General features: G+C 61.3%; 100 protein-coding genes (2 of these 100 only partly in view). 56 read left to right on the top strand and 44 right to left on the bottom strand.

The features are described 5' to 3' along the window. Nucleotides 1-670: the 5' portion of a TRAP transporter permease gene (locus tag JTF07_RS09895; RefSeq protein WP_204234063.1), read on the bottom strand. Its footprint begins 1,280 nt before the window's first position; the window shows 670 of its 1,950 coding nt (coding positions 1-670); the start codon lies at nucleotides 668-670; the stop codon falls past the left edge of the window. A gap of 274 nt (nucleotides 671-944) precedes the next feature. On the opposite strand from JTF07_RS09895, the gene JTF07_RS09890 reads away from it, so the two are divergent. Together JTF07_RS09890 and JTF07_RS09885 are read left to right on the top strand one after the other, a co-directional pair. Next, nucleotides 945-2,060: a TAXI family TRAP transporter solute-binding subunit gene (locus JTF07_RS09890; RefSeq protein WP_204234062.1), complete on the top strand. Its 1,116-nt coding sequence runs from the start codon at nucleotides 945-947 to the stop codon at nucleotides 2,058-2,060. A 185-nt stretch (nucleotides 2,061-2,245) separates the two neighbouring features. Further along, nucleotides 2,246-3,154: a LysR family transcriptional regulator gene (locus JTF07_RS09885; protein ID WP_353843927.1), complete on the top strand. Its 909-nt coding sequence runs from the start codon at nucleotides 2,246-2,248 to the stop codon at nucleotides 3,152-3,154. A 35-nt stretch (nucleotides 3,155-3,189) separates the two neighbouring features. Here the strand turns inward: JTF07_RS09885 and JTF07_RS09880 are convergent, their stop codons facing one another. After that, nucleotides 3,190-4,575 carry an MFS transporter gene (locus tag JTF07_RS09880; RefSeq protein WP_204234061.1) on the bottom strand — a complete coding sequence of 462 codons (1,386 nt, stop codon included), beginning with the start codon at nucleotides 4,573-4,575 and terminating at the stop codon, nucleotides 3,190-3,192. Between the two features lie 392 nt (nucleotides 4,576-4,967). On the opposite strand from JTF07_RS09880, the gene JTF07_RS09875 reads away from it, so the two are divergent. Both JTF07_RS09875 and JTF07_RS09870 read left to right on the top strand, forming a co-directional pair. Then, the gene (locus JTF07_RS09875) at nucleotides 4,968-6,461 is read left to right on the top strand and encodes an APC family permease (protein ID WP_204234060.1); all 1,494 of its coding nucleotides are present in this window, start codon (nucleotides 4,968-4,970) and stop codon (nucleotides 6,459-6,461) included. Beyond that, on the top strand, nucleotides 6,458-7,348 hold the full coding sequence (locus tag JTF07_RS09870) for a universal stress protein (RefSeq protein ID WP_204234059.1): 891 nt from the start codon (nucleotides 6,458-6,460) through the stop codon (nucleotides 7,346-7,348). Before JTF07_RS09875 ends, JTF07_RS09870 begins: the two co-directional genes overlap by 4 nt. 8 nt (nucleotides 7,349-7,356) lie before the next feature. On the opposite strand, the gene JTF07_RS09865 is transcribed toward JTF07_RS09870, so the two are convergent. Next, complete coding sequence (locus tag JTF07_RS09865) at nucleotides 7,357-8,358, bottom strand: AraC family transcriptional regulator (protein ID WP_204234058.1); 1,002 nt, start codon at nucleotides 8,356-8,358, stop codon at nucleotides 7,357-7,359. Nucleotides 8,359-8,518: 160 nt separating this feature from the next. Between JTF07_RS09865 and JTF07_RS09860 the strand changes: the two genes are divergently transcribed. Genes JTF07_RS09860 through JTF07_RS09850 form a run of 3 tightly spaced genes read left to right on the top strand, consistent with a single transcriptional unit; the run spans nucleotide 8,519 to nucleotide 12,446 of the window. Beyond that, on the top strand, nucleotides 8,519-10,402 hold the full coding sequence (locus tag JTF07_RS09860; protein ID WP_204234057.1) for an FAD-dependent oxidoreductase: 1,884 nt from the start codon (nucleotides 8,519-8,521) through the stop codon (nucleotides 10,400-10,402). After that, nucleotides 10,399-11,469, top strand: coding sequence for a maleylacetate reductase (locus tag JTF07_RS09855; RefSeq protein WP_204234056.1), 1,071 nt, complete (start codon nucleotides 10,399-10,401; stop codon nucleotides 11,467-11,469). The genes JTF07_RS09860 and JTF07_RS09855 overlap by 4 nt, the downstream gene beginning before the upstream one ends. A 59-nt stretch (nucleotides 11,470-11,528) precedes the next feature. Beyond that, on the top strand, nucleotides 11,529-12,446 hold the full coding sequence (locus JTF07_RS09850; protein WP_204234055.1) for a hydroxyquinol 1,2-dioxygenase: 918 nt from the start codon (nucleotides 11,529-11,531) through the stop codon (nucleotides 12,444-12,446). Between the two features lie 18 nt (nucleotides 12,447-12,464). On the opposite strand, the gene JTF07_RS09845 is transcribed toward JTF07_RS09850, so the two are convergent. Beyond that, nucleotides 12,465-12,614 carry a transporter substrate-binding domain-containing protein gene (locus tag JTF07_RS09845; protein ID WP_204234054.1) on the bottom strand — a complete coding sequence of 50 codons (150 nt, stop codon included), beginning with the start codon at nucleotides 12,612-12,614 and terminating at the stop codon, nucleotides 12,465-12,467. Between the two features lie 35 nt (nucleotides 12,615-12,649). On the opposite strand from JTF07_RS09845, the gene JTF07_RS09840 reads away from it, so the two are divergent. Further along, entirely contained in the window at nucleotides 12,650-13,624 is a 975-nt protein-coding gene (locus tag JTF07_RS09840) for an NADP-dependent oxidoreductase (RefSeq protein WP_204234053.1), read from the top strand. A 43-nt stretch (nucleotides 13,625-13,667) separates the two neighbouring features. On the opposite strand, the gene JTF07_RS09835 is transcribed toward JTF07_RS09840, so the two are convergent. The 4 genes from JTF07_RS09835 to JTF07_RS09820 are packed head-to-tail and all read right to left on the bottom strand — an operon-like array spanning nucleotide 13,668 to nucleotide 18,388. Next, nucleotides 13,668-14,399: a DeoR/GlpR family DNA-binding transcription regulator gene (locus JTF07_RS09835; protein WP_204234052.1), complete on the bottom strand. Its 732-nt coding sequence runs from the start codon at nucleotides 14,397-14,399 to the stop codon at nucleotides 13,668-13,670. A 29-nt stretch (nucleotides 14,400-14,428) separates the two neighbouring features. Further along, a complete protein-coding gene (gene pdxA, locus JTF07_RS09830) occupies nucleotides 14,429-15,472 on the bottom strand; it encodes a 4-hydroxythreonine-4-phosphate dehydrogenase PdxA (protein ID WP_204234051.1) in 1,044 nt (347 codons plus the stop codon). Between the two features lie 34 nt (nucleotides 15,473-15,506). Next, nucleotides 15,507-16,880, bottom strand: coding sequence for a four-carbon acid sugar kinase family protein (locus JTF07_RS09825; protein WP_204234050.1), 1,374 nt, complete (start codon nucleotides 16,878-16,880; stop codon nucleotides 15,507-15,509). Beyond that, nucleotides 16,877-18,388 (bottom strand): GntP family permease, encoded by a 1,512-nt coding sequence (locus JTF07_RS09820; protein ID WP_204234049.1) that lies wholly within the window; start codon nucleotides 18,386-18,388, stop codon nucleotides 16,877-16,879. Before JTF07_RS09820 ends, JTF07_RS09825 begins: the two co-directional genes overlap by 4 nt. A gap of 236 nt (nucleotides 18,389-18,624) precedes the next feature. Here JTF07_RS09820 and JTF07_RS09815 point away from each other — a divergent pair, with 236 nt between their 5' ends. Continuing rightward, nucleotides 18,625-20,721, top strand: coding sequence for a heavy metal translocating P-type ATPase (locus tag JTF07_RS09815; RefSeq protein ID WP_204234048.1), 2,097 nt, complete (start codon nucleotides 18,625-18,627; stop codon nucleotides 20,719-20,721). A 37-nt stretch (nucleotides 20,722-20,758) separates the two neighbouring features. Here JTF07_RS09815 and JTF07_RS09810 read toward each other — a convergent pair whose 3' ends face one another. Continuing rightward, on the bottom strand, nucleotides 20,759-21,712 hold the full coding sequence (locus tag JTF07_RS09810) for a VOC family protein (RefSeq protein WP_204234047.1): 954 nt from the start codon (nucleotides 21,710-21,712) through the stop codon (nucleotides 20,759-20,761). A gap of 210 nt (nucleotides 21,713-21,922) precedes the next feature. On the opposite strand from JTF07_RS09810, the gene JTF07_RS09805 reads away from it, so the two are divergent. Beyond that, complete coding sequence (locus JTF07_RS09805; protein WP_213018720.1) at nucleotides 21,923-23,485, top strand: acetolactate synthase large subunit; 1,563 nt, start codon at nucleotides 21,923-21,925, stop codon at nucleotides 23,483-23,485. An 83-nt stretch (nucleotides 23,486-23,568) separates the two neighbouring features. Then, nucleotides 23,569-24,066, top strand: a complete 498-nt coding sequence (locus JTF07_RS09800) for a hypothetical protein (RefSeq protein WP_204234046.1) — start codon at nucleotides 23,569-23,571, stop codon at nucleotides 24,064-24,066. A gap of 157 nt (nucleotides 24,067-24,223) precedes the next feature. Here the strand turns inward: JTF07_RS09800 and JTF07_RS09795 are convergent, their stop codons facing one another. From JTF07_RS09795 to JTF07_RS09775, 5 genes are all read right to left on the bottom strand, one after another. After that, nucleotides 24,224-25,285, bottom strand: coding sequence for a 2,3-butanediol dehydrogenase (locus JTF07_RS09795; RefSeq protein ID WP_204234045.1), 1,062 nt, complete (start codon nucleotides 25,283-25,285; stop codon nucleotides 24,224-24,226). Between the two features lie 187 nt (nucleotides 25,286-25,472). Next, nucleotides 25,473-25,940 (bottom strand): ribonuclease E activity regulator RraA, encoded by a 468-nt coding sequence (gene rraA / locus JTF07_RS09790; protein WP_204234044.1) that lies wholly within the window; start codon nucleotides 25,938-25,940, stop codon nucleotides 25,473-25,475. 70 nt (nucleotides 25,941-26,010) lie between these two features. Next, entirely contained in the window at nucleotides 26,011-27,036 is a 1,026-nt protein-coding gene (locus JTF07_RS09785) for a D-cysteine desulfhydrase family protein (protein ID WP_204234043.1), read from the bottom strand. Nucleotides 27,037-27,073: 37 nt separating this feature from the next. Then, the gene (locus tag JTF07_RS09780) at nucleotides 27,074-27,550 is read right to left on the bottom strand and encodes a hypothetical protein (protein ID WP_204234042.1); all 477 of its coding nucleotides are present in this window, start codon (nucleotides 27,548-27,550) and stop codon (nucleotides 27,074-27,076) included. A 256-nt stretch (nucleotides 27,551-27,806) separates the two neighbouring features. Further along, nucleotides 27,807-29,135 (bottom strand): dicarboxylate/amino acid:cation symporter, encoded by a 1,329-nt coding sequence (locus tag JTF07_RS09775; protein WP_204234041.1) that lies wholly within the window; start codon nucleotides 29,133-29,135, stop codon nucleotides 27,807-27,809. A 206-nt stretch (nucleotides 29,136-29,341) separates the two neighbouring features. Here JTF07_RS09775 and JTF07_RS09770 point away from each other — a divergent pair, with 206 nt between their 5' ends. The 3 genes from JTF07_RS09770 (at nucleotide 29,342) to JTF07_RS09760 (ending at nucleotide 32,732) form a co-directional block, all read left to right on the top strand. Beyond that, nucleotides 29,342-31,198 carry an acyl-CoA dehydrogenase family protein gene (locus JTF07_RS09770; protein WP_353843926.1) on the top strand — a complete coding sequence of 619 codons (1,857 nt, stop codon included), beginning with the start codon at nucleotides 29,342-29,344 and terminating at the stop codon, nucleotides 31,196-31,198. 137 nt (nucleotides 31,199-31,335) lie between these two features. Next, the gene (gene thpD, locus JTF07_RS09765; protein WP_204234040.1) at nucleotides 31,336-32,241 is read left to right on the top strand and encodes an ectoine hydroxylase; all 906 of its coding nucleotides are present in this window, start codon (nucleotides 31,336-31,338) and stop codon (nucleotides 32,239-32,241) included. A 308-nt stretch (nucleotides 32,242-32,549) separates the two neighbouring features. After that, complete coding sequence (locus tag JTF07_RS09760) at nucleotides 32,550-32,732, top strand: hypothetical protein (RefSeq protein WP_204234039.1); 183 nt, start codon at nucleotides 32,550-32,552, stop codon at nucleotides 32,730-32,732. A gap of 147 nt (nucleotides 32,733-32,879) precedes the next feature. On the opposite strand, the gene JTF07_RS20650 is transcribed toward JTF07_RS09760, so the two are convergent. After that, nucleotides 32,880-33,014, bottom strand: a complete 135-nt coding sequence (locus JTF07_RS20650; protein ID WP_275093897.1) for a hypothetical protein — start codon at nucleotides 33,012-33,014, stop codon at nucleotides 32,880-32,882. Here JTF07_RS20650 and JTF07_RS09755 point away from each other — a divergent pair. After that, entirely contained in the window at nucleotides 33,013-33,516 is a 504-nt protein-coding gene (locus JTF07_RS09755) for a DUF805 domain-containing protein (protein WP_252199674.1), read from the top strand. The two genes, JTF07_RS20650 and JTF07_RS09755, sit on opposite strands and share 2 nt — an antisense overlap. A gap of 132 nt (nucleotides 33,517-33,648) precedes the next feature. Here the strand turns inward: JTF07_RS09755 and JTF07_RS09750 are convergent, their stop codons facing one another. Further along, on the bottom strand, nucleotides 33,649-34,995 hold the full coding sequence (locus JTF07_RS09750) for an MFS transporter (protein WP_204234038.1): 1,347 nt from the start codon (nucleotides 34,993-34,995) through the stop codon (nucleotides 33,649-33,651). 263 nt (nucleotides 34,996-35,258) lie between these two features. On the opposite strand from JTF07_RS09750, the gene JTF07_RS09745 reads away from it, so the two are divergent. The 3 genes from JTF07_RS09745 to JTF07_RS09735 all read left to right on the top strand — a co-directional run bounded on the left by JTF07_RS09745 (nucleotide 35,259) and on the right by JTF07_RS09735 (nucleotide 38,229). Then, a complete protein-coding gene (locus JTF07_RS09745) occupies nucleotides 35,259-36,110 on the top strand; it encodes a methylenetetrahydrofolate reductase (RefSeq protein ID WP_353843925.1) in 852 nt (283 codons plus the stop codon). A gap of 42 nt (nucleotides 36,111-36,152) precedes the next feature. Next, the gene (ligM, locus tag JTF07_RS09740) at nucleotides 36,153-37,556 is read left to right on the top strand and encodes a vanillate/3-O-methylgallate O-demethylase (protein ID WP_204234036.1); all 1,404 of its coding nucleotides are present in this window, start codon (nucleotides 36,153-36,155) and stop codon (nucleotides 37,554-37,556) included. A 67-nt stretch (nucleotides 37,557-37,623) separates the two neighbouring features. Further along, entirely contained in the window at nucleotides 37,624-38,229 is a 606-nt protein-coding gene (locus tag JTF07_RS09735; protein WP_353843924.1) for a PadR family transcriptional regulator, read from the top strand. 45 nt (nucleotides 38,230-38,274) lie between these two features. Here the strand turns inward: JTF07_RS09735 and JTF07_RS09730 are convergent, their stop codons facing one another. Continuing rightward, nucleotides 38,275-39,039, bottom strand: a complete 765-nt coding sequence (locus JTF07_RS09730; protein WP_252199673.1) for a phosphatase PAP2 family protein — start codon at nucleotides 39,037-39,039, stop codon at nucleotides 38,275-38,277. A 125-nt stretch (nucleotides 39,040-39,164) separates the two neighbouring features. Here JTF07_RS09730 and JTF07_RS09725 point away from each other — a divergent pair, with 125 nt between their 5' ends. Both JTF07_RS09725 and JTF07_RS09720 read left to right on the top strand, forming a co-directional pair. Beyond that, on the top strand, nucleotides 39,165-40,166 hold the full coding sequence (locus JTF07_RS09725; RefSeq protein WP_204234034.1) for an acetamidase/formamidase family protein: 1,002 nt from the start codon (nucleotides 39,165-39,167) through the stop codon (nucleotides 40,164-40,166). A gap of 33 nt (nucleotides 40,167-40,199) precedes the next feature. Continuing rightward, nucleotides 40,200-40,958, top strand: a complete 759-nt coding sequence (locus JTF07_RS09720) for an SDR family NAD(P)-dependent oxidoreductase (protein ID WP_096161645.1) — start codon at nucleotides 40,200-40,202, stop codon at nucleotides 40,956-40,958. Nucleotides 40,959-40,982: 24 nt separating this feature from the next. Here JTF07_RS09720 and JTF07_RS09715 read toward each other — a convergent pair whose 3' ends face one another. Genes JTF07_RS09715 through JTF07_RS09685 form a run of 7 tightly spaced genes read right to left on the bottom strand, consistent with a single transcriptional unit; the run spans nucleotide 40,983 to nucleotide 48,968 of the window. Then, complete coding sequence (locus JTF07_RS09715) at nucleotides 40,983-41,189, bottom strand: hypothetical protein (RefSeq protein WP_133066725.1); 207 nt, start codon at nucleotides 41,187-41,189, stop codon at nucleotides 40,983-40,985. A gap of 53 nt (nucleotides 41,190-41,242) precedes the next feature. Further along, the gene (locus tag JTF07_RS09710) at nucleotides 41,243-42,127 is read right to left on the bottom strand and encodes an amidohydrolase family protein (RefSeq protein WP_204234033.1); all 885 of its coding nucleotides are present in this window, start codon (nucleotides 42,125-42,127) and stop codon (nucleotides 41,243-41,245) included. A 53-nt stretch (nucleotides 42,128-42,180) separates the two neighbouring features. Beyond that, nucleotides 42,181-43,119 (bottom strand): 3-hydroxyacyl-CoA dehydrogenase NAD-binding domain-containing protein, encoded by a 939-nt coding sequence (locus JTF07_RS09705; RefSeq protein ID WP_204234032.1) that lies wholly within the window; start codon nucleotides 43,117-43,119, stop codon nucleotides 42,181-42,183. Further along, the gene (locus JTF07_RS09700) at nucleotides 43,116-45,143 is read right to left on the bottom strand and encodes an acetoacetate--CoA ligase (RefSeq protein WP_204234031.1); all 2,028 of its coding nucleotides are present in this window, start codon (nucleotides 45,141-45,143) and stop codon (nucleotides 43,116-43,118) included. The genes JTF07_RS09705 and JTF07_RS09700 overlap by 4 nt, the downstream gene beginning before the upstream one ends. A gap of 11 nt (nucleotides 45,144-45,154) precedes the next feature. Next, complete coding sequence (locus tag JTF07_RS09695; protein ID WP_204234030.1) at nucleotides 45,155-45,979, bottom strand: crotonase/enoyl-CoA hydratase family protein; 825 nt, start codon at nucleotides 45,977-45,979, stop codon at nucleotides 45,155-45,157. Continuing rightward, complete coding sequence (locus JTF07_RS09690; protein ID WP_204234029.1) at nucleotides 45,976-47,586, bottom strand: acyl-CoA synthetase; 1,611 nt, start codon at nucleotides 47,584-47,586, stop codon at nucleotides 45,976-45,978. The genes JTF07_RS09695 and JTF07_RS09690 overlap by 4 nt, the downstream gene beginning before the upstream one ends. Continuing rightward, nucleotides 47,583-48,968: an MFS transporter gene (locus JTF07_RS09685; RefSeq protein ID WP_204234028.1), complete on the bottom strand. Its 1,386-nt coding sequence runs from the start codon at nucleotides 48,966-48,968 to the stop codon at nucleotides 47,583-47,585. Before JTF07_RS09685 ends, JTF07_RS09690 begins: the two co-directional genes overlap by 4 nt. A gap of 168 nt (nucleotides 48,969-49,136) precedes the next feature. Here JTF07_RS09685 and JTF07_RS09680 point away from each other — a divergent pair, with 168 nt between their 5' ends. Continuing rightward, nucleotides 49,137-49,931 carry a PaaX family transcriptional regulator gene (locus tag JTF07_RS09680; protein ID WP_204234027.1) on the top strand — a complete coding sequence of 265 codons (795 nt, stop codon included), beginning with the start codon at nucleotides 49,137-49,139 and terminating at the stop codon, nucleotides 49,929-49,931. Nucleotides 49,932-50,043: 112 nt separating this feature from the next. On the opposite strand, the gene JTF07_RS09675 is transcribed toward JTF07_RS09680, so the two are convergent. From JTF07_RS09675 to JTF07_RS09665, 3 genes are read right to left on the bottom strand one after another with little or no spacing between them, the layout of a single operon-like run. Further along, nucleotides 50,044-51,363 (bottom strand): MFS transporter, encoded by a 1,320-nt coding sequence (locus JTF07_RS09675; RefSeq protein ID WP_204234026.1) that lies wholly within the window; start codon nucleotides 51,361-51,363, stop codon nucleotides 50,044-50,046. Between the two features lie 57 nt (nucleotides 51,364-51,420). Next, complete coding sequence (locus tag JTF07_RS09670) at nucleotides 51,421-52,320, bottom strand: NAD(P)-dependent oxidoreductase (protein WP_204234025.1); 900 nt, start codon at nucleotides 52,318-52,320, stop codon at nucleotides 51,421-51,423. After that, complete coding sequence (locus JTF07_RS09665; RefSeq protein WP_235352071.1) at nucleotides 52,313-52,708, bottom strand: carboxymuconolactone decarboxylase family protein; 396 nt, start codon at nucleotides 52,706-52,708, stop codon at nucleotides 52,313-52,315. Before JTF07_RS09665 ends, JTF07_RS09670 begins: the two co-directional genes overlap by 8 nt. Nucleotides 52,709-53,007: 299 nt before the next feature. Here JTF07_RS09665 and JTF07_RS09660 point away from each other — a divergent pair, with 299 nt between their 5' ends. Further along, nucleotides 53,008-53,952 (top strand): AraC-like ligand-binding domain-containing protein, encoded by a 945-nt coding sequence (locus tag JTF07_RS09660; protein ID WP_204234024.1) that lies wholly within the window; start codon nucleotides 53,008-53,010, stop codon nucleotides 53,950-53,952. Nucleotides 53,953-54,032: 80 nt separating this feature from the next. Here the strand turns inward: JTF07_RS09660 and JTF07_RS09655 are convergent, their stop codons facing one another. Continuing rightward, nucleotides 54,033-54,947, bottom strand: a complete 915-nt coding sequence (locus JTF07_RS09655) for a LysR substrate-binding domain-containing protein (protein WP_204234023.1) — start codon at nucleotides 54,945-54,947, stop codon at nucleotides 54,033-54,035. A gap of 137 nt (nucleotides 54,948-55,084) precedes the next feature. On the opposite strand from JTF07_RS09655, the gene JTF07_RS09650 reads away from it, so the two are divergent. From JTF07_RS09650 to JTF07_RS09630, 5 genes are all read left to right on the top strand, one after another. Then, nucleotides 55,085-58,219 carry a cytochrome P450 gene (locus tag JTF07_RS09650; protein WP_204234022.1) on the top strand — a complete coding sequence of 1,045 codons (3,135 nt, stop codon included), beginning with the start codon at nucleotides 55,085-55,087 and terminating at the stop codon, nucleotides 58,217-58,219. 353 nt (nucleotides 58,220-58,572) lie between these two features. Then, nucleotides 58,573-59,142 carry a helix-turn-helix domain-containing protein gene (locus JTF07_RS09645; protein WP_204234021.1) on the top strand — a complete coding sequence of 190 codons (570 nt, stop codon included), beginning with the start codon at nucleotides 58,573-58,575 and terminating at the stop codon, nucleotides 59,140-59,142. Nucleotides 59,143-59,200: 58 nt separating this feature from the next. Beyond that, nucleotides 59,201-60,661, top strand: a complete 1,461-nt coding sequence (locus JTF07_RS09640; RefSeq protein WP_252199672.1) for a peptide MFS transporter — start codon at nucleotides 59,201-59,203, stop codon at nucleotides 60,659-60,661. Between the two features lie 5 nt (nucleotides 60,662-60,666). Continuing rightward, complete coding sequence (locus JTF07_RS09635) at nucleotides 60,667-61,812, top strand: FAD-dependent oxidoreductase (RefSeq protein ID WP_235352068.1); 1,146 nt, start codon at nucleotides 60,667-60,669, stop codon at nucleotides 61,810-61,812. Between the two features lie 269 nt (nucleotides 61,813-62,081). Further along, nucleotides 62,082-62,816: a DUF429 domain-containing protein gene (locus JTF07_RS09630; protein WP_204234019.1), complete on the top strand. Its 735-nt coding sequence runs from the start codon at nucleotides 62,082-62,084 to the stop codon at nucleotides 62,814-62,816. A gap of 31 nt (nucleotides 62,817-62,847) precedes the next feature. On the opposite strand, the gene JTF07_RS09625 is transcribed toward JTF07_RS09630, so the two are convergent. Both JTF07_RS09625 and JTF07_RS09620 read right to left on the bottom strand, forming a co-directional pair. Then, nucleotides 62,848-63,642, bottom strand: a complete 795-nt coding sequence (locus JTF07_RS09625) for a fructosamine kinase family protein (RefSeq protein ID WP_204234018.1) — start codon at nucleotides 63,640-63,642, stop codon at nucleotides 62,848-62,850. 55 nt (nucleotides 63,643-63,697) lie between these two features. Next, nucleotides 63,698-65,140 (bottom strand): YfcC family protein, encoded by a 1,443-nt coding sequence (locus JTF07_RS09620; RefSeq protein ID WP_204234017.1) that lies wholly within the window; start codon nucleotides 65,138-65,140, stop codon nucleotides 63,698-63,700. Nucleotides 65,141-65,305: 165 nt separating this feature from the next. Here JTF07_RS09620 and JTF07_RS09615 point away from each other — a divergent pair, with 165 nt between their 5' ends. The 7 genes from JTF07_RS09615 (at nucleotide 65,306) to JTF07_RS09585 (ending at nucleotide 71,514) form a co-directional block, all read left to right on the top strand. Continuing rightward, nucleotides 65,306-66,307 (top strand): LysR family transcriptional regulator, encoded by a 1,002-nt coding sequence (locus JTF07_RS09615; RefSeq protein WP_204234016.1) that lies wholly within the window; start codon nucleotides 65,306-65,308, stop codon nucleotides 66,305-66,307. A gap of 118 nt (nucleotides 66,308-66,425) precedes the next feature. Then, complete coding sequence (locus JTF07_RS09610; RefSeq protein WP_204234015.1) at nucleotides 66,426-66,689, top strand: (2Fe-2S)-binding protein; 264 nt, start codon at nucleotides 66,426-66,428, stop codon at nucleotides 66,687-66,689. Then, entirely contained in the window at nucleotides 66,686-66,991 is a 306-nt protein-coding gene (locus JTF07_RS09605; protein ID WP_204234014.1) for a (2Fe-2S)-binding protein, read from the top strand. Before JTF07_RS09610 ends, JTF07_RS09605 begins: the two co-directional genes overlap by 4 nt. Beyond that, complete coding sequence (locus JTF07_RS09600) at nucleotides 66,988-68,199, top strand: NAD(P)/FAD-dependent oxidoreductase (protein WP_204234013.1); 1,212 nt, start codon at nucleotides 66,988-66,990, stop codon at nucleotides 68,197-68,199. The genes JTF07_RS09605 and JTF07_RS09600 overlap by 4 nt, the downstream gene beginning before the upstream one ends. Beyond that, nucleotides 68,196-69,386 carry an NAD(P)/FAD-dependent oxidoreductase gene (locus tag JTF07_RS09595; RefSeq protein WP_204234012.1) on the top strand — a complete coding sequence of 397 codons (1,191 nt, stop codon included), beginning with the start codon at nucleotides 68,196-68,198 and terminating at the stop codon, nucleotides 69,384-69,386. The genes JTF07_RS09600 and JTF07_RS09595 overlap by 4 nt, the downstream gene beginning before the upstream one ends. Then, a complete protein-coding gene (locus JTF07_RS09590) occupies nucleotides 69,383-70,804 on the top strand; it encodes a TRAP transporter large permease subunit (RefSeq protein ID WP_204234011.1) in 1,422 nt (473 codons plus the stop codon). The genes JTF07_RS09595 and JTF07_RS09590 overlap by 4 nt, the downstream gene beginning before the upstream one ends. Nucleotides 70,805-70,809: 5 nt before the next feature. After that, nucleotides 70,810-71,514 (top strand): aspartate/glutamate racemase family protein, encoded by a 705-nt coding sequence (locus JTF07_RS09585; RefSeq protein WP_204234010.1) that lies wholly within the window; start codon nucleotides 70,810-70,812, stop codon nucleotides 71,512-71,514. 83 nt (nucleotides 71,515-71,597) lie between these two features. Here JTF07_RS09585 and JTF07_RS09580 read toward each other — a convergent pair whose 3' ends face one another. From JTF07_RS09580 to JTF07_RS09565, 4 genes are all read right to left on the bottom strand, one after another. After that, complete coding sequence (locus JTF07_RS09580) at nucleotides 71,598-73,046, bottom strand: dihydrolipoyl dehydrogenase family protein (RefSeq protein WP_204234009.1); 1,449 nt, start codon at nucleotides 73,044-73,046, stop codon at nucleotides 71,598-71,600. 18 nt (nucleotides 73,047-73,064) lie between these two features. Further along, on the bottom strand, nucleotides 73,065-73,964 hold the full coding sequence (locus tag JTF07_RS09575) for a macrolide 2'-phosphotransferase (RefSeq protein WP_204234008.1): 900 nt from the start codon (nucleotides 73,962-73,964) through the stop codon (nucleotides 73,065-73,067). 44 nt (nucleotides 73,965-74,008) lie between these two features. Next, entirely contained in the window at nucleotides 74,009-74,740 is a 732-nt protein-coding gene (locus tag JTF07_RS09570; protein WP_204234007.1) for a DUF998 domain-containing protein, read from the bottom strand. A gap of 151 nt (nucleotides 74,741-74,891) precedes the next feature. Continuing rightward, on the bottom strand, nucleotides 74,892-76,316 hold the full coding sequence (locus tag JTF07_RS09565) for a hypothetical protein (RefSeq protein WP_204234006.1): 1,425 nt from the start codon (nucleotides 76,314-76,316) through the stop codon (nucleotides 74,892-74,894). A gap of 84 nt (nucleotides 76,317-76,400) precedes the next feature. Here JTF07_RS09565 and JTF07_RS09560 point away from each other — a divergent pair, with 84 nt between their 5' ends. Together JTF07_RS09560 and JTF07_RS09555 are read left to right on the top strand one after the other, a co-directional pair. Then, a complete protein-coding gene (locus JTF07_RS09560; RefSeq protein ID WP_198395240.1) occupies nucleotides 76,401-76,544 on the top strand; it encodes a GPGG-motif small membrane protein in 144 nt (47 codons plus the stop codon). Nucleotides 76,545-76,711: 167 nt separating this feature from the next. Next, complete coding sequence (locus JTF07_RS09555) at nucleotides 76,712-77,173, top strand: nuclear transport factor 2 family protein (RefSeq protein WP_204234005.1); 462 nt, start codon at nucleotides 76,712-76,714, stop codon at nucleotides 77,171-77,173. 149 nt (nucleotides 77,174-77,322) lie between these two features. Here the strand turns inward: JTF07_RS09555 and JTF07_RS09550 are convergent, their stop codons facing one another. After that, nucleotides 77,323-77,850, bottom strand: coding sequence for a Dps family protein (locus tag JTF07_RS09550; protein ID WP_204234004.1), 528 nt, complete (start codon nucleotides 77,848-77,850; stop codon nucleotides 77,323-77,325). Between the two features lie 125 nt (nucleotides 77,851-77,975). On the opposite strand from JTF07_RS09550, the gene JTF07_RS09545 reads away from it, so the two are divergent. After that, on the top strand, nucleotides 77,976-79,232 hold the full coding sequence (locus JTF07_RS09545) for a phospholipase D-like domain-containing protein (RefSeq protein ID WP_204234003.1): 1,257 nt from the start codon (nucleotides 77,976-77,978) through the stop codon (nucleotides 79,230-79,232). Between the two features lie 24 nt (nucleotides 79,233-79,256). Here the strand turns inward: JTF07_RS09545 and JTF07_RS09540 are convergent, their stop codons facing one another. Then, nucleotides 79,257-80,186 (bottom strand): LysR family transcriptional regulator, encoded by a 930-nt coding sequence (locus tag JTF07_RS09540; protein WP_204234002.1) that lies wholly within the window; start codon nucleotides 80,184-80,186, stop codon nucleotides 79,257-79,259. 224 nt (nucleotides 80,187-80,410) lie between these two features. Here JTF07_RS09540 and JTF07_RS09535 point away from each other — a divergent pair, with 224 nt between their 5' ends. Genes JTF07_RS09535 through scpC form a run of 3 tightly spaced genes read left to right on the top strand, consistent with a single transcriptional unit; the run spans nucleotide 80,411 to nucleotide 84,656 of the window. After that, on the top strand, nucleotides 80,411-81,787 hold the full coding sequence (locus JTF07_RS09535; RefSeq protein ID WP_204234001.1) for an MFS transporter: 1,377 nt from the start codon (nucleotides 80,411-80,413) through the stop codon (nucleotides 81,785-81,787). Between the two features lie 32 nt (nucleotides 81,788-81,819). Beyond that, the gene (locus JTF07_RS09530; protein WP_204234000.1) at nucleotides 81,820-83,121 is read left to right on the top strand and encodes an amidohydrolase; all 1,302 of its coding nucleotides are present in this window, start codon (nucleotides 81,820-81,822) and stop codon (nucleotides 83,119-83,121) included. Nucleotides 83,122-83,150: 29 nt separating this feature from the next. Further along, entirely contained in the window at nucleotides 83,151-84,656 is a 1,506-nt protein-coding gene (scpC, locus tag JTF07_RS09525) for a succinyl-CoA:acetate CoA-transferase ScpC (RefSeq protein ID WP_204233999.1), read from the top strand. Between the two features lie 102 nt (nucleotides 84,657-84,758). Here scpC and JTF07_RS09520 read toward each other — a convergent pair whose 3' ends face one another. The 3 genes from JTF07_RS09520 to JTF07_RS09510 form a co-directional block, all read right to left on the bottom strand. Then, nucleotides 84,759-86,054, bottom strand: coding sequence for an ArgE/DapE family deacylase (locus JTF07_RS09520; protein ID WP_204233998.1), 1,296 nt, complete (start codon nucleotides 86,052-86,054; stop codon nucleotides 84,759-84,761). 141 nt (nucleotides 86,055-86,195) lie between these two features. Then, complete coding sequence (locus JTF07_RS09515) at nucleotides 86,196-87,323, bottom strand: RsbRD N-terminal domain-containing protein (RefSeq protein WP_204233997.1); 1,128 nt, start codon at nucleotides 87,321-87,323, stop codon at nucleotides 86,196-86,198. 95 nt (nucleotides 87,324-87,418) lie between these two features. Further along, on the bottom strand, nucleotides 87,419-88,675 hold the full coding sequence (locus JTF07_RS09510; protein WP_204233996.1) for an SLC13 family permease: 1,257 nt from the start codon (nucleotides 88,673-88,675) through the stop codon (nucleotides 87,419-87,421). A gap of 345 nt (nucleotides 88,676-89,020) precedes the next feature. Between JTF07_RS09510 and JTF07_RS09505 the strand changes: the two genes are divergently transcribed. The 3 genes from JTF07_RS09505 to JTF07_RS09495 all read left to right on the top strand — a co-directional run bounded on the left by JTF07_RS09505 (nucleotide 89,021) and on the right by JTF07_RS09495 (nucleotide 93,437). After that, the gene (locus JTF07_RS09505; protein ID WP_204233995.1) at nucleotides 89,021-89,488 is read left to right on the top strand and encodes a YybH family protein; all 468 of its coding nucleotides are present in this window, start codon (nucleotides 89,021-89,023) and stop codon (nucleotides 89,486-89,488) included. Next, nucleotides 89,485-90,855 (top strand): purine-cytosine permease family protein, encoded by a 1,371-nt coding sequence (locus JTF07_RS09500; protein WP_353843923.1) that lies wholly within the window; start codon nucleotides 89,485-89,487, stop codon nucleotides 90,853-90,855. The genes JTF07_RS09505 and JTF07_RS09500 overlap by 4 nt, the downstream gene beginning before the upstream one ends. Before the next feature lie 329 nt (nucleotides 90,856-91,184). After that, nucleotides 91,185-93,437, top strand: coding sequence for an HNH endonuclease signature motif containing protein (locus JTF07_RS09495; protein WP_204233994.1), 2,253 nt, complete (start codon nucleotides 91,185-91,187; stop codon nucleotides 93,435-93,437). A gap of 205 nt (nucleotides 93,438-93,642) precedes the next feature. On the opposite strand, the gene JTF07_RS09490 is transcribed toward JTF07_RS09495, so the two are convergent. After that, a complete protein-coding gene (locus tag JTF07_RS09490; protein ID WP_204233993.1) occupies nucleotides 93,643-94,329 on the bottom strand; it encodes a response regulator transcription factor in 687 nt (228 codons plus the stop codon). A 109-nt stretch (nucleotides 94,330-94,438) separates the two neighbouring features. After that, nucleotides 94,439-95,716, bottom strand: coding sequence for a sensor histidine kinase (locus tag JTF07_RS09485; protein WP_252199670.1), 1,278 nt, complete (start codon nucleotides 95,714-95,716; stop codon nucleotides 94,439-94,441). 375 nt (nucleotides 95,717-96,091) lie between these two features. Here JTF07_RS09485 and JTF07_RS09480 point away from each other — a divergent pair, with 375 nt between their 5' ends. The 4 genes from JTF07_RS09480 to JTF07_RS09465 all read left to right on the top strand — a co-directional run bounded on the left by JTF07_RS09480 (nucleotide 96,092) and on the right by JTF07_RS09465 (nucleotide 100,809). Then, the gene (locus JTF07_RS09480; protein WP_252199668.1) at nucleotides 96,092-97,033 is read left to right on the top strand and encodes a DUF4352 domain-containing protein; all 942 of its coding nucleotides are present in this window, start codon (nucleotides 96,092-96,094) and stop codon (nucleotides 97,031-97,033) included. 324 nt (nucleotides 97,034-97,357) lie between these two features. After that, complete coding sequence (locus JTF07_RS09475; protein ID WP_204233992.1) at nucleotides 97,358-98,833, top strand: sensor histidine kinase; 1,476 nt, start codon at nucleotides 97,358-97,360, stop codon at nucleotides 98,831-98,833. Further along, on the top strand, nucleotides 98,830-99,570 hold the full coding sequence (locus tag JTF07_RS09470; RefSeq protein WP_204233991.1) for a response regulator transcription factor: 741 nt from the start codon (nucleotides 98,830-98,832) through the stop codon (nucleotides 99,568-99,570). The genes JTF07_RS09475 and JTF07_RS09470 overlap by 4 nt, the downstream gene beginning before the upstream one ends. 87 nt (nucleotides 99,571-99,657) lie before the next feature. After that, nucleotides 99,658-100,809: a fatty acid desaturase family protein gene (locus JTF07_RS09465; RefSeq protein ID WP_252199666.1), complete on the top strand. Its 1,152-nt coding sequence runs from the start codon at nucleotides 99,658-99,660 to the stop codon at nucleotides 100,807-100,809. 147 nt (nucleotides 100,810-100,956) lie between these two features. Here JTF07_RS09465 and JTF07_RS09460 read toward each other — a convergent pair whose 3' ends face one another. Continuing rightward, on the bottom strand, nucleotides 100,957-101,784 hold the full coding sequence (locus JTF07_RS09460; RefSeq protein WP_204233990.1) for a hydrolase: 828 nt from the start codon (nucleotides 101,782-101,784) through the stop codon (nucleotides 100,957-100,959). A 144-nt stretch (nucleotides 101,785-101,928) separates the two neighbouring features. Here JTF07_RS09460 and JTF07_RS09455 point away from each other — a divergent pair, with 144 nt between their 5' ends. From JTF07_RS09455 to JTF07_RS09430, 6 genes are all read left to right on the top strand, one after another. Next, a complete protein-coding gene (locus JTF07_RS09455) occupies nucleotides 101,929-104,085 on the top strand; it encodes a CocE/NonD family hydrolase (protein ID WP_204233989.1) in 2,157 nt (718 codons plus the stop codon). A 6-nt stretch (nucleotides 104,086-104,091) separates the two neighbouring features. Further along, nucleotides 104,092-105,045, top strand: a complete 954-nt coding sequence (locus tag JTF07_RS09450; RefSeq protein ID WP_204233988.1) for an ABC transporter substrate-binding protein — start codon at nucleotides 104,092-104,094, stop codon at nucleotides 105,043-105,045. Nucleotides 105,046-105,052: 7 nt separating this feature from the next. Beyond that, nucleotides 105,053-106,096, top strand: coding sequence for an ABC transporter ATP-binding protein (locus JTF07_RS09445; RefSeq protein ID WP_252199665.1), 1,044 nt, complete (start codon nucleotides 105,053-105,055; stop codon nucleotides 106,094-106,096). Next, complete coding sequence (locus JTF07_RS09440; RefSeq protein WP_204233987.1) at nucleotides 106,093-106,812, top strand: ABC transporter permease; 720 nt, start codon at nucleotides 106,093-106,095, stop codon at nucleotides 106,810-106,812. The genes JTF07_RS09445 and JTF07_RS09440 overlap by 4 nt, the downstream gene beginning before the upstream one ends. Beyond that, nucleotides 106,812-107,474, top strand: coding sequence for an ABC transporter permease (locus JTF07_RS09435; protein WP_204233986.1), 663 nt, complete (start codon nucleotides 106,812-106,814; stop codon nucleotides 107,472-107,474). The genes JTF07_RS09440 and JTF07_RS09435 overlap by 1 nt, the downstream gene beginning before the upstream one ends. Before the next feature lie 90 nt (nucleotides 107,475-107,564). After that, nucleotides 107,565-109,367: an ABC transporter family substrate-binding protein gene (locus tag JTF07_RS09430; protein ID WP_353843922.1), complete on the top strand. Its 1,803-nt coding sequence runs from the start codon at nucleotides 107,565-107,567 to the stop codon at nucleotides 109,365-109,367. A 9-nt stretch (nucleotides 109,368-109,376) separates the two neighbouring features. On the opposite strand, the gene JTF07_RS09425 is transcribed toward JTF07_RS09430, so the two are convergent. Both JTF07_RS09425 and JTF07_RS09420 read right to left on the bottom strand, forming a co-directional pair. Next, nucleotides 109,377-111,065: a DUF885 domain-containing protein gene (locus JTF07_RS09425; protein WP_204233984.1), complete on the bottom strand. Its 1,689-nt coding sequence runs from the start codon at nucleotides 111,063-111,065 to the stop codon at nucleotides 109,377-109,379. Nucleotides 111,066-111,220: 155 nt separating this feature from the next. Continuing rightward, nucleotides 111,221-112,423, bottom strand: a complete 1,203-nt coding sequence (locus JTF07_RS09420) for an ABC transporter permease (RefSeq protein WP_252199663.1) — start codon at nucleotides 112,421-112,423, stop codon at nucleotides 111,221-111,223. An 89-nt stretch (nucleotides 112,424-112,512) separates the two neighbouring features. On the opposite strand from JTF07_RS09420, the gene JTF07_RS09415 reads away from it, so the two are divergent. The 3 genes from JTF07_RS09415 to JTF07_RS09405 all read left to right on the top strand — a co-directional run. Further along, complete coding sequence (locus tag JTF07_RS09415; protein WP_204233983.1) at nucleotides 112,513-113,115, top strand: TetR/AcrR family transcriptional regulator; 603 nt, start codon at nucleotides 112,513-112,515, stop codon at nucleotides 113,113-113,115. Nucleotides 113,116-113,247: 132 nt separating this feature from the next. Then, a complete protein-coding gene (locus tag JTF07_RS09410; protein WP_252199661.1) occupies nucleotides 113,248-114,618 on the top strand; it encodes a metal-dependent hydrolase family protein in 1,371 nt (456 codons plus the stop codon). 73 nt (nucleotides 114,619-114,691) lie between these two features. After that, nucleotides 114,692-115,343 carry the 5' portion of a M20 metallopeptidase family protein gene (locus JTF07_RS09405; RefSeq protein ID WP_204233982.1) on the top strand. 539 nt of this gene lie beyond the right edge of the window, so the window shows 652 of its 1,191 coding nt (coding positions 1-652); the start codon lies at nucleotides 114,692-114,694; the stop codon falls past the right edge of the window.

The raw sequence follows: 115,343 nt of genomic DNA, 5'->3' as shown, positions 1-115,343 counted from the left end.
AGACTTTGGCAGAGCCCCCTCGGAAACGGCCAAACAAGCCCATCGCCAGATCGTAGAAGAATGTCGCTCCGCCGGAGTGCTGAAGTGCGACTCCGAAGAGCAGGAAGCCGACGAGGATGGTCGCGCCGGTCTGGAGGGGCAGCCCCAGGATGGAATCGACACCCATGGCGTGGATCTGTGCAGCAGTCTTGATATCGAAGGGGATTCCCTGCAGAAACGGGACGGGAATGTAGGCGGTGAATATGGGATATAGGGAGAAGACCAGAGCGATGATCGTGACCACGAGCCCTGCCGTGCGGCGCAGCGCTTCGAGCACGATGATCCAGAACACGAACGACAGCACCGAGGCAGTGGGCACCGGTGCGTAGTCCCATCCCAGGGTCACGATATTTTCGGCGTTGACGCAGAAGTAGGCGCAGGTGGCCAAGGTGATGACGGCCAACGCGATGTCGTAGATGGGGACCGGTCTGTCGTTCTGCGACTTCTTCGCGGGGAAGACGATGAAGACGATGGGAAGGAACGCGGCGAGGACGGCGTACATGTACGCGTTTTTCAACAACGAGATTCCGCCCGGATTCCAGAAGAACGCCTGGTTCATCGCAACGAGCACGCCGATCACGGTGAGCGTGATGACGGTGGCTTTCCAGAAAGGGGTGATTCGGACGTTCATTGTCGTTCCTCAGCTGATTCGCGGCCTGGGCACTGGCGGTGTCGTGGTGCTGCGTCTGATCCGTCGGCGCGAACGTCTGCACTTCTTCCTTGAAGGTTGCGGACGTGCCCGAACGAATAGTGTGGTGTGTTGCATATATTACTTGAATGACAATAATCTAGGTTCATATATTCTGCAATATGTGTCAGCGGTACGTCCGTGTCTGAGTTTCTGAGACTCCGTTCGTGCCACTGAGAACGACACCGTGATCCATGACGATGTGGAAGGCCGAACAATGAAGTTTCGCGCATTACTCGCAATTCTCTTAGCTCTTACGCTGGCACTGAGCGCCTGCACCCCGCCGACGAAGACGGTGAACGGGATTCGGGACCCGTTGGTATTCGCCACCTACGGCACCGGAACGTCGACCTATGCGGACTTGGCCGCAGTGACGGATTCGGTGTCGACAGATACCGACGCGCGACTGCGCATCATCACCTCTGACACGGCGATCGGCCGACTGGCGCCGATGAAGGCCGGGATCGCCCAGATGGGCAGGCTCGGTGATGAGTACATCTTCGGATTCGAAGGCCAGAACGAGTTCGCCAGCGAGAACTGGGGGCCGCAGGACCTGCGGGTCGTCTGGGCGCCGCTGTCGCCGCACTCGCTGCTCACACGCAAGTCTGACGGGATCAAGACACCCTCCGACCTTAAGGGCAAGAAGATCCCCAACGTGACCGCAAACCCCTCAGTGAACGGAAAGATCGAAGCCTACCTCGCATATGCGGGACTGACGCTCGACGATGTGGAGCTGGTCGACGTCGCCTATTCGGAGCAGCCGGCAGCGCTTGAGTCCGGCCAGATCGATGCTCTCTATCAGCAGGTCTATGGCTCTTCGCTCTTCGAGCTCGAGTCGAAGTTCGACGTCAGTTGGATTGAACTCGATCCACACGACAAAAAGGGAATCGAACGGGTGCATGAGCTGGCACCGCAGCTCAACATCCTGCCGTTCGAAGATGCACCGGGCCAAGAAGAGGGCGCCAGCACACATGGATTCGTCTACACACTGCCGATTGCCACCTATGCGAATGCTTCAGAGGCCGAAGTACACAGGCTGGTGAACTCGATGGCATCGACATTTCCGAAGTACAAAGCGTCAACGCTGAATACGCCGAGGTGGAAGCCCGACGACGTTGAGACCACACCTCGAGTCATTCCCTTCCACCCGGGCACTATCGCGTGGCTCAAGGAGAACGGTCAGTGGACGGACGAAGCACAGAAGCGCAATGACGAGCTGATCGAGCGTGGCGAGAAGCTTCGTGCGGAATGGAAGAAGTTCATGGACACCAAACCGGATAAGGACGACATTGCCCAGAAGTGGGGCGAGTGGAAGGTCTCGGCTGATCTGTAAGAGGCGAGGCCCAACAAGGTCTAGAATTTGAGACCACCAGTCGGCCAGGCGTGGATCTGCAGCTGACTGATCGCGTACTGGGCCGACTGCAGCATCGCCGACCTGCGTTTCACGCAGCAGCAGGGTTCATTGCGGGGAATGCTTTCGTCCAAGGCAGCGAGTACGAACGGCGTGGAAGGTGAAGAGTGGAAGTTCAACAGGCGCGTGTGTTCATGGCGCTCGCAGAAGAGCTGCATTTCGGCCGGGCCGCGGAACGTCTGGGGATGGGGCAGTCGTTGCTGAGTCGGACGATTCGACAGCTGGAGGACGAACTCGGCGCCACCCTGTTCCAGCGGACTACTCGAAACGTGCGCCTGGCGCCGGCAGGGTTGGCACTGTTCGAACCAGCTCGACAGATGATCAGTCTGCAGCGAGTGGCAGTCGATTCGGTGAAGCGCGCGGCGGCTGGAGAAGTCGGGCAATTGGGCTTCGGATTTGCACGCGCATCCTCGCGTGGCATGGCCGCCTCATTGGTGGCGGCGGCATACGAAGACCATCCCGGCATCACTTTCGCCATTGAGTCCAATGTCTTCGCCGACGAAGGACTGACCCGGTTGGCTGATGGGAGCCTCGATCTTGCTCTGGTGAGGTGGACCCGGCAACCGCCGACCATCACTGGGCGGCCCGTGTTGATCGAACGCCCCGTCGTCACCCTGCCGGACTCGCACCGCCTCGCCCGGAGGAATCTCATTCGTGTCGATGAGCTGGAAGGTGAAGACCTGCTCTCTCTCCCCGCGAACCCGAACTCGACGCTTCGCGAGACGACAATCCGACTGTGCCACAACGCAGGTTTTTCGCCTCGGGTGATTCTTGAGCTTCCCGACGCTCAGACGATCTCTGCCCTCATAGCAGCGGGCATGGGCATCACCATCACCTTTGACTCGGTTGCGGCGACCATGCGTGAACCCGGCACCGTGACAGTTCCACTCGACGTTACCGACGAAGAGTCGGTGGTCTACCTCGCACATCTGCGGACTCATGGAAGTGCATCGTTGTCTGCTGTGTTGGCAATTGCAGAGAGCGTCCTGCCGACGGTGAGCAGCACCAGTGAATGACTTTGACTGTGCGGCTCGATGGATTCAGTCGATTCTCACTTCGACTCGTCGACGAGCTCCTGCTGTTCGAAGACGATATCGGCGCCCTCTTCGGGAAGACCGGAGCCGCGAAGTGACGCACCCTTCGTCTCCTTCATGAAGATGGTCGCGATGAAGCCGATGACGCACGCACCCATCACAAAGTAGGCGGGCACAATCGTGTTCCCTGTAGCCCCGATGATCGCTTCATTGGCTGAGGGCGCGGTGCCGCCGAAGATTGCGGTCGAGACGTTGTAGGAGATCGCGAATCCAGCGAAGCGCACGGGTCCGGGGAACATCGCCGGGAAAGTGGCCGAGATCGTCGAGATCTGCGGAATGTAGAGGATGCCGAGAACGGCCAGGCCGATGAGTGCCCAGACGAAGCCGTTGGCCATGAGCATGAACATCGGAATGGCTGCAACGAACAGGCCGATGAGAGAGAAGTACCAGACCGGTTTGCGTCCGACCTTGTCCGAGAGTATTCCGCCGAACGGAATGAGGATCATCATGAACGCCTGGGCCAGGAACATCACCGTCAGTGCGGAGTTCGAATCCATGCCGACCGGATCCTGCAGGTAGGCGGGCATATAGGACAGAAGCGTGTAGTTGACGACGTTGACTGCGACGACCATGCCGCCGAGGATGAGCAGCTGCTTCCAGTAGTCGGTGAAGAGAACGCGGAAGACTTCCTTGACCGACTTGCCCTGGTCGTTGTCGTCGAGCTCCTCATAGACAGGGGATTCGTCGAGCTTGGTCCTCATGTAGAGACCGACCACGCCGAGGACACCGGCGAAGACGAAGGGAATCCTCCAGCCCCAATCCATCATGGTCTCTTCACCGAGGCCAAGTTGCAGCAGCAGAACGAAGAGCGAACCTGCGGCCATGCCGGCCAGGGTGCCGAATTCGAGGAAGCTGCCGAAGAATCCGCGACGCTTATCTGGGGCGTACTCGGCCATGAACGTTGCGGCACCGCCGTACTCTCCGCCAGAGGAGAAGCCCTGGATGACGCGGAGGAGGACGAGAATGATCGGTGCGGCGACGCCGATTGTGGCATAGCTGGGCAGGAAGGCGATGAGGAATGTCGATCCGGCCATGAGCAGAATCGTCAGCGCAAGCACTGTCTTGCGTCCGAGGCGATCACCCATCGGTCCCCAGACGATGCCGCCGAGCGGGCGGAAGATGAAGGAGACGGCGAAGGTCAGCAGCGCCAGGAGCTGGCCATGGCTGCCGGGGAAGAAGTGCTGGGTGATGTAGGTGATCGAGACCGCATACAAGCCGTAGTCGAACCACTCGGTGGCATTGCCGACCGCCGAGGCGGCGACGGCTTTGCGGACCGTCTTGAGGTCCGGCTCGTGTGGGGCCGCGGGGAGTGTGGCCTCGGGGTGTGTGTTGGAGTTACTCACGTGTTCCTCCGATCAAGTGGGGCCACCATCGTGATGGCCCGCATGAGAGAAGCGACTATGCACGTTACGAGCATCTGTTGAGCGAATCAAAGCGAAAATGCTGTCAAGCCGACGGCGTGTCTGCGGCCGTCATCAAATGCTACGGCGCTCTGACCAGCGGTTATGTGAAAAAGGAGTGAAATCTAATCGCACGTAGAGGTTCACAGGGAATCCTATAGATATCGTTACCTCCCAATGGTTGACAGAAGTTCACTTCGGTGGCGGACTTCGCTTGGGGGTGAGTGGAGAGTAATGTGCGCACTCCATCGCCACCGTCATTGTGTGCGCCCCGGGTGTATTCTGCCAGGGTTGTGACGTCGGTCATAGAATGAATTGGGCCAGGAGGGCTGCTCATGGGAGTGCTGCGCAAGAAGGATGTCAATGACGTCCTCCATCAGAACGATGAGCCGGGTGAAGGCGGGCAGCTGAGGAAGAACCTCGGCGCCAGGGACCTCATCGGCTTCGGAATCGGCATCGTCATCGGCACCGGCATCTTCACCCTTACCGGGCTGGAGGCTAAGGAGCATGCGGGGCCGGCCGTGATGATCTCCTTCGTCATCGCCGGGGTCGTGGCGCTGCTGGCCGCGCTCTGCTATGCCGAGCTGGCAGCTGCTGTCCCGACAGCAGGCAGCTCCTACACCTATGCCTACTCCACGATCGGTGAGATCTTCGCTTGGATCATCGCCTGGGACCTCATTCTCGAGTTCGCCCTCGGCGCTTCCGTCGTCGCCCGCGGTTGGTCGGGCTATATCGCTGGTGTCTTCAACCTCCCGCCGGCGTGGTTCGCTGAGGAGGGCTCGATCGTCAATATCGGCGCCATCTTCATCTCCCTCGTCCTGGGCTGGGTGGCGATGCGCGGCATCCGGGAATCGAAATGGGTGACCAACGGACTCGTCATCATCAAGGTCCTCGTGTGCGTCTTCGTCATCGTCGTCGGTGTCTTCTACATCAAGACTGCCAACCTCGTTCCCTTCATTCCACCGTCGAAGGCGGTCGACGGAGGAGCGACCGAAGGTCTGCAGGCTCCGCTGTGGCAGTTCGTCTCTGGCATCGAACCCTCGAGTTTCGGCGTGGCCGGTGTCTTCGTGGCAGCTGCGGTTGTGTTCTTCGCCTACTCCGGATTCGAAGCCATCGCCAACCTCGGCGAGGAGACGAAGAAGCCTGCGAAGGACATGCCGATGGGTCTGTTGGGCACGCTGGCCATCTGCACCGTCCTCTACGTCGGCGTCTGCCTCGTCGTGACCGGCATGGTCCACTACTCGAAGCTCTCCGAGGGTGATGCCGTCGCTGACGTCTTCACTCAGAGCGGGCTCGGGTGGGCCGGCATCCTCATCGGAATCGCCGCCGTTGCCGGTCTGAGCTCGGTCATCCTCGTCGACATCGTCGCCATGGGACGCATCGGCTTCGCGCTGTCTCGCGACGGACTGCTGCCGCCGATCTTCTCCCGCATCCATCCGCGGTGGGGCACTCCGGTCCTGATGACTGCTCTGACCGTCGGCTCTGTGGTGCTGCTGTCCGGCCTGGTCCCGATCTCCGTGCTCGCGGAGATGGTGAGCATCGGAACGCTGTTCGCGTTCGTCGTCGTCTCCGTCGCGGTGATCGTGCTGCGCAAGACCTCGCCGGACATGAAACGCCCGTTCCGCACCCCGTGGGTGCCGGTCCTGCCGGTGGTCTCGATCATGTCCTGCCTGGGTCTCATGGCCAGCCTCGCCGTCGAGACCTGGCTGCGGTTCATCGTCTGGCTGATACTCGGCTTCATCGTCTATTTCGCCTATGGAAACCGGAAATCACGTCTGGCCCGGCAGGAACGCGAAGGTGTGAAGGATCGCGAGGGTGATCGGCAATGAGTGTTCTCGTCGGATTCGGTGTCGATACGAGGAGTCGTGCCGCCGTGCGCTTCGGCGCCGACCTGGCCCGGACCTCGGGCGAACCGCTCGTCCTCTGCTGTGTTGTCCATGACCGATTCTCCTCCAGTCAGATGTCGGACTTCTCCGGTGTCTCCGATGATTGGAAGAAGGAGATCAGGGACATGACGTCCCAAGCGATTGCCGACGCCAAGGAGGCCCTTCCGGAGGATGTGGACGCCGAGGTGGTCACCCGATCGGGTCGGTCCGTGACCCGAGTGCTCCACACCGAAGCCATCGACCACCATGCCCAGGTGCTGGTCACCGGATCCTCGGTGCGTGGGCCGTTGGGGCGGATCGTCCTCGGCAGTACGACCGATCGTCTCGTCCACTCCTCACCGCTGCCGATCGCGCTGGTGCCCCGCGGCTACAACTCGGACCGCACGGATATCAGGCGTCTGGTCTTCGCCGTCGACCCCTCGCGCAGGACGCAGAGATACTACGACTCCGTGGCGCGACTGGCCCATTGGCTGGGCATCGGCGTCGAGGTCGTCACCTTTGCCCTCAGACCCTCGCGGCCCACAGGCATGGGCGCCTTCTCCGACCAAGGCGTCTATTCCCACTGGCGCGACCAGGTCACATCCGGCCACAAAGAGATCGTGTCCGCGCTCGAGGGCGGCGAGGCTGGGGTCAGCGTCACCGGGACAGGAATCGTCACCGGCGACCGGTGGTCGAATGCGGTGAGTGCCTTCGACTGGCAGGACGGGGACATTCTCGTTGCCGGATCGAGCGAGAGCGCCCTGCATGGTGTATTCCTCGGCTCCACGGCCACGCATATCATGCGCCACTCGCCGGTGCCGATGGTTCTGCTGCCCGAGCCCCGGCGCTGACCGGGCGGCTATCCCGCGTCCTCCAGCAGCTGTTTCCGGTGACGCAGGGGACCGATTCCGAAGCGAAGGCGATAGCCGCGCGAGAGTTGAGCCGGCGAGCCGAAGCCACAGGTTGAGGCGATCTCGGCCATAGGCGCCGTGGCCCAAGCAGGGTCGGCGAGTGTGCGGCGTGCCGTGGTCAGGCGCGCATCGAGAATGGTCTGCGGGACGCTGCGACCAGTGGCGGAGAACAGTCGGGAGAGTTGGCGGTCGGAGACGCCGACGAACTGTGCGAGACGAGAAGCGTTCAGCTTCGGATCGCAGTGCGACTCGGAGATCACGGCCAAGGCTTCCTGGATGGGCCCGGTGTCCGTCAGCGGCCGTGAGATGATCCCGGTGAGAAGGTCGAGCAGGCGAGTCTCGAGTCTCTGCCCGTGACGCAGCCCGCGGTCCAGAGCCCCAGAGGCCAGCTGGGTGAGTTCCCGAGCCGCGTTGTTGGAGGGATGGTCGGGATCAAGATAGAGCGGCGTCGGCCGTCGCAAGGAGGCTGTGTCGGTGAGCTGGGACAGCGTCTCGCGGGGAAGCTGGATGACCAGTTCGCTGACGCCCTGAGGGAAGGTGCGGGCGAACGCCGTGTCGCCGTCGCAGACGAGACCGCGTCCGGGTCCGACGGTGATCGACCCGGTGCGGTGGGTGAATTCGTTGCTGCCTCGCAGAGGGATGTAGACGATGACTCCCGATACGGGGTGGGCGGCGACGTCTTCGGCCGTTCTGCGCACGGAATGCGGGCTGCCGTTGACCTTCGCGACTCGAATCCGGGGCAGTCGCAGCGTTGAGGTCTGTGCACGCAGCTGTGTGCCTGTGCCCAGGCGAGTTCTCAGCCCGACGAGCATGCTGGCGTGGTGAGTCTCCCATTCCGCGACTCGGCGGCTCGGCGGCACGGAGTCGGTGGAGAACCAGGTCTGTTCTGGTGTGGCCAGGGAACGCGAACCGTCCACTGTGCTCGCCGTTGCCCTGTCTCCGCTGACCATGTCCACCATGGTAGTCGTGGATGGGCACTGGTATGTGAGCACTCACATTTTTGACGATTTCGGCCATGTTCTCTCCACTCTCGTGCTCCGAAGGGGCCGGAATGGCAGGCTGTGGGTTCACCGCCATGTTTCACCGCAGCAGCAGGCAAGGAGCACCATCATGGTCACCTTCAACGACGGAGTCGCAGAGACCCGAACCCCCGATTCGCAGGTCGTCGACACCGACGTCCTCATCGTCGGGTCCGGCCCGGCAGGAGCTTCGGCAGCACTCTTCCTCTCCACCCTAGGGGTGGACAACATCATGATCACGAAGTATCGGTGGACGGCCAACACACCGCGGGCACACATCACCAACCAGCGCACGATGGAGATCTTCCGCGACGTCGGGATCGAAGATCAGGTCCTGGCCGAGGCGACCCCGCATGACATGATCGGTGACACAGTCTTCTGCACCTCGATCGCCGGCGATGAGATCGGCAGGATCCTCACGTGGGGCAATCATCCGGCCAGGCACGCCGACTATGAGCTGGCCTCACCCTCACTCAACTGCGACATTCCCCAGACCTACCTCGAACCCATCCTGGTCAGGAACGCGACGATGCGCGGGACGCAGACGCAGTTCTCCACCGAGTATCTCTCCCATGAACAAGACGCCGAAGGTGTCAATGTGCATGTGCTCAACCGGCTCACCGGAAGCGAATACACCATCCGTGCCAAATACCTCATCGGAGCCGACGGGGCACGGTCGAAGGTGGCCGCAGACATTGAGCTGCCCCTCGAAGGAGAGATGGACATCGCTGGATCGATGAACATCACCTTCAAAGCAGACCTGGCGAAGCTGGTCGGACACCGACCCTCCGTCCTCTACTGGGTCGTGCAGCCGGGGTCGAACATCGGCGGCATCGGAGCCGGACTCGTCCGCATGATCCGACCGTGGAACGAATGGCTCATCGTCTGGGGGTTCGACATCAGCCGAGGCGCCCCGGACGTCACCCAAGCCGATGCCCTGCAAGTGGTGCGCAACCTCATCGGTGTGCCCGACCTCGAGGCAGAGATCACCGGCATCTCCCTGTGGGGAAACAACGAACAGTATGCGACCCACCTGCAGAGTGGACGTGTCTTCTGCGCCGGGGACGCCGTGCACAAGCATCCGCCGTCGAACGGACTGGGATCGAACACCTCGATCCAGGATTCCTACAACCTGGCGTGGAAGATCGCAGCTGTCGTCAACGGGCAGGCCGAGGACTCGCTGCTTGAGACCTACAGTGTCGAACGCGCACCGGTGGCCAAACAGATCGTCACCCGCGCCAACCAGTCCGGCCGCGAATTCGGACGGCTCTTCGAAGCACTCGGACTCGAACCTGGCCAATCCGAAGACGAGATGCATGCCGCCATCGCCTCCCGGAAAGACAACTCGGCCGCAGGAGCGAACAAGCGGGCAAAGGTCAGAGAGGCCATGGAATTGAAGAACTACGAGTTCAACGCTCACGGCGTCGAACTCGGACAGCGCTACGCTTCGACTGCCGTCGTCACCGACGACCGGGAGCAGACCCCGAACCCACGGGACCCGCAGCTCTACTACGAGGCCTGCACCGATCCCGGGGTGCGTCTGCCCCATGTGTGGGTCGGGGATTCGGTCGACAAGCACTCGACCCACGATCTCGCTGAATATGCACGCTTCACCGTGTTCACCGGCACGACCGGGGCAGCCTGGGAAGATGCGGCACGCGAAGTCAGCGGCCACCTCGGCGTCGGCATCGACACGATCGTGATCGGGCCAGACCGGGACACCACCGACCTCTACTTCGATTGGGATCGAGTGCGCGGCATCGCCGAGGATGGTGCCATACTCGTACGCCCCGACAAACATATCGCCTGGAGAATCCAGGGCCTGCCGGACGATCCGGCAGCGGAGCTGGAACAGGTACTGTCATCGGTGCTGGGCCGAACCACCAGCGGGATGTCGAGTCTCGGCGGTAATCTGAGCGTCGGAGGCCGCCGGGCGCACGCAGACTCGCACGACAAGGAAGCAGTTCGCTCATGACTTTGAACTTCGAACACACGACACTGGGCCAACGGGTCATCTTCGGCGCAGGAGAGGCCGCGGAGAAAATCGCCGCTGAGATCGACCGACTCGGCGCAGACAACGTCATGGTCATCATCTCCAAGTCGGCAACCGAGAAGGTCGCTGACTTCGACGAGCACTTCTCAGTGGCCTTGTGGCACCGGGAGGTCGTCATGCACGTCCCCGCCGAAGTGGCCGATCGGGCCGTTGCCGCAGCCCGTGACAAGGACATCGACCTCGTCGTCTCCGTCGGAGGCGGTTCAGCGACAGGACTGGGCAAAGCGGTGGCACTGGAGACGAAGGTCCCGATCATCGCCGTGCCGACCACGTTCTCCGGTTCGGAAGCGACGAACGTGTGGGGCCGTACCGAGAACGCCCGCAAAAAGACCGGCATCGACGATAAGGTTCTGCCGGCGACAGTCGTCTACGACGCCGAACTCATCCGTGACCTGCCCGGCGACCTCGCAGTGGCCTCCGGGCTTAACGCACTGGCGCACTGCATCGACTCGCTCTGGGGTCCTCGAGCCGACCCGATCAACCAGGCGCTTGCAGTCGAAGGGATTCGGGCGCTGAACGAGGGGCTGCCGTCGGTGCGGGCAGACTCGACGGACCTCGACGGACTCGAACGTACCCTCTACGGCGCTTATCTCGCTGCGGTGGCGTTCGCCTCGGCGGGGTCGGGGATGCATCACAAGATTGCCCATGTGCTCGGCGGAACCTTCAACCTGCCGCACGCGCAGACGCACGCGACGGTCCTGCCCTACGTTCTGGCCTTCAATGCTCCGGCCGCCGGAGATGCGGAGCAGCGCATGGCCGCAGCTTTCGGCGCACCGACTGCACTCGACGGGCTCCAGAGACTTCGCAGCGCTGTCGGCGCACCGACGGCGCTGTCGGAACTCGGCTTCACCGCCGCTGACGTCACCCAAGCAACCGAATTGTCACTGCAGGCCATTCCCGCGAACAACCCGCGTGAAGTCACCGCCGAAGAGTTGAGTGAACTGCTGACCGCGGCGTTGAACGGCAGCGACCCCGCAACCCTGAGCTGAACACAAAGCGCTGAGCCGAGCACCGGCCCCAGTTCTGACGCACCACGGGAGGACACACCATGACGAACAGCAATGACACCACACCAGCCAACGGATCCCAGGGGCTCACCCCGGCCGAAGTGGAAGAGAGGCTCATCGACACTGTGACGGCGTCGTTCGCTGGCTGTACCGACGAACGACTCACCCAGCTGATGACCTCGCTGGTCAAACACCTGCACGGCTTCATCAGGGACGTGCGACTGACCGAGGCCGAATGGATCGCCACGATCGAGTTCCTCACGAAGGTCGGGAACATCACGGATGACCAGCGACAGGAATTCATCCTCCTCTCCGACGTCCTCGGCGCCTCCATGCAGACGATCAACGTGAGCAACCAGCCATACAAGAACGCCACCGAGGCGACCGTCTTCGGTCCCTTCTTCGTCGACGACGCACCACTGATCGACAACGGTGGCGACATCGCCGGGGGAGGCACAGGCCAGCCCAGCTGGGTCGAAGGAGTCGTTCGCGACACCGAGGACAATCCGATTCCCGGAGCTCGCATCGAAGTGTGGGAGGCCGACGAGGAAGGTCTCTACGACGTCCAACACGAGGACGACCGGGTCTATGGACGGGCACACCTGTTCGCCGAAGAGGACGGTTCGTTCCGCTTCTGGGGCCTGACTCCGACGCCGTACGCGATTCCAGACGACGGACCGGTCGGCCAATTGCTTGCCGACACAGGGCGCTCGCCGATGCGGGCCAGCCACCTGCACTTCATGGTCACCGCACCCCAGATGCGCACCCTTGTCACCCACATCTTCGTCGAGGGCGATGAGCTGCTGACGTCGGACACCGTCTTCGGCGTCAAAGAGTCACTCATCAAGAACTTCGAACAGCAATCCGCGGACACACCCACTCCCGATGGCCGTGACTTGGAGGGCCAGACCTGGTCGCGGGCGCGTTTCGACATTGTGCTGGCACCTGACGGGGCCTGAAGCTGCTGGGATGTCGGCCTAACCGAACCACGATTCTTCGGCCTTGTCATTCGTTCCGTCGTTCTTGACGATATGCAGCCAGGTGTTCACGTACTGGAGCATTTCCTCGTCGCCGAGGCGCACAGCATAGCCCTGCTCATCTGAATGGGCTTGAGCATCCCGATGCACTGGTGTCGATCTTCGGGATCGGACATGATGAGGATATGACTGACGCAAACAGCAGCGCCCACACAGACGCAGCGACGATGAAGGCCATGAGCCAGACCGAGTTCGGTGGCCCCGAGGTCCTCCACGAGGTGGAGCTGCCAAAGCCGAAGCCGGGACCCAGCCAGATCCTCATCAAGGTCAAAGCCTCAGGCGTGAACCCCACGGATTGGAAGCACCGCAGCGGTCCCCGTTTCCTCCCCGATCCACCATTCGTCCTCGGTTGGGACGTGTCAGGGGTCGTCGAACAGGTGGGCGTCGGAGTGACACTCTTCAAGCCCGGCGATGAGGTCTTCGGCATGTTACCCTACCCCTTCGGCGTCGGCGCACACGCCGAATACGCTGTGGGTCCGACACGAGCCTTCGTAGAGAAGCCGCACACCGTCGACCATGTGCAGGCGGGCGCACTCCCACTCGTGGCGCTGACCGCGTGGCAGGCCCTGGTCGACACTGCGAAGATCGCCCCCGGTGATCGGGTTCTCGTCCATGCCGCTGCCGGCGGAGTGGGGCACGTGGCGGTGCAGATCGCGAAGGCGCGAGGAGCCTATGTGATCGGCACGGCGAGTGCACCGAAGCATGATGTCGTCCGCGGCCTGGGTGCTGACGAGATGATCGACTATCGCGAAGAGGACTTCGTCGAGGCGGCTCGCGACATCGACATCGCCTTCGACACCATCGGCGGTGACTACCAGCTGCGTTCCCTCCGGACCCTCAAGCCAGGTGGAATCATGGTGTCGACGGTTCCTGTCCCGGCCAAGGGCCTCTTCGAAGAGGCCGAGGCTCTGGGCGTCAGGGGTGAGACCATCCTCGTCGAAGCCGATCAGGCGGGCATGCTCGAAATCGCTGCTCTTGTCGAGACCGGACAGCTGCGGGCAACGATCGCAGCCACGTTCCCACTGACCGATGCCGCGAAAGCTCATGAGACAGGTGAGACGAACGCGACGACAGGCAAACTGGTGCTGACCATGGAGTAGGGATGACCAGGGACTGGAAGAGGGCTGGGCCGAGCGAGGACGCTCACCCTTGACCGTGGCCATGCACCCCGAGCTCGTTGATCCAGATCCACCCCTCGGGCAGGGGTGCCCACGCGGCCACATCGCGTCGTGATTTCGACCTGTCCGCGAGGACAACCACGTGCCTGGCACGTTCGGCGATGAGCTCCTTCGTCCGGGCCTCGTCGAGGGTCGGCTCGCCGAGTCCCTTGGCGGGATCGACTGCGTCGGCACCGAGGAAGGCGACATCGACGTGGAGTCGACTGAGCGCATGGTCGCTCAGCGCACCCGTCGTCCCATGGGACATCGTCGAGACCTCACCGCCGATCATGATGACCTTCGGCCCTTTGGGGTGGGCAAGAGCCAGCGCAATCTCGAGCCCGCGCGTGATGATGGTGAGATCACGACGATCGCGAATGCGCTCGGCCAAACGTACCGTCGTCGACCCGGCGTCGAGGAAAACCGTGCGAACGGTCCCCTCGCCGAGGTGGTCCATCGCGGTCGCCGCAATCGCATCCTTGGCCTCGGCATTGGCCTCCATCCGCTGTCCCAGCGGAGGTTCGACATAGCCGGCGGCAGTGGCTCCGCCGATGGTGCGGAGGACCTCGCCGGTCTCCGACATCACGCGCAGGTCGCGCCGGATCGTCGACTCTGAGGTCTCCAACTCATCGGCCAGCCGGGAGATTGTCCACGAACCGGTCTTGAGCAGAGACAGGATGTCCTCGCGGCGTTTCTGTGTGCCCGTGCGAATCGCCATGGTGAAAATCCTACTTCGGCAGGTACTCGTTACTTGGGCAGGTATTCGGCGCGGATGCCGTCGACGAACGGTGCGTAGCCGATCGCGGCGGTGTAGGCCGAGCGCATGGTGCCGGCATCGGCGATGCCCTGACCGGCGATGTCGAAGGCCGTGCCGTGATCGACCGAGGTGCGCAGGATCGGCAGGCCCACGGTCACGGAGATCGTGCCGTCGAAGTCGAAGGTCTTCGAGGCGATGTGGCCCTGGTCGTGATACTGGGAGAGGATACCGTCGAAGCGGCCGGACAGGCCCTGGTGGAAGACCGAGTCCGCTGGAATCGGGCCGGTCACCTCGAGACCGGAGTCGACGACGCGCTCAACGGCGGGTCGCAGGATCTCGATCTCCTCGTCACCGAAGGCACCATTCTCACCACCGTGCGGGTTGAGCGCGGCGACGGCCAACCTCGGCGAGGCCACCCCGTAGAGCTGCAGAGCCCGATGGGCGCGTTCGATGGAATCGACCTGGGTGTCGATCGTCAGTGCGTCGATGGCCTTGCGCAGCGACATATGGCGGGTGGCGAAGAAGATCTGGAGCTTGTGCTCGGGAACCTTCGTATTCTCGACGACGAACATCGTGTCCTGCTTGGTCACGCCGGTGAGCTCGCCGAGCATCTCTGTGTGACCCAGGTGCTTCGACCCTGACTTCCACACGGCTTCCTTGTTGATGGGGCCGGTGACGATGCCGGCGATCTCGCGATTCATCGCTGCCTTTGTGGCGACCTCGATCGCGGTCACTGCGGCCTGACCTGCGCGAGCATCGACGACGCCCCATTCCGGCAGATCATCGCCGAGCACGCCGATGTCGAAGACGTCGATGACGCCCTGCCCGGCGGCAGGTGTCGACCAGTCGGTGATGGTTCTCAGTTCCACGTCGAGTCCCAGGACGTCGACGGCGCGTTTCATCACGGCAAGGTCGGCTACTGCGACACCGTGCTGGTCCTCGCGGCCGGAGAATTCAGCGAGCACGGTCGCGGTGATCTCGGGGCCGATGCCCACCGGGTCGCCCACGGTCATGGCGAGTACGGGTGTGGTCATGTCAGTCTCCTTGTGTGGTTTCATCTGTGAAATGTCATCCTTGTCCGACGCGAGAGGTCGCCATGAGGTAGTCAAGGCACTTGACAGCCGTACCCGAGTCCCCGATAAGTCCGCCTTTCGTTACGATCGGCAGACCGTCTGCGCTTCCTCCGACGAGGCGACCGCCCACTGCCAGTGGGACGATCTCCTTCTCGATCTCCATCCCGACTGCGCCCACGGCTCTCATCACCATGGCCGTGACATCGCCTCCAGTCGTATAGAGACCCGTGATCACGGGGGAGCTCATGACGGCGGCCGCAATCATGGCCAGTCGCTTCGTCGTCATCTCCGATTGCTCATTGCTGAGATCGAGCAGATCACCGGACTCGAGCACGGTGGCGATGATGATCGCCCGCGCCGAGGTGACCTCCTCGACCCGTTCGAGTGTGGCCTCGACATCGGGGAGGTTCTCCTCATCGAGGATGGTGCGGATCAAGGCGATCGTCGGATCCTCGGCGAGCTTAGCCAGCTGGGCTCGTGTCACCTCAGTGGCCGATCCTGAGATTCCGAGGATCGCACCTCCGGGACGAGTCGGCAGTAGGGACAGCGCGAGGGCGAGGCTGCCGGGGCCGGGATCGATGGTCACCCAGTCGAGGACCTCGCCGTTGCGCAGACCGGCCCGCGCTCGGGCGCCGAAGCTGTCCGCCCCGGTGGAGTCTTCTGCGATCTCCCTCGTGACCGAGGCGACGACAGATCCGACAAGTCTGACGTGGTCCTCAGTCAGGGCGTCGGCGATGATGATGTCGGTCCCATCGGAGATGGCGTCGAGGACCTCGGACCGAATCGCCCAGTGCCCGGACAGCACCGTCGAGATCTCGATGAGGTGCGCGTCGAGATCGGTGCCGGTTCGCAGGATCGCGTCGACATCGGATGTGTGCATGGGGGAGCGGACATCGTGTTTGAGCTCAGTGTGCTCGAGCAGTCGGCCTTCAAGGAGCTGTCGGCCCTGGATAGTGGTTCGACCCGCTGTGGGAAACGCAGGAACGCAGAGACCCATGACCCGCTTCTTCCGTCCACCGGCCGATTCGGCTGCCCGTCTGCGAGCGTTGAGTGCAGCCTCGGCAGAAGGGCCGACGTTGCCTCGCAGTGTTGTGTCGATGCGGCAGGCAACGAGGTCGATGTCGCTGGTGATGTCGATGAGCGATTCGGTGAGTTCGGCGGCCTTCTCCGGGGGAAGATGCCGGGAATCGGCGTTGAGCACGACAGCGTCGTAGTCGTCGAGCAGGTCATCGAGGTTGACCGTCTCGGACCGACTGGTCCCGGTCACGGTGATGGTCCGCAGACCCGCCTCGGCGAAGAGAGCACCGCAGGCATTGCCGCCGGTGAGGTCGTCGGCGACGATGAGGATACGAGGGCTGCGCTGGCTCATACGATCAAGTCGAGCACGAACAGCAGCGGAATGGAACCGGCCCACACAGCGGTGGTGATGCCCGACCAGCCCTTGATGGCGTTGATGCCGTCGAGGCCGGTGAAGCGGGTGACGACCCAGAAGTAGGAGTCGTTGAAGTAGGAGAAGACCATCGAGCCCGCGGTGCAGGCCATGACCGCGACCAGTGGGCTCAGACCGAGCGGGGCGATGAGCGGAGCGGTGACCGAGGCCGCGGTGATCATCGCGACCGTTCCCGAACCCTGTGCGATGCGCACCAGGGAGGCGATGAGGAAGGGCACGAGGAAGGCCGGAAGGCTGATCGAGGCGATCGCCTCGGCGAGGGCATCACCGACACCTGATTCGGTGAGCACCATGCCGAAGGCTCCACCGGCACCGGTGATGAGCAGGATGAGGCCCGCCGAGGCGGCTGCATCGGCCAACCAGTTCTGCACCTTATTGCGTGGAGTCACGCGGGGCAGCAGGGTGTAGACGGCGAGGACGAGGCCGATCATCAGCGCGATGACCGGGTTGCCGAGGAAGGCCAGCGGGGCGACCCAGGACGAAGGCTCGTAGGCGTCGCCGGAGAGCTCACCTTGGGCGCTCTTGTCGATGGCCGTCGATACGGTGTTGGCGACGATGAGCAGCAGGGGAACGATGAGCGGGAGGAATCCGAGGAAGGCTCCGGGCCTCTTCGTCGAACCGGTTTCGCTGTTGACGGTGTCCGCGTTGTCGTCAGAGGCTGCGGCGTCCGCGTTGTCATCAGTCGCGGTGGCAACTTCGCCGTGGCCAGCATCCGCGCTGCCGCTGTCGCGGGTCCCGCCTGCGGCATGTCCTTCCGCTGAGGTGGTCGTGACCGAGCCGTATACGTCGTGCTTGACCTTTGCGTTGAGCACGGGTTCGAGTTTCGGTCCGATCCAACGGGCGTAGATGACGACGACCGGGAGGAGGATGACGGTGAAGATGAGGCCGGTGAGGATGACGGCACCGATGTCGGCGCCGAGGATGCCTGTCGCGGCAAGCGGTCCTGGGGTCGGTGGGACCATATGGTGGGTCAACGTCATGCCGCAGCCAAGGGCGAGAGCGAGGGTGACGTATCCGCCGCGCTTGACGCGGGCGATCGAGCGGGCCAGTGGGTTCATGATGACGTAGCCGGAGTCGCAGAAGACCGGGATGGACACGAGTGAGCCCACGGTGCCCATGGCCCAAGGCTCGCGGCCCTTGCCGAAGGCGCTCAGGAAGGCACGGGCCAGGGAGTCCGCGGCACCGGAGACCTCGAGGATCTTGCCGATTCCGACACCCAGGCCGATGACGATGCCGATGCTGGCCAGCGTGTTGCCGAAGCCGGTGGTGATGGCGTCGATGAGTGAGAGTAGGTCCTGACCGGCGACGATGCCGGTGACGACCGCTGCCGTGAGAAGCGCGATGAAGGCGTCGAGGCGGGTCGCTAAGACGATGACGACGATCGTCGCGATCCCGGCGATGAGCGCCACGATGAGTTGCAGATCCATGAGATCCTCCGCAGTGAGGCCGACTCGGTCAGCGAGCCGGGATTGATCCGAGTCGACTCTCAGCGAAGCGGATGAGTCTGACACGAAGTTGAACAGCATGAGCAAGTATTGCCGATACATGCGCAACTATGCAACGTGTGCCACGACTTGAGGTGCGGGGCCGGCACCCCGTGGCCGGCCTTCTGCGTGAGGATTCACACCTTCCAATATACCCCCAAGGGGTATATGGTGGCGGTATGAGTACAGGGCATGAGCATGAGAATCACAACGGTCACGCCAGCCACGCGGGCCATGGCGACCACGCGGGCCATGGCGACCACGCGGGGCATGATGGCCACACCAGCCACGGCGACCATGTCGCGCAATTCCGGCGTCTGTTCTGGATCATGCTCGTCATCGCGATCCCGGTCATCGCCTTCAGTCCCATGTTCGGCCACCTCGTGGGCTATGAGGTTCCGGAGACCGGCATCCTCGGCTGGCTGCGCTGGCTCTCACCGATACTGGGCACCGTCATGTATTTCTGGGGCGGCAAGCCGTTCCTGACCGGCGGTCTCAGCGAGCTCAGAGATCGCAGTCCTGGGATGATGCTCCTCATCGCACTGGCCATCACCGTCGCATTCTTCTCCTCCTGGGGTTCTTCGATCGGCCTCCTTGACGCCGAGCTCGACTTCTGGTGGGAGCTGGCACTGCTTGTCGTCATCATGCTGGCCGGGCACTGGCTGGAGATGCGCTCCCTGGCACAGACCACCTCGGCGCTGGACAGTCTGGCAGCGCTGCTGCCCGACGAGGCAGAGACGATCGTCGACGGCGAAACGGTGATGGTCGATCCAGCCGACCTCAGGCTCGGCGACACCGTCGTCGTCCGCCCTGGCGCAGCGGTCCCTGCCGACGGTCGGGTCATCGACGGCTCGGCCAGCATGGACGAGTCCATGGTCACGGGAGAATCGACGACCGTTCGCCGCGCGGCAGGCGATACCGTCGTGGCGGGCACCGTCGCCACCGACTCCGGACTGCGCCTGCAGATCACGGCCACCGGTGAAGACACTGCGCTCGCCGGCATCCAGAAGCTGGTCTCCGAGGCACAGAACTCGACATCACGGGCCCAGCGCATCGCCGACAAGGCTTCGGCCTGGCTGTTCTGGTTCGCCCTCGGCACCGCCGTGATCACCGCGATCGTGTGGTCCCTGGTGGGCATGCCGGACTCGGCGGTCGTGCGCACGATCACCGTCCTCGTCATCGCCTGTCCCCACGCTTTGGGCCTGGCCATCCCGCTCGTCGTGTCCATCGCCACCGAGCGGGCAGCCCGCGGCGGCGTCCTCATCAAGGACCGGTTGGCGCTGGAGACGATGCGCACAGTCGATTCGGTCCTCTTCGACAAGACCGGCACCCTGACCAAGGGTGAACCGACAGTCACCGCGGTTGAGGTCACGGCCGAGAACCGCACCGCGGATGAGATCCTCGCAATCGCCGCGGCCGCGGAGACGGACAGTGAGCACCCCTTGGCGCGTGCGATCGTTCGCGCTGCCCGCAACCGTGGTCTCGATGTCCCGGTGGCGGTGAATTTCTCGTCCTCCCCAGCGATCGGCGTCACGGCTCAGATCGATGGCGCCGAAGCGGCCGTGGGCGGGCCGAACCTGCTCAGGGAGCACGGTGTGAGCGAAGCTCCGATCGTCGCGCAGTGGAGCAAGGAGGGCGCCATCATCCTCCACGTCATTGTTGATGGAAGCGTCATCGGCGCACTCAAGCTTGCCGATGAGATCCGACCTGAATCCCGCGAAGCCGTCGATGCGCTGCACCGGCGTGGTGTGCAGGTGGTCATGATCACCGGCGACGCCGAGGCGGTTGCCCAGACTGTGGCCGCCGAACTCGGCATCGACCGCGTCTTCGCCGGGGTCCACCCTGCGGACAAGGCGGCCAAGGTCGCCGAGCTGCACGGAGAGGGCCGTAGGGTCGCGATGGTCGGCGACGGAGTCAACGATGCGCCCGCCTTGGCTGCCGCAGATGTCGGCATCGCCATCGGAGCCGGAACCGACGTGGCCATCGGCTCGGCCGGAGTGATCCTGGCCTCCGATGACCCCCGGTCCGTGCTCTCGGTCATCGAACTCTCACGGGCGACGTTGAGGAAGATGAAGCAGAACCTGTGGTGGGCCGCTGGCTACAACCTCATCTCGGTTCCACTCGCTGCCGGTATCCTGGCACCCATCGGCTTCGTGCTGCCGATGAGCGTGGGTGCGATCCTCATGTCGATCTCCACGATCGTCGTCGCACTCAATGCCCAGCTGCTGCGTCGGCTGGACCTTCGCCCGGATGCTTCAGCCTCGGCCGCACAGTGAGCGAGTTGTCAGGCAGGCTCGTGGCTGAAAGCTGAGATCACCGTGTCAGAGTCTGATCGATCGAGCTGCCGCCGATGCCCAGAGTCACCTGCGTGCCCCATGGGTCGGAGACGCGGACCGAGCGGCCGTCGTCGGCAAAATCCATCTTGCGTGCGCTGAGGCGAGCGACCAGTGCGTCGAGGTCCTCGCGGCCCGGCACGGTGATGGCGACATCGCCGAGGCCGAGGCTGGCTGCGCGCGGACCGACACCGCGGCTGTTCCAGGTGTTCATCGCGACGTGGTGGTGGTATCCACCAGCCGAGGCGAAGAGGACGCCGGGCATTGAGGCGAGCGTCGGCTCGAAGCCGAGGGCGTCGACGTAGAACCTGCGAGCCGTCGGCACGTCGCCTACCTGCAGGTGGACGTGGCCGATGATGCCCGGCAGGGTGTTGGCTTGAGCCAGCGTCTGCTCGTCGAGGTGTTCGGCAAGGAAGGCGTTCGGGTCGAGGTAGATCGTGTCCATGCGGACTTCACCATCGGCAGAGTGCTTCCACTCCGAGCGGTCGCGGTCGACGTAGAGCTCGATGCCGTTGCCCTCCGGGTCGGTGAAGTAGAAGGCCTCGCTGACGAGGTGGTCGCTGGAACCCACGAACTGGCTGTTCGTGTTCTGTGCGGCGTGGGCGACGGTTGCAGCCAGGGAAGCCTGGTTCTCGAACAGGAAAGCGGTGTGGAAGAGACCGGCCTGGGTGCGGTCGACCCCGGGCAGGTTGGGTGTGGCGACGAGCTTGACCAGGGGAGTGACCCCGCGACCGAGCACACGGTGGATCTCACTGCCGTGCGACACCTCTTCGAGGGGCTCCATCGCGAGGGCATTCGAGTAGTAGGTCGACATCTTCTCGAGATCGCCGACGCGCAGGGTGACGGCGTCCATTCCAGTGGCAGCGCTGAGTAGGGTGTCGTTGACGACAGGCGATACGGTGTCGGATGCTGTGGTGTTCTCGGTGACGTTCATGTCGCCCTCCTGGCTCAGCGAATGACTGCGATCTAATAGTTGAATCGTCAACTATCATTCTATAGTGGTGTAACCGAGGGTACAAGGCGAATATTCCCGGCCATCGATTCAGACGCTCGAGCGACATATCAGTATGGCGTGATAAGACAGAACTCACTGCTGATCACGGATGCGAAATCCTCCGTGGCCGACTTCAAAGGAGATGATGGCATGAATGGCGCCGAGAGCTTGCTTCAGACGTTGGGTCACAACGGAATCGAGGTCTGCTTCGCCAACCCCGGCACCTCGGAGATGCACTTCGTGGCTGCTCTGGATCGGCAGCCTCATGTCCGGGGTGTGCTCGGTCTCTTCGAAGGCGTCGTCACTGGGGCTGCCGATGGCTACTCGCGGATGCTCGACAAGCCGGCGGCCACCCTGCTGCATTTGGGTCCAGGTGCCGCTAATGGTCTCTCCAGTCTCCACAATGCTCTGCGCGCCCGGGTCTCGATGGTCAACATCATCGGCGATCATGCCGGCTACCACCGAAGTCTTGACGCGCCGCTGACCTCTGACATCGAAGGCGCACTGCGGCCCTTCAGCAACTGGGTGCGCACCTCACCATCGGCGAACTCCATTGCCAAGGATGCTGCGGATGCCATCGGCTACAGCCTCTCAGGGCAGATCAGCTCGCTCATCCTCCCTGCCGACACTGCGTGGAATTGTGCCGATGAGTACACGCAGCCACCGAACGCGATCGCGCCCACCCCTGCCTCAGCCGATCCGGCGGTGGTCGAAGCCGCGGCAGTCCGACTGCGAGCTTCAGGCCCACGCACAGCCATCCTCCTCGGCGGGCGTGCTCTGCGCTCGCCGCAACTGGAAGTGGCCGTCAAGATCGCCGAGGCGACCGGTGCGACATTGCTGGCAGAGACCTTTGCCGCACGGACCGAACGAGGTGCAGGTCGGCCGATGGTGACGAAGATTCCGTACCCGGTCGAGCCGTCTGTCGAGCTCCTGCAGAACTTCGATTCGCTCATCTTCGTCGATGCGAAACCGCCCGTCGCCTTCTTCGCCTACCCCGACAAGCCGAGCGTGCTCACCGCACCGGGCACCACCGTCTTCACGCTCAGTCCCATCGGTGCCGACTCGCTGCAGGCACTTGATGACCTTCACAACCACCTCGCCGAGGCAGCCGGCAATTCACGTGGACGGTCTTCCCTGCACGCGGAGCTGGCTCCGGCGCCTGCTCCCAGCGGCACCATCACCGCGGCGAAGCTCGCCGCGTGGCTCTCGGGCGCCATTCCCGAGAACGCGATCGTCCTCGACGAATCCATCACCACGGGCCGGGGCTTTTACGCACAGACGGCTGGGTCACAACCCCACGACTACCTCGGCGGCACCGGCGGATCCATCGGCTGGGCCCTTCCCGTCGGTGCTGGGGCTGCGATCTCGAGTCCCGACCGGAAGGTCGTCGTTCTCGAATCCGACGGTTCGGGAATGTACAACCCGCAATCTCTGTGGACCTACGCGCGGGAGCAGCTCGACATCGTCGTCCTCATCTTCGCCAATCGGAAATATCAGATTCTGCGCAATGAGATGTCCAATGTCGGCGTCCCCGATTTCGGACCCAAGGCCGAATCTCTGCTCGACATCGGCAACCCCGCCATCGACTGGGTCTCCCTCTCCCACGGCATGGGTGTGCCGGCGACTCGAGTCGAGACGATCGAGGACCTTGATCGTGATTTCCGCGCAGGCCTGACCGATTCGGGCCCGCGACTCATCGAGGTCCTCGTCTGATCTCACCCGAGTGGCCGATCGGATCGGTGTTCGAGGAGCACCCGGAGTACAGAGAACTGGCCGGATATCGATAGGGTGGAACCATGAAGGCTGTTCCTCATCTCGTCTCGGCATTGACCCTGGCTTCTGCCCTTACGCTCGGCGGCTGCAGCGCCAAAGAGTCCGACTCGGATGATATCGAGCCCGGACAGAGCGCCGAGGTACCCACCAGCGACTTCGACAGCTCCGAGGTACTCGGTGACTTCCTTCGCAGCAGCATCGACGAGGTTCATGTGCACCGTGAGTCTGAGAGCAACCCGGACTTCGACCATGCAGGTGACGTCGACCGCCTGCATGTCGAGTTCCCCTCATCCGGACAGCCGAACGCCGATAAGAAGGCCACCGCCGACGCGGTTCAGGGCGCAGGAAACGCCGAGTTCGACTATGACATGCTCATGGTCACCGGCACGACCGACGAAGGCACCTGGTCATACATGTACAGCACCGACACCGTGAAGGACCTGACGGAAGGCGGCGAGGCCGTCGAGGCGGACACGGTGTGGGACTCGGCTGACCAGGACTTCGACTCAGTGCATCGCTGAAGCGCATATGCGCAGGGATTTGCAAGCACGCGAGCGATCTCATCTGGCTCCGGGTCGAATCACCCGATGACGGCCTGAGCGATGAATCCCTTGTGCGTGAGGATCGCCGAGTTTCGGATGGGCTCCGCTCCTGCTGAGGCGAACCCAAGTACATAGATCAGGCTCGAGGATCGACGATGATCTTCACATGCTGCTCGTTGTTGTTGATGAGCTCGTCGAAGCCGCCCGTGACCAACTCATCGAGCCCAATGCGCCCGGTGATGAAGGGCGAGAGGTCGATCTTCCCGCTGCGCACGAGTTCGATTGTGGACGGATGATCGCCGGAGTAGCCGATGGTACCTCTCAGGTCGATCTCCTTGAGCACAAGCTTCGGCATATCGACTTCGGGCTTGTGGCCCCAGATGGAGACGTTGACGATCACTGCTCCCGGGCGAACCGCGTCGAGCAGCATGTCGAGGACGACCGGAACCGATGAACACTCGAAGCCGAGGTCTGCTCCTTGGCCGTCTGTGCGTTCACGGACTTTCTCGGCCACGTCGCCTTCTCGTGGATCCAGGACCTCGTCGGCAACTCCTGTTGAGAGCGCCATCTTCTTCCTCGCCTCGGACAGCTCGGAGATGAAGACGGTGAGGCCCTCCGCCTTGAGTACGGCAGCGGTGAGCAGCCCGATGGGGCCGGCTCCACCGACGATGGCGACCTGACCAGGCTTCGCGCCCGAGCGGACGACCGCATGGTGGGCGACGGAGAGCGGTTCGATGAGCGCCGCCTGATCGAGTGGGATCTCACCGATCGGATGGACCCACCGTCGCTGAACGACGATCTTCTCGGAGAGGCCACCGCCGCCACCACCGAGCCCGATGAAGTTCATGTCCTGCGAGAGCTGATAGCTCTGCCCGATGCTCGTATCGACATCATCGCCGATGATGTAGGGCTCGACGACGACGTTCTGCCCCACTTCAAGATCGGAGACACCCTCGCCGAGGCTGGTGATGGTTCCCGAGAATTCGTGGCCCATGGTCACCGGTGCGGATTCGCCCGAAATCGGATGCGGATGTCCCTCTGGCGGAACGAAGATCGGGCCTTCGAGGTACTCGTGCAGGTCGGTCCCGCAGATTCCGCACCACGCCACGTCGATAGCGATGGTTCCGGGCTTCAGCTCGGGCTCGGGGACGTCTTCGATTCGGATGTCGTTGCGATCATAGAATCGTGCTGCCTTCATAGGAGTCGGCCCTTTCATCATTGAGAACGAAGCCGGTCTGACCAACAGCGGAGATCATCGATGACTCGTGAAGGCCGTGGCTCCTGGCCGAGACTCTACTTCGCGCCGACTCGCACTGTATCGCAGCGTTATCGTCACGTGAGAATCCTTACGTTCGGCAGGACGCCTGGTCAGGACACCCGCCTCGCTACTTTTCGACGACGACCCCGTCAGGATCGGCGAACACCATTGCACCGGGGCGAATGGTGGCTCCACCGATCTCGAGAGTCACATCGAGCTCACCGTCACCGGTCTTCGAACTCTTACGCGGGTTGCTGGCCAGGGCTTTGATTCCCAGGCCCATGGACGACAGCGCCACTCGATCGCGGACGGCTCCGTTGATGACGACGCCTGCCCAGCCGTTGCTCACGGCGAGCTCGGCGATCATGTCACCCATGAGTGCGGTCGCGATCGAACCGCCGCCGTCGATGATGAGCACGGCCCCGTCGCCGGGCTGGGACAGGGTCGACTTCGCCAGCGCATTGTCCTGGTAGCAGCGCACGGTACGAGCCGGACCGGAGAACGAGTCCTTGGCGCCGAAGTCACCGAAGTTCAAAGCGATCGAATCCAGTTCTGGTCCTCGTTCGTCCCAGAGATCAGCGGTCGAGACTGTCATGGTGTTTTCCTCCAGGTAGGTGAGTCACGCAAATAGGTCAGTTGGGAAGTCGTTCGTCATCAGATCCAGACTATGCGAAGGCTCCGGCGCGAGCATAGAGTCCGGGCACTCCACCCGAATGGATGAAGACCACGTTGTCGTCGGGCTCAAACCGCCCCTGACGGACCAGATCGATGAGCCCTGCCGCAGCCTTCCCCGTATAGACCGGATCAAGCAGGATGCCTTCGGTCTGAGCAAAGAGTCGCACGGCTTCGACCATCTCCGGCGTCGGCAGCGCATACCCGGTCCCGACGTAGTCGCCCAGGCCAAGACTGCGATCACGGGGCACTGCTGGGAGGTGAAGGAACGAGGCCACCTCATCGACGAGGTTCACGATCTTCGGCTCTTGGGCCTCCTGCGAGCGACTGACATTGATGCCGACCACAGGACTCAGACTGCCGGCGGCGTGCAGGCCGACGATGAGTCCGGCCTGCATTCCAGCAGACCCGCTCGGGGCTACGATCGACGATACGTCCAGGCCCACCTCGGCGAACTGGGCAAGCAGCTCCTGTGCACAATCGACATAGCCCAGGGCACCGGTGACGTTCGAGCCGCCGACCGGGATGACGTAGGGATTGCGCCCCTGAGCCTCGAGCCCGCCGGCCAACTCGGTGGCACGAGCAATGAGGTCACTGCCGTTGGGATGAAGCTCGACCGAATCCGCGCCGAGGAGGTCGAAGAGCAGAAAATTGCCTGTATGCTCTGGTGGATTGCCACCGGCATCCGCTGGAATCGGCACGCCGTCGGAACCGAGATCCTCTTCGAGGATCAGGTGACATTCGAGCCCCTCACGTCTGGCTGCCGAGAGTGTGAGTCGACAGTGATTGGACTGCACCCCGCCCGCAGTGACGAGGGTGTCGGCCCCTTGTGCCAGAGCATCGGCGATGAGGAACTCGAGCTTACGAGTCTTGTTCCCACCTTGAGTCAGACCCAGCTGGTCATCACGTTTGATCCAGATCTGCGGCCCGCCCAGCTGCGTGCTCAGGCGCTCGAGATGTTCAAGCGCGGTGGGTCCGCCGGTGTACCGGCGGCGGGGCAACGTGTTCAGGTCAACCATGATTCCCGAGTCTACTTGCCGCCCGCTTTCGGCTGGTTCAGTGAGAGGGGTGGGTGCGGTCCTTGAACTGAACGTGGTGAACCGCCGGGTGCAGTCCATGCGTCGCGGCTTCGTTGTCGACGCCGAAGGTCAACAGTTCTCCGGTGACCTTGTTCTTGTAGACCACGGAGGACGACTCTTCGGCTCCGTCAGCGGCGATGCGATCCCACGCAGCCGCATGCTCGTCACCATGCTGGGACAAGGCTTCGACGACTCCGGGTGTGGCGTATTCATTGACTTCCTCGTCGTTCCCGACACCCCACGCCTTCACGAGCGCATCCGCGTAACCCGACGCATTCCTCGGGTGGCCATCGCTGTGCGCATCGCTGGCGACGTTGATTTCGGCGCCGGACCCGGAATCTGCTGCGGAGGTCGTTGCAGCCAGCGCGGATCCGCCGGTGAGCGCAACTCCCGCAAAGCCGGCGATCGCGGCGACTGACAGTGCTGCTGCTCGATTGCGAAAGGTGGTGTTCATAGCGTCCTTGCCTCCTGCTGTGACGGTCAGTACGAGTGACCGTCAGTGATATGTCAACGATCCCGCTGATTATCGTCACTGCAGGTGAGCGACGAACAACGATCCCTGAGAAAACTCTCAGCGACTGTTGCAGTTCTGCGAACTTCACGTTGCGATGAGGTCGCAACTTTGAGATATTCACATGGAACCTTGTGGAAAAGTCGCATTGGGCACTGACAGGGACCCTTTTCGGGAAGATGTCGAAATAGGATCGTGATCAAGAATTCTTGGGGGAGGCCGCCTCGGCGGGGGAGCTCTCCGTATGATCGGCCCTGTCCATCCAGTCCTTCCCGTCGAGCACGCGAGCGACCATCATGGAACTGGCCTGGTCGCCGACCGCGTTGACGGTCGTGGCCGGGGGATCGATGACGGTGCCGATGATCTGGATGATGGGCAGGGCCGCGGCGGGGAAGCCGTAGAGGGTGATAATCATCAGCTCGCCGATGAACCCGCCCGAGGGGATGCCTGCCATGACCATGCCGGCCAGCAGTGCCACGGCGATGCCGACGAGGATGTTGCCGGGGGTGAAGAAGTCGCGGCCGAAGACGGCGAAGAGGAAGGCGATCTTGAGGATCGCGGACAGGCCCGAGCCCTCCATGTGGATCGTCGCGCCGATCGGAATGATCGTCTCCCGAATATCGCGAGGCACGCCGATGCGCTTGCCGGCTCGCAGATTGGCCGGGATCGCGGCCACCGAGGACGACGTCCCCAGAGAGATCGCCGTCGGTTCGATGATGTTCGACCAGAACGCGGTGATCCCGCGTCGGCCACCGGAGAGGAAGGCGTAGAGAGTGAAGGCGAGAATGAAGTAGACGATCGCCACCGGGTAGTAGACGAGGAAGGCGCGGACGTAATCGCCGACCAGCTGTGCCCCGAGCTCACCGATGAGGGCCGCGAAGTAGGCACCCAGGCCGATCGGGGCGTAGTACATGATGATCGAGGTGAACTTGAGGAAGACCTCGGAGCCGGAATGGAGGAACTGAGCGAACGGTTTGCCTGCCGGACCGATCTTGGACGTGGCGATGCCGACGATGACGGCGAAGACGATGAGAGCGAGCATGTGCTCGGCGGAGAGGATCTTCGAGAAATCATCGACGACGAAGGTCGACACGAGCTGATCGCCGATCGACCCGACCTCTTCCACGTCCTTGGGCTGGTTCATCTCGACCTGGACTCCCTCGGTGGCCTTGGTGATCCACAGAGCTGCGATCATCACGATTGAAGCGATGACGCCGGTGACGGCGAAGATGCCGAGCATGCTGCCCAGGATCTTTCCCAGCCTTGTGGCAGAGGACATGCCTGCCACCGCTGAGGAGATGGAGAAGAAGACCAGCGGCACGACGAGGGTGAACATCATATTGATGAACAGTGTGCCGAAAGGTTTGATGACCGTGGCCTTCTCGCCGAAGATCAGCCCGATGATCGCACCGATGACGACGCCGGTGAGGATGAACAGCGGGAACCGATAGTTGCGTAGGACCTGCCCGAATTTCGACGAAGTCTGGGGTGGGGTGCTGGCGGTGGTGGGACCGGCGGTGGATGGCATATCGGGACGACCTTTCCGGGACTATCGGACCTGCGGACAGCACATTGGGACAAGGAGAACTGCCCAGGAGATCCTAATGGATAGCGCGAACTCAGGCCGGACCGTCCGGCTGGGCGAGAGTTACAGGGGAGCGTGGTCGGTGAGAGCAGTCTGCAGGGCGACTCAGAACCCTCTGCTTAACGATCAATTAGTTTAGACTGAGTTTCGTGAATGATCAGAACCTGGACAATGCTGTCCCACCTGCCTCCACTGACTCCCTGCTGTCGTCAGCAGACATCGAGTTCCTCCTCTACGACTGGCTGCGAGTCGACGAGCTCTGCGAGCGTGAACGATTTGCCGGGCACTCCCGCGAAACCTTCGACTCGGTGCTGGCTGCCAGTGAGGAACTGGCCAAGGAGCACTTCGCGCCGCATGCGAGGAAGTCAGATCTCAACGAACCGACCTTCGACGGTGAGAGCGTCACCCTCATCCCAGAGATCAAGACCGCACTGGAGCGATTCGCCGACGTCGGATTGCTCTCGGCGACCATGGACGAAGATGTCGGTGGCATCCAGCTGCCCCAGACCGTGGCCACGGCCTGCTTCACCTGGTTCCAATCGGCCAATATCGCGACATCGAGCTACCCCATGCTGACCATGGCCAATGCGAGCCTGCTGCTCGAATACGGGACACAGGAGCAGATCGCGACCTTCGTCCTTCCCGAGATCGAGGGTCGGTTCTTCGGCACCATGTGCCTGTCCGAGCCTGAAATCGGCTCCTCGCTCGGCGACGTCACCACACGAGCCGTCCCCGACCCTGACGGCACGGAAGGCACCTACCGGGTGCATGGGACGAAGATGTGGATCTCCGGCGGCGACCACGAGCTGTCCGAGAACATCGTCCATCTCGTCCTCGCCCGGGCCGACGGCGACGGGCCCGGAACCAAGGGACTGAGCCTCTTCATCGTCCCCAAGCACCTCGTCAACGACGACGGCAGCCTCGGGCAGCGCAATGACGTCGTGCTCTCTGGCCTCAATCATAAGATGGGCTGGCGCGGGACCACGAACACGCTGCTCAATTTCGGGGAGGGCACGCACACGCCACACGGTTCATCCGGTGCTATCGGCTACCTCGTGGGGGAGCGCGGCAAGGGCCTGTCCTACATGTTCCACATGATGAACTCGGCGCGCATCGGCGTCGGCGCCGGAGCCGTCGCACTCGGCTACCACGGCTACCTCGACGCGCTGCGCTACGCCCGTGACCGTCGCCAGGGTCGCTCAGACGATGGCCGGGGCAAGGATTCCCCGCAGGTGCCGATCATCGAACACGCCGATGTCCGCCGCATGCTCTTGTCGTCGAAGAGCTACGTCGAAGGAGGCCTCGGCCTCATCCTCTATGCCGCCACGCTCCTCGACGAATCCGAAACAGCAGACACCGAGGCCGACCGTGCACGCGCAGCCCTCCTCCTCGATGTGCTCACCCCGATCGTGAAGACCTGGCCAAGCGTGTGGGGCCTGAAAGCCAATGACCACGCGATTCAAGTCCTCGGCGGGGCCGGCTATACCCGCGACCATGCTGTCGAGCAGCTCTACCGCGACAATCGACTCAACCCGATCCACGAAGGCACGCACGGCATCCAGGCCAAGGATCTGCTGGGCCGTAAAGTCATCATGTGTGAGGGAGGAGGGCTCGCGGTGCTTCTGGCGGAGATGCGATCCATCCTCGCCGAGGCGGGGGCTTCGACTTCATGGAAGGTCGAAGCCGTCGCGTTGGGAGAAGCCATCGACCGCGTCGAGACCGTCACCGCCGCCGTGTGGAAGTCCGGTGAACCCGTTCACGCGCTGGAGAATGCGTGGACCTACCTCGAAGCGGTCGGGCACACGGTCATCGCCTGGCTCTGGCTGCAACAGGGCATGGCCGCCGAGGCTGCCGTGCACTCGCGTGGTGACTCGAGGCTGCTCAGCGGCAAGATCGCTGCCGCCCGCTACTTCTTCGTTCACGAACTGCCGCAGACCGGACCCTGGTTCGACCTTGTGGAAAGCGGCCCGTCGACGTTTACGTGCCTGGACGACAGATGCCTGTGAAGAAGTGAAGCTCTGCCGGCTTTCACCGACAGCATCCCCCTGTTACGGTGGCGGAACAAGCGGAATGGTCCTGTCGTTCCCCTCAGAATCGGTTCCGGAGCGACGAGGCTTCCGCACTATCCGAGGAAGGAAGCACGATGACAGTACTCTCACCGTCGACAACCACGGATCTCTACCCCACTCGCACCGGCGAGACCACCGAAGTCCTTGACCGGAGGGGCCCGATCGCCTTCGGTTCGGCCGAGCAGGGGCCCCTCGATGCGAAGTCGCTGCAGCACTACGACGATAAGGGCTATCTCACGATCGACGAGCTCATCACCCCGAAAGAACTCGACACGTTCCGGGCCGAGCTGCACCGCCTAGCCAACGACCCGACGGTCAAGGACGATGACGCCACCATCGTCGAGGCGAAGTCCAACGAGGTCAGATCGATCTTCGACATCCATCGCAGCAATGAGATCTTTCGCAAGGTCGCCAATGATCCTCGGGTCATCTCCCGCGCGGAGCAGCTGCTGGGTTCCGAGGTCTACATCCACCAGAGCCGCATCAACTACAAGCCCGGGTTCGTGGGCAAGGAGTTCTCCTGGCACTCCGACTTCGAAACCTGGCACGCCGAGGACGGCATGCCGGAGCCACGTGCAGTGAGCCTGTCATTGTCGCTGACTGACAACTACTCGTTCAATGGGCCGCTGATGATCATGCCCGGTTCCCACCAGCGCTACGTCAGCTGTGTCGGCGGCACTCCGGAGGACAATTACAAGAAGTCACTTGTCATGCAGGGGGCGGGCACCCCCGATCCGCAGACGCTGACTGACTTCGCCGATGACTACGGCATCGATGTTCTCGAGGGACCTGCCGGTGGTGCGGTCATGTTCGACTCCAACTGCATGCACGCCTCGAACGGCAACGTCACGCCGTATTCGAGGTCGAACATCTTCATCGTCTACAACTCGGTGGAGAACACGTGTGTCGAACCTTTCGCCGCACCGAAGCCGCGGCCGGAGTTCGCCGGTAGCACGGACTTCACTCCGGCCGGTTCCTAAGAGATGATGCCCGGCACCTGGATGAATAGGTGCCGGGCTTTGTGCGTGCCGTCCAGGTTGCGGTAGAGCTTCACAGCCTCCTGTTCGGCGATGTCTCAACACCTTGCTTTGCTCAGATCGTACGTGGCCCTCATGGTGCTCCGGCATCGCCCGGACAGCGGGAGACTGATGCAGTCCGCGCCCTCATCGTGGGAAATGTGTCCTCAACGGTTCATGTCAATCATGGTCGCGCAGTATCGCAATGGTGATTGAGCGCGCATGATGGTGGTACCAGGTTCGAGCACTGAATTCCGAGGGGAGGTGCAGCCATGTCTGAGAATCACCAGCCAGAGAACGGGCAGGACGAGTCCTCAACCTCCCCCGCCGAGGCGACCGACGGTTCCGCTGAAAGGTCCGAAGCCGCGCAGAGCCGTCACGACCACGACGACAAGATGGTCGACGAATGGGAAGACGAATCATTCCCCGCCAGTGACCCGCCAGGACACTACTGAACGGGTCGGTCCGGACGACGAAGCTGTCGGGGCCCGAACGAAATGAGCAGCGCACTGCCGCGACAGATCGAGACATCGGTTTGTCGGGCGGTGCGCCGTGTTGTGTAGCTGGGACTCGTTGTTTGACATGGCTGAGTTCCGTTCCACTCATGCTGTCCATCGTGAAGGATCGGTATCGTCTGCGACTCGGCTGAGCACGTCCAGCGCGGTGGACACCTTCTTCGACACCCGCGCCTCGGCCATCGTCACTGCCACAATCGTGTCCGAGTATTCTGTATGCATGACCCACGACCCCATGCCCACGAATGGCACGAGCACGCAGGAAGAGAGCACTGGCAGGACGACCACACGCAACACCGACGCGCCGATCCTGGGAGCAACGCCGGGTGCCGCAGTGGGGCGCTACTTCCGCAAGTACGCTGTCTTCTCAGGGCGAGCCAGTCGCAGTGAGTACTGGTGGATCGCGCTGCTCAGTCTTGTCATCTACGGTGTCGGCGGTGCCCTCGCCGGTGTGATCCAAGCGGCAACCGCTGGAACGAACGCCTACGGTGACGTCAGCGACGAAACCACGTTCGGTGCGGGACTGATCGGCTCATTGCTGTTCCTGTATTTCCTTGCGACTATCCTTCCTAACATCGGTCTCGGCGTGCGCAGACTCCACGACGTGAGTCTGAGCGGATGGGTCATACTCATCGGCATCGTGCCCTTCTTCGGTTCGCTCATTCTCTTCGTCCTCTCCTTGCTGGCGAGTAACCCTTCCGGACAGCGATTCGACCGACGTTGAGCGCGGACGACACGACCCCGATCGCTAAAGGGCAACCTCGGCGGTGACCAACGGCGACCTGGTTGATCCCGAGCGAATCCTTTTCCGCTCGCACCCTCCAGTGCCACAGGCATCGGGTCGATGACTTAACCGTCACACTCCTGCAGGTTCTCTGACGTCTGGGCGACGGTTGGCCTCAACGTCGACTCCGCGCATGCCCAGAAGCACGACTGCCGCCAGCAGAAGCACCACGCCGACGAAGACGTAGATCGCCTGTGGAGTCCATCCGCCGTCGAGCATTGCACCGGTGGCTGTCGGGGCGATGATGGCGCCGAAGCGACCGATCCCGATTCCCCAACCCACACCGGTCGAACGCAGGGAAGACGAGTAGGACTGCGGGGTGAGGACGTAGAGGCCGGCAATGCAGCCGTTGCTGAACATGCCGACCAGGACGCCGACGATGACGACCAGAACGATCCACTGCGCGGTGAAGATGAACACCGCCATCAGGATCGCGGCCAGCACTGAGAAGCATGTCAGCACCGACCGGGTCGACCAGCGGGAGGTGAACAGCCCGAAGACGACAGAGCCGATGGCCCCGCCCAAGGTCAGTCCGACAGTGACGATCATTGACAACGTGTCGGTGAGCCCGGTTTCGTGCATGAGGCGCGGGGTCCAAGAGTTGACGAAGTAGAAGCCGAACATCACGATGAAGAACGTTGCCCAGACGACGAATGTGACCCGGCGGTTGCGACGGTTGAGCAGAGCCAGGACGCCTGAGTCGCTCCTCGCGTTCTCCTCGGCGATGGTCGTGGCTGAGAGATCAACCGTGTCGGTGAAGCCCAGCTTCCGGGCAATGAGGTCGAGCTTCTTCTGCGCGTTCGCCGGTTTCCGGTTGTAGAGATACGACGGCGATTCGGGGACCAGCAGCAGGACGAGAATGAGGGACACTGTGGCGAGGAATCCGCCGAGGACGAAGACCGAGCGCCAGCCTGAGGTGGCGATGAGCGAGACCATCACTGATCCGCCGAGTGCTGCACCGATGCCGTAGCCGGCGGTGTAGATGCTGATGACCAGGCCGCGGCGCTTGCGGGAGGCGTACTCTGCGCAGATGACATTGGTGCCCACCAGAATGCCTCCGACGCCCAGTCCCGTGACGACGCGCCAGATACCCAGCTGAGCCGCCGAGGTGGCGGTGGCGGAGAGGAAGAGACCGCAGATATTGACGATGAGAGCCACAATCGTCATGTTCCGTCGCCCGATCCGGTCCGCCACCGGGCCCAGGACCAGGGCGCCGATCGCCATGCCGAGCAGCGCAGCACTCATCACCAGTCCGAGCGCCGTCCCCGAGAGGGAGAATTCCTCGCTGACCTGGTTCGAGGTGAAGGAGATGGCAAGGACGTCATAGCCGTCCAGAGCGTTGAGGAAGGTGCAGATGCCGACGATCAGCCATTGATAGGCCGACATTCGAGAGGTGTTGAGTCGTTCGCGCAGGTCCACCGCATACTCCGATTCTGAGGTGAGATAAGCACCCGCATCATTGCGAGATACCTATGATGATAGGGAAAGCGTGACGCTCAGCACATTATCAGTGGCTTCAGGCTCGGGCAATGCTTGTGCACTGCCGAACGTGTCTATTGCACCCAGGTGTCACCAGTCGAGGTTCCACCGACGAGAGATGGTTTACCTATGGACATAGGTAAATGCCTATGCGTATAGTGATTTCGAGAACCCACCGCAGTGTTCACGAAAGGACTCACCACGTGGAGGCAACGACCGCTACCAAGGTGCTGGACGACTTCTCCTTGGAGATGACCGGCAAAGACGTTCCCAGCCTGCAGCAGGCCGCTCATGCGATTCCGCAGGGAACGCGCGTCAACGTCACGTTCCTCGGCAACGAGAATCAACAGATGCGTGTCGAGGCCGCCAAAGAAGTCCTCGAACTCGGGTTCGTTCCCGTTCCTCATATCTCAGCTCGCAGGCTGAAGTCAGAGAGTGAGCTGCGTGAGTTCCTCGAGGCTCTGCAGCAGGCCGGAGCCAGCGAGCATGTCTTCGTCGTCGGGGGAGACCCGGCGACCCCCGAGGGCCCCTATTCCGATTCGCTTTCGGTCATTCGCACCGGCATCCTGCCGGAATACGGAGTGACTGAGGTGGGAATCGCGGGTTACCCCGAGGGCCACCCAGACATCAGCACGACGACCCTGTGGGAACACATGGAGGCCAAGAGCGCGTCGCTGGCAGAGCAGGGGCTGGGCCAAGTCGTCCTCACCCAGTTCGCCTTCGACGCCGAGGCGGTCGTGGCGTGGGTCCACGAAGTGCGCAGCCGCGGCATCGAGTCTGACCTTCGCATCGGCACGCCCGGTCCCGCAGGCATCAAGCGACTCCTGGGCTATGCCCGCCGCTTCGGTGTGGGCACCAGCGCGGGGATCGCGAAGAAGTACGGGTTCTCGCTGACGAATCTGATTGGCACTGCCGGACCGGAGCGATTCCTCAAGGATCTGACCTCGAATGAATCCATCACTTCGGCGTCCTCAGGGGTCAAGACCCACTTCTACACCTTCGGCGGACTCGAGACCACAGCCGAATGGGTCCAAGACTTCACCGCACAGGCCTGAACACCGGGCATACAGAGATAAGAACAGAGAGGTTCATCGACCATGACCGACAATCTCCAGCAGATCCTCGATTCGACCAATGCCGTCGACCATCTGCGCAATTCGCAGATCGGTTCGTACATCTATCCGGTCGTCCCCGCTGACTTCACCAACTGGATCAAGGAACAGAGGGCATGGCGTGAGACCGCTGTCCTCTACGATCAGTCGCACCACATGGACAACGTGTTCCTCAAGGGTCCCGATGCTATCAAGCTGATCTCCGACACTGCGATCAACTCGGTCGCCAAGTTCGCCGTGAACAAGGCCAAGCAGTACGTGCCCACCACCGAATCCGGTCACGTCATCGGCGACGGCATCCTCTTCCACGAGGCCGAAGACGAGTATGTGTACGTGGGACGCTCACCTGCGTCGAACTGGCTGCTCTACCACGGTGAGACCGGCGGCTACTCGAACCTCGACATCGAGGTCGACCGCAGGTCCCCTTCACGGCCATACGGTCACGCTGTCAGCCGCCGCTATTACCGCTTCCAGATCCAGGGCCCTAACGCCTGGGCGATCATCGAAAAGCTCAACGGCGGCGAGCTGGAGAAGCTGAAATTCTTCAATATGTCGACCATGACCATCGCGGGCAAGCAGGTCCGCACTCTGCGCCACGGCATGGCCGGTGCCCCCGGCCTCGAGATCTGGGGGCCCTATGAGGATCACGACGCGATCCGCGATGCCATCGTCGAGGCGGGTGCCGAGTTCGGTCTGCTGCCCGTCGGCGCGCGGGCCTACCCGTCGAACACACTGGAGTCGGGGTGGATCCCCTCGCCGCTGCCGGCCATCTACTCCGGAGAGGCCGAGCGCGGCTACCGCGAATGGCTCGGCTCCGACAGCTACGAAGCCACGGGCACACTGGCCGGATCGTTCGTCTCCAACAACATCGAGGACTATTACCTGACCCCATGGGAGCTCGGCTACGGATCGTTCGTGAAGTTCGACCACGACTTCATCGGCCGTAGCGCCTTGGAAGCCATGGATCCGGCAACCCAACGGAAGAAGGTGACTCTGGCCTGGGATGCCGATGATCTGGGTGAAGTGCTGGCCTCCCCGCTCAATGTCGATGGACCGAACTACAAGTACTTCGACCTGCCCTTGGCCAACTATGGTTCGGCGAACTATGACTCGGTCGTCGATGCCGATGGCAATGTCGTCGGCTTCTCGATGTTCACCGGTTACTCGGCCAACGAGCGCCGAGGTCTGTCCTTGGCCACGGTCAATCCCGACGTCCCCGAGGGAGCTGAGCTCAAGGTCGTCTGGGGCGAGCCCGATGGCGGTACATCGAAGGCGTCGGTGGAGAAGCACGAGCAGACAGAGGTCGGTGTCGTCGTGAGCCCCGTCCCGTATTCGACTGTTGCACGTCAGACCTACCGTGGCGGGTGGCGCACCGGCCAAGACGCCTGAGAGTTGTAGTCTGAGGGGGTTCGGGCAGCAGGCCCGGACCCCCTCGCTGATTCACAGAATAGGAACCATGATGAGTCTCCGAAGTGCCCTCCTGGCGTTGCTGCGCATCGGCCCGATGTCCGGATACGAGCTGCAGAAGCAGTTCTCCCAATCCGTTGGTCACGTCTGGCATGCCCCGGATTCGCAGATCTATCCTGAGCTGCGGAAGATGGCGAAAGAAGAGCTCATCATCGCCGAGGAGCAGACTCGCGGATCTGCTGGAATGCGCCGCGTCTATCATGTCACCGAGGCGGGGGAGCAGGCGTTCATCGACTGGATGCACAGTCCTTTGAAGTACCAGCGCACACGCGATGCCGCTCATTTGAGGGCCGCATACCTCGAGTCGGCTGACCAGGACGCCGTTTCTACGTTCCTCAACGAGCACATAGCCCATTGGACGAGCGAGCTCAAAGTCTGGGAGGACGAGATCGTCACCATCGAAGCTCTCGAATCTCCGATGCTCAATCGTCGTCTGGCAGTCACGGCCGATGAGGATCGTGAAGTCACCATCGCGTATAAGAAGTTCGCCTACGAAGGTCTGGCCGCCCGAGCCCGCAGCGAGATCGAATGGGCCCAGCGAGGCCTGAAGCTCAGCAAGAGGCTCGAGCGAAACCACGCGCAGACCGCACAATAGGGCGAAGTCGCCAGCCCAAGCCGTATCAAGCCGAGCTGCGAAGACTCACGTCGATGTTGCGGTGAAGCTGTCCATTCGAGTCCACCGGTAGCGCGTCCGTCTGTCACACTGCACCAGGATTCGCAGGAACAGGCCGCCGGCAATGAGGCCACCGAGGAGATCTGTGGCCCAGTGCCACCCGAGGAGGAATGAGACCACCACGGAGTTCACGCTGATGGCGACGACGACCCAGCACAGAATATGGACGAGCCGTCGGGATGCGCCACTGTAGTGGGCGATGAGGTAGACGGCGGCGCCATAGATGAGCACTGCCTCGGCGGCGTGTCCGGAGGGAAAACTGATCCCACGATCGCCGAACTCGAGCAGACCGCCTTGGAAGAATCTCGGATCATGCAAGGTCGTCGATGGGCGGGCCAACAGAACCTTCAGCCCCCCGATGCCGATGAAGAAGGCGCCCTCGGCTGCCAGAGCGAATCCGATAGGACGCCAGGACTGCCTTCTGCGGGCGAGCACAATCGCAACAATCGCCAGCACGGGCATACAGACTGCCTGACCGGCTATCCTGTCGAGAATATTCTGTGCGAACCACACCAGATCAGGGTTGAAGAGGTAGAGCCAGCGACGATTGAGCTGGTAGTCCCAGACTCGTAAGGGCCCCATGGCGACGACGGTCAACACGGCAAGTCCGAGTGCCAGCGCCCAAATTGAGGTTGCCCGAGTAAGCCATCCCCTACTCTTCGCCTGTACTCGGTCCGGATCGGTGGGAAGGCCGGTCTGACCATCAGGCGCCATGCGAGAATCGACAACCATCAAGGGCGAGTTTAGTCGGTTCTCGGTGTCCAAGTGGAAACGGCTGGATAATGGGAGCTGAACCATTGGCGCTATACGTCCATCAGCACTATTGGCGTTATGACGTGGCTCACGTAGCATCAAGTATGGACGTCGTTGACTTTGTTCCAGAGCCCAATCAATTCGTCTACACTTTTGGCGGATCCCGACCGGCAGCCACGATCGCACCCGGCACAGCTCTACGACTGTGGTCCGAGGACGCCTTCAACAATGCGATCACCTCGGCCGCTGACATTCCCAGCGAGAAGCTCGACTCACGATACCTCAACCCGCAGACGGGACCGTTCTACGTCGAAGGAGCCCAACCGGGGGACACCCTTGCCATCCACATCGTCGAACTCACTCCTGCACGCAGTTGGGGAGCTTCGGCGATGATCCCGTTCTTCGGCGGACTGACGGCAACGGACAGAACCAGCCTCCTGCACGATCCTCTGCCGGAAGGAGTGTGGATCTACGAGATCAATTCCGCCGCGCAGACGGTGGGATTCCAGACCCGCAGGGGCGATTTCGAACTGGCGCTGCCTCTCGAGCCCATGCTCGGCACCGTCGGCGTAGCGCCGGCCGGCAGTGAGGTGCATTCCTCACTGACACCCGAACGCTACGGCGGAAACATGGACACCCCCGAGATGAAGGTCGGCACGACAGCCTATTTCGGAGTCAACGTCGACGGCGCCATGTTCTCCATCGGCGACGGTCACTACCGCCAGGGTGAGGGGGAAGCGTGCGGCACAGCGGTCGAGGGCGCAATGAACTCGACGATCATCGTCGACCTCATCAAGGGTGGCGCTCCGACGTGGCCGCGGCTGGAGAACGACGGCCATTGGATGGTCGTCGGGTCCTCGAGACCGATGGAGGACTCGTGGAGGATCTCCCAAGTCGAAATGATCCGCTGGCTCGGTGAGCTCTACGGACTGGAGACCATGGACGCCTATCAGCTGCTCACCCAGATCTCCCTTGTCCCCGTCGCCAATGTGGTCGACACCAACTACAGTGTCGTGACGAAGATCGAAAAGTCCCTCCTGCCGAAGCGCAGTACGTTCGATGGGATCCACGCGGACCTGCGTGATCGCGCACGTTCCTTGTCCTAGTTCCAGAGAGCATCGAGGAGAAAGAGTTCCGTCATGGACCTGAAGATCAGTGGGAAGACAGCAATGGTCACCGGGGGTACACGGGGTATCGGGCGTGCCATCGTCGAGGCGTTCATCGCCGAGGGCGCCAACGTGGCCTTCTGCGCACGAAACGCCTCAGAGGTCGCCGAGGCGGAAGAATCCTTGGCCTCGAAGGGCAGAGCCACCGGCACGGTCCTTGATGTCCAAGACTCCACGTCTCTGTCCGAATGGGTCGAAGCCACGGCCACAGAGTTCGGCGGAATCGACATGGTCGTCAACAGCGTCAGCGCCCTGGCGATTCCTGATACCGAAGAGAACTGGTACGAGTCGTTCAACGTCGACCTGATGGGCACAGTCAATCTGTCCAAGCTCGTGATCCCATATCTGGAGAAGAGCGGTGTGGCATCGCTGATCTCCATCTCGAGCGTCTCTGGTCGAGAAGCTGACTTCGCCTCCGGGCCCTATGGCACGATGAAGACCGCGATCATCGGCTACATGGCCGGACTGGCGCTCAGCCTTGCTGACAAGGGAATCAGGGTGAACACGGTGTCGCCGGGCAACACGTATCACGAGGATGGAGTGTGGCCGGGAATCGAGTCATCCGACCCCGAGCTGTTCGCACAGGCGATGAGCCTGAATCCCACAGGACGTATGGGAACACCGCAGGAGACGGCTGCGAGTGTCGTGTTCTTGTCGAGTCCGCTGTCGAGCCGGACGACTGGGGCGAACCTGCTGATCGACGGAGCGTTGACTCGCGGAATCCAGTTCTGAGGTCAGAGAGCCTGAGGAGACTGCTCAGCCGTTGGATTCGTCGTGCTCGTCATGTTCCCTGTTCGCGGTCGTCGAACCCAGTGCATCTCCCTCGAAATTCTGTCGACGTTCCTCTGCTGCCAAGTCCTTCGTGTCGAATTCGATTTGGTCGACTCGTTTCTGGGACGGTGCCGCATCAGCAGCTTGGTCAAGGTTCTCGGTAGCTTTGCGAATACCGTCTTCGGTGGACATGCTGATCACCTTTCGCATTCGAGAGTGAGCTGGCGCCCAGTCTACGCTTCTGCTCACAACCCCAACACCCTGACTGCGTTGTCCTTCATGATCAGCGGCACGGCGTCCTCTTTGATGCCAAGGGCTTCGAAGTCGTTAATCCAGCGCTCTGGGGTGATGAGTGGGAAGTCGGAGCCGAAGAGCGTCTTCGTTTTGAGCATCGACCCGATCGCCCGTGTCAGCTGTGGTGGGAAGTACTTCGGTGACCACCCGGAGAGGTCGATGTAGACGTTGGCCTTGTGAGTGGCGATCGAGATCGAGGCATCGGCCCAGGGCACCGAGGGGTGGGCGAAGATCATCGTCAGTTCAGGCAGATCAGCGGCCACATCGTCGAGGAGCATCGGGTCCGAGTACCGCAGCTTGATGCCGCGTCCGCCCGGCAGTCCTGCACCGATTCCGGTCTGTCCGGTGTGGAAGAGGGCGACGAGTTCGTGTTCGGCGCAGGCTTCGTAGATCGGGTAGTACGCGCGGTCGCTGGGATCGAAGCCCTGCAGGCTCGGGTGGAATTTCATGCCCCTGACCCCGTAGTTCACGGCGAGGTCCTGGACCCGGGCGACCGCCTCGGCGACGTGATGAGGATCGACGGAGCCGAAGGGGATGAGCACGTCGTTGTGTTCAGCAGCCTTCTGGGCGATCATCTCGGACGAGACAGCGGGATGCCCGCCCAGGGCTGTCCTGGCGTCGACGGTGAAGATCACCGCGGCCATGTTGCGTTCCCGGTAGTAGGCGGCGAGGTCATCGACGGTAGGCGTGCGGGGGACCGGTGCTTTGAAATATCCTGCCGAGGCGTCGAGGAGTTCCCGATCGAGTGACGTGTGCTGGTGGTCGTCGGCCTCGACATGGGTGTGCACGTCGATCGCGGTGATCTTCGAGAGGTCGATGTTGGGCTGGTAGGTCATGAGTGTCCTTCCGGAAGCGGGGTGGTCGGCATCGTGTTTGTGTGGGGCATGACCTACGGCAGCTCGCCGTACTTGCGTTTGAGTGCGATGAGTTCGAGAAGCATGTCGTCGCGTTGCTTCGATAGCACTGCCGGGTCACGACCGTGAAGCTCCTCATCAACACCGGAGATGAGCTTCTCCTTGAGATCCTCGCCGAGGTGGACCTGCTTCAGGTCGTGCATCCACACTTCCTGGGGTGGCCCCAGATGGTCGAGCACGTGCCGCATTCCGCCGGACCCACCCGACAGGGACTGCTGCGCGAGCGGCCCGAGGATGGCCCAGCGCAGGCCGGGCCCGTAGGAGATCGCGGTGTCGATGTCGGCCACAGACACGACCCCACGATCGACGAGTGAGTACGCTTCCTGCCACATGGCGGCCTGGAGGCGGTTGGCCACATGGCCGGGGAGCTCTGCACGCACGAGGATCGGCTTCTTCCCGATCGCCTCGTAGACGGTCAGCGCACGATCGACGACCTCGGTCGGAGTATCGGGGGACGGGACGACCTCGACGAGGGGGACCAGGTGGGCCGGGTTGAACGGATGGCCGACGACGATGCGTCCCGGTGCCTTCGTCGCCTGTGCGTTCAATTGGCTGGGGGAGAACCCGGAAGTGGAGGAGGCGATGATCGCGGATTCCGGGGCTGCGGCATCGATCTCGGCGAGCATGGACTGCTTGACCTCGAGGCGTTCGGGCCCGTTCTCCTGCACGAAGTCAGCATCGGCGACCGCCTCGGAGAGGCTGGGTGCGAAAGTGAGGCTGTCCAACAGTGATGCAGCACTGCCGGAACCGGCATCCTCAACACAGTTGGTCACCTGCTCGCGCAGCCGTTCTTCCGCTCCTTCGGCCGGGTCGTACGTCGTGACCCTGTGTCCCGCCGTCAGAAACCCAGTCGCCCAGGCGGCCCCGATGACACCGGTGCCGATGATCGCCACGTCAATCGACTGTGTGCTCATGCGTTCACCTTCGCCATCCGCGATTGCGCATACTCCACAAACTCATCGAGTGAGCGTGGGTCCTGCAGAGCCCCGGCGCTCGCCACCGAATCGGCGGTCGCACCCTGAACGATGAGTTTGACGGGTACCTCGAGCTTCTTGCCAGTCCGACCCAGTGGGATCCGGGCCACCGGGACCACCTCGTCGGGGGTGTGACGTGGCGAGAGCCGTGCCTTCAGCTCACGCGAAATCCGACCCGAGAGCTCAGAAGTGAACGACACACCGGACTCGCACTGGACGAAGAGGACGAGCTGGCCCATCCCACCATCGGGGTCTTCGAGGTGGATGACGAGGGCATCGGCCACCTCGGGGAGGGTGTCGAGGACGGAATAGAAGTCCGCGGTGCCCAGCCGCACCCCGCCCCGGTTGAGGGTGGCGTCGGAACGGCCGGTGACGACGACGCCGCCACCGGTGGTGAACTTCGCCCAGTCGCCGTGGCGCCAGACGCCAGGGTATTTGTCGAAGTACGCAGCTGCGTAGCGGGCATCACCGTCGGGTCCCCAGAAGGTCACGGGCATGGACGGTGTCGGCTGGGTGATGACGAGTTCGCCCAGATCATCGATGACCTCATTGCCGGATGCGTCGAAGGCCGTTGCGGCGAATCCCAGGGAGATTCCCGACATCTCACCGGAATAGACCGGGGTCAGCGGGGATGCTTGGAGGATGCCGGTGCACACATCGGTGCCGCCGCAGCCGACGTTGAGCAGCACCGACTGCCCGAATTGGTCCATGACCCATTCGTAGCCCTCGGCCGGCAGCGGTGCGCCGGCGGCTCCGAACTGCGAGACGGTGGACAGGTCGAATTCCTCAGTGGGGTTGAACCCGGCCTTGCGTGCGGACATGATCGCCCCGGGCGCCACACCCATGACAGTGGCCTTCGTGTTCGCCGCGATGCGCCAGAGTTCCTTGGGATCGGGGTAGTTGGGATTGCCGTCGATCATGACGATTGCGGATCCCACGACCAACCCGCCGACGAGGGCATTCCACATCATCCACGCGGTCGTGGAGAACCAGCAGAACTGGCTGCCCGGGCCCAGATCGAAGTGCAGCCCGTGGTTCTTCAGCGTCTCGAGCAGGATGCCGCCATGACTGTGCACGATGGCCTTCGGCTTGCCCGTCGTACCGGAGGAGAAGAGGATGAACAGCGGATGGTCGAAGGGGACCGGTTCGAATGCCAAATCCCCAGATTCACCCGCCGAGGCGGCCCCGAGTCCCGCATAGTCCACGACGTCGATCGCGTGATTGAGTCCCGATCCGGTGGTGAACCGTTCGCGGGTGTTCTCATCAAGGGCGAAATCACCGTAGTCGAGGGACACGAGGTGGGTCAGTGAGGGGAGTGCTGTGAGGACCTCGGCGAGTTCGCCTGTGCGGTCGACGTCCTTGTCACCGTACATGTATCCGGGGACGGCGAAGAGCACGGTGGGTTCGACCTGGCTGAAGCGGTCGATGACGGACTGCGTGCCGAACTCGGGTGCGCAGCTGGCCCAGATTGCGCCGAGACTGGCCGAGGCGAGGAACGCGACGAGGGCCTCGGGTTGGTTGGGCAGATACCCGACGACCCGATCACCCTTCCTCACCCCCAAGTCCACGAGCCCGGCCTGGACTCTGGCCACCTCGGCGCGCAGCTCAGCGAATGTCAGAGTGAAGTCATCTCGAGTCTGGGACACTGCCGTCACGGCCACGTCGTCGGCCTGATCGGAAGTGCCGAATGAGTGCTCGGCGTAGTTGAGCGTTGCTTCAGTGAACCAGCGAGCGTGTGGCATGACCCGTTCGCCGAGCACCGAGATGTATGGGGTGTGGGACTGGACGCCGAAGTACTCCCAGACGGATTCCCAGAAGTCCTCGATGTCGGTGATCGACCAGGTGTAGAGCTCGTCCCAACTGGTGAACGAGTAGCTGAACTTTTGATTGACCCAACAGAGGAAGTCACCGATGCGGCTGGTCTCAAGGGCATCGGAGGGAACCTCGCGGATGATTGTCGACATATCGGGTCCTCTCACTTCGTGACTTTGGGGCCGGAGCCGTCGAGGAAGGCGCGCATGAGGTCCTTGGCCTCGGTACTCGACTGGGCCACGGTGGCCATGAGGGACTCCATCATGTAGCCCTCGTCTCGGCCGGATTCGACGATGCGGGGCAGCGCCTGGGTGATCGCATAGTTCGTCACCGGGGAGTTCGACGCGATCGAAGCGGCGAGTTCGCGTGCCTTGGCCAATCCTTCACCGGCGTTGACGCGGTAGTTGACGAGGCCGATGGCTTCAGCTTCGACCGCGTTGAAGCGGCGGCCGGTGAGCATCATGTCCTGGACGCGGGAGAGTCCGATGAGGCGTGGGACGCGGACAGAGGCGCCGCCACCGACGAAGAGTCCGCGCTTGCCTTCGGGCAGAGCGAAGTACGCGGTCTCTTCGGCCACACGCAAGTGAGCCGCGGTGGCGAGTTCGAGTCCGCCGCCGATGACTCCGCCCTGGAGGACGGCGACGACGGGGATCTGGGATTCGGTGATCTGGTTCATCGTCGTGTGCCAGCCGCGCGAGTGGTGGAGGCCGGCCACGGCGTCGCGTTCGGCCATTTCGGCCAGATCGAGGCCGGCGCAGAAGTGATCGCCGGTGGAGTTGAGGATGATCGCGGAGACCTCGGGTGGGGTGCGGAAGAACTCGCCGAGGCTGGCTACCGTCGCATCATCGAGTGCGTTGCGTTTGGCAGGACGGTCGAGGGTGAGGATGCCGATGTTGCCCTCGGCGCTGAAGTGCAGCGTGTCGGAGATGTCGACCGTGGTCGGCTCTGCGGAGACATCGGTGAGGTGGGAAGTGGGGAGATCGGTCATGCGTTGTCCTTCGGTGCTGGTGCACAGTTGTCAGTGCTGGGGTCTGAGGGGCCGGTGGTGGCGTGGGCGCCGAGCCCGCCGGTTGTGCGTAGAGAGACCTTGTGGACTTTCCCAGAGCCGGTGCGTGGCAGTTCGTCGACGAGGTCGAAGTACTTCGGCACCTTGTATTTGGCCAGGCGGGCCAGGAGGAAGTCGCGCAGTTCTTCGCAAGTGGGGGCTGAGGCCGCAGACTCGACTCCGGCACCAGCGCCAGACTCGGTCTCAGGAACAGACACGATGACGAAGGCGTGGCCGACTTCGCCCCACCGGCCATCGGCTGCAGCGACGACGGCAGCCTCAGCCACGCCTGGGTGGTCGAAGAGGGCGGATTCCACCTCGGCGGGGTAGACGTTCTCGCCTCCGGAGATGAACATGTCCTTGAGCCGGTCGACGATGAAGAGGAAACCGTCGGCGTCGAGGTACCCGATGTCACCGGTGTGGAACCAGCCGCCGGGCGAGAACGCCGCATCGGTGGCGGCCTGGTTGTTCCAGTAGCCGCCGGTGACATTGGGTCCGCGGACGACGATCTCACCTTTGACTCCGGACGAACATACGTTGCCTGAGGCATCGCGGACCTCCACCTCGGTGAAGGGCACGGCCCGTCCCGCCGATCCTGGCTTGTCCAAGGCGCTCGCGGCGGGCAGGAACGTGCAACCGGGGGAGGTTTCTGTGAGCCCGTAGCCCTGACAGAACATGATGTCTTTGGCCTGGAAAGCCTCGATGAGGGAGACCGGGATCGGGGCGCCACCGGAATTGACGAAGCGCAGCGATGTGAGGTCCGCAGTGTTCCACCTCGGTGATTGGAGCATGTCGGAGAACATGGTCGTCACCCCGGCCATCCAGGTCAGTCCCTCGTGTTCGATGGCGTCGAAGGCACGGTCAACGTCCCACGTGGATTCGATGAGCATGCGCGCCCCGCGCAGATAACTGGTCATCACCTGTTGGTCGAGGCCGATGACGTGGAAGAGCGGAGCGGTGACCAGGGTGACGTCATCGGCGGTGAGGTCCGTGTTGAGGAGGAGGTTGAAGGAGTTCCACAACAGGTTGGCATGAGTCAGCACCGCACCTTTGGGCCGCCCGGTCGTCCCGGAGGTGAAGAGCAGGAACGCCGGTTCGTCACCGGTGACTTCGGAGGCAGGCACAACCGGGACGTTCGCCGAGGTGGCAGGGTCCTCCCAACGCACCGTTTCCTGGGCGACGTCCGCGCTGAGTCTCTCTGCGGTCTCGGACATGTCGGGGGCGACGTACAGGTGAGCCACCTCGGCGAGGGCGAGCTGATAATCGAGCTCGGCCGGGGCCAGGCGCCAGTTGAGCGGGATGAAGATTGCCCCCAGGCGCAGGCAAGCCAGCAGAACGACGATCGTCGCTGGATGGTTGGGACCCAGGTAGGCGACCCGGTCACCTCGGCGAACACCCTGACTGTGCAGGTCAGCGGCGCAGGTCAGGGTGCGTTCGTGCATCTGGGAATAGGAGTATGCGTTGCCGGCGAAGGTGATAGCGGTCTTCTCGCCGTAATCGGTGGCCTGGCTTTCGGAGAGCCTGGCCAGGCTGGGGTGGGCGAAGGTCACAGAGTTGGTCCTTCCATGGCTGCCGGTGGCGTGGTGTTCGTCGATGGTGTGTGAGTGACTCCTGGAGTCTCGGCGAAGTGCTGTTCGGACAGGGTCCGTGACTTCGTTTCTCCCAGGCGCCAGATGCAGAGGATGCTGATGGCGGCCACCGCCAGGAGAACGATGGACAGCGGAATGGTCGACGCAGACTCGGTCGAGCTCATGATCGCGGCGAAGAGCACGGGGGAGATGCCCGCACCGATGCCGGCGATCTGGTAGCCCAGTGAGGCACCTGTGTAGCGGTGTTCGGTGTCGAAGAGCTCCGAGTAGAGACCGGCTAGCGGGCCGTAGATCATCGGGTGGATGATGCCTTGGCCGATGACCATGCCGATGGTGATGATCAGACCATTCTTCGTCTCCAGCATGGGGAAGAGGGCGAAGCCCCAGACGGCGATGAGCACGGCTCCGGCGATGACGAGGGGCCTGCGGCCGATCGTGTCGGAGAGGCGGGACCAGCCGATGATGCCGAAGATTGCGAAGAAGGAGGAGAAGGACAGGGCATTGAGGATCGTCTGTCGTTCGATGCCGATCTGGACGCCGTATGCGATGGAGTAGGTGGTGAGCAGCCCCTGGAACATGAAGGCCGAGAGTCCGACGCCGACGGCGAGCACAAGCGTCAGCGGCTGCTTGCGCAGGGTCGCGATGATCGGGATGCCACGCTTTGATGTGCGCTTCTTCGCTGCGAGGAATTCGGGGGATTCGTCGACTGCCGAGCGGACGATGACGCCGATGATCAACAGGAGCACCGAGGCGAGGAACGGCAGGCGCCAGCCCCAGGCGATGAAGGCATCCGGGCCCATGGCTGCCAGCGTGCCGGCGATGACGAGCGCGGAGACGAGCTGGCCGGTGGGCGCTCCGGCGCTGGTGAAGCTGGCCCAGAAACCGCGGTTCTTGGTGGCGTGCTCGGCGGACATGAGCATGGCGCCGCCCCATTCGCCGCCGATGGCGACACCCTGGATGACGCGGATGAGGATGAGGAGGACCGGGGCGATGAGCCCGGCCTGGTCGTAGGTGGGCAGCAGGCCGATTGCGGTCGAGGCGATGCCGATGGTGAACATGCTGAGCACGAGCATGCGTTTGCGGCCCAGCTTGTCGCCGAAGTGGCCGAAGATGATGCCGCCCAGGGGACGAGCCAGATAGCCGGTGGCGAATGTGGCCAAGCTGGCCAGTGTGCCGATGGCTGGGGTGAGGTTGGAGAAGAAGACGTCCTTGAAGACAAGGGCAGCGCAGACGGAGTAGACGAAGAAGTCGTAGTACTCGATGACGCTGCCCAGATACGCCGAGGCGGCTGCTCGTTTGAGCATCGGTGTCGATTTCGTTGGCGTGGAGTTCGCGGAAGCCATGTGATCCTCGCTGATGAAGTGGCTTGAATGGTTGTCGGGTGCGGTGGGGAGGAAGCCCGATCCTCACTGACCGGGCTCGCATCGATACTATGCAGCCTGACGCGGTTGCGTCAATGAATTGCGATATATTGTCGTGGTTGAGTGCAGAGGAGACCGTAAAGTAGTTCCATGACGGTCCACCCTCAGTCACTCTTCTTTGCGCTCGCCGGCCTGCACATGCTCGATGACCCCAGGCCGTTGAGTGGCGCGTCGATCGTGTTCGTCATGGGCAAGCTGGGTGTGGGGGAATCAGCCGCCCGGTCCCTATTGCAGCGGATGGCGGCAAAGAAGTTCGTCGTCCGTCACAAGGAGGGCCGCAAGACCTTCTACACCTTGTCTGACCGGGGTCGTGTGATTCTGCGCGAAGGTCAAGAGAAGATGTTCGCCGGCTGGCAGCCCCAGGATTGGGATGGCCGCTGGACCTTTGTCCGAATCCAGGTCCCGGAGTCGAAGAGGACTCTGCGGCATCAGATGGCGTCACGGCTGTCGTGGGCTGGGTTTGCCCAGGTTGATGGTGGGCCCTGGGTAGCTCCTGGGCAACATGATGTGGTTGCGATTCTGGGGCCGGAGCATTCCGAGATCTCACCGATCGTCGTCTATGGCATGCCGCAGCCGCCGACGACTGATGAGGTGCTTGTCAGTTCGTTCGACTTGGAGGCATTGGCTGCCGACTATGAGGCGTTCGGAGGGAAGTGGCGAGCCGTCGCCCCCGCTTCGCTGTCTCCGGCTGACGCGCTGGTCAAGCGCGTGGAGCTCCATTTCGACTGGCTGACGCTGACGCGGACGGATCCGCAGCTGCCAGTGGTTTTGCTACCTCAAAAATGGCCAGGTGCTGTGCAAGGAGATTTGTTCCGAAGGCTCAACGAAGGCTTGGATGAAGCTGAAAAATTTGTTCTGCACAAGCTGTTCTCCGGCGAGCTTTGAAGCGTCGTACATCTGAACATGGGGTGATTCATTTGTGTGACTTGAACGAAGTTGTCATGTGGGGGTGGCGAACTACGACCACCCCTGCATATGACAACTCATCCCCATCTATTTACAGTTTGAAAGAATCATTGGAAAACGAGTTGGGCGTTCCCTTCATCGCCACCAGTCCGACGATGCTGATCAGACAGAACGTAATCATAAATGCGGATACCGCGTAGATTGTTCCGGAGGCTCCGAACACTGCAGTCGCAATCAGTGGTGCGAATCCGCCGCCCAGGCATGCACCAATGGCGTAGGAAAGTGACACGCCACTTGCTCTGAACCTGGCAGGAAACAGTTCTGCAAATAGTGCCGCCTGAGGGCCGTAAGTAGCAGCAAGCCCGAATGTCAGAACAACGACCGAAAGAATCATGAGGAACTTGTTTCCGGTGCTGAAAAGAGCAAAGAAAGGTATGGCCCATACGATGAGGCCGACATAACCCCCTAAGTAGACCCGGAGGCGTCCCACGCGGTCACTGAGGCGGGAGAATATTATCATTGAGCCGAACCACGTCAAGCACCCAACTAGCAATACGTCGAGCATGAAGTTTCTGCTCATGCCGACGGTGGCTGTTCCGTAGGAAGTAAGGAAGGCAAGGAAGATATATCCGCACGCGTTATTACCGAGAAACGAAAGTACGGCGAGGAGGATTCGCTTCTTGCTGGTCTTCAGGAGCTCCCAGAGGGGAACTTGTTCAAGTGTGGAATGGTGGGCAAGAGATTTGAAGACTGGGCTCTCGTCGACTTTACTTCGAATAATGAAGCCGAGTACTACCATCAGCGCACTTAACATGAATGGAACGCGCCAACCCCATGATTCGAACTGAGATTCCGACAGGGTGAACGTGGCACCTAGTATGACAACGTTTGCGAGAAACATACCTGCAGGAGTCCCGAGCTGGACGTAGTTGCCGAACCGTCCCCGTTGTCCGTCAGGCGCATGTTCGACTGCCATCAATGCGGCGCTGCCCCATTCGCCGCCTGCACTCAAACCTTGGAGCAGTCGCAGAACAACGAGTAGCACAGGAGCCACAGCCCCTATCTGCGCATAGGTCGGCAACAATCCGATTAGCGTCGTGGCGACACCCATCATGGTCAGTGTTATGACCATGACCTTTTTACGGCCAATCCGATCGCCGAGGTGACCAGCAAGAATTCCTCCGAGCGGCCGTGCTATGAATCCGATCGCGAACGTAGCGAACGCTGCCATAGTTCCTGCGAGTGGGGAGGCTTCCGGGAAGAATAATCTACCGATAACCAGCGCAGATGCAATGGAATAGACGTGATAGTCGTACCATTCCACGCTAGTCCCAACTGCACTTGCAAGTGCGACCCTCTTCTTTTGCTTTGGGTCGATGGGAATCGTGGCGCTTGTCGATTCAGTGGTCATCAGTCTTCCTATTCGTCAGTGGAAAGGTCAATTGGTCGGCGTCGGGGCGAGGAAAGGTCAGGTTCCCCTGGTTGTCCGTTCCTGTTCCCAGAATGTAATGGCTTCGGTGTGGTCCACGTTGCCCAATGTGGAAAGGGCATTCGTCATAGCGCCGGCTACCGCAGTGCAAACCGGGGCTGGATCATCGACAGCAGCAGCAAGATTCTTGGCAATGCCAACATCTTTCGAATAGAGCGCGAGCGAGAATCCAGAGCCGTACTCCCGATCAACGACATGGGGTCCGAGAACATTTTCAGTGACCCAGCTGCGGCCTGTGGAGGAATTGAGAACATTAAGTATCGTGTGTTGGTCCAAACCGAATCGATCTCCAATTACCAGTGCTTCGCAGGCAGCCGTAGTTGCCGCAGCAGCGACGAAATTGTTGAGAGCCTTCATCGCGTGTCCTGAGCCGAGATCGCCGGTGCGGAAGATAACACTGCTCATTGATTCCACAATTGGAAGAGCTTTGGCTATCGCCTCAGCGTTGTCACAGCCGAGCATGATCGAGAGCTCACCGGTCGTTGCTTTGGAGACTCCGCCCGATACAGGTGCATCGATGAGAGCTATTCCGTGGCCCTTCAGTATTTTTCCAAGTTCTTTAGTCTGCGTGGGATCGGACGAGGACATATCGACGATTACGGCATCAGGCGCCAAATGGTGGACTACTCCATCTCCCCAATCGAACAGAGCTTGGGAGACAATTGTGCTGGTCGGGAGCATCGTGACAACTATCTCGACCTCGGCGAAATCGCTTGGTGAGGATGCGGCCACAGCGCCAGATGCATAAGCGATCTTACTTGCAAGGTTCTGGTCTGCGTCTCGGACAATGAGGTCGATTCCAGAGTGAGCGACGTTAGCCGCCATTGGCGCTCCCATATTGCCCAGCCCTATAAATCCCACTTTCGTTGACTCATTCATCGTTGGGCTCCGTCGTGGACTCTGAAAGGACTTCCTCGAACGCGCGGAGCCCGTCAATGGCTGCGGGCAACCCACAGTACAGGAACGAATGAATCATCACTTCGCGAATTTGGTCCGTGGTAATCCCGTTTGCAATCGCTCCGCGGAGATGAATGCGAATCTCGTGCGGGCGCCCCAGCGCGACCAGCATCGCAAGGGTGACGAAACTGCGTGTGCGAAGATCCAAACCTTCGCGTTGCCATATGTCGCCAAAACAGTAGCGAGTGACGACATCTTGGATCTTGTCGTTGAAATCAGTTGTCGTTTCAACCTGCTCTTCGGCACCCGCTGGCCCGAACATTGAGCGCCGCAGGTCAAGTCCCTTTTCATACAGCTCGTCATGGATCATGTGATGACATCCTTTCAATTGGAATTGTGGTTCTGGGTCTCAATCTAGTGACCTGCTGCTCTAGTCTTCTTGTCCATTGCCGCATATGTCTTGTAGCAAGGCGCACGTAACTCACGTTGTAACCGACATGAGCCAGTTACTTGTACTTTTGCGTTGACCTGGCTTGTCTTTGTCCTACACTCGAGAACACACACTGCTCTGAGCCGGAGTGGATGTCAGATCGCAGATTCCTATGGTTCAACGTAGAAGCGAGGTGGAACTTGATGCCGGTCTTGACGAGTAGCGCACCTACTTCTCCAGTGGAGGTCGACTCTTTTGAAGCATGGCGGGAAAGGATGTCGAATCGGTTTGTCCGGCTTCATGTGAGCACGACTCGCCCCGATGACTTTCACGGGCGAATTCAGGGCCGCCGTTTTGATGATGTCAACCTCTCTCGAATCTCAGCATCGGTGCATCAAGTTGATCGGTTGCCTAAAGACATCAGGTCGGATGAAAACCGGTATTACAAACTGAGCTTGATACTCTCGGGCTCGGGGTTGATTGTTCAAAATGGTCAGCAGGCGACTTTGGGGTCAGGCGATATGGCGCTATACGACACGGGACAGCCATACAGTGCGACCTTTGCTGACCACACGGATTCAATCGTGATGGTCTTTCCGCGAGAAGCAATGAGCGTTCCGCGAGATGATGTCGACAATCTTTTGGCTCATGCTCTTCGGCCTTCCCAGCCAGGTCTAATACGTGTGGCTTCGAGCTTTCTGGAGCAAGTCGGAACTGCTCTCGGAACAGTTTCGGGACATACCGGAATACTTCTGGCGCATAACGCGCTCGACGTAATGAACACTGTGTTATATGCGGAGCTTGGTCTCGACTCAATTGCGTCACCGCGCGCATCAGCAGTCGCGGCAATTAAGGACTATATTGAACACCAACTTGCTGATCCGAGTCTGAGCCCCAGTACGGTTGCCGCTGCTCACTTCATGTCGACGCGACGTTTGCAATATCTGTTTGAAGAGGCGGGAACCACCGTGTCCAGTTGGATTCGTCAACGAAGGTTAGAACATGCGCGGCGGGATCTGCTTGATCCGTCGCTTGCCGATCTTTCGTTGATTCAAATATCAAGTCGCTGGGGTTTGGCAGACGCTCCACATTTCAGTCGCTCGTTCAAATCCGCGTTTGGCGAAGCTCCTAGTGAATACCGACGGACGGCGGAGCAGAACGGTGACCGGGAGCGGAGCTCCTGAGATTGTTGACAGACTGGATTACGTGGGTCATTCCTGTGGAAGTCGAAATCTGACCATGAGTTTGAGTGTTCGATGCAGGATCATTTCCATTTTCGAGAGATGGCAAATTTGATCAGATTCTTCGCCCGCCTGGTCAATGCCGCGCCCGAAGGCCAAATCACCTCAACCCCGACCGGTTCAACCGCTGGCTCAATCTCCTTCACCACCAGCGGATACCCCTCATAACTCGAAATATTGTTCAGCCGCTGAACCAGCACTCCGTAGCCAAGGCCACGCCCGACGAGTGTCCGAACCACTTCATAGCTGGTCGTTCGGTGACGGATCTTCGGTTGCAGGCCGCGGTCGGTGAACATTGACAGCGTGTGCTGGCTTGATGGGGGAGAGTCGAGGAGGATCATGTCGCGTTCAACCAGGTCTTCCAGCCGAACGGTCTCCCGTGAGGCGAACAGGTCATCCGCCGCCAGAACGACGTGTGCCGGCTGAGAGAAGAGCTGCGCATGGTTCGGAGCACCAGGGACGAGCGTCTCGTAGACGAAGGCAACGTCGATCTCGCCTGACTCCAGTTTGCCCGCCATGAGATCCTGCGTCGTTTCTACGATCTCTAAACTCACGCGTGGATGCCGTTCCCCGAACTCGGCGAGTAGCACCGGCAGGATCATCGGCGCCAGTGTGGGGTAGCAGCCGATGGTGATCGGCCCCGCAAGCTCGCCATCACTGGTTTTGAGGTCGCGTTCCAGCTCGTTCGCCTCATTGATGAGACTTGCTGCTCGCGCTGCCACCTGCTTTCCGGCTGTGGTGAGCACCAAACCGTGTGCCTTCTTACGGATACACAACTGTGCACCCATCTCATGCTCGAGGGCAGTGATCGAATCAGAGATCGCAGACGACGAAACGTGCAGTTCGGACGCCGCGGCAGAGATCGTGCCCAGCCGTGCCGCCGTAATGAGATACGAGAGCTGGCGCAGTGAGAAGTTCGGGACCTGGTCAATGTACATATTTGCTTTTCCGGACTAGTTGTTAGATTTATTCCGCTTTTCCTTTTATAGCATCAGTCCCAGACTGGACAGTGAACGCGGTCACACCGACTGCATCCAACAAGTGCTTGACGAACTCAACGATGAGGGAGACGACGATGACTTCTGGGCTCCGCACGAACACGGACCAAGCGATCACTTCGGCCCCGGTAGCCGACTGGGTGAGGATTCCGGATCTCTACGAGGATCCGTTCCCGATCTACGAACGGCTCCGCGCCGAAGGCGGTGTCCACTGGGTGCCCGCGGTCAACCGCTTCCTCATCACCAGCTACGAGGCCGTCAGCGCCACCGAACACGACCAGGAGATCTTCTCCGCCGACGAAGAGGGTTCCCTGCAGATCCGCGCCATGGGCCACTCCATGCTCCGCCGAGACGACCCCGAACACTACGTACAGCGCCGCGCCTGGCAGACCGTCCTCAAGCCCGGATACGTTAAGCGTGTCTGGACCACGATGTACCGCGAAGTCGCCGAAGACCTGCTGGCCGAACTCATCGACAAAGGCCCCGGTGCCGACCTGATCTGGGATTTCTCCGCGCCGTACGCCGCGGAGACTCTGCGGCGCATGCTCGGCCTTTACAACGCCGACCAATCCGACCTCCAGCGCTGGTCCCAGACACTCATCGACGCCACCGGCAACTACGCAGATGACCCCGACGTCTGGGACAAAGGCGAGAAGTCCTTCAACGAAGTCGACACGGCCCTCGACGAGATGCTCGAATACCACCTCACCCACCGCGACGACTCGCTCATCTCCGGATTGCTGTCTATGCCAGGCGACATCATGCCGATTGAGAAGATCCGCGCGAACATCAAGATGACCATCGGCGGTGGACTCAACGAACCCCGCGACGCCCTCGGCGTGGCAGCCCTGGCCATGTTCAACCACCCCGAGCAGCGCAGCGCCGCCATCGCCAACCCCGCGCTGTGGCCGACCGTGTTCGAAGAGACCATCCGCTGGATCGCCCCCATCGGTATGTACTCCCGCCAGACCACCCAGGACACCGTGCTTGCCGACACGCGCCTGCCCGCCGGTGCGAAGCTGGGCATCTGTGTGCTCTCGGCCAACCGTGACGAAACCATCTGGGACCGGGCTGATCAGTTCGACATCCACCGCGAGGCCAAACCACACCTGGCCTTCAGCAAGGGTGTCCACGTGTGCCTGGGCAACTGGGCGGCACGAGCCGAGATCGCCGAGGTGGCCCTGCCCCTCCTCTTCAACAGCCTCGACGGTCTCGCCATCGACGAGGCCCAGGAAACCCGTGTGGGCGGCTGGGTCTTCCGCGGAATGCTCAACCTCCCCGTCACTTGGTCCCAAGCCAGTGCCGGGCCCAACTACGGGCTGACGGCCGGCGGGGGAGCCACCTCGGCGGGGGATTCCGCTTCCGCCGAGGGGAAGGGACCGAAGGTTGCGGTCATCGGTGCCGGGCCGGCCGGCTGCTTCAGCGCGAAGGAGATCCTGCGTCAGGTGCCCGGATCCACCGCTGACGTCTACGACCGACTTCCTGTGCCCTACGGGCTGCTGCGCTACGGTGTCGCCGCCGACCACCAGGGCACCAAATCCGTGTCCACACAGTTCGACCGCCTCTTCACCGATCCCCGGGCGACGTTCATCGGCAACACCGACCTCGGTACCGACGTGACCATGGACGAGCTCAAAGCCAACTACGACGCCGTAGTCCTCGCCAGCGGTCTCACCCACGACCGTCCCCTCGGCATACCCGGCACCGAACTCAAACACGTCTACCGAGCCGGCACCATTACCCGCCTGCTCAACGGCCACCCTGACGCGGCGGAGACGGATTCTTCCGAAGCCGAGTCGATGGTGCTCGGATCGCGGGTGGCCGTCGTCGGCCAGGGCAATGTCGCCGTCGACATCCTGCGTTTGCTGACCTGTCAGTCGGCGACATTGGAGGGCAGCGACATCGATGACCTCATTCACGGATCTCTGCGCAGCGACATCGCTCGCATCGATGTCATCGGCCGCTCCGAACCGCGTGCTGCGAAGTTCGACCCCGTCATGATCCGCGAGCTCGCTCGCGTGCCGGGGCTGACCCATGTGCTCCACGGGGTCGATCTCGACGCGGTTCCCGTCGGCAAGGATGCCAAGCTCGATGCCTTGCGTGATCTGCTCGACTCGGAGAGTCGGGTGGGTGGTGACTCGGAGCAGGGGTATGCCTCGGCGAAGGAAATTGATCTGCACTGGTGGTTCGCGAGCACCCCGGAGCAGATCACCGGGTCATCTGTCGGCGAGTCTTCGCCGTCGGATTCGGCTGATGCTGTCACCGGAATCGACTTCATCCATGCTGGTGAGGCGGTCCACCTCGATGTGGACTCGGTCATCACCGCCATCGGCTTCGTCCGCGACCCGATGGCGGTCGCGAAGCAGGGCATCTGCCCGGCCTCGCCCATCCCCACCGACGGGAAGATCAACGACGGTCTCTTCGCCATCGGCTGGCTCAAGGGCAATGGCCGAGGCACGATCCCCGACCAGCGCACCGACGCTCGTGCCTTGGCTGCGACGATTGCCGCCGAGGTGACCGCCGGGTCGATCTCGACCAATGCGGCAGGCATCGAACCGCATGAGAACGCCACCGACTTCAATGGGTGGCGCCGGATCGATCTCAAGGAGCGCCTCGGCGCTGGTGTCGGTCGATGCCGCGCGAAGATCAGGACTCGTGCGGAACTGCTGGCTGCTGCACGCGACGGCAGTCTCGACGAGCAGCTCACGGTCGCCTCCGCGAGTGCTGCGAAGGACCTGGCACCGGACGTGCCGGTGTCCATCCTCTTCGGTACGGAATCAGGCAACGCAGAACTCGTCGCAGAGGAACTCGGCACGTTCCTGGGGGAGAGGTCAGATCTGGCGATCTCCGACCTGGCAACGGTATCTCCAGGGGACCTGGACCCGAAGCGGTTCTACCTGCTTGTGAGCTCGACGTATGGAGACGGTGACGTCCCGAGCTCGGCCACACGGTTCTATGACGAGTTGAAAGGGTTGGACGTCGATCTCGCAGAAGTGCGCTTCGCTGTGTTCGGGATGGGCGATGCAAGCTACACGAAGACATACTCGCGCGGAAGCGAGCTTCTCACCGAAGCACTCGAGGCGCGCGGCGCAACCAGAGTAGGCGAGTACGGTCGCCACGATGCCGGGGGACCCGTGCCCGCAGCGGAGGCCGCCAGCGAATGGGCTCAAGGAGTCCTGACGAACCTGACCACGGAACTCGTGCGGGCCTGAGCCGGGCTGCTGTGTTGCATCACCACTGATTGACGGCCAATGACTCATCACCGAAGCCCAGATGGAGTATCCGAGGGCTCCGGCGACTCTATCGAATGGACTCGCGACGGCTTCGCTGCGGTTGCAACTGGTCGTCCATTGGCGTAGAAGCCCGACTGTGCCGTCCCTGTTGGGTAACAGGGTGTCGGGCAGTCAACTGCTGGTCATGCTGATGCTGGAGGCATCACAGCTCCTGCCGTCGCGGGCGTGCTCTCGTGATTATTTGTCAAGACGACATGGGGCGACAACTCAAATAGTAAGACTGAGAGTTAAAAATATTGTACTCAATTTGAATTGGTTGTACTGTCTGTGAGGTGAGTAACGATTCAGACCCTGACGCATCGATCGGAGACCGCCTTCGGCGCCGTAGGAAGGCCCTCCACCTAACACTCGAACAGGTTGCCAAGGCAGCAGGAATCACCACTGGCTATTTGTCCCAGCTCGAACGCGGGCGGTCGTCTGGGAGCGTCAGCACATTGCAGAAGATCTGTGGAGTTCTGAAACTCACTGTGGGTGACCTCTTCGAGTCCAATTCAGACACCTCGCGCCCGGTCTTACGTTTCGCTGACGCAGGTAGTCGTACGTTTGGCCAAGGTGCGTCAAAGTTCAAGCTCACACCCGCTCATTTCGACCATTTAGAAGTGCTTTTAGGTGTCTTCGAGCCGGGCGGAAACACTGGCAGTGCGGCCTATACTCACGGTGCCTCTGAAGAGCTCCTTCTCGTTCTGGACGGCAATGTGGAAGTTGAGGTCGATGGCGAGGAGCATCGACTCGGCCCGCTGGACTCCATGACATACAACAGCAGTCAACCTCACAAAGTTTCAGAAAGTACGGGCACCTCTCCAGCCACCGTCACGTGGACGATGGCGCCACCTACATACTGATGAACTCGTGAGTGCGACCTTGCATTCTAACGAAATCTGAACTCAAAGAGGAGCAATCTTGGCAACTACCCTGGACGATCGCGTTCCAAATAGGAAGAACGAGATTCGTGGTGTCGGTGGAATGGCGTTTACTGAACTGTGGGAACGATTCTCATTCTATGGTCTGCAGAGCATTCTCGCCTTCTACCTTCTCTATGAACTGTCGGAAGGAGGGCTAGCGCTTCCGGCGGCCGCGGCGGCCGGTATCACCGGCGCCTACGGTGGCGCTGTCTATCTTGCTCAACTGTTGGGAGCGTGGACGGGTGAACGGCTGGTCAGCCCTCGTTCAATGGTTCTCGGCGGCGGCATCGTCATTGCGCTTGGACATATCACCTTGGCCATCGCCCCTGGATTCCTAGGGCTGAGCATTGGTCTCGTCATGATCATTTTTGGGACCGGTGCTCTGAAGACCAACATCACATCAATTGTGGGCTTCATTCTTGACGGCGAACCTGCGGCAAAAAAGGACGCAGGGTTCTCCTACTTCTATATGGCCATCAACTCCGGGGCGGTTCTCGGCCCATTGACCACCGGATTCGCACAGAATCAATGGGGATTCCACTTCGGTTTCGGACTCGCTGCAGTCGGCATGATCATCGCTCTGATCCAGTATGTCTATTCGTCAAAGTTCTTGCCTGCTCGAGCGAGCGAAGTCACTCGGCCACTTCCTGCCAGCTCTAAACGCAGAGTCGCTGTAATTGCCCTCGGCGCAGTCATCGTCGTTACCGCAGCTTCAGCCTTTGGCCTGCTCAAAGCAGAGAAGCTGTCGACGATTGTCACAATAGCTTGCCTGATTGCAGCGGCCGCATACTTCACCACGATTCTGAGATCAACCAAGGTCAACGCTTGCGAGCGTCAAAGGATCAGGTCCTACATCCCGTTGTTTCTGGCCTCGAGCCTGTACTTCGGACTTCTCTTCGCGAAATTCACGGCTATCTCGCTGCTGGTCAATGACCGAGTTGACCTGACTGTTGGAAGCTGGACTTTCCCCGTCGGCTGGATCACCATGATCTCGTCGGCTTCTGGGGTGGCCATGTTGCCTGTGGCAGCAGCGATTTGGAAGCGGATGGGACCACGACAGCCCAAAGCCGGAACGAAGTTTGCCATAGGACTCGTGCAAATCGGATTGGGATTCGCATACATTCTGTTGATCTCGATGGCCTTCCACGGGAGCTCTATTCCGTTCGTATACATCGTTGTCTTCATGTTCGTCATGGGCAGTTCGGAGATCTTCGTCGGCCCGATTGGGCTTTCGCTGGCCACCCAGATTGCGCCGAAGGCATTCACCGCTCAAATGGTGGCAATCAACTTTCTCACCCTGGCCCTGGGCTCTTCCATCTCAGGTTTGTTGGGGCAATACTTCACAGTTGTTTCGAACGACATATATTTCCTCACCATCGCGCTCGGCGCTGTCATCGCAGGGCTAGTGCTATTCGGAGTACGCAAGCCTGTCCACCACGGACTCTATTCAGGGATTTAGGGGTGATGAAATTGACCGGTCAGAAAATTGCGGTCGTTGGAACGGGCACGATCGGAGCTCAGGTCCTCTGGCAGTTGGCCAAGAAGAATGTAGACGTCACTGGCTACGAACTCTATAGCCCAGGACACTCACGTGGCGCAGCCGGTGGCGAGACTCGACTGTTTCGTCATCTGGAACCCGAGTATGTTGAGTACCTTCCAGTCACCAGCAGAGCTGACGAAATTTGGAATGAGTTGGAGATGGAGTCCGGCTCACGACTGCGCAACCTTAACGGCGCGTTGATGATCGGCTCCGAATCGTCGCCGTCAACTGCCAACGCATTGGGTGCAGCAGACCGTCTCGGCTCTGGAGCTGAGGTCTTCACTCGAAGCGATTCGCAGAAACGCTTCCCGCAGTATTCACTGAATGACGATGAGATTGCGATTCTGGATAAGGCTGCGGGTACGATCTATCCCGAACGTACCGTGAGAGCAGCGGCAGACGCCGCAGCGAAACGGGGAGCGCGAATCGTGCGAGAGTGCCGAGTCGACGACATTCAGCAAGAGAGCGACAGAGTCTCAATTTCGACCGGCGACGAGACAGAGCTTTACGATCGCGTCATCGTTGCCGCCGGAGCTTGGACTTCAATATTGCTTCCCGACATGGCACAGTTCCTTGCTACTCGGCGGCTGTTGTCAGGATGGTTCCTACCCGCCGCTGGCAAGGGAATCGATGGAATGCTGCCATTTATGCGCCTTGATCCAAACTATTCGTATGGCCTGCCGACTGCGGATGGGCTCGCAATGAAGTTGGGTGTCGGGTTCCCACACCATTTGCCGGTCGCCACCCCAGACACAGCTCCGATGCGAATCACTGATGCCGATCTCGAACCGGTGAGAGCAGTCGCCAAGGACCTATTTCCGGACTTGGACGACTACCCGATGCGGGCGCAAGCCTATTTTGAAGCTTATACTCACTCCCGGCGAGAATATATGAACTTTCATCCGACTATGTCGAATGTGTTCGTGTGTGCGGGATTCTCAGGCAAAGGGTTCAAGAACTCACCGTTCTTCGGTGAACTGGCAGCCGACACGATTCTGGGGCGCAAGCCGTCAATCCCCGAGGCACAGTTCATTCTCGATTTCGACCATGTTGCCCAACTCCCTGTGTGACTACGTCGGGCTGTGTGACTACGGCAGGAAACGCCGACTCAGGTTCATAACTTCTGACGATCAGCTGTACCCGACGAGGTGTGCGAACACGACTGAGACGATCGCGATCTTGAGGGAGATGCGCGGAGGGACGTTGTGATAGGAGGAACGGTTCGACTCAGTTCTGGGGTCAAAGCGCTCCTCCTTGTCGTCTTAAGGCAGTGGGGCCCTGCCGTCGGGCACATCGTCAACTGAGGGTAGTAGGGTGCGTGGATTGCTAGGCTGACTACATGATCTTCGGGGGAGTTGATCTGGCTGCAGAGGCCAGACGGACAGGTATCGCTGAAGTCAGCGATGACGGAGAGCTTGCCGTGAAGAACGTTCACGTTGGCGTAGATGATGAACAGCTCGCCGACCTCGTCCTTGCATCCGTGAAGACTGGTCTGGATGTCCCCTTGGGATGGCCAGATTCCTTTGTCCGTCATGTAGTTGAGCACGCTGCTGGCGAGATGTTGCCTCCAATATCTACCGACGTATCCTGGCGGCGGGCAATGGCCATGAGGACGACTGACCTGGTGGTGCGTGACCGCACAGGAATCGTGCCGCTGAGCGTGTCCGCCGACAAGATCGCCTATCCCGCGCTTCGTTGGGCTGGAGTCGAAGCGCGGTTGAGAGTCCAAGGCACCGATGTTGCTCGAGACGGCTCAGGAAGAATATGCGAGGTGTATCCGGCGGCCACACTGAAGTGTTGGTTACTGCCGAGCCGCGGATACAAAGGAAAGCAGAATAAGGCTCTGCGAGTTGATCTCATCACTCAACTGACACGGGTGTTTCCCTCGCTCAATTGGAACGGTCACCAGGAAATCTGTGCGAGTGACGACAATGCTTTCGACGCGGTGCTCGCGGCGCTCATGGCCTATCTCGTTCATCAAGATCTCGCCGTTCCACCACCACCCGAAGCGAGTGATGTCGTCTTGCGTGAAGGATGGATCTGGCTACCGGAGACTGATCCGTTCTTGGGCTGATGACTGACGACGAACCGGAGCAGATCCGCGACTACTGCACAGTCCTGATCTCGGAGCTGCGCTCAACGACCATGTGGGCTGCGTCAAGTGCCTGTCCCAGGAATCCCGCCCCGAACAGCTTCACATGGGCAAGGAGTGCGAAGAAGTTGTGCACTGGAAGGTCGTCTCGCCAACCCTCGGCCATCGGATGGACCGCCTCGTAGCCGGCGAAGATCTCCTCAAGGTGGGGTGTGCCGAACAGCGCCAGCAATGCGAGGTCCTCGAGCCGATGACCACCGTGGGCGGCAGGATCGATGAGGGTGCAGCCCTCGGGCGTCCACATGAGGTTCCCAGACCAGAGATCGCCATGGGCTCGAGCAGGCTTCTCCTGCCCGGTCCCGGATATTCCGTCGAAGACACCAGTGGAGATCGCTTCGATCGCCGAGGTGATTGTTGCCTGGTGATCCTGCGACAAACTCGCGCTGATGTCTGCGGCAATCGGATTCAGTCGGCACTCCACCCAGAATTCGGTGAACGTGGCACACGAGACGACCTCCACTTCGAAAGGGGAGTCGAGCGGGCCGAACCACGCGGGTTCCGCTGGCGCCCAACCGAAACCTGGCGCACCGGAGTCGTGCAGCAGCGCGAGCTGGCGACCGAAGCTGAACGCCGAGCGGGCATCTGGTGCGGACGCTTGGAGACGGTCCAGGCGCAGACCGTTCTTATCCTGATCGACAACACCGACCACGGGAACGACGTCAGGTTCGGCCAGCCATTTCAGGCCGGCAGCCTCGGCGGCGAAGAAGCCCCGCGGGGCACCGGCCCGTTCCTTGACGAAAGTATCCATGGCTCCAGGGTAGCGGTGCGTGTTCTGGCTGACAGGCTGTTTGAATAGCCACCGCTCAGCTGTACCCGATGAGGTGGGCAAACACGACGGCAACGATGGCGATGGTGATCTGAACAGCGATCAGCGGCAGCATCCAGCGAACCCATCTGATCCAGGGAACTTTGGCCAGCGCCAAAGCAGCCATGAAGAAGCCGCTCGTGGGGAAACAGAGATTGCCGATGCCGTCGGCGAGTTGGAATGCCAGTACCGCGGTCTGCTGAGTCACACCGACCATTTCTGCCAAGGGCGAGAGAATCGGCATCGTCAGTGCCGCCTGGCCGCTGCCGGAGGGAACGATGAAGCTGACCAGCCCCTGGAAGAAGAACATGCCGACGGCTGACAGCCACGGCGGCAGGTGACTGATGGCCGCGGCGAGGTTGACCAGAATGGTGTCCAGGATCTGACCGTCTTGGAAGATCACGAGGATTCCGTAGGCGACGCCGATGACGAGTGCACCGGTGACGAGGTCCCTGGCACCGTCGATGAAGGCCTCAGCGGTTCCATTCATTCCGAGACCACCGACAATGCCCATGACGATTCCCATGAGAAGGAAGAGCCCTGCGATCTCCGTGAGGTACCAGCCCAAGGTGGAGACACAGATGGCGAGTGTCACCAGCGTGGCGATGAGGACAACGAAGACCAGCTTGTGGCGCAGAGTGAATGTCAGAGTCTCCGAGTCGCCCTTCTGCTTGATCTCATCGGCGAGGGAGTCCTGACCGTAGAGCATGCCCTTTGTCGGATCCTTCTTCATCCGCTGCGCGTAACGCATGACGAAGATGATCGCGACACCGAGGAGGAGGACCCAGAGGACGAGTCGCAGCCACATGCCGGAGAACAGGGGGAGCCCAGCGATTCCCTGGGCTACGCCGACGGTGAAGGGGTTCATGAAGGCGGCCATGAAACCTGAACCGGTGCCAAGGAGCACGACCGCTGCGCCGACCATCGAGTCGTAGCCGAGGGCGACTGCTATCGGCACGAGGATCGTGATGTAGGGGATGGTCTCCTCGGCTAGCCCGAGCATGGCGCCGGTCAGTGAGAAGAACGTCATGAGGACAGGGATGAAGAGGATCTCCTTGCCCTGCAGCTTGCTCGTCATAGCAGCCACCGCAGAGTCGATGGCACCTGTTGCCCTCAGCACCCCGAAGGATGCACCGACGATGAAGACATAGAAGATGATGTCGGCGGCGCCGATCATCCCGTTGAACACCGCGGTCAGGACGTCCCAGAATGATGCCGGTGTCGGATCGACTGCATGGAATGTTCCATCGATGATGACGTCGCGGCCATCGACCGTTTGACGATCGAAGACGCCGGCAGGCACGAAATGAGTGAGAATAGCGGCGATCGCGGTGACGGCCATAAGAATGACGAAGACGTGCGGCATCTCGCGTTTTCGTCGAGGTGGGGCAACGGTTTCACGAACATCGGTGTCCTGTGATGACATTTCGGAATCAGCCATGATTCTCCTGCTTCATTGCATAGGCACGACAAGTATATTTCCGTTGAATCACCCTACCCTGGGTGCAATTCGGTGAGGCCGCATTCAGCATCGGACCAGTACTGCTGGTTTGAACGAGACCAGATGTACTCTGATGGGGTATCTCGTACGGCAAAGGAGCAATGAGTGGACGCACGGTTCCAGTCCGCGCTTTCGACTGTGAGCTTCACCCATGTGCGTGCACTCAGAGCAGTCGTCGAACACGGGTCACTGAGCTCAGCGGCGAAAGATCTCGGGTACACCACCTCGGCGATCTCACAGCAGATATCTGCACTTGAGCGAAGCCTGGGCGTCTCTCTCTTCGAACGTGGACCACGAAGCGTCCGGGTCACAGCCGCCGGAGAACGGATGTACGAGCTGAGCGCGGATCTGCTGGAGAGCATCGCTGGGATCGCAGACATTATGCGCGGATATGCAAGCGCAGAACAGGGCATGCTCCGACTCACTGCTGCGGGAAGCGGTGCCGCGCAGCTGCTTCCCCGCGCAGTCGCCGGCATTACCTCGAAACATCCGGCAGCCGAGATCTCCTTGGTCACCCCGGGAACCTCCGACAGCGTTGTCGAGTCGATCAAGGCCGGATATGCCGATATCGGAATCATCTACGAGTACTCACCGACGTCCAAACAGGTCCTTGAAGGATTGACCAGTACTCCTCTCCTGCACGAAGAGATGGTGGTCATCGGCCGCGATCAAGGTCCTTCCGGTGAACGCAGCTCGATCAGAGACTTCGCAGAGGAGAATTGGGTCTGCGGGAGCAAGGGGAGTACCCAGGACCAGATTCTGCAGCACCTCGGCGAACGTGAGGGTTTCGTACCGAGGATTGCCCACCGCAGCGACGACCCTGACGTCATTCGAGGATTGGTCAACCAGGGCCTGGGAATCGCATTGGTCCCTGTCCTGTCGCTCGGCATCGACCGCAGCATCCATCTGTATCGACTGACGGATCGACCGGTGCACCGTCGAGTCCAGATCCTCTATCGCGCAACGGATCACAACCCGCTCATCGCCTCGGCCATTCACGCTTTCGTGAAGGCTGCTGGCGACTATCTCACCTGGACTCTGACCGCATTCGGAGTGACCTTCGACGCTCCCATGCTCACCTTGGACACCGAGCTTCAGGGAAACTGAACCTGTCCTTCAGTAACCGTGAACCTGAAAATCCACTCGATGTGCGGCGGCATGCGCTTGAATGAGTATCCATACATACTCGTGACACAGCAGTCGCGAACGGGGGAGAGGGCCGAGTATGGACGACTACATCGTCTGCCGATGCGAAGACGTCTCTTTCGACGACATCCGGCACTGTGTCGACGAATCTGACACCATCGATATTCATGAGGCGAAACTCCGACTGAGAGTCGGAATGGGCACCTGCCAGGGCCGTGTCTGCGGGCCGCTGCTCGAAAGGTGCTTTGCAGGTCACGCGATCGGTACGCTCGAGCGCAACTCAGTGCTCAGGCCCGTGCTCCTCGCCGACATTGCCTCCGAGATGTCTGCGGGCAAAGAATGAGACGTATCGAGAACCACCCTGTCCTGGGCCCCGATAGTTCCGAAGAGGTCGGGATCACCGTCGACGGCCGTGAGATGTCCGCAAAGGCGGGGGACTCCATCGCTGTCGCGCTGTGGGTCGAAGGGCAGAAGGTGCTGCGACGCAGTAAGACGGGTCAGCCGCGAGGAATGTACTGCGGGATCGGCCATTGCTTCGAATGCCGCCTCCTCGTGACCGGCGACGACGGTACGAAAGTCAGCGTTCGTTCGTGCCTCACACCTGTGCAGCAGGACATGCGCATCACCACGGAGTCCGGAGAATGAGAACCGTTGACGTGGTTGTCATCGGTGCGGGACCTGCGGGCCTGTCGGCAGCCTCCAGCATCGCCGAGGCCGGGCCCACCCAGGTGCTCGTCGTCGATGAAGGACCGGCTCCGGGCGGACGACTGCGATCCCAGCTCTATCGTCGCGGAAGCGACTGGTATATCGGTGCCGAACGCGCCGCATCCCTGGCACAGCGGGCACGCCGAGCCGGCGTCATCATCGAATCCGGTCGGCAGGTCTGGTCACTCGACCCGGGGTTCGTCCTCGGGCTCAGCGGCGGTGAGTCGATCAGAGCTGACTACATCGTCATCGCCACGGGTGCGGCAGAGAAGACACTCGGGCTGCCAGGGTGGACTATTCCGGGTGTCCTTGCCGTCGGTGCCGTTCAGACGATGCTCAATGTCAATCGTGTTCTGCCGGGGGAGCGCCTCGCTGTCGTCGGAATCGACCCGCTGTCCCTGTCAATCGTCGATGAGCTCGCCGCCGCCGACATCGATGTTGCAGGTGTCTTCCTCCCGCCCCCGCCAGGCAAGTTCAGTGCGCCGGAGCAGCCGAGCGCCGTGTTCACACGACTCGGCGGTCTGCATCGCCTTGCCCCGAACCGGTTGCTTGGCCTGGCTATGAAGGCATTGACGATCCCCGGTATGGCCGAGGTTGTTGCACGAATCTGGCCCAGCACTGGTATTCGCATGGCCGGAATGCCGCTGCATCTGCGTGAATGTGTCGTGGGTATCGACGGTGACGACGATGTGCGATCCATCCGCACGAAGCGGGTGAACACGAACGGTGAGCCTGTCGGCAGGGAACGTGTGGTTCCCGTGGACGCCGTCTGCCTCAGCGGCGGTCTGTATCCTCTGCAGGATCTCACTCGTGACTGTCTGCTCGTCGACGTACCGGAGCTCGGCGGGCAAGTCCCCCTCCATGGGCCCAACCTGGAAACAGACACCGCTGGCATGTTCGTCGCCGGCAACATCACGGGAATCGAATCCGCCGAGGTGGCTCGCGCCCAGGGTGAACTCGTCGGGACTGTCATTGCCGAGAAGATCGCGGGCCACGAACACCAGTCGGAGGCTGTGATCACTGCACGTGCTGACGTCGAAGAGGCGCGTGCTGCTGCACCCCTGACGTTCATGCCCGAGATCCATGCAGGGCGGCGTCGAATGCACGAACTCTGGTGCGACCACCTCAGTCAGGATGTGCGCGCATGAACGACCCCGCTGCCGACGTCGTGATCATCGGCGCCGGAGCCATCGGCACATCGGTGGCTTGGCGACTGGCTCAGTCAGGTCTGCGCGTTGTCGCCATCGACTCCAGGGCTCCGGGAGCTGGCGCATCCGGATCCTGCGACAAAGCGATCTACCTCCAGTCGAAACGGCCCGGGCTGCCGATGCGCTTGGCACTGGAATCGCGTGCGATGTATTCGACCCTGTCCGAAGAACTCGGCGCCGACATCGAGTTCGCCCCTGATGGGGGAATGGTGGTGATCGAAACAGAATCCCAACTGGACTTCATGAAACGGTTCATCGTCGAACAGAAGAAGGCAGGGATACGGGTTGAACTTCTCAACGGTGACCGTGCCAGAGATCATCAGCCGTCTCTTGCCGAGCATGTTCTGGGAGCCAGTTACAGTCCCGACGACGCCGAGGTGAATCCGCTTGCTCTCAATGCTGCGCTCGCCGACGCAGCTGTTCGCTCGGGTGCTCGCATACAGCGGCATCGAGAGTTCCTCGGTGTGATAACCAAGCGTGGACGAATCGAAGGTGTGAGGACTTCGACCGGTGTGATTCCGACGCAGATGGTCATCAACGCTGCGGGACCGTTCGCCGCCCAGGTCGGGGAGCGCGCTGGCATCAGCACGCCGATCACACCGCGGCGGGGGACCATCCTCATCTCCGACGCACAGCCGCGGATGGTCCGAGGCAATCTGCTGTGCGCTCAGTACGTCGCAGCTAAGCATCTGGCAGATATGCCCGGTGGCGAAGAGCCGCCGCCATACGGCATCGGGCTCTCACTGGGCCAGACCGCATCGGGGACCCTTCTGGTGGGTGGAAGCCGCGAATTCGCCGGATTCGACAAGCGTCCGCCCCGCGACGTCTTGACCGCGATAGCTTCCCACGCGGCACGGATCGTTCCGGCTCTGAAGAACGTGCGCATCATCCGCGCGATGACCGGTTTCCGCCCCTACACCGGTGACGGTCTTCCGATCATCGAACGTCATGACGAACTCGACGGGTGGATCACTGCAGCCGGCCACGAAGGCGACGGCATCGCCTTGACTCCGATCACCGGTGTCCTCGTGCGAGACCTTGTGACGGGGGAGAGCACAGCAGGAGACTACCTTCCGCACCTAGGCAGAGCACGGTTGACATTGAACCCACGAAAGCAGGCATCATGACCGTCGTCATCGGATCGTTGGTGGTGCTCTTCGCCATCGCGCTGATCAAGAAGATTCCCTATATCGGCGGCAATATCCAAGTCGCGCTGCTCGGTGGTGGTCTCGCTGCTGCTCTGCTGTCCGGAATGGCGCCGCTGAGCTACATCCAGGCGACTATCGACGGGATCGACACACTCGCCTGGGTCATCGCGTTGAGCATCTTCGGCAGCATCTACGCCGAGACCCAGGTGAGAATCGGTGCGATGGACACGACGATGTCGTTTCTGCGTATCCTCTTCGGCAAATCACCTCGGGGACTCATCGCCGCGACGTTCGTGACACTGACGCTTGCCGGCTCCCTCCTCGGCGATGCCATTGCCGCAGCCACTGTGATCGGCTTCCTTGTGATCCATTCTCTGGCGGAGATGAAGATCAAACCGGTGCAGATCGGCATGATCATCCTTCTCGGTGCTTCCCTCGGCTCGATCATGCCTCCCATCAGCCAAGCCGTGTATCTGGCAGCTTCGCTGGTCAATACCGACCCTGACCCGGTGACCCTCTGGTCGTATCTCACAGTGACGATCGGAGTGATCCTGGCGATACTCGAATCCTTCCGATTCGTACGTCGGCCCCGGATCCCAGGAACTGATTCCTCTGCAGAATTCGACCCGCGCGGCAGCTTCACAACGGCAGCTGCAGACCACGAAGCTCAAGAGACACGAATCAGTCAGCTGCGCACGTTGGGCCGGGAACGATGGGCCAGCATGATCCCTCTGGCCGTCCTGGTCATCATAGTTCTGCTCAAGACCGGACTCGGATATGACATCTTTGCGGAGATCCCTGGGATCAAACAGTTGACGGCGTGGATGAACACCGTACCGATTCTTGCCGGTCTGGCATTTCCTGTCGTCATGGCGATCATCGTGGCCACAGTCGTCTCCTTCTTCTTCAAGAAGGTGCGTCGGGAACCCATGGCAACGGTGAGCAAAGGTCTGAAGAATGTCAGGCAGACTGTCGCAATTCAGCTGTGCGCAGCCTTTCTCATCGGTTGTTTCTACGAGAGCGGTGCGGTCGATACAGTCTCTGCCATGGCCGAGCACGTTGCCGGCTCCGGAGTCGCGGTCATCAGCACCATTGCCTTGATGATCCTAGGTATGCTCATCGGCTCGCAGACAGCTGCGCAGACCGTCGTGGTGCCATTCGCCTCACCGATACTGGAGAATGCCGGCGTCGACCCGACGAACATCGCAGTGGGAATGAGCCACATCGCTGCTTCCGCTCAGAACCTGCCGCCAGTCGGTCTCACCGCATTCGTCGTGTGTGGCTTGGTGGGCGCGACTTTGAAGACCAAGGTTGATCCGGTGAAGGTCATGGTCCTGGCTCTGCCGAACTCGATGTATTTCATCATCCTCGGGTTGCTCTTCCTCCTCCTCGGGTGAGAACAATGATGACGCAGGATACTCGACCGCTCGGTGTACTTATGCTGGAGAACGGATTCGATCGGATCCCCGGCGATATCGGCAATCCGGATACCTTCGACTTTCCCGTCATCTACCGCACCGTGACAGGCGCGACGTCGAAGCGGGTCGTGCACCGACAGGACGCTGGTCTGATCGATCTCTTCGCCGAGGCGGCAATCGAACTCGTCGATGACGGTGCTGTTGCGATGACGACGAGCTGTGGGTTCCTTGCGAGATTCCAAAGCGAGCTTTCTGCCCGGATATCCGTTCCATTCACAGCCTCGTCCATCGACTATCTGAATAGGCTTGTGGGGGTTCACTCTGCGGTGGCAGTGATCACGGCGGATGCCGGCGCACTCAATCCGAATGTCCTGGGCCCGACGGCTCTGGTTCCAGCCGCGATCGTCGGGTTGGAGAACTGCCCAGCCTTCAGATCCGCCATCATCGAGGAGGCTGCTCGGCTCGACCCAGCAGCCGTCGCGCGAGAAGTCTCCGACGTGGCACGTCAGCTCGCTCGTGAGCATCCTCGGCTGGACGCAGTCGTCCTCGAATGCACAAATCTTCCGCCCTACCGGGCTGCCATCGCAGATGTCCTGCAGATTCCGATCTACGACTCAGTGACTCTGGCTCATGATCTTATGGGGGAGACCACCACAGACCATGGACATGCGGCTGATCGCGATCCGTGAGGGGCGCAGGTCGACGACAACCAGCCACATCTGATCATGGCGACCGTCGCCTGATCGACTTTGTCGGCGCCAAGTACGCGTTTTCAACTGCTGAAACGGAGTCGTCGAGGCAATTTCTCCAGCAACGGCAACCACAGTTCAGAGGCTGCTGGGAAGCTCGGAACTGCATGACGCAGAACATGAACAGGTACCTGCCCGACGATCGCCACTGTTGCTGGGTGAATCAGTTCGGCGGCCTCCGGGCCGACAAACGTGGCTCCGAGGAGCAAGCCGGTACGTGCATCGACGACAATCTGTGCCGTTCCCTCGGCATCATCGCGCAGAAGCGAGGTGCCTGCGCTGCTGGTGAACGGCAGCTGGGAGACTTCAATCTCGTGCCCACCCTTCCGGGCGTCCGCCTCTGTCATTCCCACCGAGGCAACCTGCGGATCACTGTAGACGACTTGAGGGACCGGAGCATCTTCGGGGACGGCTTCGGACTCTTCGCCTGTGGCACGGGCACGGATCTGTGAGCCGATGACGCGTGCACGATATTTGCCCCAATGAGTCAGCGGTGCTTCACTGCTGGCATCTCCGACGGCATACAGCCAATCGGGCAGGCGTCCCGCTGCGATGTCCTCGTCAGCGAGTCCCACGCTCTCAAGTCCGAGTTCGTTGAGCCGAGGCGCTCGGCCCGTTGCCACGAGGATCTCATCCGCTGTGACTGTGGACTCTCCGGCGGCGCCGAGCGTCTGGACTGTGACCTGTCCACCGTGGACCTGGCCCAACCCGGTGTCTTCGGCCCCAGGACGGTAGCAGGCCTCGACCTTGGTTTCCCGGTCGATGATGACTCCTGCACTCTCGAGTGCCTTGGCGACGTGCTCTCCTGCGAACGGTTCCTGACCGGATAGAAGGCCCTGACCTCGCACGAGCATGCGTACGCGAGTGCCGAGTGCTGCCATCCACGTTGCGGCTTCCACTGCAATGACACCGCCACCGACGATGATCAGCGAATTCGGCACCTCCCTGACGCCGGTCGCGTCACGGGAGAGCCAGGGTGCGACATCGACGAATGTCTGAGGCACGGTCGGCTGAGAACCGGTGGCAATGACAACCGCATGTCGCGCGTGAACGACCACCGGATTCGGTTCGCTGATCAGGACTTGCCGTTCGCCGATCAGCTGTGCGTGGCCGCGTTCTACCCGCAGGCCAGCACCCTGCGCCCAGTCGATCTGGCCTTTGTCATCGTAATGAGAAACCCACTCATCGCGTCGCTGCAGAACTGCATCAGCATCGATGTGAGCACCGCTGAGACCATCCAGGTGCTGGGTCACGTGGGCAAGTTCAATGGGACGCAGCATCGTCTTCGAGGGGATGCATGCATAGTAAGAGCACTCTCCGCCCAGCAGCTCCTCTTCAATGATGATCGCTTCAAGACCGGAGTCTTCGGTTGCGTACTGGGCCACGTTCTCACCGACAGGGCCACCGCCGATGACGATGATATCTGTGGTCAGTGTTTCAGCCTTGGCAGTGTTGGCGTCGTCGGTACTCATATCGAACCTGCGCTTCCTTCATTCGGTGGGATTCAGTTGTGCTTTCGCTGCCTCTATATGGCCGGCATCGCCCGTCTGCAGCGCGTAGAGTCCGAGCTCGACCGGCGAGGTGGAGAACAGTTCGCCGCAGTGTTCGGCGAACTTCGGCCACACCTGGCCGCCCTTCTTCACGTAACGACTGATCGTCGCATCGAATGCCTGCGCCGAGACGCTGGCATGGTGGAACATGAAGTCCCTGGCCGGGTCGCCGATGGCAGCTGTGGTCCAGTCGAGGATGCTGAGGTTTTTCGCCCCGTCCATGAGCTGGTGTGCCGGATATACCTCTCCGTGGGTGATCGTGGTGAAAGTGGGCCAATAAGCGTCATCGTCGAGCCACACAGCCCACCGCTCACGCAGACTCTGCGCCACATCGAACTCGGTCACAACGCGAGCGATGTCATCGCGTTTACGCTGTCTCACCTCGGCGGGGGAGAACTCATCAATGCCCGAGGAACGCACGAGCGCGGGATCGACGCGGTGGAGCTCGGCGAGGAAATCTGCGAGGGACTGGATGTATTCGGCCTCCTCGACGTCGAAATGCCACTGCGGCTGGCCCTGGTCATCGATCGTGAGTCCGGGGGCACCGGGAAGCAGCGGATAGGCGATGAGGTCATCTGTGTGAATCTGCCAATCGGGAACCGCGACACTCAGGTGGGGTGCGATGGCACGGAGGAAACGGCCCTCGACGGCGGCTCGTTCGATCACGTCCGGGCGACGGGGGATCCTCAGCACCCAGGACCGGCCGTCGACCGCCTCGGCGATGGCGACTTGGAAGTCGAGGCCCAGCTCATTGACATTGAGGGTCTCAGGATCGATGTCGAGACCATGCGCACCGGCGAGCTCTCCGATGGTCGTCGTCTGTGAACTGTCGGTTGGCATCTGGTCACCTTTCGAGAACGGACTCGTTCCGTTGGGATCTAGGGTCAGTCTAGGGCGGGGACCTTCGGCTGCGCACGGTGAATTTTCTGGTCACGCAGGAGGACGAAGCCGACGATCATCTCCCACACTACGATCGCGTACATACCGATGCGTTCCCATGTGCCGTCGGCCAGGATGGTTCCTGGAAGGACTCGGACGTCGACCTGGAGCATGACGATGCCGAGGACACCGACGAGGCCGATCGCAACGCTGACGACACCGATCAGTCTTCCGCCGCGCATGAGGTGATCGCGGCGCAGTAACAGGGACAGGCCGAAACATATCGCGGTCAGGTGCCCACCGACGAAGGCGAGGAACGCGCCGAGGAGGTGGATCCCTCCCAGTCCGAGACTGTTGTTGTGCGCTCCGCCGTTGACTACGGCAATGAGGACCATGCCGAGGGCATGGGCAATGGCGAGGGCGATGATCGGCAAACGCAGGGGAAATCGCGATCCGCGCGCCGTATTTATGGCCGCTGTCGCGAACAGGAAACCGTGGACGAGAAAGGCGATGTTCATGAACACATGCAGCGGCGAATCAATCGCCCGATTACCCAATATCTCGACATCGGGCACGCCGAGATCGCTGATGTAATTCATCGCATATGAATAGCTAGGGAATGCAGATGCGGCAAGTGCCTCGACGAGGAGATAGACGACACCGGCGAGAATCCAGCAGATCGCTGCTGTGGCGCTTGAGCCGGGTATCACAGCCGCATCAGATCGGATCTCTCGCATTCTGCTAACACTAGATGGCCTAAAGGTGCAATAAAAGGGTCCATTTGGGCTCTGGGGCACTCGACACGCCGAAGTCGTTACTGTTCAATCGCTTGTCAGGGGTGAATTGCCGTGCAAATATGAAATCATCCTGTTGATCGGATCCACATGATCAATGAGAACCGAATAGGCAGCAAGGAGAGAGCGCATGAGTACAACTACCATTATCTGGATAGTCGTTGCGATCGTCGTTATTTTGATTGTCGTCGGCATCATCATCGCGGTCAGCCGTAAGGCCGCAGCTAAGAAGCGCGAACACCAGCGCAAGGAGGCCGCCCGGATCCGTCAGGAGACTGCTGAGTCCGAGCATGAAGTACATGCTCGGGAAGCGGACGCCGAACACCGCAAGGCCGAGGCCAAGAAGGCCGATGCCGACGCTGAGGTGCAGGCCGCAGAGGCTAAGCGCAAGCAGGCTGAAGCCGAGAAACTGGACGCTGACGCCGCTGAACGCGAACGTCTTGCCCAGGAGAAGCGTCTCGAACAGGAACGTCAACTTAAGCGCGCCGACGAACTCGACCCCGACGTCGACACGCACGGCAGCAAAAACGCCGCACCGGGTGCAGCCGCTGGTGCGGGTGCCGGTGCAGTGGCCGGTCATGACAGTGACGGTCACGACCGTCACCATGATGGTCGTCCGGTTGCCGACGAGGGTCATCATGACGGTCAACCGGCTGCCGCTGGTCGTCCGGTTGCCGACGAGCGTCATGCGGGTCACGATCCTCGTGGTGCTGATCAGCGTCCCGTCGATGACGGTCGCCCAGTTGCAGACGGTCGCCCTGTCGCCGATGAGCGCCGCGTAGCCGATGACCGTCCAGTCGCTGATGGTCGTCCGGTTGCCGATGATCGTCACCATGACGGTCGGCCCGTTGCCGATGAGCATCACGCGGGTCATGATCCTCGTGTCGCCGACCAGCATCAGGCGCCACAGGCTCAGCAGCCGCCCGTTGCCGGCGATCCTCGTGTCGCTGACCAGGGGCAGGCCGCAGGCCAGCAGCCGCCAGCTGCCAACGACCCACGGGTCGCTGACCAGCGTCAAGCTCCGCAGGCACCCCAGGCTCAGCAGCCGCCCGTTGCCGGCGATCCTCGCTTCGATGATCAGGGGCAGCCACCACAGGGACAGCAACGACCAGTTGCCGAACAATCGCCAACTGCCAATGATCCTCGCTTTGCCGATCAGGGGCAGCCACCACAGGGCCAGCAGCCTCCGGCTGCCCATGACCCTCGGGTCGCTGACCAGCGTCAGGCGCCCGCCGGAGCGGATCCGCGTTTCGCTGACAACGGTGCAGGCCGCGAACCCGGTGATCGTCTCGGCGATCGACCTGTCGACGACGGCCGTCCAGTGGCGGACAACAACCAGCCCGTCGAGGACGATTACCGCATGGGCGGCAGCAACCGTCCAACTGCGGATGGTCGTGCTCCTCGGGCTCCAGAGGGCGATCCGCGTGCCGCTGAGAACGATCCTCGTCTCAACGACCGCGGCTACGATCCTCGGCCCACCGAGAAAAGGACGTTCGAGGACCCGGACACTCCACGGCACTGAGAGAGCTTCCGACTCCCAGCAGGTTCATATACCTGTGGGTCGCAACACCAAGTGTTCAACGGTTAGGGACGGGACAAGACTATGGCTACCATTCTCTGGATCATCGCCGCACTGCTCGTCATTTCGGGCATCTTCGCGATCTTCCGCAAGCAGATCCTCTGGGGAGTCATCCTCATCGTGGTCGGTTGCCTCGTCGGTCCGGGTGGAGTGAGCATCTTCACCTGACCTGCTGAGACACCACTGCGGCGCCCCAACCCACTTCAGGGTTGGGGCGCCGCAGTGCGTTGTCGGCGTATGTGTCGCGGAGTCATCCGCAACGTCTCGCACCGGGCTAGGTGCGGGGCTACAGTGGCTGGTGACACCGGACGTCATTGACTCAGAGAGGAGCCGTCATGTCAGAGGCTCGCCCGCCTTTCCCACCTTTCAACGCCGATAGTGCCGCACAGAAGGTACAGGGCGCAGAGGATGCGTGGAATACCCGCGACCCGCAGAAGGTCTCGCTGGCGTACACATCGGATTCGGTGTGGCGCAATCGCGATCAGTTCCTCTCCGGTCGCGCGGAGATCGTCGACTTCCTCACCAAAAAGTGGGAATGCGAACTCGACTACGCCCTGCGCAAGAGCCTGTGGTCGTTCGGTGACGATCGGATTGCCGTGCGCTTTCAGTACGAATGGCACGACACGACCGGCCAGTGGTGGCGCAGCTACGGCAACGAACTGTGGGAATTCACCGGTGATGGTCTCATGTCCCGTCGCGAAGCAAGCATCAATGATGTCACCATCGCCGAGGCGGATCGGCGGATATTCGGTCCCCGTTTAACCGGGGACCGCGGCCAGGGCATCGACCTCGCCTGACAAAGAACCACCTTCGCGGCGATGCGGGATTTGTACGGACCGTGTGCGGTGCTGACGGCAGAGAAAAACCACCGGTGATCATGTCTGCCTGCGACGTGATCACCGGTGGTTGCCAGGTTGCGGGCCGTCACGGGTGACGGGCCGTCATGTCAGTTCGACGGGGAACGGGTCTCCGCGCTGAGGAACCATGCCTGCTGCTCCAGCTGTGAGATGAACTCATGGAAGATGTCTGCCGTGGTCGGGTCGGCCTCATCGACTTCGTCGTGGACCTTGCGCATGGTCGCGACCGTGGCTTCGACGGCGCGCACGCTGAGGTCGATGGCGTCATGAGTTGTGATCTCTCCGGCCGGGAATTCCGGCAGCGACGACTGCTCGGCAACAACGCTGGGGCGACCGTCGGCGGTAGCATGCAAGGCTCTCATCCGCTCGGCAATGCTGTCCGAACCCGTGCGGGCAATGTCCACAACCTCATCGAGGTTGAGGTGCAGGTCGCGGAAGTTAGGGCCCACGATATTCCAATGAGCCTGCTTGGCGACCAATTGCAGGGCGATGAAGTCGACGAGGACGGACTGCATATTCTTGGCCAGAGCGGGGGAAGCGGTGAAGCCGTGTTCCGCGTTCTCGGTCTTGGTGGTCTTCGTTCCGGCTGGCTGGGGTACCTTGACTGATTGAGCCATGATTCGTTCCTCCTAGAACAGTGCAACGACGTGCCGTATCCGGGCACCTGGTGCCGACCATAGCCCTCATTCTTGGGTATGAGGTGAACGTTGCCCGGAATTGGGGGCCGTTAGACTGAACAGCTATGGGATCTACTCCACGCAACCTTCGTCAGGGAATTCTACGTCTGCGCACCATCGCCCCCTGGGCTGCCGCCGGTGTCGCGTGCGCAGTCCCACTCACCGTGGGTGCATCGATGGCCATCGACCTGTTGCAGAAACGCGATCGGGAACAACGGGAGGCGCCTCGTCCCGGCACCTTCGAGGCGAACGTGGAAGATTCTCAGCTGAGCATCTTCACCGACGGCGAGACTCTGTACGAGGACATGCTCGATGAGATCGATTCCGCTACGGATTCGATTCAGATGGAGACGTTCATCTGGAAGAACGACGAGGTGGGTCAGAAATTCGTCGACGCGTTCAACGCCGCAGCCAAACGCGGTGTCACCATCCACCTCATCTACGATGGATTCGCCAACCTCTCAATTCCCCGTTCCTTCTACGAGCAGCTGTCCATGCGCATCAAAGTTCTGCGCTTGCCCACTGTGGCCAGAAAGTTCTGGAAAGGGCCGCTGCGTTATTCCGGTCTCAACCATTCGAAAATCCTCGTCATCGACAACAGAGTTGCCTATGTCGGAGGTTTCAACATCGGCTCGCTCTACGCCCGTCACTGGAGAGACACTCATCTCAAAGCTGCAGGGCCCGGCACGTGGGGGCTGCGCCAAGCCATTTCTCAGGTGTGGAATGAATACCACGACTCCGACGAGCAGATTCCCTGGGTCGCACCGACTGCCTGGGAATCCAAACTGCGGGTCTCGGCGAACCAGCCGGTCCAGCTGATCTATCCGATTCGGTCGATGTACATCAACGCCTTCGAGCGTGCTCAGGATCGCATCTGGCTCACGACCCCGTATTTCATCCCGGATCAGCAGCTGCTCAACTCACTGATCGAAGCCGCTGAACGCGGAGTCGATGTCAGGGTCATGGTGCCCCAGGAATCCAACCACATCCTCGGCGACTATCTTTCGCGGGGATTCTTCGAGCAGATGGTGCGTTCCAAGGTCACCGTTCTTCTGTACACAGCGTCGATGATCCACGCCAAGATCGCGACAGTCGACGGGGTGTGGTCGACGGTGGGGACTGCGAACATCGACCGCCTCTCACTGAGCTTCAACTATGAGACCAACGTTGAGATCATCGACGACAACTTTGCCTCTGAGATGGAGACGGTATTCCTCAAAGATGCCGAGCATTCCAAGGTTCTCGGCCGCGACTGGCTCGACCGTCACCCACTGACCCAGGTCCTCGAAGTCGCGCTGCGGCCCATGCGACCTTTCCTGTGAGCGTCTGACCACGCCGCAGAGTTCCTAGCCGAGGTCTCTGCCGAGCTGGGCCATGACCTTCTGCGTCTCCGAAGTCAGGAGTTCGAGCGCGAAGCGAATCGTCGGTCGGCTCTCGGCTCCTGCGCGAGTGACCGCGGCGATATGGCGCGTGGGTGCGTGTTCACCGGAAAGAGGGATGCGTCGAACGGGATGGAGATCCTGAGACCGGGAGAGGCGAGAGGCGACGCAGACGCCGAATCCATCGTGAACGAGGGCAGTGCCGGTGTTCCAGTCGTTGGCGTAATGGCCGATTCGGGGAGTGAAGCCGGCACTGGCGCAGTTGGCCACGACCAGCTGATGGTAGGTGGTGCCTGGTCGGCCGAGTATCCACGTCTCTTCCTTGGCGTCGGCGATCGAGACCGACGAACGATCGGCCAGGTGATGGTCGAGAGGGACCATGAGGTCGAGAGGATCATCGGCGAGGAACTTCTGCGTGAACCGATCGTCGGCTCCCGTCGGCGTCTCGGTCGTCACGGCTACGATTCCCAGGTCGACTTCCCCAGAGAGCAGAAGATCGTAGCACTCGCTTGGTTCGGCTTCGATGGTCTGTGTGGCGAGGTGTGGGAATTCTGTGTTGAGGGCACGCATGGTTTGTGGCAGCAGGATGCTCGCCGCGGTAGAGAACGCGCAGAGAGTGATTGATCCGGTGACGGTCGTAACATAGGCGTCGATGTCCGCCAGAGCCCGCTCCCACTCGGCAGCCATGACGTCGAAGTGCCCGAGCAATGAGTGTGCCGCTGGCGTCAGCCGAATGTTGCGACCGCGCTGCTCGAGGAGAGTGACCCCCAGCTCCGTTGCCAACTGTTTGATCTGGTGGGAGACGGTCGAAGGCGAGTAGCGCAATGATTCAGCGGCGGCGGTGACCGTGCCGTGCCTGGCGATCATGCTCAACATCATGAGCCGATTGTCAATCATTCGATTCCTTCGAACGGTATCCTGTTCGTTCTTACGATAGACAACACTACTTCATGCACCGCACCCTGGACTTAGGGCGCCATCAGGACCTGAACGAATGTGTACTGATCCCAATGATGCACACCCGCTCAGGGTCCGTTTCGATGGTGGCGTTCCAATGACGCCTGAGGGCAGCTCTGTTCCCTGCTGCTCGATAGGCACCACGTTCAGAAGGAGGTTCCTGCTTGCCCGAATACGCTCGCATCCGTGGGTCGAGGCGACAGTTATGGATCGGTGCCGCCGTGCTTTTCGCATTGTCTGCCGCCGCTAACCTCGCCAGCCCGCTGTATCCTCACTTCAAACTGGCGTACGCCATGACGGATTGGACGATGACCGCGCTGTATGCGACCTACGTCGTCAGTTGCCTGCCCGCCCTGCTCCTGTTCGGTTCAGCCGCCGATGCCTTCGGTCGCAGACCGGTGCTGCTCGCAGCAATCGGAAGTGTCAGCGTCGGCACCGCACTGTTCACCGTCGACACGATCGGGGTGAGCGGACTCTTTGCCGGGCGTGTGCTCACCGGAGTCGGTTTGGGACTGGGAACGGGCGCCGGGATCGCACTCATGGTCGAAGCTTCACCTGCCCGCCGCGCATGGCTGGGGTCGACCGCAGCCACCATGTCCTTCGTGCTCGGTACGGGAGCGGGACCGATCATCGCCGGTGTCGTATCCCAGATGACTGCCGGGTCGACATCGGGAGCCACGTCGCTGGTGGCACCTTTCTGGGTGATGCTCGCTCTCCTCATCGTCACCGGTCTGCTCGTGATCACCCTGCGTTTCCACAGCCCCATGACTCGGCAGCGCTGGCGGCCGACCTGGCCGTCGGTGCCGGGACCGATGCGCTCGAGCTTCTACATAGCCGCCGTCACCGGGCTGCTCGGCTGGGCAGCGCTCGGGCTCTTCCTCGCTCTGCTGCCTTCTTTGACCGAGGCGACCCTACCTGAGTCGAGCACGCTGACTTCGGGACTCATCGTGGGCACCGTACTCGTCATCTCCGCTGGCAGTCAGCTCCTGGCCCCGAAACTCCAACCACGGGCCGCGCAGACCATCGGCCTCACACTCTTGGGGCTCGGAGCCGCCTTGCTGCTCAGTTCCAACCTGCCGAGTCTGGGGGCCACCACGGCACTTGTCCTCATGGCAACCGCTGCCGTCGCCACAGGTACCGGGCACGGATTGAGCTATTGGGGAGCAAACCGGGAGATCGACATGCTCACCCCGGCGCGTCAACGCGCTGGAATCACTGCGGCCCTCTATCTCGCGTTCTACACGGGAGCGGGCCTGCCTGCGATCGTCGTCGGTGCGATCGCCATCGGCACCTCACTCATCGACGCGATTTTGATCTTCACCCTGGTGCTGCTCCTGGCCGTCATCGTCTTCATCCCGGTGCCCAGCCTCGCACTGACGACAGTGCGCAGGTCCCGCGCCGAGGCAGCTGCGGCACTGGAGGCCGATCGGCATGCCGGTCATTTCCCTGGGGTGGTTGCCCCGCAGGGTGAACCGGCAGCTCATCTCACCGAGGAGCCGTCAGCACCCTTCTCATTTGTAGAGGACTACCATTCGAACTGAGGAGTTTCAGCCACCGATCCAAGGACCCCACTATGACGTTGACACCGGCACTGACGACCCAGCTGAAAGCTTGGCGACGAGACTTCCACAAGTACGCGGAACCGGGTTGGACGGAGTTCCGGACCACCTCGGCGATCATCGCTGTGCTGCGTGACTTGGGATGGGACACGGTGTACGGTCCCGAACTTCACGACGCCGATTCTCGGCTGGGGGTGCCCGACGCCGAGGTGCTCGCTGGTGAACGCGTTCGTGCGGTGGCGCAGGGCGCGGACCCGGAACTTGTCGAGACGATGGGTGACGGATTCACCGGTGTCCTCGGCATGCTGGAGACCGGACGTCCCGGGCCGGTCGTGTGCTTCCGCTTCGACATCGACTCCAACGATCTGGTGGAACTGGCCGATGAGACGCATCGGCCTTTCGCCGAGGGATTCTCCTCGGTCAACGAGGGTGCCATGCACGGGTGCGGTCATGACGGCCATGCCGCTATCGGACTGGGGTTGGCCACGAGATTGTCCCAACTGAAGGACGAGCTGAGCGGGAGGGTGAAAATCATCTTCCAACCCGCCGAGGAGGGGGTGCGTGGCGCTCACTCGATCGTCGCCGCGGGATGGTTCGACGACGTCGATCTCTTCGTCGCCACCCACCTGAAGTCCGATGATGAGAAGGGCAATGTGCTCACCGGGTCCGATGGGTACCTGGCGAGTACGAAGCTCGACGTCACCTTCGCCGGCGTCGGATCACACGCCGGGGGAGACCCCGAGAAAGGCAAGAACGCGCTTCTCGCAGCCGCCTCGGCGACGTTGAACCTGCATGCGATACCCCGGCACTCGGCGGGCGCCAGTCGCATCAACGTCGGCACCTTCCATGCTGGTGAGGGCCGCAATGTCGTACCCAGGGCAGCGACGCTCAGAATCGAAACGCGCGGCGAGTCGAGTGAGATCAACGCATTCATGTTCGAGCGGGCGCAGGACGTCATTGCCGGCGCCGCGAGGATGTACGACGTCGACGCCGAGTCGACTGTAGTCGGCAAGGCGGACCAGGAATCGCCGAGTCCGGAACTGCTTCCCTATATTCGGACCTGTTTCGAGGGCGTCGACGGAGTCGCCGAGATCAGCGACACCGGTGGACTGGGCGGATCCGAGGACGCGACGGCGATGATGAAGAGAGTCAAGGAACGCGGCGGCCTGGCGACCTACGTCCAGATCGGCATGGACACCTCCTGGGGCCACCACACAGAACGCTTCGACGTCGACGAAGACATGCTCGCGGTCGGCGTGGAGGCCGAGGCGAAGATTGCGATTGGGGCGGGGGAGTACCTGGCCGGATTGAAGTGACGGAAACAGCGTCCGATAAACTCATGTGAATGTCGAGAATTACGTGCCCTGACCTGAGTTCGAAGGTCGTCACCGCAGAGGCAGCGGCTGTTCACATCGGTCACGGCGACCGCGTCGCCATGAGTGGATTCACCGGTTCGGGATACCCGAAGTCGGTGCCCGGTGCTATTGCAGCGCAGGCTCGCACGGAGCACGATGCTGGTCGTGACTTCGGCATCGAGCTGTGGACCGGCGCCTCGACCGCACCCGAACTTGACGGAGTCCTCGCCGAGGCGGGAGCCGTGAGCAAACGACTGCCCTTCCAGTCCGACCCGGCAATGCGGAAGTCGATCAACTCCGGCGATACGGAATACGTCGACACGCACCTCAGCCACTCAGCCCAACAGGCCTGGTTCGGCTTCTACGGAAACCTCGACGTCGCCGTCGTGGAAGTTGCTGCGATCCTGCCCAACGGTCTGTTGATTCCCGGCAGTTCGGTGGGCAATTCGAAGACCTGGCTCGACCTGGCCGACAAGGTCATTCTCGAGGTCAACTCCTGGCACCCGCGCGCCTATGAAGGATTCCACGACGTCTACTACGGCACCCGCCGCCCGCCCGAGCGCCTGCCCATCCAGCTCCTCGAGCCCATGCAGCGCATCGGCGACCCATACCTGCGCGTGGACCCATCCAAGGTCGTTGCCGTCGTTGAGACGAACGCACCCGATCGGAACCTGCCGTTCAAACCCGCCGACGACGATTCGAAGGCCATTGCCTCCCACCTCGTGGACTTCCTGCGCCACGAGATCAAGTCCGGCAGGCTGCCGGAGGAGCTGCTGCCGCTGCAGTCGGGTGTCGGCAACGTTGCAAACGCCGTCATGGGCAACCTGGCTGACAGCGAATTCGAGGGCCTGAGCGCTTACACCGAGGTCATCCAAGACGGGATGCTCGACCTCATCGACAACGGCAAGCTCGCCTCCGTCTCGGCCACAGCCTTCTCCCTCTCAGCCGAGCGCGCCGCTGACTTCAACGAGAACATCGAGTCCTACAAAGGACGCATCCTCCTGCGCACCCAGGAGATGTCGAACCATCCGGAAGCCATCCGCCGCCTCGGCGTCATTGCGATCAACGGGATGGTCGAAGCCGACATCTACGGCAACGTGAACTCCACCCACGTGATGGGTTCGTCCATCATCAACGGCATCGGCGGTTCCGGCGACTTCGCTCGTAACGCCTACCTCAACTTCTTCGTGTCGAACTCCTTGGCAAAGAACGCAGCGATCTCCTCGATCGTGCCCTTCGCCAGCCACATCGACCACACGGAACACGACACCCAGATCCTCGTCACCGAGCAGGGGCTGGCCGATCTGCGCGGACTCTCCCCGGTGGCGCGAGCACGCACGATCATCGCCAACTGCGCGCACCCGAGCTACCGGGACCGCCTCGGCGACTATCTGGATCGGGCGATCGCAGAGAACCCGAACGGACGCCACACTCCACACCTGCTGGGTGAGGCCCTGTCCTGGCACGGAAACTTCCAGACCAACGGGAGCATGTGAAGCCCGCCAGCGCGGTTTCCTGAATCAACCAGTGCGGTTTCCGGTTTCAGGGAGCCGGACTATTCGACGACCCCTGTCACCTATTCGACGATCCCGCACCACCTATTCTTTGATGCCGCACCACTCGGCGATGAAGAGCGCCATGGATTTCGTGCACTTGCGCACCGATTCGATGCTCACACGCTCATCGAATCCGTGGATGTTCTCCGAGACGGGACCATAGACCAGGGTCGGCATCTGTCCGTAGTTGACGAAGACTCGACCGTCGAGATAGCCGGGTGTGGTGAAGCTGGTGAGCTCGGCGTCGAAGGTCTCACGGTGGGTGCGTTCGAGCAGCTCTTCGGCATCACTGCCGGGCTCGAGGACGTACCCGTCGGCGTAGAAGCCGTTCGGAGTCAGGACCGTTTCAAAGGTCGGGCGAGCGGATGAGGCCTCGTCCGCTGGTCGTCCGGCTCCGGCATCCCTCACGCATTTCTCGACTTCGGCCCAGGCCTCATCGGCGTTGGTTCCGGGGTAGGTGGCGACGCGGACCTGGAGTTCGCACCAGGCCGGCACGCTCGAGGGCCAGTCACCGCCGCGGATCTCACCGAAGTTGAAGTTGATCGGGTGATCGAGGTCCTCGAAATACGGGTGCTCACTCTTCCTGTCGTTCCATGTCTGTTCGAGAACGCGCAGAGCCTGCATCACGTCGAATGCGGCATCGATGGCGTTGAAGCCATTGGCCATCTCGCGTGGATGGGTGGGGTTGCCGCTGACTCTGACCGTGAACCACAGAACCCCGACATTGGCTCTGACCAGGGCATCTTCCTCTGGCTCGGAGATGATGACCGCGTCCGCGGTGTAACCGCGCAGCAGGGCAGCCAAGGACCCGTTTCCGGTGCACTCCTCCTCGACGACGGACTGGAGGTGGACGCGTCCGGTGAGGTCGAAGCCGGCCTGACGGATGGCGTCGAAGGCGAACAGATTGGCGATCAGCCCTGCCTTCATGTCACCGGCACCACGGCCGTACATCCACCCGTCGACCACCTCGGCGTCCCAGGGTGAACGCGACCATCTGTCGTCTGGACCCTGCGGTACGACATCGATGTGGCCGTTGAGGATCAGGGACTTCCCGCTGTCCTGGGCAGGCTGGTACGTACCGACGATATTGGTCATCCCCGTGTAATCGACGGTGGAAGGGCCGAAGCCGGGGTGGGCCTCCAACTCGGGGGAGTCGATGACCCATCTGTCGATGTCGAGGCCGAGGTTCTGCAGACGGGACTCGATGAGATCCTGTGCGGGCTCCTCATGCTCACGTCTGGACGGCGAATTCACCAGCTCGGCGGTCGCCGCCAACTGTTGGTCGAATTGGGCGTCGACTGCCGCGAGGATCCGTTGTTGTGCGTCGTTGGTGATCATGGGCTCTCCTTCGAGTGCAGCTCGTTGAGGTGTGGGGTGCTGATTCGAGACTAGGGGAGCGCGGATAGGTGGTCATTGGATGAATGTCTCGGCTTTGAGCACCGTGGTGTGCATTTGAACCTCTGGGCCGGACAGCGTCGGTCAGTACCGCTGAGTGTCCTGCGTCAGGATCAGTGCGATCGCGGCATCACGCGGGATGGTCACGTCCAAACCGGTGATGTCGTGGAAGGACTGAAGACGTTTGAACACGGTGTTCCTGTGGACATAGAGCGAGTCCGCCGCCTCCTGAACCGAACCGTTTTCCAGGTAGACAGCGATGGTTGTGGCCAGACGCTTCAACCTCTCATTGGGCCTTTCGCCCACCGAACTGGCAAAGTCACCGAGCAGTTCATGCTCGAAGCCGCTGATGAGAGTCTCCATCGCCGTGCGAGCGATGGCGGCGAATCCTTCCTTCAAATTGACTGCAGAGCGACCAGGATGAAGCTCGCCGAGGTGTTTGGCCAGTGCCGCTGCCCGTGACACCTGCCCCAATCCGTCGATCTTCGAGATGTACCCGCCTGCGAGCTCGGGCAGTTCGTCGACCAGGCTGATCAGCGTGCGCCGATGACGGAACACATAGGTCATCTGTTCGTCTTCGTACGAATGTGACTCGAGAGTCGCGAAGCTCTGCTCCAGATCCTCGGTGATGACATTGGTGGGAATTGCAATGAGTTCGAATTCACCGTCGTCTCTCATGCCGAGAACCGTGGCGATGGCACAGACGTCGTCATCGTCCGCGTGACCGGAGAACAGCTTTGTCAGGGCGCGTTCGCGTGCGGTTCTGCGAGAACGCGCCATTTCCCCCGTCTCGTTGAGAAAGGACCGCTGCACTTCTGTCGCATAACGTTCAACAACGTCGAGGACGCGTTCTCCGTACTCCATGAGCACGCCGGTGAGATCTGGCTGCGCGGCCCGATGAAGTGCTCGCCATAGCACACGAAAGTTGATGCGCACAGCCTCAGTGAACTGATCGACTCGCAGGCCCTGCCTGGCACGCCGGCGTCCCAGAGCTTCTGGAAGGGACGATTCGTCGGTCATATGTTCAGCGGTGGACAGCCGCCGGAGGAAGAGGTCGAAGACCTGCTCAGCGGTTCCGGTGAGATCGGAGACGGGAACGCGACCGTGGGTGTAGCCCTCAAGCTGAGCAAGTTCGGCGATGAAGTCGTTGAGAAGCTGCGGGGTGTCCTGTCGCACTCGCTCGAGGAGTTCGTGCCAAAGCGGATCGTTCATACTGCATTGTTGCACTGGGGGATTCGACCCTGGTGAGTTGAGGGACCAGGGCGAGACGAACGGACGCCGAGCCAGGGCCTTCACCTGGTCAGCACTCACCTCGTGAGAATCGTCGGCACCGCTGCGACTACCCAGGCCAGTCCGGGACCGATGAGGCACATGAGGCCGGCATAGCCGATCATCTGCTTGTAGTAGCGATCGCGGATCGTAGTGTGCACATTGGCCAACAGCATCGCACCATTGGTCGAGAACGGACTGATGTCGACGATTGTTGCCGCGATCGCCAGCGCAGCGACGAAGCCGCCCACATGCACATCACCTGATTGGAGGAACGGCACGGCCAGGGCGATGACAACGCCGATGATCGCCAACGATGACGCCAGTGCAGAGATGAGGCCCGACATGTAGAAGAGCAGCAGGGCAGCCAGCAGCGGGATGCCGATGGCCGAGATCCCCGCCGAGACCCATTCGACGGTGCCCGCGGCTTGGAGCACGGCGATGTAGGTGAGGACTCCGGTGATGAGAATGACGACTGACCATGACACCTTGGTCATCGCGGCCTTACCTGCTGCCGGGTTGATGAAGGTGAGAACGACGGCGATTGTGATCGTCACGATCCCGACGTCCCAGCTGAAGATCAGCACGGACAGAGCCATCGCGATGAGTCCGATCAGGGTCGGCACCTGGCTCCGAGTCAATCTGATGGTGTCGGGACGCTCGGTTTCGGCGGACAGGGCATCGTCCGCCTCGGCGCGTAATCCGGGCCGCCGGTGAAGGACGAAGTAGACGACGAGAGCGAAGACTGAGTTGAAGATCAGCGGTGCCAAGAACAACGACAACGGTGTCGGAGCCAGGCCGTTCTTGGCTAGGTAGTCGTTGATGAAGATGCCGTAGACGCTGATGGGGGAGAAGGCCCCGGCCAGTGCACCGTGGACGACGAGGAGGCCGACCATGAACTGGTTGATCCGATGTTTGCGCGCGAACGACAACGCCAGCGGCGCGATGATGGCCACGGCGAAGAGAGCGCCCAAGGAGATGAGGATCGCGGTGAGGGCGAAGAAGATCCACGGCATGAGCGCTGTCCGACCGCCGACGAGCTTGACGCACCAGTTGACGATGACTACGATGACTCCGTTGTTCTGGGCGAAGCCGAACAGATAGGTCAGTCCCACAAGGGTGAGGAACAGGTCGACGGGGAAGCCGGCGAGGAACTCCTCTGGGGCCTGGTGGAGGACGAGTCCGCCGACTCCTGCCGCTGCGACGAAGCCCAGCAGGCCCATGTTGATGTCACGCCATGTGCCGATGACGAACATCAGGCCGAGGACGATCACGCAGATCAGTTCCGCACTCATGGAAGCAGTGTCTCCTTCATCTTCACTATGACGATCTTCGACGCACGGTTGCGGCGGGAGCTGCGGGTGCAGCCGCACGTCACACGCTCTTCAACCTAAGCGAAATCTCAGTTGCTGACAGCGCTATCTCGCAATGCAGGCAGTGACGTGGTCGGGGAGTGCGCCGCTATGGGTGGCGGTGCAGTCCTCGGTGGACAATCAACCCGAAAATCACTCCACTGCGTACAGTGTGCTGGGTCACCGAATCACTAGAGTTTCACTCGGCCCATCAGCTCTGCCTGCGACTGCCTGCAAATGCATGCAACCGGCTGGGAGGACCTGCGACACAGAAAGTTGACGAACGTCATGCCCAACGATGTGAATGAACCCAGCCACGCCGAGGTGCTTCGCGCCGCCGACGCCATCGTCGCCGCATTTGCGAGGACCGATGCGAAGGCCTACTTCGCAGCTTTTGCCCCCGACGCCACATTCATCTTCCACCCCGAGAACAGCCGCTTAGATTCACGTGCGGAGTACGAGGAGACCTGGGACTCATGGATAGCCGAGGGATGGTCGGTCGCCGGCTGCGTCTCCTCAGCCAGGCTCGTGCAGACCTTCCCGGGCGGAGCGGTCTTCTCTCACACCGTCGATACGACGGTGAGGACGAGGGAGGGCACGGATTCGTATCGGGAACGTGAGAGCATCATCTTCCGCCACCTCGGCGACGGAAGACTCCTGGCGATCCACGAGCACCTGTCGACTGTCCCCGACGCTTCGCCCGCGGATGCCTCCGCTGAAGCAGCGCCTAAGGTCGCCGAGGTGATCGCCCAGTGAACTGGTACCGCAGCCTCGAATCGCGCTTGGAATCTGGAAGCGACGACTCCGGAGTCATCCGCGGGCACTTGGGCACCAGACGGATGTTCATGATCTGGTTGGCCGCCAACCTCGTCGTGACAACCATGCTCACCGGCACACTCTTCGTCCCGGGCATCGACTACGTCACCGCTGTCATCGTCATCATCGCAGGCACAATCATCGGCACAATCGTGCTCACTCTGATCGGGAATATCGGCACCCGCACCGGCCTCGCCACGATGGCGATCACCAGGGGAGCATTCGGACCCACAGGCAGCTATCTGCCTGTAGCAGCCAACGTCGTCATCCTCATGGGCTGGAGCTGGGTGCAAGCCATGCTCGCGGGCATCAGCGTCAACTTCGTCGTCGCGCAGACGACTGGATTCTCCAACCCGATTTTCTTCTCCGTGCTGTGCCAGGCCCTGGTCGTCGGGCTTGCCATCCTCGGGCATGAGGGCATTGAGAGGGCCGAACCTTGGTTCGCGCTCCTCATTCTGTTGGTCATGGCCTATGTCTTCGTCATCGCTTTCAACGGGCACTCGCCGAGCGAATACGCTGCGCTTCAGGCTGATCCCAGTCTGGAATTCACCCCGGTTCTCGCTCTCGACATCGTCATCTCGACTGCGATCTCGTGGACTGTGCTCTCTGGTGACCTCAACCGCCTGGCCAAGAGTCAGAAGTCGGGGATCATCGGCTCAGGCCTCGGCTATATTGTCTCCACGGTGCTTGCCATGGTCCTCGGTCTCACCGCCTTCAGCTACATCCTCCTCGACGGCGCAGACGCGGCTCCCTTCGATCCGACCGCGCTGGCCGCGGAATTCGGGTGGGCGTTGGCGATCGTCATCTTCCTGTCCGTGATGGCGACGAACACGATGGTTGTCTATGGGATGGTCAACTCGGTCGTCGGCGCGCAGAAGCGGACGAAGCTGAAGTTCCTGCCGGTGGCATTGGTGCTCGGAATCGTCTCGATTCTCGGATCGACCTGGTTGGCCCTGCTCGACCAGTACACCGACTTCCTCACAATGATCGGGGCCTTCTTCGTTCCCGTGTTCGCGATCCTCATCGTCGACTACTACATCATCAAGCGCCGGACCTATACGAGGGACATATTGAGTGAAGCCGGAGGTATCTACTCCTACACTCGCGGCGTCAATTGGGCTGCAGTCGCCGTGTGGATAGTCGGGGCCGTTGTGTCCTACCTGCTCACCTATGTGTTTCCGAGTCCGATGGGCGCGACGATCCCGTCGTTCGTCGCCTCATTCCTTCTGTATCTGGGGCTCTCGTGGCGTTCGCGACAGCAGTTCGCCGAGGTTGCCAGCAGTCATCTGTCCAAGTCCAGTGAGTGAGGGGGTCGGGCCGACAGTGCCGCACGACAGGTCTCGTGTCAGTGCCGTCTGAGAGCATCAACCAACAAGGCAATCCGGACGACTCCAAAGCATTGTGCAAGATTCATAAGTGGTCATGAATGATATCTGTACAATTAGCATTCGAATAGTATAGAATATGAATATCAGTTAACTTCGTCAGTGCTCCACTCACTCTTCCCGACATAGATGTACGAGGCAGGTGATACACGATGAAAAGCACATCCGAAACACATGACCGGCAATGTAGCGAACGAAGCACGAAGCCTGACTCTGCTGGCAAAGGCGCCGGCGCGAGTGCGGATGAAAGTGTGTCGCCACGCTACAGCGTTCGCTGCGAATCGAGCGTCACCAATCTTGGCAGTGCATCTGCTGAATACGACCGGGCGCAGATGAAGGTATTCGAGCTCAGTGCGGGAGTCATCCTTGAGCAGGTCATCCAACACCACGGAGCCGACGTTCCCGAAGGGGACGACCCGTACACGTTCGCCACGATTTCCGGCTCAGTCGATCGATGGCCAGAAGCTTCGGAAGAGGAACGAGTCAGAGAAGCCAACCTACGGATGACCGTCAGCGATTTGGCTTGGAATTCGGGGCCACCGGAAGAATTCGAGCTCGACGAGCCCTGCACCGAACTCGTGCTCGTTGTCGACACCCCGACGACAATGATGGCCTACGATGCCGAATTTGCGCAGAACGTTCGAACGCCCAAGGTGGAACCCGAGCCGGAAGCTCCTGAACCTCCGGACTTCCCTGGCTTCGAGCCCGACACCGACTTCTCGCGGTGGATCCATGACAATGTGTTCACCGAGGACCTCGTTGAGATTTCGGCGATCTTCGGAACCTCGACTCCGCGCACCTACCGCCGCCTGACTGCGGCGATGACCGTGATACACGGTCTCCCACGATTCGCCGACCGAGTCCGAGACGGCGAGTTCACGCAGGCTCATGTTGATGCCGCTGCCGACCTATGCCAAACGGTTGCCATGCGATTCCTGCCCCGATTGGACGAACATCTCTCTGTCAGGAGAGCAGACGTGACGAGCGAGTACTTCCGAACCGCACTGCGGAAGAAGATCCAACTCCTCGAACCTGCAGAAGACCGGGCAGAATCAGCCGCCCGTCGACGTAGAGTCGATGTCGACACATTCAAGGATGGAACGGCATGCATGACTCTGACAGGGCCGGCGGCTGAGGTGCATGCCAGCTATCAGCGTATCCAAGCCATGGCGCGAGCGATTCATGCGGGACAGGCCAACACGTTCAACCTGGCGCCTGGAGTTGAGGTGATCGACGAGCGCACCATCAGCAATCTCATGTTTGATATTGCGACCCGGCCGCAGCCGAAGCTGAGCATCAGGGTCAAACGAATCGACCCGGTGACGGGAATCCAAGGCACCGCGGAATCCTCGCTTCTTGATGACAGGGGAAACCCCCTGTTTGATTTCGATGACCAGGGAGTCAGCGGGCTGACTGATTGTGCGAAAGATGCCGCAGGGTCGTCTCCGACAGGTACGGTCTTCTGTCACGCTTCGCCGCCGCAAGAAGAGATCACGGAATATGACGTCTCGGTTGGCATGCCCACTGACCAGTGGTGGATAGCAAACCAAGCCGCCGTCGTAGTCACGGTCCCGTACTTGACGTTGACCGGCGAATCAGAGCTTCCGGGAACTCTCGCTGACGGCTCGCCGGTGCTAGCAGAGACAGCGCGGCGCATCGGTGCTCGTTCGAAGACGCTGACGAGAATACTGACGGACCCGGCGACAGGCACACCCATCGACGCGAAGGCCACCACCTACAGAATTCCGAGCGATGTGCGGAGAACGCTCATCGCAAAGTGGGCGATCTGCACAGTGCCGGGGTGCAGTCGAAGGGCAGAGAAGTCGGAGATCGACCACGTCATTCCATTCGACCATGACCACCCTGACCAGGGCGGACTCACACGCTTCAGCAACCTGCATTGTCTGTGTAAAAAGCACCACGCGGTGAAGACTGCCCGAAACTACTCAGTGCGGATGCCGGAATCTGGTCTGGTCGAATACGAATTCTCCCATGGCGTGACAACCACAGTCGCTGCTCCCGACCAGCCCGTCGACGCAGCTCAAGCCATCGAGTTCTACGCACTGACTGGTATCAGTCCCAGAAAGTGGCGATTACCGAAAGATAAGGTTCCTCCACCGCCGTACGTCCTTGAGCTCATGCCCGGAGAGACGGCGATTCGAGAGCGCGACGAAGCGAGGCAACGTGAACAAGCAATTGCTGACCATCAGCGATGCCTGCAGGAGAGCTATGCCCTGGCGAAAGCCACGCGCCGACAATTGATGATCGATCGGATGTCGGACTGGCAGAACGCGGTATTCCAGCGCTGCCTGCCGCCGGGGACGAACTCTGTGACAATGAAACGTCTGCCGCGAGGTCGACGCAGGGACCAGCCCTACCGCAGAGCGAAGAAGACGGCCGATCACCGTACTTCCGAGGTCGAGTACGTGCGTACCAAGAAGGCTTGGCAAGAGGCACGCGTGCAATGGAAACACAATCTCGCGAAAGATCCGCCGCCCTTCTGAGCGGACCGCGATTCCGAGCAGACTGGATTCGTCCGGACCGGATTCGTTTGGACTGAAGAAGTTCACACCGGATCAGGCAAGACCTGGGCAGTCAACCTGGTTCGATTCCCGTCTGGCTCGATTCCCACCAGGTTCAATTCCGATCGGGTTCAATTCCCGAGGGAATATCCGTGTTGGTTGTCAGACGTGACAACGACGAGCCTGTTCAGATGATGCCGGAACCCGCAGTCAAACCGGACCGTTCGACAAGGACAGCGATACGGACTCGGTTGCTGGCATCGAGTTTGACGTTCACTCGGTTGAGATGAGTCTTCACGGTGGCCTCGCTGGTGTAAGTCGCCTCGGCGATCTCACGATTCGACAGCCCTCGTGCGACGAGGACAGCGATCTCACGTTCCTTCGCTGTCAGGGTGGAGATGAGCGCGGCGGCATCGCGTTTGGTCTGATGATCCTGTTTGGCCGTGATGGTTCTGATGAGCCGCAGCGTCGCCTGCGGTGCCAGAATCGACTCACCGGCATGGACCTTCCTGACGGCCTCGGCAAGCTCCGCAGGTCCGATGTCCTTGAGGAGGAAGCCACTCGCGCCAGCTTCGAGAGCCCCGAAGAGATAATCATCGGAATCGAAGCTGGTGAGAGCAATGACCTTCGGTGGTCGCACACTGTTGGTCAACCGCACTGTTGCTTCGATGCCACCGATGCCCGGCATCCGCACATCCATGAGCACGATGTCAGGGAAATGAAGTGAAGCTTGCTCCAGTGCACCTTCGCCATTGAGAGCAGTTCCGACCGTTTCAATGTCCTCAGCGATCTGAAGTATAGCCTTGAGGCCAGTCAGCACCATCGAGTCATCGTCGACGAGGAGGACGCGGATACTGGGAGAAGTCTGAGCCATGAAAACAGACTACAGGAGGCCTAGGACACGACAGTGGCGACGCCGCGCGGGCACGGCATCGGCAGGGGAGCGGCACCACAGTAAAGCGCCGGGACGCCGGTGACGAGCCTCAGCCCTGGGGCCGGCGTTCGAAAGGCGGGAAGGACACATCGACGACGAACAGACCCTCACGCCGACCGATGCTGACCGTGCCCGAGAGCAGGTGCGTTCTTTCGCGGATTCCCTCGAGCCCGGCTCCTGAACCACTCGTCGATAAGTCCGATTCCGGATCCTGGGCCCTCCTGGTCGTGGGCAGCGCGTTCGCTACGACGATGCGCGCTCCCTGGTTGGCCGAAACGCTCAGGCTCAGATCCACAGGTGCGCCGGGGGAGTGCTTCAATGCGTTCGTCAGGGACTCCTGCACGATGCGATAAACCGCCCGGTCAAGCACCGTGGGGGCGCTCTCAACGTCCTGCATGATGATTGACGGACGAATCTGCGTACCGGTCGCCTGAACCGAGGCGATCAGCTGCGGGATGGAGCCCATGGAGGGCAGGCTCGGCGGAGTCGACGTCGGCCCCAACTGGCTCTGTTCACCGAAGGTTCCTTCACGCACACCGCCGACGAGGTGGCGCAGATCGTCCAACGATGCACGTGCCTCTCGGCGCAGCGCAGAGGCGACAGTCGCCACCTCGGCGTCATCTTGGGTTCCGACTTCCAACGCACCGGAGTGCAGGGAGATGACGGACAGCCGGTGGGAGAGGGTGTCGTGAAGTTCGCGGGCCAGGAGGTTGCGCTCGGACTGGCGAGCGAGTTCCGTAGACAGCGATTCGCTGCGCTCGGTTTCACGCTGGGCGATCGTCTCGACAGCCTTCATTCTGCGAGTCCGACGCAGCAGCAGCCCGAACCCGATGCTCACCCCGAGTCCGACCACGCCGGCGATGACCGTCATCAGATTCATAGCCAACAGAGAATCCGCAGGTGGGGCAGAAGCTTCGACATCGGTGATCACCGCAGGATCACCCACGATCATGAGACCGAATGGGTTGAGTGCAGGAGGCAGGAGACAGTGTCGGATCACTCCGGCGATGACGAGCACCGACCCGATGACGGCCGTGACGATCATCCGCACTCGAGGGCCGAGAATAACGGTATGGAACAGGCCGATGAGGAGCAGGAGACCATCGCCCCAGCCCGCGGCGAGGAGAGCCCCGGCGATGAACGGCACGAGAGGCCAACGGCGCCGGACGAAGACGCTGAGCCAAACGAGACTCAGCAGCAAAGCCACGACGATTCCCGTATTCGTGAGTTCACCGTTGCTGCCGAAGGCCCACGGGTTCGCCTGCAGCGCCAGCGTCGAAACGACTAGACCCGTCACATAGGCGAAAACGCCAACAAGAACGCTCATCGCCAGTTGGACTCCGCGGCGGAGACGCCGTTTGCCTTCCGAGTGCGAGGCAACACCCGGATGTGGCATCGCAGCGGCAGCAGGCATCGGTGGCTGGGCCGGCCTCGGTGGGACGGAAGAGCCATGGTGCGGCGGCGGGAACGGATGAACTGTCACAACAGGAATCGTAACCGCACGGGCTGACACCGGACGTCAGCCATCAGGCTGCCATCGCCTGGCCGATCGATGATCGAGGTCGAGCCGATCGGCTGATGTCCGATCTTCGCCGAGGCGGAATGCTGAAGGAGTATCAACGCGAACCTCGCTATTCCAGTTGCGCCAGCCACTTCGAACCGCCTTCCGGCGGTGCACGGCGCTCATCATCAAAGGAGCATGATGTCCACTCACAATGACCCACACACGCAGCCCGGTGCCCAGCCTGAACCCAATGTCCAGCCTGAACCCCATATCCAGCCTCAGCCTGGTAGCAATGCGCAAGGGTCCACCTACCGCGTGCCTGGCCCGCAGATGGCCGGCTCGCCTATGGCTGACCCGCAGGCGTCCGGTTACCCGGGTGCTGGACATCCGGGCGCGGGACCCACAGGACCCAGCGGCTACGGTGGCCACGGTGGGTACGATCCGGGTGCGTATGGGCAGGGCGCCTATGGATCCGGTGGTTACGGTCCCGGTGCCTACGGTCCGGGCAACTCAGGACAGAAACCACCGAAGCGGAAGAAGCCGCTGCTCAAACGCTGGTGGTTCTGGATTGTTCTCATCCTGGTCGTCGTCATCATCGGCAGTGCCATCTCCGGTGGGGGAGACGATTCGGCAGAGAATACCGAATCCTCTGCTGCCGTCGCCGAAGATGAGGCGGCGAGCGGTGACAAGGCGAAGGAAGAACCTGCGGCGGACAAGCCGGCCGAAGAAGACGCTGCTGCCAGTTACGGAATCGGCGATGTGGTGGCTGCCGATGACTGGGAAGTCACCGTCAACTCGGTCAAGGACGGCGTCTCCTCAGTCGGCGACGAGTACATGGGCGCGGAAGCCCAAGGCCAGTTCGTCACCGTCAACCTGTCCGTCAAGAACACGGCCTCGGCGCCGGACTTCTTCTGGGAAGACAACATCAAGCTCGGCGACGAATCCGGGAACACCTATTCTGCGGACTCGGAGGCCGGACTCTACGCCGACGCTGATTCCATTCTCTTCGCTGAGGAGATCAACCCGGGCAACACGGCCAAGGGCGTTCTCGTCTTCGACGTCCCCGCCGATGTCTCACCGGACAAGCTCACCTTCGAAGGGGGACTCTTCGCTGAGCCGATAGAGATCTCACTCGGCTGAGCGACGTGATCGGACTGGGCTGAACCACCCGGGCCGACCATGATCAGACAGGGCTGGACCGAACCGGACCGAACTGAACGGCTGGCAGAAGCCAGGGACCACCTCGGCGGTCCCTGGCTTCTGCCTTCCCATTTTCCGGTCAACGGCAGTGTTCTCTGGTTCATGGGTTCTCTGGTTCATGGCCGTGACGGATCCGAACTCTCACGGGACGCCTAGCCGTGTTTGCTACTGTCACACTGACGAAGTGTGCCAGGTGAGTCGACCTTTCGGGTCGACACAGGGCCGAATAATCGGCGCAGGGCCGCAGAAGGAGAACCGGAATTCGTGCTGTTCAGCAAGCTGTTCGACAGATTCCTGCCACCGGACCGCAGATTCAACCCTGAGGCGCTGGCTTGGGTGGCGGTGATCTTCACTTCCATCGTGATGCTCGCAGTCGAGTCCTCGATCGCGGTGGGAGTCCATGAAGCTCCTGTGGCCCTGGCGTTCATCGTCACTGTGATCCACGCGGGATCGATGCCGCTGTCGATGCTGCGCCCGCTCTTCGGCGCGATCGTCTCCGTCGTCGCCTGCGGTGTCCTTCCGCTGCTCGGCCCCTATCTCTCGGGTGCTCCCTGGCCATGGATGGTGCCGATGATGATCACCCAGATCCTCATCATCCTCATTGTGGGACTCCGTGCCCACTGGGGTGTGGCCTTGGCCGCGCTGTTGGCGAGCATCGCAATCTCAGCGGCGGCTGCCGTCTTCGGGCAGATTCAGTACCCCGAGAGCAGGTCGGAATCCTCGATCGTCAACATCGTCATCTTCTCCTGCATCGCAGGTGGCTTCTATGTCGCTGCAGTCATCGTCCAACAGTGGCACCTGATCCGATCGCAGCTGCTGCAGGAACAGGAGAATACCGCCGAGGAGCATTCGAAGCGCGTCGTAGTCGAGGAGAAGACGCGGATTGCCCGTGAACTGCATGACATCGTCGCCCACAGCATGTCGATCATCAACATCCAGGCCTCGAGCGCACCGTTTCGCCACCCCAACATCGACGCAGACGTGGAGAAGGAGTTCGAAGACATCTCCATCTCCGCCCGCAACGCCCTCACCGAGATGCGAGGACTGCTGGGAGTTCTGCGCAATGACGATTCGAGCCAGCAGCTTGCACCTCAGCCGAAGTTCTCCGAGGTCGAAGGCCTGGTCAAGAAGGCACAGCAGGCTGGAGTCAACGTCACGATGGAACGCAGCGGGGGGCCGTTGGATCGCAGTCTGCGCGACAGCACCGGGCTGGCCGGATACCGTATCGTCCAGGAAGCGCTGAGCAACGCTATCCGCCACGCTACCGAATCCCAGATTCACATCAAAGTCGACAGCGGCGGCACCGCCCTGTGGATCAACGTCGTCAACACTGCTGGGAAGGGCCCGTCGGAGGCGGCGAAGAACGAGGTCCATCGTCATCAGGGCCTCATCGGAATGCGAGAACGTGCGGCCTCGGTCGGAGGGAAACTCCGAACCGGCTGGACCAACAGCGGCGGTTTCGAAGTCGAGGCCGTGCTGCCGCTGGCCGTGGCCGATTCGCCTCAGCGCGATTCCGGTGAGCGTGATTCGAGCGACCGTGATCGGGGCGAGGCTGACTCACCCGAGGTCGGCTCGCCCGAGGCCGGCGGACGCGAAGTACTCGCTGTCCCAGGCCCAGACGCCGTCGCAGACGACACCGACTCGAACGCAGACGATACAGACTCGAACGCCGACGATACAGACTCAAACGCAGACGACACATCAGACCAATCGCAGGGTGATGAGAGGAGCAACGCGTGATTCGCATCGTGATTGCTGATGATCAGGCAATGGTTCGAGCTGGATTCGCCGCGCTGTTGGATGCGCACCCCGACATCGATGTGGTGGGCCAGGCACAGGACGGCGCCGAATGCGTCGGCCTCGTCGCAGAGCTGAAGCCGGACATCGTGCTCATGGATGTGCGCATGCCGGAGCTCGACGGCATCGAAGCCACCCGTGAGATCCTCTCGGCCAGATCGCGGCAGGCGGCCCGGCAGACAACGACCCCGCAGGCGTCGAAGTCGGCGTTGAGCACCCAAGACACAAGCGCTATCGACGACGACGTGACACGCATCATCATGCTCACGACCTTCGACATCGATGACTATGTCTTCGATGCGATCCGTGCCGGTGCCAGCGGCTTTCTCCTCAAGGACGCTCCACCCAACGAACTCGCCGAGGCTGTACGAGTGGTGGCATCGGGCGAGGGGCTGCTGGCCCCGAGCGTCACCCGCCGAGTCATCGAGCACTTCGCCGCAGGACCGCAGACATCGAACGCTGCGGCCCTGCCCGACCTCACCGACCGCGAACGCGAGATCCTGGTGTTGGTGGCGCGTGGTGAGACCAACACGGAGATCGCTGCCTCACTGTTCATCGCAGTGCAGACCGTCAAGACCCATGTTTCGCGAATTCTCTACAAACTCGACGCCCGAGACCGCGCTCAAGCGGTCATCGCCGCCTATGAATCCGGGCTCATCGTGCCCGGCGCCCAGGTCTGATGACACGACCCCCTACCTGGGTAGGGGGTCAAATACGGTGCTCTGGGGTGATGCCAAGGCGACGACCCACCTCGTACGGTAAGTAATATGGAACCAGTAGATGTCGTGAATAGGACGCTGTCGACGCCCACTCTTGGAAAAGAGTCAAGGGCTGAGGTGCTCGAGCAGAGGCGAGCCAATCGCGGAACCGAAAATCAGGAATTCACCAGCGACTTCAGTGCGCTGATGGCTCAGGTCAAAGAGGCCGGTCTGCTGGCACGACGTCCCGGCTGGAACACACTGCGCTTCGTCCTCCTCGGACTCTCCTACGTCGTCGCCTTCGCGATGCTCTTCCTCATCGGCGAAAGCTGGTGGCAGATGGCCACCGCAGTCGTCTTCGGAGTCCTCTTCACTCAGACGGCATATGTCGCCCACGATGCGGCGCACCGTCAGATCTTCACCAACGGCAAGGTCGGCGAGTGGGTATCGACCATCATCGGCAACCTATTCATCGGCCTCAGCTACGGCTGGTGGCTGAAGAAGCACAACGCTCTCCACCACGCCAACCCGAACAAAGCCGGCGTCGACGGCGACATCGCACCGGGCGCCCTGATCTTCGACCCCGAAGATGCTCAAGGGCTCACCGGAGTGCGGAAATGGTTCGCCTCACACCAAGGCTGGTTCTTCTTTCCCCTGCTGACCCTGGCGGGCCTGCAGCTGCACGTGAACTCGATCAAGGCGATCATCAAGGGACAGTCCTCGATCAAGCGCCGCTGGATCGAAGGCATCTTCCTCGCCATCCGTATGATCGGATTCCCCATCATCGCCATCTGGGCTGCAGGACCGCTCATCGGCAGCGTCTTCTTCATCGTCCAGGTCATGGTCTTCGGACTGCACATGGGCGGTTCATTCGCTCCCAACCACAAGGGGCAGCCGATCGTTCCCAAGGACGTGAAGATCGACTTCCTGCGCCGCCAGACACTGATGTCGCGCAACATCTCGGGCGGTCGTCCGATGGGCTTCCTCATGGGTGGATTGAACTACCAGATCGAACACCACCTTTTCCCCAGCATGCCCAGCGTCAACCTGCACAAAGTTCAGCCGATGGTCCGCGAGTACTGCGCTCAGAAGGACATCAAATACACGGAGACGACGCTCTTCGAATCATTCGGCATCATCGTCCGGTACCTCAACCGGGCCGGACTCGGCCAGGCCGATCCCTTCGACTGCCCAGTCACCGCGCAGTTCCGCTCACGCTGATCTTCACAGCATGGCTGGATTCTCCGGCTAGGTCCGTCAACTCGGACCTAGCCGGTTTTTCGCACTTCGAGGTGTGCCCTGACACGAGCATTCCGGGCAGGAGTCTTCCGGACAGGAGTCTTCCGGACAGGAACTCGAACCGTCTTCTCAGGTGAGCTCGTCGTGGGCACCTGAGACCCATTCGGCGTAGCGTTCGGCCGAGGTCGCCACAGCCTCCCTGGCTCCGCTCGAGATAGTCTGCCCGAAGTTGCCGTACATCCGGTCGAAATCGAGGTCGGCCACCGAGGCTGCGATGCGTCTGACAACGCCTGCCGACAGCGGCAGATAGTTGGGGAAGCTGCGCATGAATGTCACCCACCCTGAGCGGGCAACCGGCGCGATCGTGTCTCCGCTGAGCATCACGCCTCGGCCGTCCTTGCCGGTCCACATGGCCACCGCGCTGCCGGGGAAATGACCGCCTATGCGCATCAAGCGAACCCGGGGAACTGGTTCAGCAAACTGATAGTAGCGCCAGATGTTCAATCCCTCGCGCTGGACCCAGCCGGCATCTGCACGGCAGACGAAGATCGGTGCATCGTCGAAGGCTGCGCTCCACTCGAGCTGCAGGCCGAACATGTGAGGATGACTGGCAGCGATGGCCTGAACCCCGCCGAGGTCCGAGACTGCGGCGATGACGTCCTCGTCGATGTAGGGCGGGACCTCGAAGAGCAGATTGCCATGATCGGTCTGCGCCAGATAGCACGTCTGCCCGATGCCCAGCTTCGGCTCCACACGCAGCGCGTAGAGACCAGGTTCGCGTTCGACGACGGAGACGCTGTGGTGTTCGAACTCGAGTTGTTCACGCGTCGTCCAGTTCTGACCCGACTCCGGCAGCCACTGGCGCTCATCCGAACAGATCGGACACACAACCGGTGGAGGCGTACTCGTCTCGACACCGCACGTGCGGCAGATCGTCACGTTCGTCAGTGCTGTCATCGATGTGTACCCCCTGCACCCGAGGATAGTCGCCGAGTGCAGGTGGGGCCAGGCAACCGCTGTCAGGTGTGGCGCGATGACATCCATATCACTGAGCGAAACAACTGAACAGCCATGCAGTTACCGCTGTTAACCTCGGGCACTATGGCAACAAATTCTTCGCACCAGCACACACGTACAGCACCACCAGCCGACAGATATCGCACGAACCCTCGCGGCGTTGAGGTCATCGAGCACACGCGCATTCCCCTGTCAGACGGGGTCGAACTCGCCGCCCGGATCTGGCTGCCGGATGATCTCAAAGACAAACAGGTTCCAGCCGTCTTGGAATACATCCCCTACCGCAAGAACGACATGACCGCTGGTCGCGACCAGACGATCCATCCCGAATTTGCCCGCGCTGGCTACGCCAGCATCCGCGTTGATATGCGCGGCTGCGGGGATTCGACCGGAATCATGACGGACGAATACTCCGAAACCGAGCTTGACGACGGGCTTCAGGTGCTCAGATGGATCGCAGCTCAGCAGTGGTCGAACGGTCAGGCAGGAGTGATCGGAAAGTCGTGGGGCGGATTCAACGGGTTGCAGCTCGCCGCACTGCAACCACCAGAACTGGCCGCCATCATCACAATCTGCTCCACCGACGATCGTTTTGCCGACGATGTTCATTACAACGGCGGTGCCATAGTCGGCGACCAAATGCTCTCCTGGGCCTCCACAATGTGGGGATACAACGCACGCCCACAGGATCCTGCGGTCATGGGCGAGGGCTGGGCTGAGGACTGGAAACGTCGGATCGACGAAGCACCGGTCAATATCAACGACTGGCTCAGTCACCAGCGCCGAGACGCCTACTGGAAACATGCTTCAGTCTGCGACACCCCGGAAGCCATCAAGGTTCCGATCCTTGCCGTCGGCGGACTTCTTGACGAGTACCGAACGACCCTGTTTCGGCTGATGGAGAATGCGAACCACCAGCGTGAGACGAATCCCGACTACCCGCCGGTTCACGCACTGCTCGGCCCCTGGGCTCACAACTACCCGCACCAGGCAGCACCGGGACCGGGAATAGACTTCATCGCCGAAGCTGTGCGCTGGTGGGACCAGTGGATGAGTGGAATCGACAACGGAGTCAAGGACCAGCCGCAATTGCGTGCCTATATCCCTGACAGCACCCCCGTTCACACCGACCGGGAGACTCGACCGGGACGCTGGGTTGCAGAGAGCAGCTGGCCCTCACCAGGAATCGAAGACGTCAGCTGGGACGTGCAGGACGCGGCTCAGGCAGGTCCCCGTCAGCTGCGCAGCACCGAGCTCATCGGCTACAACGCCGGCAGCTGGCTGCAGTTCGGTGAGGCAGCAGGCATGGCCGGTGACCAGGCCGCCGATGACGCACGCTCCTACACCGCAGACTGGGATCTTCCGGCAGGCCTGGAGATCGTCGGCACCCCGAGCCTCAAAGCGACACTGACTTCGAGTTCAGACTGTGGAGTCATCGCCGCCCGCATATGCGACGTCGCTCCAGACGGCACGTCACGACTGGTGACCATGGGCCTATTCAATCTGACTCATCATTCCTCCCACGAACATCCCGAACCTCTGGCTCCGGGCCGGGAGGTCACCATCGACTTCCCGCTCCTATCCACCGCCCACCGATTCCTGCCAGGCCACCGTGTGCGATTGAGCATCTCCGCGAGCTTCTGGCCCATGCTCTGGCCGTCGCCCGAAGAGACTCTCCTCACGGTCACAGGCGATCCGGAGCTTCGACTGCCTGTGCGCAGCGTCGACTCGGCCGAGGTCGACGCTGAGACCTCACGGGAACTCACCGACCACCTCGGCGTGCCTCCGACTCCGCCAGTGTCCACGATCGATGCGTCAGGGCCGCCCATGACCCGCACCCTGGAGACTGATTTGGTCAATCGCAGCGCGACTGTGACCACTGTGTCCGAGGGCTGGCAGACTAACTCGAGCGACGGACTCTTCTATTACACGCTCGAGCGTGATTCATATAAGCGCAGTGAAACCGACCCTCTCTCACCGATAGCAATCTGCGAACGAGTCATCCGCTACCGGAGGCCCGCGCTTGCGGATCCTGTCAGCAGTCAGGCGCTGCTGCAGCAGGCCGAGGCAGAGGCGCTCACGAAGGATGATCAGGGATGGGATGTTGAGCTGCGGACACGCAGCACCATGAGCGGTGACACAGCGAACTTCCTCGTGACCAATGAACTCGTTGCCTACAAGGACGGAAAGCAGTTCCATTCGAGGACGACGACGAAGTCCGTTCCACGCGACCTGAACTGAGCAACGATGTACAAACTGAATAGACACACACTCAATCGGCGCCGAGTCCTGGGAACGCTCGGCGCACTCAGCGTTGGTATAGCAGCGGCCACCCTGAGCGGTTGTACCTCCACCACGGCCAGCGTCGGTGGTGCCAAATCAGGAGCTGCCAGGCGCAGGATCACCATCGGATCCAAAGGATTCGCGGAGAGTTGGATCATGGGTGAGCTCTACGCTCAAGGGCTTCGGGCTCGCGGATACCAAGTCGATCTGAAGACGAACGTCGGATCCAGTGACATCATCAATACCGCACTCCAGTCGGGCCAGATCGACATCTACCCCGAATACACCGGGGTCATCGTGGTGAATTGGGTTGGCACTGACACCGCGTTGGGCACGGCCGTGGAAACCTACGACATAGCGAAGAAGTGGGAGAACGAGCATGGAGTGACCACACTTCAGGCCACACCCTTCGAGAACAAAAACGCGATCGCTGTGCGTAAGGAATTCGCCGACGAACATGGGCTGAAGAAGGTGTCCGATCTCAAAGGCATCGGAGATTTCACCTATTCGACGTACCCGGACAATGTCTCCGGAGCAATCGGGTATGAGGGCATCGTCGACACATATGGTCTGACGAACATGAAACTCAGGACTCTGAGCATCGGACTGAACTACCAGGCAATCGAACGTGGCGAGATCCAAGCGGCGGACGTGTTCACCACCGATCCGCAGCTGCTCAGATCCGACCTTGTTGTTCTCGAAGACGACAAGAAGCTCTTCGGATTCCAGAACGTCGTACCGCTGATCAGGGACGATGTCTTCAAAGACCTCGACGAGGACGCGCCCGAGTTCTTGAACAGACTTCATTCACTCCTGACGATCGAGGCCATCCAGGCGCTGAACGAAGCTTCCGCCATCAATAGGATCGACCCCGCCCAAGTGGCCAGGGTCTTTCTGCAAGCAAACGGACTGATGTGAGAACACGATGACACTTTCATCCACCGCCCCGAAGACGACGTCGACCATGAACTCGTCCATCGTCTTTGACCAGGTCACGAAGCTCTACCCCGGACAGGCCGCACCCGCTCTCGATTCGCTTGACATCGAGGTGAAGTCGGGTGAACTCGTCTGCCTAGTCGGTCCATCCGGTGGCGGTAAGACGACAGCTCTCCAGCTGGTCAATCGTCTTGTCGACCTCAGCAGCGGAGATATCCGCATCGGCGACCGAAGCATCATGGACATACCCGCCATCGAGCTGCGTCGAACGATCGGCTATGCAATCCAGCAGTCCGGTCTGTTTCCGCACTACACGGTGGCAGAGAACATCGCGATCGTGCCGACCATTCTCAAATGGGACAAGTCACGAATCACGCGCCGGACTGCCGAACTGCTCGAACTGGTCGGACTGACTCCGGTGGACAGCTGGTTGGGCAGGTATCCGTCCCAGCTCTCCGGCGGTCAGCAGCAACGAGTCGGAATCGCGCGCGCACTCGCGGCCGATCCTCCGGTCATGCTCATGGACGAACCCTTCGGAGCACTCGATCCGATCACCCGGATGGCGGTCCAGGACGAGTTCCTTGAAATTCATCGGGCTGTCGGGAAGACGACCCTCTTCGTCACGCACGACATCGACGAGGCCATCAAAATGGCAGATCGGATCGCGATCCTCAAGCCCGGGGGCAAGCTGGCCCAGTATGACACTCCCGCCGAGGTGCTCACTCACCCTGCAGATAAGTTCGTCGCGGAATTCCTCGGTGCAGAACGTGGCCTCAAGCGCCTCGCCCTGACCACCGTCGCCGAGGTACTCCTCGCCAAGGCTGATTCCGAGCTGCCGGTGGAGTCCGACCTGCCTAAGGTCGAGGCCGACGTGACATTGAGAGAAGCACTGTCCGTGGTTTCCGCCGCTGGGGCACACGGTGCACGCGTGATGGAGCGGGGGAGTCACCTCGGCGACGTCACCCTGCATGATCTGGTCGATCCGCCAGCCAACGCCGTTGATGCGAAGAGCGGGGAGGGTATCGGATCATGAGCGGCATCGCGCCTGCCGGCGATCCCGTCATCCCGGACTACGGACAGGCCTCCGAATGTGTGATCAACAACGGCCCGTTCTGCGGTGATTGGTTCGTCGACCAGTGGTCGACGGTCTTCTGGCCGCCACTGGTCGACCACATCTCCATGGTCATCATCGCCGTCGTGATCGGATTCGTCATCGCATTCGCCGCCGCGCTGATCGCCTACCGAAAGAAGTGGCTGGCCGGGCCCATCGGGATCGTCGCAACGTTCCTGTACACACTTCCTCCTCTGGCACTGTTTCAGCTGCTGGTTCCGTTCACCGGTCTGACGCTGCTGACCGTTGAGATCGCGTTGGTGTGTTTCACGCTGGTGATCATCTTTCAAGCAGTGCTCGCCGGTCTGGCGGCGGTCCCGGAAGATGTGAAGAGATCAGCGATCGGGATGGGTTTGAACCAGAGGCAGCTCATGGTCAAGGTTGAATTGCCGCTGGCCCTGCCCTCGATCATCTCGGGTCTGCGCATCGCTACGGTGCTGACAGTGAGTGTGACGACGATTGCGGCATTCGTCGTCGACAGCGGTCTGGGCTCGCCAATCCTCAAGGCCGTGTCGTCGCCGTTCAATACGCAGTTCATCGGGGCCGGAGCACTCGCGGTTCTCCTGGCCTTCGTCCTCGACGGTCTGCTGGTGGTTGTCGGCAGAGTCCTGACACCATGGACGAGAGCGAGGGTCTGATGAACGAAATATTCGGAGCATTTCCCTTCATCGCAGCCAACTTCGGGATGCTCATGGAGAAGACGAGCGAGCATCTGATCATCAGCCTCGTCCCATTGCTTGCGGCCATCGTCATCGGCGTGCCGGTCGGCATCTGGCTCGGTCACATCCACAAGGGCGAATTTCTGGCAGTGAGCATCACCAACATCGGTCGCGCACTTCCAAGCTTGGCCCTCATTGCGATTCTCATCGGCTTCGTGGGCATCGGAATGCTCAACGCAATGATCGCACTGTTCCTACTCGCGTTCCCGCCGATACTCAGTTACGCCTACCAAGCCGTGAATTCTGCGGATCGCGATCTGACGAGGGCTGCGAGAGGAATGGGAATGACGCCTCTGCAGGTGCTGAACAAGGTGGAACTTCCCCTTGGCCTGCCGATGATCATCAGCGGCATTCGCACTGCGGCTGTGCTGACAGTGAGCTCCGCTACGATCGCTACGATCGCCGGCAGCGGCGGACTGGGCGACGTTATTCTCAACCAAGTGGCATACGGGATCGAAGGCGTTCTCGCTGGAGCCGTGTGGGTTGCGATCTTGGCGATCCTCGTCGACCAGGTCTTCGCTCTGCTGCTGCGAGTGGCTGCGCCGACAGGGGTGAAACAGCTGCGGGCGACGACGGTGTGAAGCCGAGTCCGCAACAGGAGACAGAAATACGGAACGACTCAACCAGCTGAGCATCAACTGCTCGATCATTTTTCACACACAGGAGTGAACGTGAAGAAACGTTTGACCACTATTGCAGGAGTCGCCGCGATGGCGCTCGTCGTGACCGGATGTACGCCGCCGGGGGGCAGTTCGGATTCCTCCGGGGCAGGATCGGTTCTCAACGTCGGATGGAATGAAGCATTTCGTTCGATGAACGACATGACCAATGACGGCAATGCCGTCGCCAACACGATCATCGCCTACATGATGAACGACAACTTCAAATATTATGACGACCAGCTGGAACTGCACGACGGTGCCCTCGGCACCATCGAGAAGGTCTCCGAAGACCCGTTGAAGGTGAAATATTCGTTCAACGAGGACTCCAACTGGTCGGATGGAACTCCTGTCGATGCCGTCGACCTGGCGCTGACCTGGGCTGCCCGCTCAACCAATTTCAATACCGTCGATGAGAACAATGACGACGACGGAACGGTGAAGAAGAACGACGCCGACACCGTCTATTTCGACTCGACGAGTGTTGGCGCACCCCTGATCAAAGATTTTCCCGAGATCAGTGAGGATCGGAAATCCCTGACCTTCACCTACTCCCAGCCCTTTGCCGACTGGGAGACGGAATTCGGCCTCGGCGCCTATGGATCGGGCGTTCCCGCTCACATCGTCGCTAAGAACGCCTTGGGCGCCGAATCTCCCGAAGAAGGAAAGACAGCGATCATCGAGGCCATCAAGAACAACGATGTCGAAGCCCTATCGAAGATCTCGAATTTCTGGAACACAGGTTTCGATTTCACATCTATGCCGGACAACGAGGACCTTCTCGTCCACAGCGGACCGTACAAGATCACCGCTTTCGAAGAGGGGCAGTACCTCACCCTTGAACGCGATGAGGCATACACCGGTCCCGTTGATCCGAAGATGGACACCATCACGGTTCGCTACAACGGCGATCCCATGGCGATGGTCCAAGCCATTGAGAACGGCGAAGTCGACATCACTCAGCCTCAGTCGACGGCTGACGTCCTCAAAGCGGCTGAAGATATCGACGGTGTCAGCATCATTCCCGGTGAAGATGCCACATTCGAGCACGTCGACCTCACATTCGACAACAACGGACCCTTCGACCCTGCTTCGTATGGCGGCGACGAAGACAAAGCTCTGCAGGTCAGGCGGGCGTTCCTCAAAACCCTTCCGAGACAGGAGATCGTCGATCGTCTGATCAAGCCGCTCAACGAGGAGGCAGGGGTCCGTGACTCCTTCAACCAGGCACCAGATTCCCCGCTGTACAAGGAGATCGCGGAGGGCTCTGGTATCTCGGATTACGACTCCGTCGACGTCGAGGGCGCGAAGAAGCTGCTCGATGAGGCGGGGGTGAAGGAGCCGACTGTCCGTTTCCTCTATGACAATACGAACGCTCGCCGTGAACAGATCTTCCAGTTGGTCAAGGAATCGGCGGAGAAGGCCGGGTTCGCCGTCGAGGATTCCGGCGACGTCAACTGGGGTACGCGCCTCGGTGACGGAACCTACGATGCCTCCCTCTTCGGTTGGGCCCTGACGACCACCGGTGTCACGGAATCGGATTCGTACTACCGCAAGGGCGCGCAGAACAACTACAGCGGATATCACAACCCGACGACGGCGAAGAAGCTCGATCAGATGCTCGTGAGCATTGATCCTGAAGAACAGAAGACACTGGCCGCGGACATAGAGAAGCAACTCATCGACGATGGGTTCGGGCTGCCGCTCTTCCAGTTCCCTTCGTTGACGATCCACCAGGATTCAGTGAAGAACGCCTCGACGACCACTCTTGATCCGTCGATGTTCTGGAACTACTGGGAATGGGAAAAGGAGTAACCGATGACGTCAGCGGCGCATGGCCCTTGACAAGGTGTCCAGCCCGAGTGACCCAAGATTGAGTGCCTTCGAGTGGAAGCCCTTGAGATCGAAAGTCTCACCGGCTTCCGCTTCGGCATCGTGTCGAATCTGCTGCCACAGGCGATGCCCGATCTTATAGCTCGGGGCCTGCCCCGGCCAGCCCAGGTAACGGTCGAGTTCGAAGGCCAGGAATGTGCGATCCGTGGCGACATTGTCCTTGAGGAACTGCCATGCCTTGGCACGGTCCCAGGTCCCACCACCCAGATGTGTCGGTGCTTTGAGGCCGAGGTGGAATCCGATGTCGAGTGCTACTCGGGTGGTCCGCAAGCGTTGGGCATCCAGCATGCCGAGCCGATCGGCCGGATCGTTCAGGAACCCGAGTTCTTCCATCAGCTGTTCGGCGTAGAGAGCCCAACCTTCGCCGTGACCGGATACCCAGCAGACGTGGCGACGCCAGCGATTGAGTGAATCGGCAAGATAAGATGCCTGGCCCATCTGCAGATGATGTCCGGGGACTCCTTCATGATAGACGGTGGTCTTCTCCTGCCAGGTCGCGAATTCGGTGACGCCATGAGGCACAGACCACCACATTCGTCCGGGGCGGGAGAAATCCTCGCTGGGCTGTGAGTAGTAGACAGCGCCTGTGGCGGAGGGAGCAATCATGCATTCGATGGTCCGGAGCGGTGCGGGAATGTCGAAGTGCGTCTGCCCGAGTTTCTCAATGGCCTCATCGGCGACATCCTGCATCCAGGCTTGAAGCGCCTCGGTCCCGTGCAGAGCACGGTGCGGATCATTGTCGAGCATTGCCATGACGTCGAAGAGCTCGACCCCTGGGGCGATGGCCCTCGCGATCGCTTTCTGTTCGGAGTCGATTCGGTTGAGTTCATCGAGTGCCCAGCTGTATGTCTCTTCGAAGTCGACCTCAGCTCCCAGGTAGTTTCTGGAATGCAGTGCATAGGCGTCCCGACCGCATGCTTCGTTCTCGTGTGCCCGAGCCATGAGCTCTGCGAAGTAGTCGCTCAGTTCTGCAAACGAGTCCTTGGCCGCAGCGGCCGCGGCGGCAAGGTCGTTTCGCAGACCGGTCGAGAGGTTCGCAGCACCGTCGACGAGTGTGTCGAATCGACTGTTCTCCTTTGCCAAGGAGAGTGACTGCTCACGAACTCGTTCGATCTGCGCTCGGGCCGGAGTGCGGCCCATGTGCTGCTGCGCGTAGGTCAGAGATTCTTGATACCCAGATATTGACGCTGGCAGGCCGGCAAGCGTCGATGTGATCGTTTCCCAATCTCTCGTCGTCCGTGTCGGCACGAGATCGAAGATATCTCTCATCTGTTGGACTGGAGACTCGATCACGTTGAGGACGGTGTGACTGAGGCCGCTGTCGAAGAGGTCATCGGCGACGCTGAATCGTTCGCGCATTGCATCGATGGTCACACCATCGGTGTCATCAAGAATGGGAGAACCGTCCATCGCTGCAGTCGTTTCAAGGTCAGCGAGTCTGTTCAGGGCGCGGGCGCGGAGATCTTTCGCGGCTTCGAACCCGGCTGGGGAGTAGTCATCGAAACCTCTGTCGTTGTCAAGGCCAAGGAATAGGGAAATCGACGGATAGAGGTCTGAAAGTCCCTCGAAGTAATCTTCGGCAATTCCATCGACGGTTGATGGCTCTCTCACTGTGCTCATTGAGGCACGATATCGCAGGGGTGGAGCAGACGGCTGAAGGTTCCATCCAGTGGATACCACCTTCGGCGGATGCCGACGCGGAGCCGAACCCTGTGCCTTCTGGGGCCGGCTCCACGCCGTTGAGGAGGAGGAAGTCGTTGAGGTGGAGGAACAGGTCAGTTCACGGCAGTCCGCTGCTTCGAATGAGCCTTGAGGTGACCCACAAGGATGAGGACGATGCCCAAGGCGAACCAGCCGATGAGCGCCCACCATTGCATCGCCATGGGTGCATCCGGGAAGTAGGACAGGTTCCGCAGCAGGGTCCCCGAAGCGCCGGGAACGAAGAACTGGCCGATGTCTCCCCATGCCCCTGCAAGGAACTCCTTCGGCGCCTGGAGCGAGGCGATCGGGTTGCCGATGAACATCGTGAGCACCGCGCCGATCGCTATGCCCCCCGGACCTATCAGTGAGACGAAGCCGTTGATGAGTGCCGCCGTCGACGCGACTGCCATGCCGGCCGCCAGTGCGTTGAGCCCGAAGCTGCCCTGCAGAATGCCGAACCACGTCTGCAGGACGAGAGTGAGGGCAAGTCCGCCGATCGTGCCGTAGACGACGACCGCGACTGCACGCATTCGGCGAGAGCGCACGAGCATGCTGGTGAGCACGCCGCCGACGATGCCGCCGATGGTCAGGGGCAGACCCGCGATCGCAAGTCCGGCACCGGTGGAATCGTTGTCGTTGAGCGGCACGACATCCGTGACCGTGACCTCAGGGACTTCCATCGCCGAGGCGTCTGGGGCCTGTGCCTGGTCGCGTGGGTTTTGCTGTGGTGCACCAGGATCGGGCTGAGACCCGGCTGGTTGAGAGGCCGCTGCGAGTGTGTCCTGCATCTCCTTCATGCCGTCCTGCATGCCCGAGATCGCCTGCTTGTCGATCTTCTGCTGCATCTGAGCAGCAATCCCTCTCAGCTGCTGGGCAACAGGAGGGGAGGCGGCGGTCGAGGTGAGGATCTCAGGGTCGTCGCCAAGCAGAAGTGCCCCGTAGACCTCACGTTCACGGATGAGCTGCTGCGCCTCGGCACGGGAGTCGACTTTCTTCAGATCGAGCATCCCCTCGGGAGCATCAGCCGTGATCTGATCGATCTGCTCCTGATCGCCGACGGCCGCAATCGGAAGATCTCTGGGCTCAGACGTGACAGTCGGCCAGCTGAATGCGAGCAGGATGACTGTGACGATGGCCGCGGCGAAGATTGCGGCGAGCAATGCCTGTTTGAGGCTGGGCTTGTGCGTCCTCGCGCCGGTCGTGCTCGTGCCGGTCGTGCTCGTCCTGCCGCGACTATCGTCGGTGCCGCCCGAGCGGCTGAGGATTCTCGTCGCCATGCTTATCCAATCATTGAAAACGAATACTCGTTCTTTTTACTCCTTCGAGTACGATAGATCAAGAATGGTCATTCGTTTTTGGAGGTTTGGTGCCGAAGGTCACGGACGAGCACAGGGAAGCTATGCGCACGCGGATTCAGGATGCCGCGCTTGCGTGCTTCTTTCGCAAGGGCTTCGCCGGCGCGTCGATGGCAGACATCATCAAGGAGGCGAACCTGTCCGCCGGAGCCGTCTATGTCTACTACTCGTCCAAGGCGGAGCTCACGCTCGACGCCGGCAGGCGAATCATGGAAGAGCGTGTGGCTGAACTGCAGGACTTCGGAACGGCAGACGAGGTTCCACCTCCACACGAGGTCTTCCCGCAGCTTCTGGACACGATTCTCCATGGCACTCCATTCGCTCCGCTGCTGCTGCAGGTGTGGGGAGAGGCTTCGCATTCCCCGGATTTCGCCACAATCGCCGCTGAGATCTACCACGAACTCATCAGACGCTTCGAGGCCTATCTAAATGTGTACTTCCATCGGAGTGCAGGGCTTGCCGAAGGCGTCGCAGAAGCCAAAGCACATCGGATCGCGCCGGCCGTCCTTGCGATCATGCAGGGCGCCATCGTCCAGACCGCGATCTTCGATGATGCTTCGCATGCGCGGGTCACGGATGCCGTCGAAGCGATGTTCGCTCAGCTCGTGGACTGAGGTGGCGCTGGCAGAGTTCGCGGACTGAGGTTCTGTCGGGACTGGAGTGCCTGCCCCTCGCCGCAGCAGACTGCCCGCTCTTCCTGGTCATGATGCGATCACTGTGCACTACTGTGAGAGGAATGTTCGACAATGGCATCTGCAGCGCACGATCTTCCGTTGAAAGGATCACCACCACTGATGTCGACCGCCTACCTGCCCACCACGATCAACGATTCCGAGCACACTGTTCTTCGCGGAGCCACCCTCATCGATGGCAACGGCGGTGACCCTCTCGCCAGTGCCGAGATCGAGATCAAGGACGGACGCATCGTCTACGCAGGGCCCGAGCGCACCGAAGGCGCCAGCTCGGCGGGGGAGTGGTACGACACTGGGGGCAGAGCCTCGCGTGTCATCGACCTGCAGGGCAAGACGATCATGCCCGGCTTCATCGACTCCCACGTGCACCTCGGACTCTCGATCGAGAATCAGGCGGCGAACCTCGCCCGCTTCGCCTCGGAGAGGATCGTGCGCAGCGCTGTCAACGCCCGGGCCACCCTCATGGCCGGAGTCACCACTGTTCGCGACCTCGGCGGAACCGACCGCGGCGTGCGCGACAGCATCCAGCAGGGGCTGATCCTCGGGCCCCGGATGCACCTGGCCATCACACCGCTGTCACCGACCGGCGGACACACCGATTTCACGATGCCCAACGGTTTGTCCACCATGCCGGCCATGCCCGTCGACCCGATCATCGACACCGATGACGACGTCCGCCGGACCATTCGCACCCTCGTGCGCTCGGGTGCGGACGTGATCAAGGTCTGCACCACCGGCGGCGTCTCGAGCCCATCGGACACTCCCGATGACATCGGCGTTCCCGAAGAGCATGTGCGACTCATCGTCGCAGAGACGGCCAAACGAGCAGGCCAGCCCGTCGCGGCCCACGCCCAAGGAGCCGAAGGCATCAAGGCAGCCATCCGCGGCGGTGTCCGCTCCGTCGAACACGGATACGGAATCGACGACGAAGGCATCGAGCTCATGCTCGAACACGGAACGTTCCTCGTCCCGACGCTCAGCAGCGCACTGCGGATCCCTGACCCGAAGAACGTGCCCGACTACCTCTACGAGAAGAAGGTCAGATGGTCCGCGATCGCGCGCGAACGCGTGGCCGTGGCGATGGCCGCCGGTGTGAAGGTTGCGCTGGGAACCGACGCCGGCGTGTGCCCACACGGACTCAATCTGCGCGAGGAGATGCATGCCGTCGAGCTCGGCCTGACACCGATGCAGGCGATCGTGGCGGGGACGAAGAACGCGGCGGAACTGATGCGCCTGTCTGATGACGTGGGCACGCTCGAGGAAGGCAAGCTGGCTGACCTCGTCATCGTCGACTTCGACCCGTTGGCCGATATCACCCAGTTGGCCGACCCGGCGAAAGTCACAGTCGTCATGCAGGGCGGGGTGCTGATGAAGGACTCCGCGAGTTGGTTCCCAAGCGCCCCCGTCCGTTCGCTGCTCGGGTGAGGATGCGTCGACCGCCGAAACAGTCCGAACTCCATCCACCCGCCGCTTCATCCACGATCAGAGAGGAACCACTATGACCCACGATTTCGCTGCCGAGGCACAGTCTCTGGCGACCGAACTCATAGACCTTCGCCGTGACCTGCACCGCAACCCCGAGCTGGGTCTCGAGCTTCCGGTGACTCAGCGCATGATTCTCGATGCCCTCGAGGGACTGCCCTTGGAGATCACAACCGGCAAGGGGCTGAGCTCCATCGTTGCTGTCCTCCGAGGCGGCAGGCCCGGTCCGACAGTACTCCTGCGCGGTGATATGGATGCCCTGCCCGTTGCGGAGGAGAACGATCTGGACTTCGCCTCGACCAACGGCAATATGCACGCATGCGGCCATGATCTGCACGTGGCAGGTCTGGTCGGGGCCGCGAAGCTGCTCAGTGCACACCAGGAGGAACTCGCCGGTACCGTGGCCTTCATGTTCCAACCCGGTGAAGAGGGCCCGGGTGGTGCCGAAGACATGATCGATGAGGGCATGTTCGACACCATCGGTGCAGTCCCCGATGCTGCGTACGCCATCCATGTCGCTCCCGGGGCCCACGGAATCTTCACCACGAGACCCGGCACCCTGATGGCCGGAGCGAACACCCTCCACGTCACCTTCCACGGACGCGGCGGCCACAGCTCACAGCCGCATGCCAGCGTCGACCCCGTCCGACCCACTCTCGAATTCGGCC

Origin of the sequence: Brevibacterium sp. RIT 803 (assembly GCF_016892625.1) — a bacterium.
In the GTDB taxonomy this organism is placed as follows: Bacteria; Actinomycetota; Actinomycetes; order Actinomycetales; family Brevibacteriaceae; genus Brevibacterium.
This window is presented reverse-complemented; position numbering and strand designations above follow the sequence as displayed.

Coding starts and splice junctions, on each gene's coding strand:
- JTF07_RS09575 (WP_204234008.1), bottom strand. CDS start 73,964: ATGCCAACCGACAGTTCACAGACGACGACCATCGGAGAGCTCGCCGGT.
- JTF07_RS09780 (WP_204234042.1), bottom strand. CDS start 27,550: ATGAACACCACCTTTCGCAATCGAGCAGCAGCACTGTCAGTCGCCGCG.
- JTF07_RS09685 (WP_204234028.1), bottom strand. CDS start 48,968: ATGGCTTCCGCGAACTCCACGCCAACGAAATCGACACCGATGCTCAAA.
- JTF07_RS09540 (WP_204234002.1), bottom strand. CDS start 80,186: ATGATTGACAATCGGCTCATGATGTTGAGCATGATCGCCAGGCACGGC.
- JTF07_RS09775 (WP_204234041.1), bottom strand. CDS start 29,135: ATGCCATCCACCGCCGGTCCCACCACCGCCAGCACCCCACCCCAGACT.
- JTF07_RS09800 (WP_204234046.1), top strand. CDS start 23,569: ATGAAGGCTGTTCCTCATCTCGTCTCGGCATTGACCCTGGCTTCTGCC.
- JTF07_RS09485 (WP_252199670.1), bottom strand. CDS start 95,716: ATGAGCGTTCTTGTTGGCGTTTTCGCCTATGTGACGGGTCTAGTCGTT.
- JTF07_RS09580 (WP_204234009.1), bottom strand. CDS start 73,046: ATGAGTACCGACGACGCCAACACTGCCAAGGCTGAAACACTGACCACA.
- JTF07_RS09600 (WP_204234013.1), top strand. CDS start 66,988: ATGAGAACCGTTGACGTGGTTGTCATCGGTGCGGGACCTGCGGGCCTG.
- rraA (WP_204234044.1), bottom strand. CDS start 25,940: ATGACAGTCTCGACCGCTGATCTCTGGGACGAACGAGGACCAGAACTG.
- JTF07_RS09675 (WP_204234026.1), bottom strand. CDS start 51,363: ATGACCACTGAATCGACAAGCGCCACGATTCCCATCGACCCAAAGCAA.
- JTF07_RS09890 (WP_204234062.1), top strand. CDS start 945: ATGAAGTTTCGCGCATTACTCGCAATTCTCTTAGCTCTTACGCTGGCA.
- JTF07_RS09630 (WP_204234019.1), top strand. CDS start 62,082: ATGATCTTCGGGGGAGTTGATCTGGCTGCAGAGGCCAGACGGACAGGT.
- JTF07_RS09810 (WP_204234047.1), bottom strand. CDS start 21,712: ATGAACGTCACCGAGAACACCACAGCATCCGACACCGTATCGCCTGTC.
- JTF07_RS09480 (WP_252199668.1), top strand. CDS start 96,092: ATGTCCACTCACAATGACCCACACACGCAGCCCGGTGCCCAGCCTGAA.
- JTF07_RS09700 (WP_204234031.1), bottom strand. CDS start 45,143: ATGTCGACAATCATCCGCGAGGTTCCCTCCGATGCCCTTGAGACCAGC.
- JTF07_RS09835 (WP_204234052.1), bottom strand. CDS start 14,399: ATGGCGATTCGCACGGGCACACAGAAACGCCGCGAGGACATCCTGTCT.
- JTF07_RS09595 (WP_204234012.1), top strand. CDS start 68,196: ATGAACGACCCCGCTGCCGACGTCGTGATCATCGGCGCCGGAGCCATC.
- JTF07_RS09520 (WP_204233998.1), bottom strand. CDS start 86,054: ATGATCACCAACGACGCACAACAACGGATCCTCGCGGCAGTCGACGCC.
- JTF07_RS09625 (WP_204234018.1), bottom strand. CDS start 63,642: ATGGATACTTTCGTCAAGGAACGGGCCGGTGCCCCGCGGGGCTTCTTC.
- JTF07_RS09440 (WP_204233987.1), top strand. CDS start 106,093: ATGAGCGGCATCGCGCCTGCCGGCGATCCCGTCATCCCGGACTACGGA.
- JTF07_RS09855 (WP_204234056.1), top strand. CDS start 10,399: ATGACTTTGAACTTCGAACACACGACACTGGGCCAACGGGTCATCTTC.
- JTF07_RS09870 (WP_204234059.1), top strand. CDS start 6,458: ATGAGTGTTCTCGTCGGATTCGGTGTCGATACGAGGAGTCGTGCCGCC.
- JTF07_RS09720 (WP_096161645.1), top strand. CDS start 40,200: ATGGACCTGAAGATCAGTGGGAAGACAGCAATGGTCACCGGGGGTACA.
- JTF07_RS09515 (WP_204233997.1), bottom strand. CDS start 87,323: ATGAACGATCCGCTTTGGCACGAACTCCTCGAGCGAGTGCGACAGGAC.
- JTF07_RS09730 (WP_252199673.1), bottom strand. CDS start 39,039: ATGGTTGTCGATTCTCGCATGGCGCCTGATGGTCAGACCGGCCTTCCC.
- JTF07_RS09420 (WP_252199663.1), bottom strand. CDS start 112,423: ATGGCGACGAGAATCCTCAGCCGCTCGGGCGGCACCGACGATAGTCGC.
- JTF07_RS09815 (WP_204234048.1), top strand. CDS start 18,625: ATGAGTACAGGGCATGAGCATGAGAATCACAACGGTCACGCCAGCCAC.
- JTF07_RS09840 (WP_204234053.1), top strand. CDS start 12,650: ATGACTGACGCAAACAGCAGCGCCCACACAGACGCAGCGACGATGAAG.
- JTF07_RS09650 (WP_204234022.1), top strand. CDS start 55,085: ATGACTTCTGGGCTCCGCACGAACACGGACCAAGCGATCACTTCGGCC.
- JTF07_RS09785 (WP_204234043.1), bottom strand. CDS start 27,036: ATGGTTGACCTGAACACGTTGCCCCGCCGCCGGTACACCGGCGGACCC.
- JTF07_RS09825 (WP_204234050.1), bottom strand. CDS start 16,880: ATGAGCCAGCGCAGCCCTCGTATCCTCATCGTCGCCGACGACCTCACC.
- JTF07_RS09530 (WP_204234000.1), top strand. CDS start 81,820: ATGACGTTGACACCGGCACTGACGACCCAGCTGAAAGCTTGGCGACGA.
- JTF07_RS09555 (WP_204234005.1), top strand. CDS start 76,712: ATGTCAGAGGCTCGCCCGCCTTTCCCACCTTTCAACGCCGATAGTGCC.
- JTF07_RS09570 (WP_204234007.1), bottom strand. CDS start 74,740: ATGCGAGAGATCCGATCTGATGCGGCTGTGATACCCGGCTCAAGCGCC.
- JTF07_RS09605 (WP_204234014.1), top strand. CDS start 66,686: ATGAGACGTATCGAGAACCACCCTGTCCTGGGCCCCGATAGTTCCGAA.
- JTF07_RS09435 (WP_204233986.1), top strand. CDS start 106,812: ATGAACGAAATATTCGGAGCATTTCCCTTCATCGCAGCCAACTTCGGG.
- JTF07_RS09665 (WP_235352071.1), bottom strand. CDS start 52,708: ATGATCCATGACGAGCTGTATGAAAAGGGACTTGACCTGCGGCGCTCA.
- JTF07_RS20650 (WP_275093897.1), bottom strand. CDS start 33,014: ATGCATACAGAATACTCGGACACGATTGTGGCAGTGACGATGGCCGAG.
- JTF07_RS09695 (WP_204234030.1), bottom strand. CDS start 45,979: ATGACCGATCTCCCCACTTCCCACCTCACCGATGTCTCCGCAGAGCCG.
- JTF07_RS09505 (WP_204233995.1), top strand. CDS start 89,021: ATGCCCAACGATGTGAATGAACCCAGCCACGCCGAGGTGCTTCGCGCC.
- JTF07_RS09725 (WP_204234034.1), top strand. CDS start 39,165: ATGGACGTCGTTGACTTTGTTCCAGAGCCCAATCAATTCGTCTACACT.
- JTF07_RS09795 (WP_204234045.1), bottom strand. CDS start 25,285: ATGAAGGCAGCACGATTCTATGATCGCAACGACATCCGAATCGAAGAC.
- JTF07_RS09715 (WP_133066725.1), bottom strand. CDS start 41,189: ATGTCCACCGAAGACGGTATTCGCAAAGCTACCGAGAACCTTGACCAA.
- JTF07_RS09655 (WP_204234023.1), bottom strand. CDS start 54,947: ATGTACATTGACCAGGTCCCGAACTTCTCACTGCGCCAGCTCTCGTAT.
- JTF07_RS09680 (WP_204234027.1), top strand. CDS start 49,137: ATGACGGTCCACCCTCAGTCACTCTTCTTTGCGCTCGCCGGCCTGCAC.
- JTF07_RS09760 (WP_204234039.1), top strand. CDS start 32,550: ATGTCTGAGAATCACCAGCCAGAGAACGGGCAGGACGAGTCCTCAACC.
- JTF07_RS09460 (WP_204233990.1), bottom strand. CDS start 101,784: ATGACAGCACTGACGAACGTGACGATCTGCCGCACGTGCGGTGTCGAG.
- JTF07_RS09585 (WP_204234010.1), top strand. CDS start 70,810: ATGATGACGCAGGATACTCGACCGCTCGGTGTACTTATGCTGGAGAAC.
- thpD (WP_204234040.1), top strand. CDS start 31,336: ATGACAGTACTCTCACCGTCGACAACCACGGATCTCTACCCCACTCGC.
- JTF07_RS09590 (WP_204234011.1), top strand. CDS start 69,383: ATGACCGTCGTCATCGGATCGTTGGTGGTGCTCTTCGCCATCGCGCTG.
- JTF07_RS09550 (WP_204234004.1), bottom strand. CDS start 77,850: ATGGCTCAATCAGTCAAGGTACCCCAGCCAGCCGGAACGAAGACCACC.
- JTF07_RS09805 (WP_213018720.1), top strand. CDS start 21,923: ATGAATGGCGCCGAGAGCTTGCTTCAGACGTTGGGTCACAACGGAATC.
- JTF07_RS09820 (WP_204234049.1), bottom strand. CDS start 18,388: ATGGATCTGCAACTCATCGTGGCGCTCATCGCCGGGATCGCGACGATC.
- scpC (WP_204233999.1), top strand. CDS start 83,151: ATGTCGAGAATTACGTGCCCTGACCTGAGTTCGAAGGTCGTCACCGCA.
- JTF07_RS09545 (WP_204234003.1), top strand. CDS start 77,976: ATGGGATCTACTCCACGCAACCTTCGTCAGGGAATTCTACGTCTGCGC.
- JTF07_RS09450 (WP_204233988.1), top strand. CDS start 104,092: ATGTACAAACTGAATAGACACACACTCAATCGGCGCCGAGTCCTGGGA.
- JTF07_RS09510 (WP_204233996.1), bottom strand. CDS start 88,675: ATGAGTGCGGAACTGATCTGCGTGATCGTCCTCGGCCTGATGTTCGTC.
- JTF07_RS09875 (WP_204234060.1), top strand. CDS start 4,968: ATGGGAGTGCTGCGCAAGAAGGATGTCAATGACGTCCTCCATCAGAAC.
- JTF07_RS09850 (WP_204234055.1), top strand. CDS start 11,529: ATGACGAACAGCAATGACACCACACCAGCCAACGGATCCCAGGGGCTC.
- JTF07_RS09635 (WP_235352068.1), top strand. CDS start 60,667: ATGAAATTGACCGGTCAGAAAATTGCGGTCGTTGGAACGGGCACGATC.
- JTF07_RS09610 (WP_204234015.1), top strand. CDS start 66,426: ATGGACGACTACATCGTCTGCCGATGCGAAGACGTCTCTTTCGACGAC.
- ligM (WP_204234036.1), top strand. CDS start 36,153: ATGACCGACAATCTCCAGCAGATCCTCGATTCGACCAATGCCGTCGAC.
- pdxA (WP_204234051.1), bottom strand. CDS start 15,472: ATGACCACACCCGTACTCGCCATGACCGTGGGCGACCCGGTGGGCATC.
- JTF07_RS09465 (WP_252199666.1), top strand. CDS start 99,658: ATGGAACCAGTAGATGTCGTGAATAGGACGCTGTCGACGCCCACTCTT.
- JTF07_RS09425 (WP_204233984.1), bottom strand. CDS start 111,065: ATGAGCACAGTGAGAGAGCCATCAACCGTCGATGGAATTGCCGAAGAT.
- JTF07_RS09735 (WP_353843924.1), top strand. CDS start 37,624: ATGATGAGTCTCCGAAGTGCCCTCCTGGCGTTGCTGCGCATCGGCCCG.
- JTF07_RS09445 (WP_252199665.1), top strand. CDS start 105,053: ATGACACTTTCATCCACCGCCCCGAAGACGACGTCGACCATGAACTCG.
- JTF07_RS09490 (WP_204233993.1), bottom strand. CDS start 94,329: ATGGCTCAGACTTCTCCCAGTATCCGCGTCCTCCTCGTCGACGATGAC.
- JTF07_RS09710 (WP_204234033.1), bottom strand. CDS start 42,127: ATGACCTACCAGCCCAACATCGACCTCTCGAAGATCACCGCGATCGAC.
- JTF07_RS09620 (WP_204234017.1), bottom strand. CDS start 65,140: ATGGCTGATTCCGAAATGTCATCACAGGACACCGATGTTCGTGAAACC.
- JTF07_RS09410 (WP_252199661.1), top strand. CDS start 113,248: ATGGCATCTGCAGCGCACGATCTTCCGTTGAAAGGATCACCACCACTG.
- JTF07_RS09455 (WP_204233989.1), top strand. CDS start 101,929: ATGGCAACAAATTCTTCGCACCAGCACACACGTACAGCACCACCAGCC.
- JTF07_RS09755 (WP_252199674.1), top strand. CDS start 33,013: ATGACCCACGACCCCATGCCCACGAATGGCACGAGCACGCAGGAAGAG.
- JTF07_RS09705 (WP_204234032.1), bottom strand. CDS start 43,119: ATGAGCACACAGTCGATTGACGTGGCGATCATCGGCACCGGTGTCATC.
- JTF07_RS09670 (WP_204234025.1), bottom strand. CDS start 52,320: ATGAATGAGTCAACGAAAGTGGGATTTATAGGGCTGGGCAATATGGGA.
- JTF07_RS09860 (WP_204234057.1), top strand. CDS start 8,519: ATGGTCACCTTCAACGACGGAGTCGCAGAGACCCGAACCCCCGATTCG.
- JTF07_RS09865 (WP_204234058.1), bottom strand. CDS start 8,358: ATGGTCAGCGGAGACAGGGCAACGGCGAGCACAGTGGACGGTTCGCGT.
- JTF07_RS09560 (WP_198395240.1), top strand. CDS start 76,401: ATGGCTACCATTCTCTGGATCATCGCCGCACTGCTCGTCATTTCGGGC.